67 protein-coding genes and 2 pseudogenes are annotated in these 82,882 nt (G+C 62.5%); 28 read left to right on the top strand and 41 right to left on the bottom strand.

The genetic code is table 11. The features are described 5' to 3' along the window. The first annotated feature begins 657 nt into the window (after positions 1–657). Complete coding sequence (locus AB4Y32_RS31000) at positions 658–981, top strand: DUF4148 domain-containing protein (RefSeq protein WP_368724975.1); 324 nt, start codon at positions 658–660, stop codon at positions 979–981. Between the two features lie 170 nt (positions 982–1,151). Here the strand turns inward: AB4Y32_RS31000 and AB4Y32_RS31005 are convergent, their stop codons facing one another. The 3 genes from AB4Y32_RS31005 to hppD all read right to left on the bottom strand — a co-directional run bounded on the left by AB4Y32_RS31005 (position 1,152) and on the right by hppD (position 5,125). Beyond that, a complete protein-coding gene (locus AB4Y32_RS31005) occupies positions 1,152–2,357 on the bottom strand; it encodes an amino acid aminotransferase (RefSeq protein ID WP_368724976.1) in 1,206 nt (401 codons plus the stop codon). Between the two features lie 136 nt (positions 2,358–2,493). After that, a complete protein-coding gene (locus AB4Y32_RS31010; protein WP_439899863.1) occupies positions 2,494–3,876 on the bottom strand; it encodes an amino acid permease in 1,383 nt (460 codons plus the stop codon). A 175-nt stretch (positions 3,877–4,051) separates the two neighbouring features. Beyond that, complete coding sequence (hppD, locus tag AB4Y32_RS31015; protein WP_368724977.1) at positions 4,052–5,125, bottom strand: 4-hydroxyphenylpyruvate dioxygenase; 1,074 nt, start codon at positions 5,123–5,125, stop codon at positions 4,052–4,054. Positions 5,126–5,385: 260 nt separating this feature from the next. Between hppD and AB4Y32_RS31020 the strand changes: the two genes are divergently transcribed. Beyond that, positions 5,386–5,859, top strand: coding sequence for an Lrp/AsnC family transcriptional regulator (locus tag AB4Y32_RS31020; protein WP_368724978.1), 474 nt, complete (start codon positions 5,386–5,388; stop codon positions 5,857–5,859). A 211-nt stretch (positions 5,860–6,070) separates the two neighbouring features. On the opposite strand, the gene AB4Y32_RS31025 is transcribed toward AB4Y32_RS31020, so the two are convergent. The 3 genes from AB4Y32_RS31025 to AB4Y32_RS31035 all read right to left on the bottom strand — a co-directional run bounded on the left by AB4Y32_RS31025 (position 6,071) and on the right by AB4Y32_RS31035 (position 8,931). Further along, complete coding sequence (locus AB4Y32_RS31025) at positions 6,071–6,373, bottom strand: hypothetical protein (protein ID WP_368724979.1); 303 nt, start codon at positions 6,371–6,373, stop codon at positions 6,071–6,073. Positions 6,374–6,679: 306 nt separating this feature from the next. Then, on the bottom strand, positions 6,680–7,489 hold the full coding sequence (locus AB4Y32_RS31030) for a creatininase (RefSeq protein ID WP_368724980.1): 810 nt from the start codon (positions 7,487–7,489) through the stop codon (positions 6,680–6,682). After that, positions 7,486–8,931 carry a cytosine permease gene (locus tag AB4Y32_RS31035; protein WP_368724981.1) on the bottom strand — a complete coding sequence of 482 codons (1,446 nt, stop codon included), beginning with the start codon at positions 8,929–8,931 and terminating at the stop codon, positions 7,486–7,488. The genes AB4Y32_RS31030 and AB4Y32_RS31035 overlap by 4 nt, the downstream gene beginning before the upstream one ends. 204 nt (positions 8,932–9,135) lie before the next feature. Between AB4Y32_RS31035 and AB4Y32_RS31040 the strand changes: the two genes are divergently transcribed. The 4 genes from AB4Y32_RS31040 to AB4Y32_RS31055 all read left to right on the top strand — a co-directional run bounded on the left by AB4Y32_RS31040 (position 9,136) and on the right by AB4Y32_RS31055 (position 12,861). After that, complete coding sequence (locus AB4Y32_RS31040) at positions 9,136–9,828, top strand: FMN-dependent NADH-azoreductase (protein ID WP_368724982.1); 693 nt, start codon at positions 9,136–9,138, stop codon at positions 9,826–9,828. A gap of 23 nt (positions 9,829–9,851) precedes the next feature. Further along, positions 9,852–11,210, top strand: coding sequence for an amidase family protein (locus tag AB4Y32_RS31045; protein ID WP_368724983.1), 1,359 nt, complete (start codon positions 9,852–9,854; stop codon positions 11,208–11,210). A 20-nt stretch (positions 11,211–11,230) separates the two neighbouring features. Then, positions 11,231–11,845: a DUF1989 domain-containing protein gene (locus tag AB4Y32_RS31050; RefSeq protein ID WP_368724984.1), complete on the top strand. Its 615-nt coding sequence runs from the start codon at positions 11,231–11,233 to the stop codon at positions 11,843–11,845. A gap of 98 nt (positions 11,846–11,943) precedes the next feature. Further along, entirely contained in the window at positions 11,944–12,861 is a 918-nt protein-coding gene (locus tag AB4Y32_RS31055) for a LysR family transcriptional regulator (protein ID WP_368724985.1), read from the top strand. A 57-nt stretch (positions 12,862–12,918) separates the two neighbouring features. Here AB4Y32_RS31055 and AB4Y32_RS31060 read toward each other — a convergent pair whose 3' ends face one another. Then, positions 12,919–14,088, bottom strand: a complete 1,170-nt coding sequence (locus AB4Y32_RS31060; RefSeq protein WP_368724986.1) for a serine hydrolase domain-containing protein — start codon at positions 14,086–14,088, stop codon at positions 12,919–12,921. Positions 14,089–14,686: 598 nt separating this feature from the next. Then, positions 14,687–15,940: a GDSL-type esterase/lipase family protein gene (locus tag AB4Y32_RS31065; RefSeq protein ID WP_368724987.1), complete on the bottom strand. Its 1,254-nt coding sequence runs from the start codon at positions 15,938–15,940 to the stop codon at positions 14,687–14,689. Positions 15,941–16,591: 651 nt separating this feature from the next. On the opposite strand from AB4Y32_RS31065, the gene AB4Y32_RS31070 reads away from it, so the two are divergent. The 4 genes from AB4Y32_RS31070 (at position 16,592) to AB4Y32_RS31085 (ending at position 20,691) form a co-directional block, all read left to right on the top strand. Further along, positions 16,592–16,960: a YciI family protein gene (locus AB4Y32_RS31070; RefSeq protein ID WP_368724988.1), complete on the top strand. Its 369-nt coding sequence runs from the start codon at positions 16,592–16,594 to the stop codon at positions 16,958–16,960. Then, a complete protein-coding gene (locus AB4Y32_RS31075) occupies positions 16,957–18,225 on the top strand; it encodes an RNA polymerase sigma factor (protein ID WP_368724989.1) in 1,269 nt (422 codons plus the stop codon). Before AB4Y32_RS31070 ends, AB4Y32_RS31075 begins: the two co-directional genes overlap by 4 nt. 456 nt (positions 18,226–18,681) lie before the next feature. Then, the gene (locus tag AB4Y32_RS31080) at positions 18,682–19,995 is read left to right on the top strand and encodes a DUF2254 domain-containing protein (RefSeq protein ID WP_368724990.1); all 1,314 of its coding nucleotides are present in this window, start codon (positions 18,682–18,684) and stop codon (positions 19,993–19,995) included. A gap of 18 nt (positions 19,996–20,013) precedes the next feature. Then, entirely contained in the window at positions 20,014–20,691 is a 678-nt protein-coding gene (locus AB4Y32_RS31085; protein WP_368724991.1) for a carbonic anhydrase, read from the top strand. Between the two features lie 56 nt (positions 20,692–20,747). Here AB4Y32_RS31085 and AB4Y32_RS31090 read toward each other — a convergent pair. Beyond that, a pseudogene (locus AB4Y32_RS31090) lies at positions 20,748–20,969 on the bottom strand (hypothetical protein); the annotation flags it as partial. Between the two features lie 335 nt (positions 20,970–21,304). Continuing rightward, on the bottom strand, positions 21,305–22,699 hold the full coding sequence (locus tag AB4Y32_RS31095; protein WP_368724992.1) for a 3-deoxy-D-arabino-heptulosonate 7-phosphate synthase: 1,395 nt from the start codon (positions 22,697–22,699) through the stop codon (positions 21,305–21,307). A 458-nt stretch (positions 22,700–23,157) separates the two neighbouring features. Here AB4Y32_RS31095 and AB4Y32_RS31100 point away from each other — a divergent pair. Beyond that, a pseudogene (locus AB4Y32_RS31100) lies at positions 23,158–23,420 on the top strand (IclR family transcriptional regulator domain-containing protein); the annotation flags it as partial. Between the two features lie 125 nt (positions 23,421–23,545). Here AB4Y32_RS31100 and AB4Y32_RS31105 read toward each other — a convergent pair. The 6 genes from AB4Y32_RS31105 to AB4Y32_RS31130 all read right to left on the bottom strand — a co-directional run bounded on the left by AB4Y32_RS31105 (position 23,546) and on the right by AB4Y32_RS31130 (position 29,316). Further along, positions 23,546–24,355 carry an IclR family transcriptional regulator gene (locus tag AB4Y32_RS31105; RefSeq protein ID WP_368724993.1) on the bottom strand — a complete coding sequence of 270 codons (810 nt, stop codon included), beginning with the start codon at positions 24,353–24,355 and terminating at the stop codon, positions 23,546–23,548. A gap of 81 nt (positions 24,356–24,436) precedes the next feature. Next, positions 24,437–25,168 (bottom strand): SDR family NAD(P)-dependent oxidoreductase, encoded by a 732-nt coding sequence (locus AB4Y32_RS31110; protein ID WP_368724994.1) that lies wholly within the window; start codon positions 25,166–25,168, stop codon positions 24,437–24,439. A gap of 14 nt (positions 25,169–25,182) precedes the next feature. Continuing rightward, positions 25,183–26,496: an MFS transporter gene (locus AB4Y32_RS31115; RefSeq protein WP_368724995.1), complete on the bottom strand. Its 1,314-nt coding sequence runs from the start codon at positions 26,494–26,496 to the stop codon at positions 25,183–25,185. 75 nt (positions 26,497–26,571) lie between these two features. Beyond that, positions 26,572–27,339, bottom strand: coding sequence for an SDR family NAD(P)-dependent oxidoreductase (locus AB4Y32_RS31120; RefSeq protein WP_368724996.1), 768 nt, complete (start codon positions 27,337–27,339; stop codon positions 26,572–26,574). A gap of 3 nt (positions 27,340–27,342) precedes the next feature. Continuing rightward, positions 27,343–27,870, bottom strand: coding sequence for a 2,4'-dihydroxyacetophenone dioxygenase family protein (locus AB4Y32_RS31125; protein ID WP_368724997.1), 528 nt, complete (start codon positions 27,868–27,870; stop codon positions 27,343–27,345). A 174-nt stretch (positions 27,871–28,044) separates the two neighbouring features. Then, complete coding sequence (locus AB4Y32_RS31130; protein WP_368724998.1) at positions 28,045–29,316, bottom strand: hypothetical protein; 1,272 nt, start codon at positions 29,314–29,316, stop codon at positions 28,045–28,047. A gap of 156 nt (positions 29,317–29,472) precedes the next feature. Between AB4Y32_RS31130 and AB4Y32_RS31135 the strand changes: the two genes are divergently transcribed. Continuing rightward, positions 29,473–29,664, top strand: coding sequence for a hypothetical protein (locus AB4Y32_RS31135; RefSeq protein ID WP_368724999.1), 192 nt, complete (start codon positions 29,473–29,475; stop codon positions 29,662–29,664). 413 nt (positions 29,665–30,077) lie between these two features. On the opposite strand, the gene AB4Y32_RS31140 is transcribed toward AB4Y32_RS31135, so the two are convergent. Further along, positions 30,078–30,380 carry a hypothetical protein gene (locus AB4Y32_RS31140; protein WP_368725000.1) on the bottom strand — a complete coding sequence of 101 codons (303 nt, stop codon included), beginning with the start codon at positions 30,378–30,380 and terminating at the stop codon, positions 30,078–30,080. A 359-nt stretch (positions 30,381–30,739) separates the two neighbouring features. On the opposite strand from AB4Y32_RS31140, the gene AB4Y32_RS31145 reads away from it, so the two are divergent. After that, entirely contained in the window at positions 30,740–30,955 is a 216-nt protein-coding gene (locus AB4Y32_RS31145) for a hypothetical protein (protein ID WP_368725001.1), read from the top strand. 76 nt (positions 30,956–31,031) lie between these two features. On the opposite strand, the gene AB4Y32_RS31150 is transcribed toward AB4Y32_RS31145, so the two are convergent. Both AB4Y32_RS31150 and AB4Y32_RS31155 read right to left on the bottom strand, forming a co-directional pair. Then, positions 31,032–31,997, bottom strand: a complete 966-nt coding sequence (locus tag AB4Y32_RS31150) for a GlxA family transcriptional regulator (protein ID WP_368725002.1) — start codon at positions 31,995–31,997, stop codon at positions 31,032–31,034. Positions 31,998–32,201: 204 nt separating this feature from the next. Continuing rightward, positions 32,202–33,116 (bottom strand): LysR family transcriptional regulator, encoded by a 915-nt coding sequence (locus AB4Y32_RS31155; protein ID WP_368725003.1) that lies wholly within the window; start codon positions 33,114–33,116, stop codon positions 32,202–32,204. A gap of 161 nt (positions 33,117–33,277) precedes the next feature. Here AB4Y32_RS31155 and AB4Y32_RS31160 point away from each other — a divergent pair, with 161 nt between their 5' ends. Further along, on the top strand, positions 33,278–33,583 hold the full coding sequence (locus AB4Y32_RS31160) for a hypothetical protein (protein ID WP_368725004.1): 306 nt from the start codon (positions 33,278–33,280) through the stop codon (positions 33,581–33,583). A gap of 804 nt (positions 33,584–34,387) precedes the next feature. Here AB4Y32_RS31160 and AB4Y32_RS31165 read toward each other — a convergent pair. From AB4Y32_RS31165 to AB4Y32_RS31195, 7 genes are all read right to left on the bottom strand, one after another. Then, the gene (locus AB4Y32_RS31165) at positions 34,388–34,780 is read right to left on the bottom strand and encodes a hypothetical protein (RefSeq protein ID WP_368725039.1); all 393 of its coding nucleotides are present in this window, start codon (positions 34,778–34,780) and stop codon (positions 34,388–34,390) included. 11 nt (positions 34,781–34,791) lie between these two features. Then, positions 34,792–35,460: an RraA family protein gene (locus AB4Y32_RS31170; RefSeq protein WP_368725005.1), complete on the bottom strand. Its 669-nt coding sequence runs from the start codon at positions 35,458–35,460 to the stop codon at positions 34,792–34,794. Continuing rightward, positions 35,457–36,497, bottom strand: a complete 1,041-nt coding sequence (locus AB4Y32_RS31175; protein ID WP_368725006.1) for an amidohydrolase family protein — start codon at positions 36,495–36,497, stop codon at positions 35,457–35,459. The genes AB4Y32_RS31170 and AB4Y32_RS31175 overlap by 4 nt, the downstream gene beginning before the upstream one ends. 42 nt (positions 36,498–36,539) lie before the next feature. Beyond that, positions 36,540–37,865 (bottom strand): MFS transporter, encoded by a 1,326-nt coding sequence (locus AB4Y32_RS31180; protein WP_368725007.1) that lies wholly within the window; start codon positions 37,863–37,865, stop codon positions 36,540–36,542. A 244-nt stretch (positions 37,866–38,109) separates the two neighbouring features. After that, on the bottom strand, positions 38,110–39,012 hold the full coding sequence (locus AB4Y32_RS31185) for a LysR family transcriptional regulator (RefSeq protein WP_368725008.1): 903 nt from the start codon (positions 39,010–39,012) through the stop codon (positions 38,110–38,112). A gap of 434 nt (positions 39,013–39,446) precedes the next feature. Continuing rightward, positions 39,447–42,368, bottom strand: coding sequence for a putative bifunctional diguanylate cyclase/phosphodiesterase (locus AB4Y32_RS31190; RefSeq protein ID WP_368725009.1), 2,922 nt, complete (start codon positions 42,366–42,368; stop codon positions 39,447–39,449). A gap of 168 nt (positions 42,369–42,536) precedes the next feature. Continuing rightward, positions 42,537–43,280, bottom strand: coding sequence for an N-acyl amino acid synthase FeeM domain-containing protein (locus tag AB4Y32_RS31195; protein WP_368725010.1), 744 nt, complete (start codon positions 43,278–43,280; stop codon positions 42,537–42,539). Positions 43,281–43,892: 612 nt separating this feature from the next. Between AB4Y32_RS31195 and AB4Y32_RS31200 the strand changes: the two genes are divergently transcribed. Next, positions 43,893–44,795, top strand: coding sequence for a DMT family transporter (locus AB4Y32_RS31200; protein WP_368725011.1), 903 nt, complete (start codon positions 43,893–43,895; stop codon positions 44,793–44,795). Positions 44,796–44,812: 17 nt separating this feature from the next. Here the strand turns inward: AB4Y32_RS31200 and AB4Y32_RS31205 are convergent, their stop codons facing one another. The 9 genes from AB4Y32_RS31205 to AB4Y32_RS31245 form a co-directional block, all read right to left on the bottom strand. After that, a complete protein-coding gene (locus AB4Y32_RS31205; protein WP_368725012.1) occupies positions 44,813–47,305 on the bottom strand; it encodes a glycogen/starch/alpha-glucan phosphorylase in 2,493 nt (830 codons plus the stop codon). 205 nt (positions 47,306–47,510) lie between these two features. Continuing rightward, positions 47,511–48,497, bottom strand: coding sequence for a helix-turn-helix domain-containing protein (locus AB4Y32_RS31210; RefSeq protein WP_368725013.1), 987 nt, complete (start codon positions 48,495–48,497; stop codon positions 47,511–47,513). Between the two features lie 112 nt (positions 48,498–48,609). After that, positions 48,610–50,001 (bottom strand): response regulator receiver protein, encoded by a 1,392-nt coding sequence (locus AB4Y32_RS31215; protein ID WP_368725014.1) that lies wholly within the window; start codon positions 49,999–50,001, stop codon positions 48,610–48,612. 189 nt (positions 50,002–50,190) lie between these two features. Beyond that, a complete protein-coding gene (locus AB4Y32_RS31220; RefSeq protein WP_439899864.1) occupies positions 50,191–51,564 on the bottom strand; it encodes a c-type cytochrome in 1,374 nt (457 codons plus the stop codon). A 5-nt stretch (positions 51,565–51,569) separates the two neighbouring features. Further along, complete coding sequence (locus tag AB4Y32_RS31225) at positions 51,570–52,028, bottom strand: hypothetical protein (RefSeq protein WP_368725015.1); 459 nt, start codon at positions 52,026–52,028, stop codon at positions 51,570–51,572. Continuing rightward, a complete protein-coding gene (locus tag AB4Y32_RS31230; RefSeq protein ID WP_368725016.1) occupies positions 52,025–52,681 on the bottom strand; it encodes a heme-copper oxidase subunit III in 657 nt (218 codons plus the stop codon). The genes AB4Y32_RS31225 and AB4Y32_RS31230 overlap by 4 nt, the downstream gene beginning before the upstream one ends. A gap of 1 nt (position 52,682) precedes the next feature. After that, on the bottom strand, positions 52,683–54,686 hold the full coding sequence (ctaD, locus tag AB4Y32_RS31235; protein ID WP_368725017.1) for a cytochrome c oxidase subunit I: 2,004 nt from the start codon (positions 54,684–54,686) through the stop codon (positions 52,683–52,685). A gap of 15 nt (positions 54,687–54,701) precedes the next feature. Continuing rightward, positions 54,702–55,775 carry a cytochrome c oxidase subunit II gene (gene coxB / locus AB4Y32_RS31240; protein ID WP_439899865.1) on the bottom strand — a complete coding sequence of 358 codons (1,074 nt, stop codon included), beginning with the start codon at positions 55,773–55,775 and terminating at the stop codon, positions 54,702–54,704. A 256-nt stretch (positions 55,776–56,031) separates the two neighbouring features. Continuing rightward, the gene (locus AB4Y32_RS31245) at positions 56,032–57,825 is read right to left on the bottom strand and encodes a thiamine pyrophosphate-requiring protein (protein ID WP_368725019.1); all 1,794 of its coding nucleotides are present in this window, start codon (positions 57,823–57,825) and stop codon (positions 56,032–56,034) included. A gap of 187 nt (positions 57,826–58,012) precedes the next feature. Here AB4Y32_RS31245 and AB4Y32_RS31250 point away from each other — a divergent pair, with 187 nt between their 5' ends. The 5 genes from AB4Y32_RS31250 to AB4Y32_RS31270 all read left to right on the top strand — a co-directional run bounded on the left by AB4Y32_RS31250 (position 58,013) and on the right by AB4Y32_RS31270 (position 63,471). Further along, on the top strand, positions 58,013–59,152 hold the full coding sequence (locus AB4Y32_RS31250; protein ID WP_368725020.1) for an enolase C-terminal domain-like protein: 1,140 nt from the start codon (positions 58,013–58,015) through the stop codon (positions 59,150–59,152). A gap of 185 nt (positions 59,153–59,337) precedes the next feature. After that, positions 59,338–60,165, top strand: a complete 828-nt coding sequence (locus tag AB4Y32_RS31255) for a hypothetical protein (RefSeq protein WP_439899866.1) — start codon at positions 59,338–59,340, stop codon at positions 60,163–60,165. Positions 60,166–60,169: 4 nt separating this feature from the next. Further along, entirely contained in the window at positions 60,170–60,793 is a 624-nt protein-coding gene (locus AB4Y32_RS31260; RefSeq protein WP_368725022.1) for a gluconate 2-dehydrogenase subunit 3 family protein, read from the top strand. Continuing rightward, positions 60,783–62,426 carry a GMC family oxidoreductase gene (locus AB4Y32_RS31265; protein WP_368725023.1) on the top strand — a complete coding sequence of 548 codons (1,644 nt, stop codon included), beginning with the start codon at positions 60,783–60,785 and terminating at the stop codon, positions 62,424–62,426. Before AB4Y32_RS31260 ends, AB4Y32_RS31265 begins: the two co-directional genes overlap by 11 nt. Positions 62,427–62,469: 43 nt before the next feature. Next, on the top strand, positions 62,470–63,471 hold the full coding sequence (locus AB4Y32_RS31270) for an SDR family oxidoreductase (protein ID WP_368725024.1): 1,002 nt from the start codon (positions 62,470–62,472) through the stop codon (positions 63,469–63,471). A 35-nt stretch (positions 63,472–63,506) separates the two neighbouring features. On the opposite strand, the gene AB4Y32_RS31275 is transcribed toward AB4Y32_RS31270, so the two are convergent. Both AB4Y32_RS31275 and AB4Y32_RS31280 read right to left on the bottom strand, forming a co-directional pair. Further along, positions 63,507–64,817, bottom strand: coding sequence for an NRAMP family divalent metal transporter (locus tag AB4Y32_RS31275; protein ID WP_368725025.1), 1,311 nt, complete (start codon positions 64,815–64,817; stop codon positions 63,507–63,509). A 17-nt stretch (positions 64,818–64,834) separates the two neighbouring features. After that, on the bottom strand, positions 64,835–66,604 hold the full coding sequence (locus AB4Y32_RS31280) for a SulP family inorganic anion transporter (protein ID WP_439899867.1): 1,770 nt from the start codon (positions 66,602–66,604) through the stop codon (positions 64,835–64,837). Between the two features lie 211 nt (positions 66,605–66,815). Here AB4Y32_RS31280 and AB4Y32_RS31285 point away from each other — a divergent pair, with 211 nt between their 5' ends. From AB4Y32_RS31285 to AB4Y32_RS31320, 8 genes are all read left to right on the top strand, one after another. Beyond that, the gene (locus AB4Y32_RS31285) at positions 66,816–67,409 is read left to right on the top strand and encodes a ParB-like protein (RefSeq protein ID WP_368725026.1); all 594 of its coding nucleotides are present in this window, start codon (positions 66,816–66,818) and stop codon (positions 67,407–67,409) included. 74 nt (positions 67,410–67,483) lie between these two features. Then, on the top strand, positions 67,484–67,981 hold the full coding sequence (locus AB4Y32_RS31290) for a DUF421 domain-containing protein (RefSeq protein ID WP_368725027.1): 498 nt from the start codon (positions 67,484–67,486) through the stop codon (positions 67,979–67,981). A gap of 94 nt (positions 67,982–68,075) precedes the next feature. Further along, positions 68,076–68,246, top strand: a complete 171-nt coding sequence (locus tag AB4Y32_RS31295) for a hypothetical protein (RefSeq protein ID WP_368725028.1) — start codon at positions 68,076–68,078, stop codon at positions 68,244–68,246. 1,495 nt (positions 68,247–69,741) lie between these two features. Continuing rightward, positions 69,742–70,599 carry a hypothetical protein gene (locus tag AB4Y32_RS31300; protein ID WP_368725029.1) on the top strand — a complete coding sequence of 286 codons (858 nt, stop codon included), beginning with the start codon at positions 69,742–69,744 and terminating at the stop codon, positions 70,597–70,599. A 464-nt stretch (positions 70,600–71,063) separates the two neighbouring features. Then, positions 71,064–72,596 (top strand): alpha-galactosidase, encoded by a 1,533-nt coding sequence (locus AB4Y32_RS31305; protein ID WP_368725030.1) that lies wholly within the window; start codon positions 71,064–71,066, stop codon positions 72,594–72,596. A 105-nt stretch (positions 72,597–72,701) separates the two neighbouring features. After that, a complete protein-coding gene (locus AB4Y32_RS31310) occupies positions 72,702–73,592 on the top strand; it encodes a LysR family transcriptional regulator (RefSeq protein WP_368725031.1) in 891 nt (296 codons plus the stop codon). 425 nt (positions 73,593–74,017) lie between these two features. Next, positions 74,018–75,220 carry a CaiB/BaiF CoA transferase family protein gene (locus AB4Y32_RS31315; protein WP_368725032.1) on the top strand — a complete coding sequence of 401 codons (1,203 nt, stop codon included), beginning with the start codon at positions 74,018–74,020 and terminating at the stop codon, positions 75,218–75,220. Then, positions 75,217–75,981: an enoyl-CoA hydratase gene (locus AB4Y32_RS31320; protein WP_368725033.1), complete on the top strand. Its 765-nt coding sequence runs from the start codon at positions 75,217–75,219 to the stop codon at positions 75,979–75,981. The genes AB4Y32_RS31315 and AB4Y32_RS31320 overlap by 4 nt, the downstream gene beginning before the upstream one ends. A gap of 191 nt (positions 75,982–76,172) precedes the next feature. On the opposite strand, the gene AB4Y32_RS31325 is transcribed toward AB4Y32_RS31320, so the two are convergent. The 4 genes from AB4Y32_RS31325 to AB4Y32_RS31340 all read right to left on the bottom strand — a co-directional run. After that, positions 76,173–76,433 (bottom strand): hypothetical protein, encoded by a 261-nt coding sequence (locus AB4Y32_RS31325; RefSeq protein ID WP_368725034.1) that lies wholly within the window; start codon positions 76,431–76,433, stop codon positions 76,173–76,175. Positions 76,434–76,516: 83 nt separating this feature from the next. Continuing rightward, a complete protein-coding gene (locus tag AB4Y32_RS31330) occupies positions 76,517–76,681 on the bottom strand; it encodes a zinc ribbon domain-containing protein (protein WP_368725035.1) in 165 nt (54 codons plus the stop codon). 290 nt (positions 76,682–76,971) lie between these two features. Beyond that, positions 76,972–79,116: a response regulator gene (locus tag AB4Y32_RS31335; protein ID WP_368725036.1), complete on the bottom strand. Its 2,145-nt coding sequence runs from the start codon at positions 79,114–79,116 to the stop codon at positions 76,972–76,974. A 9-nt stretch (positions 79,117–79,125) separates the two neighbouring features. Beyond that, positions 79,126–82,882, bottom strand: a 3,757-nt coding sequence (locus AB4Y32_RS31340; protein ID WP_368725037.1) for a hybrid sensor histidine kinase/response regulator, incomplete at its 5' end; no start/stop codon positions are given.

The raw sequence follows: 82,882 nt of genomic DNA on the forward strand, positions 1-82,882 counted from the left end.
CGCTCCGAATCCTCCGCATTGATCGACCGCCATCGCCAGTGTCAGTTGGTTCTTCATTTTTTTTACCGTTGCATGTCTACGCAATAACGCATGACAGCCATGAACGGTGGACTTGATCAGCATTGCCTTAGATCAGAAATGCAGTCGCCAACAATAAATAAGGACTAGAAATAAAAAATAATCTAATTGCACGCATTGGACGGAACACGTCACAAGAGCTGCCTGTATCGAGTCGGGCCATCGCTTGCCGACCGCAGAAAATGGGCTCTGTCGCGAAGCTCGTAACGCGTGACCCAAGCGGCAATCCGCAAGCGCGATGAAAGGCGGCACGCGCGCGGATGAAAGTGGGAATCTTCTATTGAATACATTCCCGAAATGGGCCGACAGTGAGCGACGCTTTTTCATTTACACACAGCCGCGTACTGGGAGCGCTTTGCGATTTTCAGCTTCCCTGATCGTCTTTTCTCTGCGGACAGCTCGTCTGGCACTGCCTGCCCTTCGCGATGGTGCTCTTGTGATACCCGAACATTGCGATTTTGCGCGGGCCATGCCCATTCGTATCGAAGTTGAAGGTTTGCCCGTCTAGACTTCGATGGCCAGTTACACGGTCTTGCATCCGTAACGAGGCACCCTGACATCCACGAGGAAGGGGGCATCATGAAATCATTCGCGATTGCAGTTGCCGCTGCGTCGGCGCTTTCGTTGCCGCTCGCGGCGTTCTCGCAAAACGATGCGGCACCGACGCGCGCCCAGGTTCGCGCCGAGTTGCAGCAGCTCGAACAGGCAGGCTATGACCCCGCCAAAGGCGAAGACCCGAATTATCCAGCGGACATCCAGGCGGCCGAGGCGCGCGTGTGGATGCAAAGCGGCGCAACCGCCTACGGTGGCGTGACGCCCGGTTCATCGGCAGCGGGTTCGCGCGCAACTGCGCAACCCGCCACTTTGGACGAGATGAAGCAACTCTACTTCGGCGGTCAATAGCCGCCCTGCGTATCCGCGCGTGGCCCGGCTTTCCTGGCGACGCGCAGATACCATTGCCGGGAATGCAGTCGCACCGGACCATATGATCCAATGCGCGCATGTGACTGACGCGCTTACATGACACTGCAAGGACGGGCGATACGATGAACCGCCCGTCGCCCAATCGAATCTCAGTTCGTCGCCTGCGAGAAGATCTCCGAAATCGCCTGCGCGGCCGTGCCAACGTTTTTCTCGTTGAGCGCCGCGACGCACATGCGGCCAGACCGGATCAGGTAGACGCCGTGCCGCTCGCGCAGCAGGTCGACCTGCTGCGCCGACAATCCCGTGTAAGTGAACATCCCGCGCTGCTCCAGGTATCGCGCGAGGAGCGCGTCCGGCACGTTGCCGCGCAAACGATCATGGATTGCGGCGCGCATGCGGACGATGCGCCTGCACATCGTCGAGAGTTCCTCGTCCCACGACTGCCGCAGCGCGGGTGTCGTGAGCACCCGGGCAACGATCTTCGCGCCGTGCGTCGGCGGGTTGCTGTAGTTCGCGCGCACGGCGCTCGTCAACTGCCCCAACACGCGCCCCGCGACGTCCCGCGACTCGCAGATGACCGACAGACCACCACAGCGCTCGCCGTACAGCGAGAAGTTCTTCGAGAACGAATTGGCGACGAACGCGGGCACGTTCTGGCGTGCAAGCTCGCGAATCGCAAATGCGTCGGCATCGATGCCCGCGCCGAAACCCTGATAGGCCATGTCGATGAAAGGCAGCAGTTCGCGCTTCTTGAGCACCTCGATCAACGTCAGCCATTGCAACTCGCTCAGGTCCACGCCGGTCGGATTGTGGCAGCACGCGTGCAACAGCACGACGCTGCGCGCGGGCAGCGCATCGATGGCCGAGAGCATCGCTTCGAATTGCAGTCCGCCGCTGTTTTCGTCGTAGTACGGATAGGTGCTGACGTTGAAACCGGCGCGCTCGAAAATGAAACGGTGGTTTTCCCACGTCGGATCGCTCACCCAGACCTGTGAGCCCGGGAAGTAGCGCTTGATGAAATCCGCGCCGACCTTGAGCGCTCCCGAGCCGCCCAACGTCTGCACAGTCGCGATGCGTGCGTCGGCACGCGCTGGCGAGTCGTCGCCGAATACCAGCGACTGCACGGCGTCGCGATACTGCGCAAAACCCGCCATCGGCAGGTACGGCTTTGGGCCGGGTTCCGCGAGCAATTGCGTTTCGGCCTCGTGCACGGCTCGCATGACGGGCAAACGGCCGTCGTCGTCGTAATAAATGCCGATGCTCAGATTGACCTTGTTGTCGCGCGGGTCCTTCGCGAAGTTCTCGTTCAGCGTGAGGATCGGGTCGCCGGGATAAGCATCGATGTGTTCGAACATGACAATTCCTGCGAATGGCAAAGAGATGGCAAAGAGATTATGAAAGCGCGGGAGATTCAACGAGCGCGATCGGCTCGCCGAAACGCAGTTCGACCGTGGAACAGCCGTTCTTGCCGTCCCACGGGCGATTGCGTGACTAGCGCAGCGGCACGCCTTCCGGTATCGAGTCGTCCGCGCGCCGGTTGCGCAGGCGGTAGCCCACACCTAGCACAGCGAGCCAGACGGGGATCAGATAAACCGAAACGCGCAGGTCCGGAATCAGGCACATCACAACGAGAATGCCGCCGAGAAATGCAAGGCACAGATAGTTGGTGAGCGGATAGCCGAGGCTGCGGAACACGGCCGTTTCGCTTGCGCGTGCTTTGGCACGGCGGAATTGCAGATGAATGATGCTGATCATCGCCCAGTTGATGATCAGCGCCGATACGACGAGGCCCATCAGCAACTCGAACGCCTTGCCCGGCATCACGTAGTTGATCACCACGCACGCGGCCGTCGCGAGTGCGGACACACCGAGCGCAACGAGCGGAATGCCGCGGGCGTTGACCTTGAGCAGCGCGCGCGGCGCGTTGCCCTGACCCGCGAGGCCGTAAAGCATGCGGCTGTTGCAGTACACGCCGCTGTTGTAGACCGACAGCGCGGCCGTGAGCACCACGGCGTTGAGTACGTTGGCCACGAAGTTGCTGTTCATCGCGTGGAAGATCAGCACGAACGGACTGCCCCCGGTGACCACTTTTTCCCACGGATACAGCGAGAGCAGCACGCCGAGTGCGCCGACGTAGAAGATCAAAATGCGGTAGATCACCTGGTTGGTCGCGCGCGGTATGGTGTGCGACGGATCATCCGCCTCGGCGGCGGTGATGCCGACAAGCTCGAGTCCGCCGAATGAGAACATGATGACGGCCATCGCCATCACGAGCCCCGAGATGCCGTTGGGGAAGAAGCCGCCATGACGCCAGAGGTTGGACACGCCCGCCTCAGGCCCGGCGTTGCCCGAAACGAGCAGATAGCCGCCGAATCCGATCATGCCGACGATCGCCGCGACCTTGACGATCGAGAACCAGAATTCGAGTTCGCCATACGACTTCACGCTCGTGAGGTTGATCGCGTTGATCACGCAGAAACACACGAGCGCCGAGATCCATGTCGGCAGACCCGGCCACCAGTATTGCATGTAGATGCCGACTGCCGACAACTCCGCCATCGACACAAGAATGTAGAGCACCCAATAGTTCCAGCCCGATACGAAGCCCGCGTATTGCCCGCAGTACTTGCCCGCGAAATAGCTGAAGGAGCCGGCGACAGGCTCGTCGACCACCATCTCCCCGAGTTGCCGCATGATAAAAAAAGCGACGATGCCTGCGATCGCGTAACCGAGCAGCACCGACGGTCCCGCCGATTTGATGGTCTGGGCGATGCCGAGAAACAGCCCCGTCCCTATCGCGCCTCCAAGCGCGATCAGTTGAATATGACGATTCTTCAGGCCGCGTTTGAGCGTGCCCTGCCCTTTGTCTGCCACGATGTCTTCTCCTGTGTCCTGCGGTTGATTCCGGACGTTACGCCTCGCGGTTCGCCTGCCCTTGTGGGGCGAGCGAGATCTGCGAAGACGTCACGGCCGGCGCTTGTAACGCCGGCGCCGTATCCTGCTGGGATCTGTATTGTTGAACCGGCCCATGAGCCGGGTTGCGGGCACATCAGACCTTGAGCGTGCCCCGCTCGATCTGATCGCGTTCGAGCGACTCGAACAGCGCCTTGAAATTGCCTTCGCCGAAGCCTTCGTCGCCCTTGCGCTGAATGAATTCGAAGAACACCGGGCCAAGGAGCGGTTTTGAAAAGATCTGCAGCAACAGCCGGGGCGTGCCGTCCGCAGTGGTGCCGTCAAGGAGGATGCCTCGCGACTGCAGTTCGCCAACGGGCTGGCCGTGACCCGGCAGGCGCGTATCAAGTGCCTCGTAGTAGTAGTTGTTCGGTCCCGTCATCAGCGGCACGCCTGCCATTTGCAGGTTGTCGATGACCCGGATCAGATCGTCCGTGAGAAACGCGATGTGCTGAATGCCTTCCCCGTTGAACGCCATCAGGAATTCCTCGATCTGGCCGCTGCCCTTGCCCGACTCTTCGTTCAGCGGAATGCGGATCTTGCCGTCGGGCGCCGTCATCGCCTTCGACGTGAGGCCCGTGTATTCGCCCTCGATGTCGAAGTAGCGCAATTCGCGGAAGTTGAAGAGCTTCTCATAGTAGTTCGCCCAGTATGTCATGCGGCCACGATAGACATTGTGCGTGAGATGATCGACGACGCGCAGGCCGTGACCGACAGGCCGGCGCTCGACGCCTTCGATGAACTCGAAATCGATGTCATAGATCGACTTGCCGTCTTCGAAGCGATCGATCAGATAAAGCGGCGCACCGCCAATGCCTTTGATCGCGGGCAGGCGCAGCTCCATCGGACCGGTGGCGATCTCGACCGGCTGGGCACCGAGCGCCAATGCGCGGGCGTACGCCTTATGCGAATCCTTCACGCGAAACGCCATCCCGCATGCGCTCGGACCGTGCTCGGCGGCGAAGTACGCGGCTTCGCTGTTCGGTTCGCGGTTGACGATGAAGTTGATTTCGCCCTGGCGGTACAGCAGCACGTCCTTCGATCGGTGACGCGCCACCAGCTTGAAGCCCATCTGCTCGAACAAAGGTTCGAGCACGTTAGGCGTAGGCGAAGCGAATTCCACGAATTCGAAGCCCATCAGTTGCATCGGATTGTCAAACAGGTCGGCCATGATCGTTTCGCGTTTGGCGGAGAGTGGAAGATTCGTTGAGGTGCAATGCACGGCATATCGGGTGCGGTGTCGTATGCCGGATGTCGCTGCGCCAATGCGCGCGCCGCGACTGCCGGACAGCGCGCCGTATGCGCGTGCATTGCAGCAATTTCGGGAATCAGTGTAATTTCCCTTCGCCGCAATAGGATTTCCTAACGGACACAGACAAACCCTGGTTTGCCCATTAAAATTTCTTCCCATTGGTTATGGGAGAAAGAAAAGTGCAGACCCTTGAGATTGACCGTATCGACATGCGCTTACTGGGAATCCTGCAGACCCGGGGACGCATCTCCAATCTCGAACTGGCGGAGGCAATCAGCTTGTCGCCGGCGCAGACGCTGAGGCGTCATCGTCGGCTAGAGGAACTGGGGGTGATCCGGTGCTACGAGACCCGCCTCGACGCGCAGGTGCTCGGCTTCGGCGTGGTGGCCTTCATCCAGGTGACGATGGAGCGTGGTCATGTCCGCGATCTGGCGAAGTTCAAGGGCATGATTGCGGAACTCACGGAGATCCAGGAGTGCTTCGCCGTCACGGGCGATATCGACTACATGCTGAAGGTGGTGGCACGCGATTTGAAAGCGCTGTCGGAATTCCTGCTCGATACGTTGATGCGCATCCCTGGCGTGAGCGGAGTCAAATCCAGCGTTTGTCTCGACGAGCTCAAGTGCTCCGGCGCGGTGCCACTGGCGACCTAGCGCTTTTTTTTATCGCGTCTCCAGCCTCCCATGGGACTCGCGACTCAAGCGTGCAAACACGAAGGCAGCGGGATCAAGGCACTCCCAAGCGGCACTACCATTTGAAAGCAATGAACCCGCTGCGGAGCAATGAAATGAACTCGCCGCCTGTCGTGCGCCTTTCATAAGACGTTCTGAAGCGATATCGGGCACTGCTTGCATCATACGATTGTCATCGTTTCGCGGAATCGTCATCTGTTGAGTTCTTGTAGACGACCTCCATGTCGACGGTCCGTTCGTCGTCGCTGAACGCGCGCGCCTGCCGGCGCAGCGCGCGCGTCTTCCACCAGAAATAGCCGACGCCGACCGTGCCCACCGCGAACAGCACGGCGAGCAGCACCACCGAGAGCATCGCGGCCGTTACGAGCACGATCGCGCTCAGGACGACGGCCAGCAACCGCCCGAACCATCCGGAGCCACCGATCTGAACCCCCTTCTCGTATGTCACGCGCCGCGGCCGTCTGTCGTTCTGCATCGCTCGTCTCCCGACCGCCGTCCAGCGAGCATGGGCAGCGGACGTCAGTCATCCATATCCCAATGTGAACCGCTAACGTCTCCAGCGCAAGCGTTGTGCGAGCAAGACATCCGTCCCGCTCACCCAGTGGGCGGTCGGCGCGTCGGGATGGCGCGATGCGCTGCTCTTCACTGCGACGATCACTCTTTGCGTATGCGTGCCTGTGCAGGCGCCCGCAATCGGCAATGGCCGCGATGCAGGTGGTTTAGCCCAGCCGATGGCCGGCGGTCCATGCGCTGTGCTCGCTTCAGCTGGATGCGATCATCTTCAATCGACGACCTGCGGATGTGGCGACATCGCCGGCGCACGACCCGTCACGCCGAATTCGTGACGCACGGCCGTCGCGATCCCGTCGACCACATCCGTCACCAGCAGACGCCCTTTTTCGCTGCTCGAATCTTTGGCGGATGACAGCACTCCGCTTGGCGGGACCCAGGCAGTGCGGGCCGGGTACATATCGTAGGGAGGGAATTCAGCGGGTCCATGGTCCGGGATGCTGTCGAGCGAAACCAGTTCCGGGTGATAGTGAAGCATCATCGACGTCTCGATCACGGCGGCATGTTCGAGCGCAATGCCAGGAAACCCTTTCGGGAAAATCGCATCGAGCGTTTCGCTGCGACAGAACTCCCAGTGCTCCACACGCATGACTTCCACGCCTCTGCTGTCACCTATGTCCCGCATCGCGAGTTCGATACCCTCGGTGACGAACCACTGGTTTTCAAAATGTCCGACGACGATCACAAGACGCCTGACGCCATGACGATGAAATTCCCGCACCGCGTCGCGGATCATCGCGCTCAACGTCGCGCCGTCGACACTCGTGGTGCCGCAAAAATGTTGACCGCCGCCGCTCCTGGGTTGTGACTTATAGCCATATGAAATCGCAGGCGCCACGATGCCGCCCACCTCACGGGCAACGTCTTCGCTTATCGCGCTCGCCAGCAAAGCATCCGTTCCAAGAGGAAGATGAGGCCCATGCTGCTCCGTCGCGCCGCACGGCAGAAAGACGACCGACCCGGCCTTTACTCGCTGCTCGTACTCGACCCAGCTGATGTTGTCCATGCGCACGCTGTTCATGTCGAACTCCTGTTATCGGCGAGAGACCCCTGCCCTGATCGGGCGTCGCGTCGCGCAAGATGAAAGACGTAGTAGCTCCCGCCACCCACCCCGAGCCCGGCGAGCCATGAGAGGTCGATACCGCCCAGCGCCATCGCGATAGGTCCTTGCAGCGACTCGATGCTGCTCACCTGAAAGAGCCATGCCGCGATGACACCCAACGCCAGCGCCGCGACGCCGGACCATTTGACGTCCCCGCATCCACTCGTCGAGTGATGACAGTAAAGCGCACCGACATCGATTCTGCTGCGCCGGACGAGAAAGTAATCGACGAGCACGATGCCGGCCCACGGCGCGATCCACACGACAAAGAAGACCATCAGATCCTCGAAGGTGCTGGCAAACGCGCCTGAGTGCAGGAACAGATGGAGAATCACGAGGCCGACAATGCCGGACACGACGGAGACGACCCAGCGCGGAACACGCAGATCGAGCGACAGTGTGGCGAGCGCCGCCGAGTAAATGACGACAATATTGGTCGCGATCGGTCCGTGGACGAGCACGAGCAGGACGGGCAACGCCATCGCACCGAACACCGCAATGATGAGCTGGGACGGATCGGCGCCGCTTCCCGACGACGCGATCGCCGCTCCCAGAAAAGCGAGCCAGACAGTCGGAACGAACATGCCGAGCGAGGTCGCGCGAAATACCTGCCGGGTGCTCAATTCGAGTTTCGTGAAGCGCGTGTAATCCGACGCATAGACGAGCCACGAAATCCCCCAGCCGATGCCGATCGCAGTCGTCAGCTTGCTCATCGCCGAGAGCTTACCGATACCGCGAGCGGTTGAAACGTGCCAGTGAATATCGACATGCGTAAAGGCCAGCACGGTCATCAAGAGCATGATGAGCAGGACGAATGGCATCGTGTAACGCTCGAAATAGCGTATCGCGTGAAAGCCCCACGTCGCGATGCCCACCTGGATCAGCATGACAGCGATCGCAATGAAATACTTGAGCTCGATACCACCGCTCATGCCCATGCGATCGAGCGCGGCAACAGCAAGATCCAGAACGATCCACGTGTTGATCGCCACCCAGCCCATCGGCATCAACACCTGCATGAGCGTGGGCAGCCGCGCGCCTCGCCGGCCGAAAGCCAGCCGCGACAGCACCATTTGCGGAACTCCCGAGCGATGTCCGATCACGCACATCGCGCCGAACAATGCACACCCCAGCACATTGCCGATCACGACAATCGCTAGCGTTTCGACAAGACTCAAACCCAGCTGGATACCGATTGCCCCCAGCACCCAGTTGATCGGTGCAACGTTCGCACCGGCCCAGATCCAGAACTGGTCTAACTGTCCGGACGTCCTGCTTTCGCCAGGCACGGGCTCAATGCCGTGCACGTCGAATACGCTGCCGGTGTTCGAATTCACTTGCGCTGTCTGATCGTTTGACACGACTGTCTCCTCCTGGGATCTCGCGACTCTGAGTCGCTGAGTCCGGATTTGAACGGAGACAAATAAACGGCGAAATCGATGAATTCTCAACCGTCGTTGAGAAAAAATCCGAGAGCCGGCCACGCGCCCCCGCAGTTGAGTTTTTCTCAACGCGAAAGAAAAATTCATCAATCGCGCTAACGCAAGCGTTATGTCTAAATCGGTGTGCCTGATCTTTCACTTTTTAGCAAGCAAAGGAATGCACACACCATGACTACCCTTCTTCACATCGATGCCAGTGCGCGCAATGGCCGGTCGCTCAGCCGCAAGCTTTCCGGCGCCTTCATCGATGCCTGGATTCAGATCGAGCCCGCCGCAGAAATCATTACCCGTGATGTCGGAGCCAATCCGCCCCCCATCATCACGGAAGACTGGATCGCTGCCGTCTTCACCCCTCAAGAGAACGTCACACGGGAGCAACGCGAAATAATGCGTCTGTCCGACGAACTGATCGATGAGATCGACCGCGCGGATCTGATCGTGATTGGCACGCCGATGTATAACTACGGGATGCCGGCGGCGCTCAAGTCGTGGTTCGACAAGGTCATTCGTATCGGCAAGACGTTCACTTTCGATCTCGCACGCGGCGACTTCCCACTGGAGCCCGTCATGCGCGGAAAGAAGCTCGTCATTCTGAGTTCGCATGGTGAGTTCGGATTCGGACCCGGCGGTGTCCGCGAAAAGATGAACCACCTGGAAACTCACATCCTGACTTGCGCGCACTATCTGGGCGTGGAAGAAAGCCACGCGATCAGCATCAGCTATCAGGAATTCGGCGACGCACGACATGTTGCATCGGTCGCCAACGCGTTCGCTGCGGTACCCGTTCTGGTCCGTGAACTGGCGGCCGTTCGCTAGAAGCCGTTATGGCTCGAACGTCCATGCCCACCCATTTGACGATGGCCGGGACCGCGTTGAAGCTGCAAGATGGAAGCATCGACGCGATAGACCTGGTCAGCACCGCCATCAGGAAATCCCGCGCGTCGCGTGCCGTCTTCATCTCGTTCGTCGAGTGGGCGCACGACGCCGCCGTGAAATCCGCACACCGGCGCAGATCGGGCGTGCCGCTTAGCCGGCTCGACGGCATTCCGTTTGCCGTAAAAGACATGATCGACGTGTCAGGTAGCAGAACGACTGCAGGATCGATTACTCGAATCGACTCATCGCCGGCATCCCGAAACGCGGCCGTGATTACCGCCATGCGGACAATGGGCATGATTCCCGTTGGCAAGACGAACCTGAGTGAATTCGCCTTCTCGGGTCTTGGACTCAATCCGCACTTCGGCACGCCAACTGCGGACTTCCATGCAGCAGCGCCGCGTGCGCCCGGCGGTTCGTCGTCCGGGTCCGCGATCGCGGTGCAACGCGGCCTCGTCACAGCGGCAATCGGCACCGATACGGCCGGGTCGATCCGCGTGCCGGCGGCGTTCAACGGACTGGTCGGCTTTCGCGCATCGACGGGCCGTTACGACATGGACGGCGTACACCCGCTGGCCGTCACCCTCGACAGTCTCGGGCCGCTCACCCGTACCGTCGAAGACTGCGCGCTGGTTGACGGCGCGATGCGCGGTCGCGCGAATCTGGAGGCATGTGCGACGCCGCTGGAGCAGGTTCGGTTCGTCGTCGATTCGTCGTTGCTCGATGACCCGACGCTCCAGCCGGATGTCGCGTGGAATGTGCGCAGCGTGGTGACGCGCTTGCGCGAACGCGGCGCGCTCGTCGAAGAACGCCCTGTCGACGCGCTCACGCGCTCGCGTGAGGCGATTGCGACACCGGGCTGGCTCGGGGCTATCGAGGCGTGGTCTCTGCTTCAGCCAGTCGTCGAAGGCGAGCGAGGCGATCAGATCGATCGTCGTGTTCGAAACAGACTGCTAGCCGCCAAAGGCATTGATCGGCACGTGGAGGCACGCATCCGTGCGCTGCGCGCCGAACTCATGCTGGACATGCAGCACGAACTAGTCGACGCCGTGCTGGTCACGCCGACGGTCAAGCATGTTGCACCGTCGCTTGCCGCGCTCGAGGCCAATGACAGCCTGTTTGCCGCCATCAATCTGGAGACGCTCTCCCTTACGATGCCTGGTAGTCTCCTCGATATGCCAGGTGTCGCCATGCCGTCGGGTGCCGATCGACAGGGTCTGCCTACGTCAGTGCTCTTTTCCGCCCAGCAAGGGCACGACGATCGACTATTGCGCGTGTGTCTCGCGGTCGAGTCGGCGCTGCTGACTCGACCGATCCAATGAATTTCCGTGGAGAACAGCTAATGAACCCAACATCCTCTCACCCTGAAACCACGCTCATCCGTATTCCCGCGCGTAGCGGTGTAGCGGTCAAGCTTGCGAGGGGCATGACGATCAAGGTCATCAATACACACGGTCATCAGGTAGTCGACACGTGGGCGTTCAATCAGCAAGACATCGGCGAATCGATGTCGATGGAGCACAGCCGCGCGTCGATGTTGAAGCTCGTGCCGAAGGTAGGCGACACACTGCTCACGAACCATCGCCGGGCCATACTGACACTCGTCGAAGACACGACACCGGGCGTGCACGACACGCTTATCGCCGCCTGCGACAAGCACCGTTATGAGCAACTGGGTGTCGTGGGCCATCATGACAACTGCACCGATAATCTCGCCGCTGCACTCGCGAGTCTTGGGCTGAAGTCGAACGAAACGCCCTGTCCGCTGAATCTGTTCATGAACGTACCCGTACACGCGAATGGTCGGCTCGAATTCGCGCCGCCCGTCAGTCAGGCAGGCCAGTACGTCGCACTGCGCGCGGAAATGGATCTCATCGTCGTGTTGTCGGCCTGCCCGCAGGATGTTACGGCCGTCAACGGGATGATGTCCACCGACGCACACTATTCGATAGGCTGAACGCACGTTGGCACTCTGCGGTGGCCGGCGCGTGCGCACTGCCTTATCCGGTAAAATTAATTCACCGCAACCAGCCATCCGGATGAAGGTATTTCGCCATGCGCAAGTTGCCACCGCTCAATTCAATCCGCGCATTCGAGGCTGCGGCCCGACATCAGAGCTTTACTACGGCCGCGGCTGAGCTGTCCGTGACAATCACGGCGGTGAGCCATCAGATTCGACAACTCGAGGCACGCATCGGGCACAAACTTTTCGAAAGAACGGGCCGCGCGGTGACGCTCACTCCAGTAGGGAAAACGATCTACCCGATCCTGAGAGATGGCTTCGACCAGATCGCTCAGGCGTTCGAGCTCGTCAATGCCCGTGCAACCGAAGACTCGATCCAGATCTCGGCCACCCGTGCCTTTGCCGAGCGCTGGCTGATGCCCAGGCTATCGCAGTTCCATGCAAGCCACCCGGACATCATGGTGCATATCCACGGCTCGGAGAAAGCTGTCGATCTGCGCGCCGAAGATATCGACGTTGCCATCCGGTATGGCACCGTCGAGACGGATCATAAGGAATCCGTGATTCTGGAGGACTGTTATATCGCAGTTGCCGATCGCGGCATTTGTCCTGAGGAGCGTATCCCGACGATCGAGGACTTTCGCAAGCGTCCGTTGCTCGCTTATAAGTGGGAAAACCGTACGCTGAATGCACCGGACTGGTCCACCTGGCTCGCGCTGGTCGAACACGATCAGACGGTCGACTTTCGCATTTCATGGTACAGCGAGGAAATGCTCGCGCTGTATGCCGCCGAATGTGGCCTGGGTCCGCTGATGTGCAGCAATGTACTGATAGACGAAGAACTACGCACGGGACGCTTGCGCCGGATCGATGGCCCTTGTCTGCCGGGTTTTTCGTATCGCCTCGTGGAGATGCCCTCGCCACGTCCTAAAAGAGGTCTTCGTCTGTTCACGACGTGGCTTCGTGAAGAGGCCCAGTCGTTTCGCGACAGGTGCGCCGTGTCGGACTAACCCTTCGACGTTCGATATCCCAGGTTTCCCTTGCGCCAGCGAGCCGCATCGCTACTGCTAAGGCCGCCCCTCGCTCGGCACTTCCGACGCCTTGCTGAGTTCTCCCATGAGGATTCGCGCGATGACGTTCGCGGGCGGTTGGCCATCGGGCGCGGCAGCCGTCGTCGCCCACGTGACGATCGTCGTCTTCGTTGTCGGATCGTAGCCCATGAACGTATTGAAGCCGGGTATTTCGCCCGTGTGTCCGTAAAACGTGCCGAATTTGGCCAGGCCGAGGCAGTAACTGGCGGCCATCGGGTCCGACGGCTGGATCGACTGGCAACTGGCGAGCCGTTGTGCCTGCAGATCGGCGTTCAGATAGCCGCCGCCCACCATCCGTTGCACGTACGCCGCCAGTTCCTTCACGGTCGAGATGCCTGAGCCGGCAGTCCAGGCCCATGATGTGTTCACGCCCGTCACATCGGTGGGCTGCAACGTCCCGTTCTTCGCGGCCGCCTGACGCTCAGGGGATAGCGCGTCACTATCCGCCGTCTCGGCATTGGTACCCCACTGGTAGGCATGCGGCGACGGCGCAGGCAACGACGTGTTGTCTTGCGGCGGAAGAAACGTATCGGTCAAGCCGAGCGGCGTAAAAAGACGCGCCTTCATCGCGTCCGCGGCACTCATCCCCGTTAGCTGCTCGATGACGAGTCCAAGCAGTACCGTGTTCGTGTTGGAATAGCGAAAATCCGCCCCTGGTGCGAAATACACCGGCTGGCCAAACCCGATGTTCAGCAGTTCCGTGGTGGTCCACACCTTGTTCGGCTGCGAATCGAGCGTCTGGTTGAACGCGAGACTGGTCGAATAGTTGTAGAGGCCGCTGCGCATCGTCAGCAACTGCTCGATCGTGATCTGGTCGCCGTTGGGCACGTTCGCGATGTATTTGCCGATGGGATCGCTCAGCTTTAGCGCCCCTTCCTGCACGAGTTGCAGAATCACCGTGCCAGTCCAGGTTTTCGTCACGCTGCCGACGCGAAAGTGAGCGGTCGTCGGTATCGGCGTGTTCGTGCCTCGCACTGCCGTTCCGAACGATTCGAGCCAGTCGCCGTTCGGCGACTGCACATACACGACGGCACCCGACGTCATCGTGTCCGCGAGCAACGCGTTGATCTGCGGGCGCGCCGCGGTGGCGAATGCCGGCTCGCTCGATGCTGGCGTGTCGTCACCACCGCAACCGGGAACCGCCACGCCGATTGCAGTTGCCAGTACAACCGCATACAAGCTACGCGAAAGCACACGCGCTGAGTACGTAACAAAGCGGGAAGTCGCCATTGTTTTTTCCCTTCATGATCCCGGCGCCATGTCGCGATGGCCGGGTACAGCATCGCTGGATGCAGGCTGCTTCACGAGCGCGCGCATACCGAAACGGACAAACCTCAGAAGAGCGCGCTGCACTTCGGCTTTCGGGGCTATCGCCTTTCGTTCTTTTTTCCGTGCGTGCTGAACAACTATAGGACGTGAATTGCGAATCCGGCGCAATTCACGGAAGCAGGAATCGGCTGCCGCGTCCGGCGTATTGCCCTTTGCAGCAGAAACTTAAGATGGCTTCGTTAGATGAGCGAGAACCAGGCAGCCGGCGCGCCGCCCTGCATTGCGGAATCGACGTCGCGCGAATTGCGCCGAATTCGAATACGGATGAGACATTCGGGCGATCGTATCGCAAGCCTATCTAATGCCTCAAGATGGCAGCGCCTGGAAGTTCGACGCTACTCGACAACCGCGCCCGGACGGCCGGCGTCCTTTGCTGAGAACGAGCACGCAGGATGAGAAGCCCAGAATGACATGATCACTTGAGACTATTGAGGTCCAATGCGTCGGCGATCGCCTGCATGCCAGCATCGTTCGGATGCAGGTTATCGCCACTGTTAAAAGCCGGCAGAAAGGAGGCTGCGTCAGCGGGATCGCTCACGGCGCGAGCCTGGTCCAGCACGGCATCGCAGCCGCTCGACGGACTCAGCACAAACGCGTTGATATCTTTGCGTGTTGCTTCGATCGCAGGCGTCCAGAACGGCGTGCCGCGAAACGGTGTGAGCGTAGAGCAGATAACCTTGACGCCGACCCGATGCGCGCGGCCGATCAACTGTTGAAACGCCGCGATCAGATCCTGTGCGCTGGCTGGTGACGGGGTGTTGAGGTTGTTGACGGCATCGTCGGAGACGATGATCCACTTCACTCCCGGCTGGCCCAACGCGTCGCGATCGAAGCGCTTGAGGCCGGCTTCACCATCGCCATCGGTGAAAAAGGTATTGCCGCTGATTCCCTCGTTCAGTACACCGACCGCCATGCCCGCGTTGAACAGGCGCACGGCAAGATCGTTTGGCCAGCGGTGATTAGTGTTGCTGCTGGATACGAGCCCCTCAGTGATCGACGCGCCGAATGCCACCACCGCGCCCGTTGCCTTTGCGTTCTGGACATCGACGTTCGTCAGAAAATAATATGCCTGACCGGCGGGGTTGGTGGTGGAGCCGGTGAAGGCCGGATCGGCGCCGACGTTGCCCGGCGCGACATAGACGTCCTGTAGCGAGCCGTCGTGACCCGTCGGGCGCGGTGGCGCCGCGCCGGGCAGATACAGGCTGACGGCAATATCCGCGAGTGGCGGCACGTCGAAGGAAACAGGGTCGCTTGCGATTGATGCGCCTGCGGGCAGCGTCACGCTTTGTTGACCTCCGAACGTCACGGTTCTGGTGCTGCTGGCGACCGTAATGGGACCGCTGTCGCGCAGGGCAACATAAACGTTGCCGATCACGACTGCCTGGCTCCCGTAAAGGTTCGACAACTGCACACGCACGGCAGACCCGCCAACGCTGGTGTGCACAATCTGACGCACGGTCTGGTTGTTAAAGCCCGGTGCATCGGTGACCCATGGTGCGACAGCCCAGGTACCGACCCACTGGATCGATGACGTGCCGATCGTTGCCGAGCTATCGGACACTCCGCCACCACCACCGCCACAGGAAAGACAGGCCACCGCGAAAAGCGCGATCAGTGCGTGTCGAGGCCACGCGCCAGTACTATCGGCCAAGCGTTGCAATTGGTCCATGGGGTGCCTCTCGAAGCGGTCAGGCGAACCGCAAGAACGTCAACCTGCGCGGGAACAAATGCTTCAATGAACTGAGCACCTTTCATACCCGCGCATCTCCTTGCGTCGGATAATCGCCGATTAAGCGCCGGCTACGGTCAGCTTGTGGACGTCCGTTACGTCCGTTCCCTGGGCGGAGCCGACGCTCTAATGCCGGTTTAAGAGGAAGATCGAACGGCAGAAGATCGTCACATCGCGCGACTGAATGAAGATCGAATATACAGGGGACCGGCCGCGCCAGCTGTGGATGGAAACGGAAAAGGAGGCGGCGAGTCGCGATAGCAGCCTCGCCAAAGAACGGGCGAGCTCTGCAGTGTTCACATGCGCAAAGAGGCGCCCATTCAGTTACCTTTATGGCTTGATGGTTCCGTTCACGAACCGGTCAACACATGCGATTTCCCGGCGCGGTGTGGCATCCGGCAGCCGCATGGGAACGGCGGACTCGCCCGAAGTGCCCGCGCGCGCAGTCTTCGACCGGGAGCGGACGAATCAGGCCGCGGCAGGCCGTTCGCGATTTTTTCGACGCCGCCTGTCCGTCGGCGTGCGGCCCGCGCGTCATTGTGATGGCGGCCCGATGTATTCGACCGCCTCAACCCCATGACGGAGGCTCATATGCAATACCTGTTGATGATCTATTCGGAAGAAAACGGTTGGAGCCAGATGACCGATAGCGAGCGGCAGCAAGGCGTCGCCGCGTACCAGGCGTACACCGAGTCGTTGAAGAAAGCGGAGGCGCTGGTGGGCGCCAACCGGCTGCAGCACACGAACACGGCGACCACGGTGCGGCTCGTCGACGGCAAGCCACAGGTGCTCGATGGACCGTATTCCGATTCGAAGGAGCAGCTCGCCGGCTACTACCTGATCGATGTGCCCAACCTGGACGCGGCGATCGCGTGGGCGTCGCGTTGTCCCGGCGCGGCGCACGGCATGATGGAAGTGCGCCCGGTCTGGACCGCTCCCTACGATGCGCCATCGGCATGAGTCTGTCCGGCTGCGGCCGCGACGCTGACGGCGCCGCGCGCTCGATTGCCGAGGCGGTCGCTCGCCGCAGTTACGGCAAGCTCGTTGCGCTGCTGGCGATGCGCACGCGCGACGTCGCCGCGGCCGAGGACGCGCTGGCCGACGCATTCGCGGCCGCGCTCGCAGACTGGCCGGAGCGCGGCTACCCCGCGAATCCCGAAGCGTGGCTGATGACGGTTGCGCGCCGCCGGGCGATCGACGGCGCGCGCCATCACCGTGTCGGCGGAGAAGTGGTGAACCAGCTCGCGATCCTCGCTGACGAGATCGACGAGCATGAAGCAGGCGCGTTGCCCGACCGGCGGCTTGCGCTGCTGTTCGCGTGCACGCACCCTGCCCTCGAGGCCGCGATCCGCACGCCGCTGATGCTGCAGGTGGTGCTGGGGCTCGAAGCGAAGACGATTGCGTCCGCGTTCCTGATGTCGCCGGCCGCGATGAGCAAGCGTCTCGTGCGGGCGAAGAACAAGATCCGCGAAGCGGGCATTCCGTTCAGTGTGCCCGAGCACGAAGAGTTGCCCGGCCGGCTCGATGCGGTGCTGGAAGCCGTCTATGCGGCGTACGCGGAAGGCTGGACCGACCCGCTCGGCGGCGATACCGGACGGCGCGATCTCACGGGCGAGGCGCTGTTTCTTGCACAACTGCTCGTCGAGCTGCTGCCCGAAGAGCCCGAAACGCTGGGTCTGCTCGCGCTGATGCTGTACGCGCAGGCGCGGTGCGACGCGCGACGCGATGCGGCTGGCGACTATGTGCCGCTATCGGCGCAGGACCCGGCGACGTGGAACGCACCGATGATCGACGCAGCCGACGCATTGCTGCGGCGCGCGAACGCTTTCAACGCAATCGGACGCTTTCAGCTCGAGGCCGCGCTGCAGTCGGCACACGTGCATCGTTGCCGCACGCATCGTCCGAACTGGATCGAGGTCGTGCAACTTTATGATGCGCTGCTCGCGATCGCAGCGTCGCCCGTGGTCGCGGTGAACCGTGCACTCGCGCTGGCGGAACGCGACGGCCCGCAGGCGGCGCTCGACGCGCTCGAGCCGTATGCGGACGATCCGCGGCTGGACGAGTACCAGCCATACTGGGCCGCGCGCGCCGATCTGCTCGCGCGTGCCGGCGCGACGGCCGAAGCGCTCGGCGCGTACGATCTCGCAATCGGCCTCGAACGCGATCCGGCCGTGCGCCGGTTCCTGCAGCGAAAGCGCACTGAGCTGTCATCGGCGAGCAGCTAAAACAGCGCGCTGCGTTTGCCGCGCAAGGTTGCCGCGCAAGGTTGCAAGCCGCGAGCCAACTCGGCTCAGTCGCCACGAAACACCCGTTCCCATCGAGGCACCCTTCCGGAAGGTCGACGTCCGTGACCTATTGGACCAAGGTCTCATTGACCGTCCCGACGTTCACGTGTCTGATTGGTGCAAAGGTTCACGTGTCCGTGACCTGGTCCGCGCCAGCGGAGCTCCCCATGACGGCGGATTCAGTTTATCGGGCGGGTTGAGGCGGGCAGCAAGTCCCACTCGACCCGTTCGATCAGACAGCACTGGATGGCGCCGACGATCTCAAGACGACACCAGAGGAAGTGACCGTGGGGTATGCGCAGCCGCACGCCCGCTCGGGAAGCCTCCTTTGCATGCCACCTGGCGACCCGCGAACACGTGATCTCCGCCGCTCTATGAATCGCATGGAGAGCAAACATGGACTGGAATCGCTGGTACAGCTTGAAGAGCTACCTGAGAACTTCGCTGTGGACTGTGCCGCTCATCGCAGTCGCGATCTATGCCGTGCTAAAGCCTCTCACTGAAATGGCGGGACGGTGGATGATCAGACAAGGATTCCTTGATCCGAAAACCGGCTTTCTCGGGCTGTCCATGACGGGGGCGCGGTCGTTGGTCGGCGACATCGTTTCCGCGGACCTCGCGTTTCTGGTATTTACGTTCGGTTCGTTGCTGGTCGCAATCCAGGTCGCGGGCGGGCAGTACACCCCGCGGATCATCGCGACGACGCTGCTGCGCGACAACATCATCCGCAGCATCTCGGGACTATTCGTTTTCTCACTGCTGTTCGCCAACAGGACGTTGGGCTGGATGGGTGAGAGTGAAGTACACCAGCTTCAAGTGTTCATCGCAGCGCTGTGCGGATTCGCTTCCGTCGTCGCTTTCCTTTTCCTGATCGATTACGCCGCGAAATCACTGCGTCCCGTAAGCCTTGTGGCTCGCGTTGGGGAACTCGGGACCGCGGTCATCGAGAGCGTGTATTCCGCCCCGACCAAGGGTGTAGTTACCCAGCCGGAACGTGACAAGGAGCGAGGCGTACCGGATCGCATTGTTCGTCAGCGCGGGACGTCCGGCATCGTTCTGGCCGTGAATCTGGAATTGCTGGTGGCCAAGGCGCGACGCGCTGGCGTAGTCATCGAATTCGTGCCGCAAGTCGGCGATTTCGTCGCGGTGGACGACCCCTTGTTTTATCTATACGGGAACGCCGACGCCATCAATGACGACAGGCTGCGCACGCTTGTCGCTTTCGGCACGGAACGCACGATGGAACAGGACCCGATGTTCGCGTTTCGCATTCTGGTCGACATCGCGCTAAAGGCGCTGTCGGCGGCGATCAACGATCCGACCACGGCCGTGCTTGCGATCGACCAGTTGCACCGGCTATTGCGCATGGTGGGCAAACGGTCGCTGCACGTCGAAGAGATCATGGATAAGTCGGGACAGGTGCGCGTGATCTTGCGAACGCCCAACTGGGAAGACTTCGTGCACATCAGTTTCCGCGAGATACGCCAGTGTGGCGTCGGCAGCATTCAAATCGCGCGGCGTCTGCGCGCGGCGATTGAGAACCTCGTCCAGAGCCTGCCGGAGCATCGTCATGACGCATTGCGCGTCGAGTTGACACTGCTCGATCGTGCAATCGCCTCGAAGCATCCATTTCCCGAGGATCTGGCGTTGGCCCGTATCCCGGACTCGCAAGGGCTTGGAGGTTCGGCGGCCTCGACAGCAAACAACTAGCCTTTTCGGAGGCGAGCCATGCGCAAACTCATCATGGGCATCGTCGATTTCCGCGAGAAAATGCTGCCGCAATACGCGAAGCGGTTCAGCCAACTGGCGCTCGCGCAGACGCCTGATGCGCTCTTCATCACATGCTCGGACAGCCGGGTTGTGCCGGACCTGCTGGCCTCGACCCATCCGGGCGATCTGTTCACGATGCGCAACGTCGGCAACCTGATACCACCGGCGACTGCAGAGGGGGCCTCGACGGGTGATCTATCCGAGGCAAGCGCGATCGAGTACGCGGTGCTGGTATTGAAAGTCGCGAATATTGTCGTGTGCGGGCATTCCGGGTGCGGTGCGATGAAAGCCGTGCATACACGCAGCGCCAAGCTGAAAGCGCCGAACCTCGATAAGTGGCTGTACCACGCGAACAACGCAGCGTTTCGCCTCGAACACGAAGGTCCGCTCGATGGCAGGCTGAAACCGTACGATCAATTGTCGCAACTGAACGTGCTCGTGCAGCTCGAGCATCTGATGACCTATCCGATCGTCCATCAGCAGGTCACGGCCGGGGCACTGGTATTGAGCGGCTGGTGGTTCGACATCGCGACGGGTGACATGTATGCCTATGAGCGCGCGACCCGCTCATTCGAAGTCATCGACCGCGCGATGGCTGATCGTATGATTGCGCGCCTGGCCGCACGGGCGCGGTGAAGAACATCACGGCAAGCGTCCCGTGGCGAGTCGAACAGGCATCATTTCCCGAGCGATTACAGAAGCCTCGCGAGATTCTGTGGCTGAACGTGAATGATGCCGCCTCGTGGACTGTCGATATCCGCGATGAGCGCAAGCGACAACGCAACCGTCATCGGCAAGATTGTGATGAGCAAGTCTCTTCGAAGATTACCCTTTGCGCCGTATCCCTGAACTACGCAGCCGAATAGCGCAACTACGAACATCAATATCCATGCGCCGATCGGAATGCGATTGATCGACGGCCGGATGATCGACGAATGCTGCCATGCGCCCCCCAGTGAAGGCCTCCAGCTAAGCGCTGTTGGAGTTCGTCCGGCGATATTTTTCTACGGTATCAGCTTAATAACCGCGTACTGGTTTTGATATTGGCCTTTGGTCCAATACCCTTGAGAGAGCAGCGGCCGCTTGAGGAAAGAAGAAATACGCCCTCGGGCTGTACCCAACGTGAAACCGAACCGCGAACTCGACGAATAGCGGAGCGAGCCGTTTGCTCCAGCGGCCCATCAGCTGTTCATAGCCGGCAGCCGCCTGGACATTGAAGGTTGATGTCATCATCGCCCTCAACAAGTGATCAACCGTTTTCAGCCGCGCCGTCGATCGCAGCAAGCAGATCTTCAGTATGAACCATCAGATCACGCGCCTGGCGCAGCATCGGATATTGGTGAAGCACAGCACGCCATCGAGGCGATTCCAGCAACTCATGCCAGACAGGCTCAAGGTCTTGCGCATCTGCATGTCGGCCGTCTGCGAAGGCGGTCGCGAATTCCAGGCTCGCCTGCGCGGACAAAAGCTGCATCCGGCTGGCGGCGCCTAGCAAACGCGGAGTCGTTTTCGCCGGCGCATCGCAGCAATAGAGAACCTTTTTGGCCAGACCGGCCTCGTCGGTTGTCAGCGCGCGTAGCGACGCGCCGCGCAGACGCACCGTCCCTTGCCGCGTCTCGAATGAATAAGCGACGTTTTCTTCGGCGTGTGCGAGCAGGCGCAATCCACGCAGCAGCCGTGAGAGGTCGGTCGTTGCAGCATCGACTGAGGCCTTGGCCTCGACGAACAGACAAACGTCGCAGAGCGTTGTTTCATCATCCGCGCTCGCACGTCTTAGCAGGACCGCGTCCCATTCGGTTTTGGCGCGCTCGGGGCTGGCCGGCAATGAAGGCGGCGCGCGCATCGAGGTCACGACGCGATATGACGCGCGATCACTCTGAGCCTCGTTGAGTCGTTGAGCCAACGCTTCGAGCGCCTGTGCGGCCAATGCTTCGACAGCAGCGCCACGCTGCTGCGACGCGACGCCATGCGCAACGGCGTTGGAGCTTCCCGAGCGGGGGCCATGCCCGTCCCATAGCAATCGGTACTGACGCACGAGATCATCCGACGCGAGCGCATCGAGACGCCGCAAGCGTTCCAACGCGGGACTGTCGAGTAGTCGAGCCAAGCCGCGCTCGAATGACGATTCGTTCGCCATCTCCGGCATGTCACGCAGACGTCGCGCGGCATCGTGCAGTTCTGACCAGGACGAGGACGACGCACACGCATGCAGTTGAGCCAGCGCCTCACGCTGCGGCCCCGGCAGGCGTCGTTGCTGTTTGGCCGGATGCGCGATCGCATTGACACTCGCATGGATCAGACGGCGGTCATGATCCGCGTGAGTGGACAGCGATGCGTACTCTTGCACCTGTGCCGTCCGGTGCCGAAGTACCATAGCCTGAAAAACAGGGTCTCCGGATTGCGTGCGCATCGCTTCATGGATCAAACGCGCGAGCGCTTCGACGAAAAGGCGCTTCGCTGACGCGGGCGGCACTTCGGCGCACGCCACTGCGCTGCGCGCCTGCTCGATTGCAATCGCGAGTACCGTCGATGGACTGGCGTTTTGTGTCTGATCAGGTGTGTCGGCGAACGCAGGCAAACGATAGCGGCGAGCGACGGTCCGCAACACCTGGTCGATCAACGGAGACAATGGCAGCAGGGACATGACGATAGAGACTGTATCTGCCGTTGTAGCGGCGTAGATCATTTGGCAACGCCGTAAGCAGATCTACGGTTGATCCGATGGTAACGGCGTTTCAGCCAATTCTCCACTTTGACACTACATCTAATGGTAACGGGACGTGCCGGGTTGACGACCCGCGAGTACGATATAAGCAGTTGAGCAACGAGTTTCAGGAGGCGCCATGAAAGCGGTGTGCCCGCTGCACGGGCCAACGACTATCATCCGCACCAACCAGTACGGATTTCCCGTCTATGCATGCTGCTGCAACGACGTGCCGTATGTCACGCCTCCGGACGCGTGCACGAGAGCGCCGACGCAACGCGGAGCCGAGCCGCAGCAGCAGCCCGAACCAGAGAAGACGAAAACGGAGTGACGCGGACGCGCGCCTCGCGCGTCATCCGGCTCAGGCAATCGAATTTCCCGGCTGATTCGAACCATGTGCTGGAGCCGATCCGGCTGATCCGATCGGCCGGCTGCAACAGGAAGTGCGCGAAACGGGCTGCGCGACGGTCAGAGACACTAACCTGACAGGCATGAGCAGGCATAAGCGCGGTTGCAGCGCCGCTCTTCGACGTCAACGGGCGCTTGTGCGCGGCACTCACCGCGTTGGGAGCGACAGGCGGGTTCGACTCGTCGGTCGACGGGCCGATTGCAACGGCGTTAAGAAAAGGAAGCAATGACGATCAGCGCTGAGCCTGGCTACGTGCCGAGGGCTCGTACGTCGTCGCCTCGCCTGCTCGCGCGCCTCGCGCAAAAAGCATCCAGGCAATGGAAAGATTTGTTCAGGGGCGTCCGCCCTGCTGACGGGCGTGAACCCGGACCGCAGCCTCAGCCCGCCGAACGCGGTGCCGGCCCGAGCCTCTCAGCAACGGCCGCACACGCGGCACGCAATGGCGCAACGTAGGTTTCGAGCGGCGTCTCGCTTCGCCTGAATAGCGGGATGCTGACGCTGATACAAGCAATCGGCAATCCGTCAGCGCTGCGAATCGCGCATCCGTAGCAGAAGATCTGCGCTTCGTTTTCTTCGCGGTCTTCCGCATAGCCGCGCTCGCGCGTCGCATTCAGTTCGGCGCGCAGCGCTGCGGGCTCGATGATCGTGTTGGGCGTGAAGCGCGTGAGCGTCAGGCCTTCGAGCAATGCATCGCGCGACGCGCGATCGAGTGCGGCGAGATACGCCTTGCCGACCGAACTCGAATACAGCGTCACGCGCGTGCCGATCCGCGATGCCATGCGCACCGCGTGCGGGCTCTCCAGCTTTTCGATGTAGACCATCTCGCTGCCGCTGCGCACGGCGAGGTGCACGGTTTCCTGCGTCGCGTCGCGCAACGCCTGCAACGCGTCCGCCGCGGCGACGCGCACATCGGAGCGCTCCCAGTTGCGGCTCGCGAGCATCATCAGTCGAGGCCCCAGCTCGAACGTCCCGCCGCGCAGACTCTCGATGACGAGCCCTTCCGCGATTAGCGCACCGACGATCCGATAAACGGTCGGACGCGGATAGCCACTCGAAGCAGCCAGTTGCGGCACACTCGGCGCATCCTTCGCATCGGCGATCAATTGCAGCACCGACATGAACTTCGAAAAGGCAGCCGTGCCCGTGGCGCGCGCGGCTTCGATGGCATCGGTGGCGGGATTGGACATGATCGTTTCGGGAACGGAAAAGGCGATGCGATTATAGCGAGCCGCCGTGCCGCCCCATTTCGGTATCGACGGGCGGCGGCATCACGCGACCAGGTATCCTCCATCGACGGGCAGGACTGTGCCCGTGATGAACGACGCGCCAGGCGAACAGAGAAACGCGACGGCGGGACCGATATCGTCGGGCGATCCCCAGCGTCCGAGGGGCGTGCGTTCGAGAATCGCCCGCGAGCGTTCGTCGTTGTCCTGCAACGCCTGCGTGAGCGGCGTCGTGATCCAGCCGGGCGCCACGGCATTCACGCGGATGCGATCGGCCGCGTACGCAATCGCAAGCGACTTGGTCAACTGCGCGACGCCGCCCTTGCTCGCGCTATAGCCTGGCACGAGCCCGCCGCCGAAAAAACTCAGCATCGAAGCCGTATTGACGATCGCCCCGCCGCGCTCGCGCAACAGCGGCCGCGCCGCCGCACACGCGCGCATCGTGCCCGTCAGGTTCACGTCGAGCACTTGCGCGAATACGTCGGGATCGAGTTCGTCGCCGCGACGTATCACGCCCGCGCAATTCACCAGCATGTCGAGCGACGTCAGCGACGCGAACAGCGCATCGACATCGTCCTTCGACGCCACGTCGAGCGACGCGGTCTCGATGCCGTCGGCGGCAAGCGCGCTGCGTTGCGCGTCGGTCGGCGCGAGCGCCGCCGCGATCACACGCGCGCCGAGCGCGGCCAGACAGCGCGCGATGCCCGCGCCGATGCCCTGCGTGCCGCCCGTGACGACGGCCGTTTTGCCTGCAAACAGATCGTGTTGAAACGTCATGTCGATGTGCAAGTTCAAGATTGGGTCACGCGTGCTTGCGCGGCTGCGCCTTGCTCGCCCTTGTCCTCGATCGGGACGCGCACGACGAACATGTACACGAGCGCCGCTGCGAACGCCACACCCGCGCTGATCAGAAACGCGTTGACGAACGAGTGCGTCCGGTCGACGACCACGCCCGTGATGAACGGTGCAAACGATCCGCCGAAATAGCCGCCGAAGTTCTGGATACTGCCAAGCGACGCCACCAGATGACGCGGCGTCGCGACGCTGACGAGCGCCCATGCTGCGCCGCTCGCGAGATTGACGAAGTACATCGCAAGCGACAGATAGACGATCGCGAGCGTCAACGTCGGCGTGTATGCGGCGGGCACGGTGAACACGGCCGCGCCGATCAGCCCGCAACAGATCGGCCACTTGCGGCTGCGCATCGGCTCCATGCCGCGCGCCATCAGGCCATCGGCGATAAAGCCGCTCGACAGCATGCCGAGCGTGCCGAAGATGTACGGAATCGACACGACCCAACCCGTCTTCGCAATGCTCAGATGGCGTTCGTGTTCGAGATACGCGGGCAGCCACGTCAGATACAGCCACACCATGTAGATCACGCCCATGAAGCCGAAGATCATGCCCCACGTCGTTGCGGACGCAAACAGGCCGCGCCATTCAGCGAACGTCATCTTGCGTTCGGCGCGCGCGTGCGGTTCTTCTTCCGTCAGGTGCCTGACCTCGTTCGGCTCAAGTGTCACGTCGCCGCGATTGCGATAGATCAGGTACCAGCCGATCGCCACCGCGATGCCAAGCACGCCCATCACGACGAACATCCAGCGCCAGCCGAACGCGAGCAGCAGCACCGTGAGAATCGGCGGCGCGAGAGCGGGTCCGATCGTCGACGAGGTCGTGAAGATGCCTGTCGGCCGGCCGCGTTCGCGCAGCGCGTACCATTCGCTGACGACTTTCGCGCCCGCCGGGAATTGCGGCGCCTCGCCGATGCCGAGTGCAATGCGCGCCGCCAGAAACTGCGGCAACGTATGAACGAGGCCGCCGCACAACTGCGCGCACGACCACACGAACATGCCCAGGCCGAGCATCACGCGCGCGCCGAAGCGGTCCAGCATCGCGCCCACGGGAAGCTGCGAAAACGCGTACGCAAACGAGAATGCCGACAACAGCAAGCCCATCTGCGAAGCCGAGAGGCCCAGTTCGGCGCTCACCGAATGATTGGCGATGGAGAGCGTACTGCGATCCAGATAATTGACGATGCCCGCCAGAGTGAGGAACGTCAGCGCGATCCATTGAATGCGCCGCAGGCGCGGTGTTTTCGGTTGCATGTGTTGTCTCCTCCGATGCTCTTTTGAGTCTTTGTGGAAGGTTCGTTGGATACTGCGAGTGTTGACGGCGATGAATCAGTAAGTGGCGCGGCCTCCGGACAGATCGAACACCGCACCCGTGTTGAACGAGCACGACGACGAACAGAGCCACAGCGCGAGCTCGACGACTTCATGGGGTTCGCCGAGACGCTTCATCGGGCTCTTGTCGATCATCGTCTGCACGTGCGAGGGCGACATCTGTTCGAGCAGCGACGTGCGTACCGCCGCGGGCGCAATCGCATTGACGAGCACGCCCGTTTGCGCGAGCTCCCTGCCGAGCGACTTCGTCAACGCGAGCACGCCAGCCTTCGCGGCGCTGTACGCCGACGCGTTCGGCGTGCCCTCCTTGCCCGCAAGCGATGCGATGTTGACGATGCGCGCCTGTCCCTCGCGACGCAGAACGGGCACCAGTTGACGGCAGACGTTGAAGGTGCCCGTCAAATTGACGTCGACGATGCGCGACCATTCGGCGGGATCGTATTGTTCGAGCGGCATTGTCGGCCCCGCATAGCCGGCGTTGTTGACGAGCAGCGCGATGCCGCCGAAGCGTTCGAGCGTCGCGTTTGCGGCGCGCTCGACGGAATCGATATCCGTGATGTCGACGGCGAAGCGCGCGATGCGCGAATCGTGGGAATTGCTGGCGTCGGCGGATTCCATGTCGCGATCCCATACGGCCACCGATGCGCCGCAATCCGCGAGCCGCTGAACGATCGCAGCGCCGATGCCGCGTGCGCCGCCCGTGACGACGGCCACGGCGCCTGAAAAGTCATACGATGCGCGGCGCAATTCGAAAGGCGCGCTCACCGCTCACCTCACGAACTGATCGACGTAACTCGCGCCGAGCCCGACGCGCTCGTAGTGCGCGCGGCACATGTCGAGCTTCGTGAACACGTCTTCATAGCCGGTGTGCTTGCCGTACGGATCGCAGTAGTACATCACGCCGTTGACCTGGAAGTACGTGATCATCTCCTCGACGTCTTCCGGCACATACAGCGTGTGCGTTTCGCCCGGCGGCTCGAACACATAGCTTCCTTCGTTGGCCACCCAGTCGTGTTCGAGATAGCGCCAGCGGCCCTTGAGCACCATCCCATGCACAGCCTGCGGATGACGATGCCGACTCAGGACGCCCGACTTGCGCACGCGCAGCAGGTTCATCCAGTAGCCACTCGATACGTTCAGGCACAGTGGCCGGAACCAGACGTTTTCGGCCTGCGGAACCCATAGGCGTTCGTCTTGCGGAATCGCGGACTCGACGACGATTTCGCGCAACGCTTCGGGCGGATTGGGAAGCTGGTAGGGCGTCATCGCATCGACGCCACTCGGTCGGGTTGCCATCTCGTCTCCTATGTGCCGTCCATATTATGGACATTAACTTCGTATTGTGGACACATAGTCGGACGATTTGCGGAACGTGTCAAGCGCCTGTGCGGCTCTGACTCAGTCGATTCCGTGCGTTTCCACTCGCGATGCGAGCGGAAACGGATGATGCAGATACGATGTGCCTTGAGGTCAGGTATCCGCGTTGGCCGCCACGAAACTCGTGAATGCGCTGTACGGCGGATTGAGCGTCACTCCATTGGTCATAATGCCAAAGGTGTTGTCTCCGCTGTCGAGGACGAAGTACATCACAGACTGAATGTTGTGCGTCTTGCGCCCCTGATAGAACTTGCCAAGCGTGCTCGTGATGTAACTCGCGCGATAGTCCTGAGATTTCTCCGGGCCGGTGTTCCATTCGGTGATGACGAACGGCACGCCATATCGGGCCTTGCAATACGTAGGCAAGTCGAACCCCGGGCCTGCACCATCAATGCCGATGTTGAAGATGTCGCCGTACACCTCGTAGTTGTGCCACGTCGTGATGTCCCATCGCACCTTCGGATAGCCGCCGGAGCCATCCGGTTGCATGCCGTCCCACAGCGCATCGGCTGCGCCAATATCCGCGACACAGAAGTTGATGCCGCATTTCGCGTTGGATTGAACCGCCTTTACGCCGTCGATCATCCCGCGCATCACACCGCGCATGACGGGCCAATTCAGATTGTTGAAGTCGATTGCTTTGGTGCCTGCGCTGGTGAAGTCGAGGACAGTCGGAACCTGCCGCGTCAGTTCGTTCCCGCATTCATAGACCGTGACACCGTATGGCTTGAGTGCATTGGCAACGGTCATCGCAGCCTGCAATCCGCGGTTATATGCGGCGGACTCACTGGTAAACAGAATGCCATTCGAATCGAAGATACCCTGGTTGATCAGCACGAGCAGCGAAATGCCACTCGGCTGGAATGCTTGCGCCAGTTTGACGACTGCATTCACCTGCTTCGGGTCGTCGGAGCATCCCACGCGATAATTCGTGCAGCCCATGCTCTTCAGGATCGAGATGAGTTGTGCGGGCGTGTACGTATAGTCGAAGTGTCCGTTGATGCCGTAAAACGATCCTGGAGGAGCGCCGACGTCGACGCGAGGATCGCTACACGGCAGCCATTTGTCGAGGTCGGTGTGCACGTAGAACTGTCCGCCCGTGCCGATGTGCCACATCTTTCCGCCGTACCAGAGCAGCAGCGACACGTTGTACGTGTTGCCCACGGTACTGCCGTTGCGATAAATGACACCGTTGCTCACCGTCCATTTCGAGCCCATCTTGTCGATGATCGACGTCGCAGAAGGGATCGCCGTCCCGTCGGGCGACGCTCCTGCCGCGACCCCGGAAGTCTGACCATACGCGTTCAGAAGATAAGCACCACCGAGAGCCGTGAGGCCGCCGAGAAATTGACGTCGTTTAATCATTGTTAATTCTTCCCTATCGAGAAAGTTTCTAGAACAAACACAACCAGGTGATCGCTTGAACTGGGAAAGACGGCGCGAGCGAATCCGCATTACGCAGTAGTCCTTACTGGTAACAGCGATTCTTCACCTGCTCGATGCGGGGAAATGGAGAACTGCGTGAACCGCCTCTACGACATGGAGGCGGTGATGCTAAAGCGCGGATGTCGCCATGCTCGCAGGCACACGCTTTCGAGCCCAGCAGAACTTTGCGCAGCGGGTTTCGACGATTCTCCTTTTTATCCTGCCACTACTGCCGCCTATCCTGATATTGCGCTGATGCACTACGCAAACATTGGCATTCGCATATAACCGGTTCTGCAAGTTATTCGCGCATGCCCGTTCGACCGGGGTAAATAATACGCGCATCGCGGCTCGATTTGCATAGGCAAGCAGTACATTCGTCTAATTAGCGCGATTCTTTCTATCTTCATTTTCGGAAAGGAAATTCCGCCTTTCTGATTGCCGAAAGCAAAGTTCTTTCGCGAGTCTCTGACGGCCCATTCTTCCGACGAGGTAATTATTGGACGTTGTTCGCTCAAAAGTGCGCGGTACCGTCGATTGGCGATCGGCACAATCAGCGACAAGATGCGCCGCGCCTTTAGACGGCAAGACATAATTACCGGTAATACGCCGGTCAAATACCGCCAAAAATTTAATCGTGTTGAGAATTTTTTTTCGGAATCGACCCTGGCGTCAATCGCACTGACGCGCCAAAGATCAGGCTATTTCGGCATGCGACCCTGCAAGTCGAGATAAAGCTGCGCTGCTCCACCGCTCACGCGCTCGAGCGGATGAGCGTTGCAGTAGTTGTCCATCCACGCCATCAGCGAGTCGTAGTCGGTATCGCGCAGAATATCGACGCGGCTTCCCGTCGCGAGCCCGCTCAGATACCCAAGGAGCCAGGACTCGCTCGTCGCCTTGTCGGGGAGCGAGTTTTTTCGGGCTATCCACTGGCCGCATGACGGAACGCCCATTGCGGTCGTCGCGTGCGCAGCGTCGGGGCAGATCATGGCAGATGCGATCACCAGAACGCCTAGCCATCGTCGGAACAGATGTGTCATTCGTTTCTCACCGGTTTTCAGTTGCTCGAAGGTTCCGGTGATAAGAATGCAATTTCGCGTTTCGGTTCCTGCATGCGCGAGCATAAGCGACGCGGCGCTGAATCACGACGAGTCCGAGCGGGTCTACGGCATCACGCGGCGGGTGGCCCGCTCGTCCCTCTCACGACAAGTTCGATAGGCAGGCATTCGGATTCGGGCGCTGTCTCGTCCTTCATCCAGTGCAACAGCGCGCGCAGCGTGCACGCCGGGTTCATACATCGGCAGCAGAACCGTGGTCAGAGAAGGCGTCATCTGCGAGGAGTTCTCCGCTCCTCGTTGCGTCGGTGGGCTTCTACAACATGATCGGCATTCTGATGCTCGCGCCCGCGCTCGGGCTGATCGCGGCGCTCCTGATCAAATGGGAATCCGTCGGAGCGACGATCGAAGAGAGCGACGGGCAGCATCGCGCGGACGAAGCCGTGCTCGAAGGCAACAATCTAGCGGATCGCGGCTTGGGGACGACGCGTTGCCTGCGATCGCGTGAGCGACCGATGCCGTGAATGAAGCGCGGCCGAAGCGCAATCCGACATGTCGACGCTACAGAACGAAGCGAGAAGCGTTCGGCGCCATTCACGGCTACCGCAGATCGGCGCGCAGTTCGCGCACGCCGCGCCCCAGGCGCTGACGCAGCAGCGTTCGCAGCGTCGCGCCGTCGACATAACCGACTTCCGTGGCGATCGCCTCGAGGTCGAGGCCGCTGCCGTGCAGAAGCGATTGCGCGCGCTCGACACGCAAGTCCTGAAAGTAGGCAAGAGGCGATTTCCCGAGCACCTCCTGGCAGCGGCGCTGCAACGTGCGCGCGCTGGTCGCGAGCGCGGCGGCGGCGTCCTGCAGCGAAAAGCCGTCCTTCAGATGATTGCGTGCCCATCGCTCGAAACGCTCGATCAAAGGGTCCGCCAGCGCCAGATGATTCGGAATGATGTACGGCGCCTGTAGCGAGCGGATATCGGCGAGCAGGTAACGCGAGACAAGTGTGGCCAACTCCGGGCTCGCCTTGCGGATCAGCCAGAGCGCGAGATCGAGGTGCCCCATCGCGGCGCCCGCGGTCACGCCGATGTCGGTTGCCACGAGCATGCGCGATTCGTCGAGGGAAACATTCGGATAGCGTTGCCTGAAGAGAGGCGCGAGCGACCAGGTCGTCGTCGCTTCCCGATGATCGAGCAGGCCCGCTTCGGCGACCAGAAACGTCCCGATACACGACGCGCCGATGAACGCGCCTTCGTCGCGCCACTTGAGCAGTTGCGCGGCGGCCTGCTTCACATCCGCGCGCTCCAGCGCGGGAATCAGCAAATCCGGAGTCGATGCGCCGATTGCGGGAACAACGACCCAATCCGGCTTCAGCGCCGGCGTGATCGCTTGCACGGGGATCGAGAAGCCGTGCCCCGAGCGCACTCTCTTGCGCACGCCCACGACTGTCACGTCGAAGCGCGGTGCCCCGCCTATCGCGCGTGAAGCGAGCTTGTTCGCGGCTCCGAGCGCGTCGAGCGTGACGGCGAGCCCTGTGTCGAACAATCCATCGAGAGCGAGTATGGCGATGCGCATGGCGTAAATGACCATAAAGGTGTCATATGCGACGATACAGCTTTTTGCGTCCGAGGGCTACATTGGACCCCGTCGCACATCGTCGCGCGCAATCATCAGCACATCCTCATGCGCCGCGAAATGCGCCGCATCCGGGTTCTCGTTGACGCAGAACTGCGAGGCTAGCGTGCACGCACGCTATCGACACGCTCCGGGCCTACCCAGTCAGCCGCGCCTGGTCGTGCCTTTTCGTCGCTTGCCGCCCCGCACAGTGGGCCGGGAACCGATATCGTCGCCATGCTGCGGCTCGTCGTAAGGGGTGGCGACTGCGCGCAGGCCGTGCCGGACCCGTTCGATGACGTGCCCCTCCTGTCGTCGCGCGTAGACGGCATACGCCGACCATGAAAACTCCGGCGCGCCCTTGACGAGGCGCAGGCGCCCGTCCGCAAGAAACGGTTGCGCGGTGCCGATACGAAAATAGCCCGATCCTCCCACCGACAACAGATAAGTAAGCGCCAATGGGCCGAGCGAAATGGAGACGGGCGGGTTGCTCAGTTCGGGAAAAGCCGCCTGGTGATTCGCCGCAAAGCTCGGCCCCCAATCGACGAGCACATACTGCGCGGGGTTCATCGCGCCGTCCGGTGCGCTCGTCACCATGACCAGCCTTTCCTCGACGAGCAGTTCGGAAACCAGATCCGGACGTTGCGGCGGGTTGTAGAGAACGGCGATGTCGAGTGAGCCTTCGTGCACGCGATCGAGCAATCGCATCGGGCTGTCGACCTCCGCCCGCAACGCGATGTCTGGACACTCGCGATGCATCCAGATGAGCCAGTCGGCGAGAAGCGGATGCCACAAGCTGAGCTCGCCGCCGAGACTCACGCCCTCTTCCCGTCCGGGCGGCAGCGCCACATGCTGGCGGGCCTGCTCCCACACCTGAACCAGGGTCGTCGCGTGCTGGACGAAGCGTTCGCCCGCAGTCGTCAGACGCGCGCCCGCCTTGTTGCGCACGAAAAGCCGACGCCCAAGCTGTTCCTCCAGCGTCCTGATCCGTGCGCTTACGGCCGTCTGCGTGAGGTGCAGACGCTCGGCGGCCGAAATGAAGCTGCCGCTCGCAGAGACTTCCAGAAAAGTGCGCGCCAACGTGATGTCCATCGTTTCATAGCAAAGTTATTGCACTCATTTGCAATGATAATGCATTTGCCTATTGACAAGGGCAACCGGACAATGGTCGTGAGGTCGGTCAAAGCTGAACTGTCCCGACGCGCATGACTCGGGACGGCAACTGGATAAGAGGTGAAATCATGATGGAACTGATCATTGCCGGAGGAACGGCATTGGCATTAGGGGCCTGGGCGACCGTATTGCTGGCCACGCATATTCCCGAACAACTGCTGATCGGTGGACAGGATCACGGGCGATATGCGTACCTCGGTGAAGACGATGACGTTGCCGGCGCAACGTCATCGAATAGCATCGACATCAAACCGCTTCGCCCCGCATTCGCCGATGCGCGTTCGCGGGCGCGCCATTACGCGAATCCAATTCGGGAAAATCGCAGGCGTCGCGCGATCGAGCAGCGGGCGATCCGCGAGACGATCACCGATTGACTGCGAGCCGCATTGGCTGGAAGCACTCGAACGAGATCATGGAGGCGATCTGGGTCGCGGCCGAGATGCGCGCCGGCGCTGCCTTTGCCCATTCGACTATCGCACTCGACATGATGAGGAAACAGCACAAGTAGCGTGTCCTTCGCTATGAGGCATCGTCATAGTGACGATCTCGTAGCGAAACACTCGCAGCGGTTGCGGGGAACCGTGAAGATGCGTCGGGCTACTCTTCCGCTCCTGTCATACCTCCGACAAGAACGCGCCTGAAAATAACGGGTTGCCCCTCGTTGCCCACGGCGCTTCCTGCACGATGTCGACTACGGTTGATTTTCCCGCGCCGTGCGCGACTGGATCTTGCGCAATCTCACGCGCGGCGTCGAAGCGCGGTCCGTGGTCAATGAACTGGTCAGCCATAAGACGGCTGTCGAAGTGGCGGCCGCGATGGCGCGGAATCGACGCCCCATGTCGACTATCTGGTGCCAGGCAACGACGCGAAGGAGTCGATCGCCATGCGCTAAACCGCATTAGTTGCACCATCGACGAAATGGAATGGGCGCAATTATTGGGGCGATATATTTACAGTAAGTTTTTTGAACACCACGCCACTGAGTTCGCGAATCTGGCCGTAGATAAACGCGCCATTCCGTTGTGGTTAGGCCCAAGCAAGCTTATATCGCTGCCGAACTGAAGGCGACATGTCGAAAGGCGTGTTTAGGAGTCGGCGGGAGTCGTGGTGTTGGCAGTGCCGCGCACAGCCAACCGTATCGGGACTGGTCACGACTGCGGTGCAGTGTGACCATGGGATCAGAGCGGCACGTCTTTAATCGAATGCGATTTCAGCGCACGGATTCGTCGGTCGACGAAGTACCCTCCGCCTTCTGTATAGCGCAGATAGAGCCGGTTGCATTGCGTGCACTGCCATACGCCACAACGATTGTATGGAAAGTAGCGCGGAGCGATGGGCGCATCCGCGGACCAATACTGAACGTTACCAGGGCGGTATTCGGCGAACGTCGGTTCGGGATCGTCTTCGCGTACGAGCGTTGCGATTTCGACGAGTTGCCCTTCGTCGATGGAAAGCGGTTGCGATTGCCAGCCATCCAGCGATGTTCTGGTACATGAGCATGATTCAGCCGCGTTTTCTTCGGCGCGTTGCGCGAGTTCGACGAGAGCCGCGGCGTCCACGTACGGTGTCATGGTATGGCGACTCACCCGCGCATCATCCGGTCGAGATGCGGCAACACCCATGATCTGTCGAAGCGTCCCTCGGTGATCGATTGCAGTGCAGCCGCTTCCTTCGCTCCTTGCTTGCGCGCGCCTTCGATCACACGTTCGACATCGGAAGGCGCGATGGCCAGCAGACCATCCTCATCGCCGACGATGATGTCGCCCGGGTTCACCACCATTCTTCCGACCGTCACCGGCACGTTGATTTCACCCGGCCCATTCTTGTAGGGACCGCGATGCGTGAAACCTCGCGCATAGACGGGGAAATCGCGCTGACGTATTGCGCCGACATCGCGGATCGCGCCGTCGATCACAAGCCCCTGCACGCCGAGACTCTCCGCATAGCTAGCCATGATGTCGCCCATCAACGCCTGGGTCAGCTCGCCGCCGCCGTCGATCACGAGCACATCGCCAGGCCTGCAAAAGTCGAACGCACGATGGATGGCCAGGTTGTCGCCCGCACGCGTGCGCACGGTCACGGCGGTGCCTGCCATCGCTTTGCGGCGGTGATACGGCTGAAGGCCCATTATTCCGCTTGCGCGGGCCATGTTGTCGCTGAGCAGCGACACGGCAAGCTCGCGCAACGCGTCGAGCGTCGCCGTGCTCACCTGCGGAGCCGATTCATATTCGCGCCAGCCGATCGGATTCATATCATCGCCCCTTCCGTAGTCAATTGTTTATCGAGTTGCGCGGTCATTCGTCCATATAACGCCCGCGCGTTGTCTTCGTAGATGCGCTGACGGTCCGCGTCGCTCAACCATTCGATCGCATCGATATAGCGCCGTGTGTCGTCGTAGTAGTGTCCGGTCTCGGGATCGACACCCTGAACAGCGCCAATGGTTTCCGACGCGAAGAGAATGTTCTCGACGGGAATCACTTTCGCGAGCAGTTCGGCGCCCGGCTGATGATAGACACAAGTGTCGAAGAACACGTTCTTCAGCAGATACTCACGCAGCAGCGGCCGCTTCATGTCCTGCGCGAGTCCGCGATAACGTCCCCAGTGATAAGGGACGGCACCGCCGCCATGAGGAATGATGAAGCGCAAGGTCGGGAAGTCAGCGAACAGATCGGCCGTGAGCAACTGCATGAACACCGACGTATCGCCGTTGATGTAATGCGCGCCCGTCGCGTGGAAGTTCGGATTGCACGACGACGATACGTGAATCATCGCCGGCACATCGAGTTCCACCATCGCTTCGTACAACGGATACCACGACCGGTCGGTCAGTGGCGGGCCTGACCAGTGACCGCCCGACGGGTCCGGATTCAGATTGCAGCCGATAAACCCGAGTTCCTGCACGCAGCGACGCAGTTCCGCGATGCAGTTCGCGGGCGATACGCCGGGTGACTGCGGCAACTGACATACGCCGATGAAATGACGCGGAAACAGCGTGCAAACACGATGCACGAGATCATTGCATTCGCCGGACCAGACGGCATTCGCTTCTGCGCCGGCGAGGTGATGGCCCATGCCTGCCGCGCGCGGCGAGAAGATCGTGAGGTCCGTGCCGCGCTCGCGCTGGATGCGCCGCTGGCCCGTTTCGATGCTTTCGCGGATTTCGTCGTCGGTGATGACGGGACGCGGCGGCACGGTCGTACCGTCTTGCAGCGCGCCGACCTGCTTCGCGCGCCAGGCTTCGTGTTGCGGCGGCGATGTCGTGTAGTGGCCGTGGCAATCGATGATCATGAAGCGAACCTTTTGAGTCTGTGCGATGAATCGAATCGGCATTTAACTGCCGGTGGCGGCGTCCCCACGCGCCAGCGCCGACGATGAGTCTTCGTCCGGCGGCGTGACGCGCATGACGAGCGCGATGATCGTCGCGATCACGAGGAACGCTGCGATCGTCAGCAAAGCGAGCGAGAAGTTGCCTGTCGCGCGGCGCACCAATCCGATACTCCATGGCCCGACCAGTCCGCCGAACTGCGCGATGGTGTTGATCAGCGCGATGGTTGCCGCGCCAGCCGCACCCGTACGAAATGAAGACGCGAGGCTCCAGAAGAGCGGATTCCCGGCGTAGATAAAGAGTCCTGTGATACAGAGCAGCGCATAAGCCAGCAGCGGATTCGGCGCATACGCACTGCCCGCGATAGCGATCGCGCTGGCTCCATAGACGAATGCGAGGTGCTTCTTGCGGTCGCCCGAGCGGTCGGAACTGCGGCTGATCAGGAACGTGCCGAGCACACCTAGCAGCGGTGGCGCCGCGGACAGAAAGCCGACTTCGATGTTGTTCAGATGACCGAGGCTCTTGACGATCTGCGGCAGCCACAGAAAGAGCCCATAGATGCCGACCAGCGCGCAACCAAACAGACCCGCAAGGCTCCACACGCGGATATCGCCCGCGACGCGCAGCAGAGAAACGTGCGTATGGCCGCCGAGCGCCTCACGTTCCGCCGCGAGCGTCGATTCGAGCCAGTGCTTCTCGTCGTCGGAGAGCCATGGGGCATCGGCGGGCCGCTCGGTCATGATGCGCAGCGTCAAGAGGCCCAGCAGCATCGCCGGCACGCCTTCGAGGATGAACATCCATTGCCATCCATGCAGTCCGAGCACGCCGTCCGCGTAGGTCATCAGCGTCGTCGAGATCGGCCCGCCGAGCACCGCCGAAAACGAACCTGCAATGATGTAGCCGCCCACGGCGCGTGCGCGGTAGCGTTCGGGGAACCACTTGGTCAGATAGACGGCAACGCCCGGCAGGAAGCCCGCTTCCATCACACCCAGCAGGAAGCGAAGCACGTAGAAGCTGGTGTCGTTGAAGACGAATGCCGTCGCTGCCGCGACAGCGCCCCATGTGAGCAGAATGCGCGCAATCCAGCGGCGCGCGCCGACGCGATGAAGCAACAGATTGCTCGGCACTTCGAGCAGCATGTAGCCGACGAAAAAAATACTGCCGGCGAATCCGAATACGGCCGGGCTGAAGCCCATGTCGCTGTTCATGTCGAGAGCCGCGAAACCGATATTGATGCGGTCGAGGTAGTTGAAGAACATCATCGCGAAGAGCAAGGGCATGAGCCGCCCATAAACTTTTCGCATCGTTGCAGCTTCATCGATGTGAGTCATGCTGTCTCCTGCCTGTGCGCGACGTGGCCGTCGCTGCGCTCTTTTCTAACCGGGCCTTTCGAGCCGGCCGCCAATTCAACGGCCACGCGTAGTGGCCGTCAGCAGTGTTCCGTTGCATGCCGCGTGCGTATCGTCCGCGACGGATACACAGATCGTTTGCGACGGAATCTGCTATGTGATCGATGTTATGAACGCGAAGGCAGAAAGTCCAAGACGAGATGCTTATGCTTCTATAAGCGCCGCCTTATAGTGCGCCATTACGGTCGGGCGGAGACGGAAGACAGCGCAGAAATGCGCGCAGATGTGGCGACGTATCGTCGGAGCGATAGGTGGCGGCGAGCGTCGAGCGTTGCGATGAACCGGGGCCCGTCAGGTGGCGGTACACGACGTCGGTGCGCCCGTGCCGCGCAACGGATTCGCCGACGACCGTAACACCCAGGCCAGCCGCGACGAGCGCGATCGCCGTCTGGATTTCGTAGGTCTGGTGAGCGACGAGCGGCGTCACGCCTGCATCGCGATACAGCGACAGCACCGAGCGCTTGTACTGCGCATTCTGATGCTTCGGATAGAGGATCAGCGGCGTGTCCGCCAAGTCCTCTATCCGTACCTTCTTGCGTTTTGCGAGCGGATGATCGAGCGCCATCACGACCACGACCTGCTCGCGCAATAGCACACGCGTCGTATATCCCTCCATCGCGAGCGGCTGCCGTCCGATGCCGACATGAATGCGCATGTCGCGCAGCGCGTCGCTTTGCTCATCGGTGAGCATTTCATAAAGCTTCAGCTCGACCTGCGGATATTCGCGGTGAAAGGCCTTGAGCGCGGGCGGCAAGATGCTGTACATCGCGGAGCGCGTGAAGCCGATGCTCAGCCAGCCGCGCCGGCCCATGCCGACTTCGAGTGTGCCTAGCGTCGCCTGTTCGATCGAGCCGATGATCTGACGCGCCTCCGTGCTCAGGTATTGCCCCGCTTCCGTGAGACGCAGCGGCCTGCGCGTGCGATCGATCAGTTGCGTGCCGAGCCGCTCTTCCAATGCGCGTATCTGCTGGCTCAGCGCGGGTTGCGCAATATGCAGACGTTCGGCGGCGCGGCTGAAATTGAGCTCCTCGGCAAGCGTCACGAAACATTGAAGCGCTCTAAGATTCATCAGGTTCTGTCGATGCTTCGAAATCGTTGGTCATCAGTAAGCGTTCGAACGCATGTGTATGCTACGAGAGAATCATAAGCTTTATCTTTGCTTTTTAATGTTCGCGGCATCGATAGTTCCATTGTCAAGACACGGCTTTATATCCTGACATGGAGCTCGTAGTAATCGACGTTTGTCACGCGCCCCCATGCGCGGGACTCTTTTATGTTCAAGTGTCGTCGCGTCGGTCGGCGACGCTTGCACGAAGTAACGTCAGCGTCGAATGAATTGAGCGAAGCGAGGGCTATATTCGTGGAAAGCGGACGTGAAGCGTCATCGGCGCCTAACCAGGCACCGATGCCTTCTGTGAGAAGCGTGGAATTGGATGAAGCGACGAAGCGCTTCGGCGCGCGAGTCCTCGATGCGGAGACCGCGCGCCAGTTCAGTACAAGAGCCTAATAAATCTCGAAGGGATCGTTCGAACGCGCCTGCGCGCTGATCGCGCTCGCCACGGCGGAATCCGTCACGAAGTGCGCGGACGACTTCGCTGCAAGAATCAGCTCGGGCTCCAGTGGCCGCGCGATCGCGTAGCCCTGCACGTAGTCGACGCCGAGTTCCCTGAGCATCGTGAGCGTATCGGCGTCCTCGACCCACTCCGCGACGCTGCGCATGCCGAGCGCGCCCGCGAGCGAGACCAGCGCCTCGACGATCGCCACGTCCTTTGGATGCTCGCGCATCGAACGCACGAATTCGCCGTCGATCTTCAATGCGTCGGCAGACAAGACCTTGAGATAACGGAACGACGTATAGCCCGCGCCGAAATCGTCGAGTGCAATCTTCGCACCGAGGTCATGAATGCGCGCGATAAAGCGCTGCGTGTTCTCCAGATCGTGCAGCGCGACGCTTTCGGTGATTTCGAGGCACAGGTACTGCAAAACGGGCCGGTGCTCCACCAGAAGATCGAAAATCTCGCGCGTGAAACGCTCGTCGTTGAGCGACGCCCCGTTCAGGTTCACGCAGATGAACTGCGTATTCGCAAGATGCGCCTGATGCCCGGAGATCCATTCGAGCGTGGTCTTGACGACCCACATATCGATGGCGGCGATCGCGCCCGATTCTTCGGCCGCGCTCAGAATGCGGTCCGGCGTGATGAGCTGCCCTTCCGGAGAGCGCATGCGCAGCAGCACTTCGAAGTTCAGCGAATCGTAAGGCGCGGACAGCGACATGATGGGCTGCATCAGCAGGAACAGCCCCGGCGGGAGACTGGTGCCGCGGAACGACTCGACGAGCCGCAATTCGGCCGCGCGGTGTTCGAACGCCGCGGCGCCGCGCCGGTACGCAACGATGCTGTTGCCCGATTTGTGCTTCGCCTCGCGGCACGCACGGTCCGTGTGCGCGAGCGCATCCTGCACACGCATGCCGTGCTCGCATTCGGTCAGGCCGATCGACGCCTTGACCATGAACGCCCGGTTGCCGACCTGATACGGCATATCGTTGATCGCGTTCACGACGTTGGTCCAATGTTCGAGCGCTTCGTCGATCGAGACGTCCTTCATGATGCAGACGAACTCGTCTCCGCCGATGCGCCCGATCGCGCAGCGCTCGTCGAGCATGCCGACGATGCGTTTCGCGACCAGCCTCAACACTTCGTCGCCCGCCTGATGGCCGAACAGATCGTTGATCAGCTTGAAGCGGTCCAGATCGATATAGACCAGCACCCAGCGCGAAAGCGTCTCGGATTGCGCTGCGATCGCGCTCTCCACGCCACGCCGGTTCAGCAGGCCCGTCAGCGAATCGTGCTCGGCGAGGAAACGCAAACGCTCGACGGCCTTCGAGCGCTCCGTCACGTCCTGCAGCGATCCCTCGATGAACTGGCCCGAGCGGATCGCCGAAATCTGAAAGCGCCGGTCGGACTGCCCGAGCAGCGTCATGCCGTTGATACCCGCTTCGCCGCTCGCGCCTGCCAAACCGCCCGTCAGGAACGACTCGAGCTTGCCCCACGCACCCGCTTCGAAGAAATCATTCCAGTGGTGCATCCGGTACGACGCCCTGTCGAGGCCGAGCATCTGCAGCAGCGCCGGGTTCGCGCGAACGAAGCGGCCCATCGCATCGAGCGTGAAAAGCCCGACGGGCGCCACGTCGTACGTGTTGCGCAAGTCGATTTCGGCCTGCTGGCGATGCTGCCGTTCGGCGCGCATCTGCTCGGCGATCGCGAACGCGGCCATCATGCTCGAAGTGAGCGCGGCCAGCACGGGGCTCACCCCTGCCGCGAGCGCGGGAAAGCCGAACACCGCGCCGATCAGCTCCGAGAACGTCGAGCCGAGCACGACCGCGAGCGAGCCGACGTACCACATCACCGTGCGCGAGCGCGCCTTCCTGACGAACTGCGCGAGATGAAGGATCAGCACGCAGATGCCGAAGCCGCCGAACGACCACAGCGCCAGAATAAAGCGCGAATACGGCAGCACCAGCGCGGCGACCAGCAGCAGCACGCCCGTCCATTGCGCCGTCCGATAGAGCCGGATGAACCCGGTATGGCGCAACTCCCGGCGGAACAGCCGGCTGAACAGCGTGCCCGTCACGATGTAGTACGCGGCAAAACTCAATTCCCGCAAGAAGGCGATCGACGTCGAAGGAATCGTCCGGTCGACCCACTGCGTGTCCCAGCCCATCGCGTTGGCGCACATGCGCAGATTGCCGACCAGCCACATCGAGAACAGCACGTACGTCCATTCGCGATTGATCAGCGCGGTGACGAACACGAAGCACGCGAGAGTCAGCAGGCCGCCGGCGATCAGCGCGGCGCCTTCCTGGAAGTCGAGTTCGGAGACGTGAAATTCGTCGATGCCCCACGACAGCACCGATACCTGGGCCGGCCCGGAATACGTCGCGCGGCACAGGATCACGTTTGCGCTATCGTTTGCGTCGAGCGGAATGGCAAAGCCGGCCTTGGCTGCGCGCATCGGCACCGTCTGGTGCTCGCGGTCGGCATGGCCGAGCGGCGTCAGATTCGAAGCGACCCAGCACTGCATCGACGTGGCGTGGCGCGACGGAAATTCGAGAATGCGGTCTGCCGAACGGGATGCGGGTGCGAGGAATTCCAGCCAGATCGGGGTTTCCGAAAGCTTCGTGCCGTAGCGGATCGTTTCGCGTGCGCCGGACAGCGCTGCGCGGGCCTCCACGGGCCCCATCGACGCGGTCTTGTCGTCGAATACCTTGAACTGCAGTGGCTGCGCGGCTTTCGGCTGGAAAGCATGCGGCAGGCACACCAGCACGACGACCGTGCCGATCGCAACCGCGGCCGGCACACCGTAAATGGAGAACGCGTCCAGCCACGCGTCGATCGACGAGCCAGCGCTACGTAGTATTCTTGACAACCATCGCGACCGCATCATGTCTGCGGCACCCCCAATCCGGCAAAGCCTGTTTTGTGACGGCTGTGCAACCCGATAACGCACAGCCGTGCTCTTTCCGTCATTTGATCCGCCACCCGCAACCGCATTATCCCTGCAAATAACGCGGCGCCGATGGCTGGCCGGCAATTATTACGCCGCCGCCTCGAGGCAGACCGCCCCCTGCGCGGGCTGCGTCAGGATCAGGTCCGGGTGAGGCGTTTCGAACACGAACCTGTACAGCGGATGCTTCGCCTCCGCCCAGCGCCGGCGCGCCGCGGATACCTCGCCCGCCATCACCCGATGCGGCAGCCCGCCGACATGGGTCATTGGAACATAACGGTGATCGGCAAAAATGTCGCGGAACAGCATCGTCTCGTACTCACGGTCGATGGGCGAGCGCGCCGTGATCAGCAGCCAGTCGATGCCCCGCTGCTCGCACAGCAGGAACAGCGCCTTGAACAGCATCATCTTGACCATCCGGCCGCTCGACGGCCCCACTACGGCCAGACGCGTCGCTTCCGCCAGCCGGCCCGACGCGCACCAGGACGGCAGCTCGATCGAATGCTCGACGGGCAGCCCGGCGAATTCGTTGGTCTGAACCCGCATTGTGCCAATTGGTGCGCGATCGAGCCGCGATTCCGCGAGCAGGATCGTCGTGCCCGGCGCGAGGTCGACGTCCTCGATGGTCATCGTTCGCGCGAACTCGGGCAAATGACGCCCATACGCGCTGCGCCTGACGGCCACGGCTTTCGCGATGTCCTCGCGGGTGACGGCTATACGTACTGTAAACGGCAGACGTTCCGGCTCCTGAAGGCCGATGTTCGCAACTTTCTGGTTCGCTTCGCTGTTGCGTGCAGTACGGATGACTTCGTGGTTGAGCTCGAGAATTTCCATTTTTCATCCCTTTTATTGGTCGTAGAACAGACATCCGCTGACGTTCCCTATGTCCGGGAACGGGTCCGGAACGACAGCGGCAGCCAAGAGGCGGTCCTTCAAATTCACTTCGCAGTACGACGGGGACTGGCATCCACCTGATAGTGGGTGTAGCGCGTGCTGTCAGAATCGAAGCCGACTCTGATGCGATGGTGGCACTTTTCATCGGACAACACCCGCTCGGGCACAAAAAAGCCGCCTTTTCAAGCAGGCGGCCCGGCCACTGCCGAACGTAGCCGGTCGGGTCGATGAGAAGCGGGAAGTTCTGCACGTTCCTGTGTCACGGGAAGTACACGGATGGAAGCCCGGTTGAAGATGAACGGCCTGGTGCCGTCGCGCTACGCACCCAAAAGGTGCCTGGGAAGGGATGCTTTGATTTGCCGGGCAGGCGTCGCGTGTGGAAGCGGCGTTGGATTTGCGGCCGGCCAAAGAATCCAGTCGCGCCTCACGGAATCTGGATTTGCCGCGCCACCGCCATCGGCCGTTCGCGCGTCTTGGGACTGACTCGCTTGTCAATGCGGGCAATGTGCGTTGCAATCACCCACCGTGACTTCACAACGAACAAGGAAGGAAATGGAACAGGTGTCGAGAGCAGTGCCAGCAGACGGACAACGCTGGCTGACGGTCGCGGGACCCGTGATCTTTCTGTTGCTGTGGTCCGCGGGTTTCCCGATTGCGAAGATCGGCCTGCGCTACGCGTCGCCCCTCACCTTTCTGGCAATCCGCTTTGCGTTGAGCGTCAGCGTGCTCGTCGTGCTGTGCGCGGTGCGCCGGCCCGCGTGGCCGCGCGGGCTGCATGCGTGGAAGCATCTGATCGTCGTCGGCTTTCTCGTGCAGGTGCTGTACTTCGGGCTGAGCTATCTGTCGATGACGGCGGGCATCGAGACCTCGGTGCTCGCGCTGATCGTCTCGCTGCAACCGATACTCGTCGGCGTGCTGGCGCCGAAGCTGGTCGGCGAACGCGTCGGCGCACGCCGCTGGACGGGGCTGATACTCGGTCTCGCAGGCGCGGCGGGCGTCATCGTTGCGCGCAGCCGCGTCCACGTGGATTCGCTGGGCCCCGTGCTGCTCGCAATCGGCGCGCTGCTCGGCATCACGGGTGCGATGCTTTATGAAAAGCGCACGGCCGCATCGAACGATCCATTGATGGCGAATCTCGTTCAGTACGCGGTCGGCCTCGCGTGTTGCGCGCCGATGGCCATGTTGTTCGAGCACGGCCACGTGCAATGGACGGGGACCTTCACGGCTGTCATGGCGTATCTCGTGCTCGGCAATTCACTGATCGCCATCAGCCTGCTGCTAGCGATGACACGCGCCGGCAAGGTGTCGAAGGTGGCTGCGCTGTTCTTCTTCGTGCCGCCCGCCGCGGCGCTCATGAGCTATGCGTTCCTCGGAGAAACGCTGCCGCCGTCCGCGTGGTGGGCAATGGGTGTTGCAGTGGTGGGCGTTGCGATTGCAACCTCGCAGTCGCGATGATCGGCGCTCGCCAGCAGTCATTCAAGCGAGATCTTTACAGGCGCGATCTTCCAGATCCGCTCACAGTACTCGGCGATCGCGCGATCGGATGAGAACTTCCCCGAGCGCGCCGCATTGAGTATCGACATGCGAGTCCAGCGTGCCGGGTCCAGCCACGCAGCGCTCACGCGCTCCTGGCACGCGACATAATCGGCGTAATCGGCGAGCACGAGGAACGGGTCGACGTGCAGCAGATTGTCGACCAGCGGCCGAAACACGTGATGGTCGCCGCGCGAGAAATGTCCGCCGGCGATAAGGTCGAGCACCTCGCGCAACTCCGGATTGCTTTCGACATGCGCAGAAGGACGATAGCCTTCGCGCCTGGCGCGCTCCACCTGCGCGACAGTGAGGCCAAAGAGGAAGAAGTTCTCGTCGCCGGCTTCTTCGCGGATTTCGACGTTCGCGCCGTCCAGCGTGCCTATCGTGATGGCGCCGTTCATCATGAACTTCATGTTGCCGGTGCCCGACGCTTCCTTGCCCGCAGTCGAAATCTGCTCGGACAGGTCGGCGGCGGGATAGATGAACTGGGCATTCTTCACGTTGAAATCCGGAAAGAACACAACCTTCAACCTGCCGTGCATCGCGGGATCGTTGTTCACGACTTCGGCGATGCCCGTAATCAGCCGGATCATCAGCTTCGCCATCGCATAACCCGGCGCGGCCTTTCCGCCGAACACGAAGCAGCGCGGCACGGCGCCCTGCTCGACGTTGCGGCGCAGACGCTGGTAAAGCGTGACGATGTAGAGCGCATTCAGATGCTGTCGCTTGTACTCGTGGATGCGCTTGACCTGAATGTCGAACAGCGCATCGGGGTCCACGTCGATATTCGTCACGTGGCGAATCTGTCCCGCGAGCGCGTGTTTGTTCGCATGCTTGACGGCACGCCATTTTTCCTGAAACGCGCGATCGTCGGCGTACGCTTCGAGCCTGCGAAGCCGTGTGAGATCAGTGACCCAGCCATCGCCCACTGTTGCGTCGAGCAGCCGCGCAAGACGCGGGTTGCTCAGCAGCAGGAAGCGACGCGGCGTGACGCCATTGGTGACGTTGTCGAAACGCTCGGGCCACAGCTCCGCGAAGTCGTGCAGCACGGTCTGCCTGAGCAGCGTCGAATGCAACGCCGCGACGCCGTTGACGGCATGGCTGCCGATCGTCGACAGGTACGCCATGCGAATCTTCTTCTCGCCGCTCTCATCGATCAGCGACATGCGCGCGACGCGCGCCTCGTCGCCCGGATACTTTCGCCCCAGGTCGTCGAGGAACCGGTGATTGATCTCGTAGATGATTTCGAGCGGACGCGGCAGCAATCTGCCGAAGAGCCGCAAGCCCCACGTTTCGAGCGCTTCGGGCAACAGCGTGTGGTTGGTATAGGCGAGCGTGCGGCACGTGATGTCCCATGCTTCGTCCCAGGGAACAAGCCGTTCGTCGACGAGCAGGCGCATCAGCTCGGCAACCGCGACGGACGGATGCGTGTCGTTCAGCTGAACCGCGAACATGTCGGCGAAACGCGAGACGGGCACGCCCTTCAGATCGAGAATGCGCAACATGTCCTGCAGCGAGCAGGAGACGAAGAAGTACTGCTGCGCAAGACGCAGCCGCTTGCCGGCTTCGGGTTCGTCGTTCGGATAGAGCACCTTCGACAGCGTCTCCGAAATCACCTTTTCCTGCACGGCCTGGTAGTAATCGCCTGCATTGAAGTCCTGCAGATCGAATGACTCGATCGCCTCGCTTTTCCACAAGCGCAGCGTGTTGCACGTGTTCACGCGAAAGCCCAGCACCGGCGTATCGCAGGCCACGCCCTTGACCATCCGTGCCGGCAACCAGCGCACGCGAAAGCGGCCTTGCTCGTCGGTCCACTGTTCCGTATGCCCGCCAAAGGCGGCGTAGTAACACACGCTCGGGCGCACGATCTCCCACGGGTTGCCTTTTTGCAGCCACTTGTCGGTGACTTCCACCTGGCAGCCGTCGCGTATCTCCTGATCGAAGATGCCGAACTCGTAGCGGATGCCGTAGCCGACTGACGGTATCTCGAGCGTCGCCAGCGAGTCCAGATAACAGGCGGCAAGCCTGCCGAGCCCGCCATTGCCGAGCCCCGGCTCTTCCTCCAGCGCGAGCAGCGCATCGAGGTCCTGGCCGAGCGACTGCATGACGGCACGCGCGTTGTCCTCGATGCCGAGGTTCACGAGATTGTTGCCGAGCTGCGGGCCGATCAGGAATTCAGCGGAGAGGTAGCACGCGACCCGCAGGTCGCGTGCTACATAGTTCTGGATCGTCGCGGCCCAGCGCGCGAGCATGCGGTCACGCACGCTGTACGACAGCGCCATGTACCAGTCGTACGGCGTAGCGATGCTGGGAGGACGCGCCTGCAGGCAGATCAGATTGTCGAGCACGCCGCGCCGCAGCGCATCGGCGTCGAGCCCGGTGCGCGCCGATCCGACGCTCGGGGTTACGTCTGATGTCGGGTTGGTGGTCACGATGCTTCCTCCCGATTCGCCGCGTCGAAGGCATGACGATGCCGCGCCGTTCGCCGATTCGGGGCACGATCCGCGCCCTGGCCGAGCGAACCTCAACGCCAGCATATGTTACGGCGCAAGGATTGCAAGCTCGATGACCCGCGAGGGCTTTCCGCTGACGATTATCGGGTGCGCAACTCCACGCATGCCGATCGGCGAAAGCGGTTCACGCAGCGGCCTCCATGTCCGCCGGAACCTCGCGCGGCCGCTCGTTCGCATGGACCGGCTGCAGACCATTCGTCCTGGCATGCTGCCACGCGCGATATTCGGTCGGCGACTTCCCTAGACATCGGCGAAACAGCTTGCCGAGCCTGCCGCCGTCGGTCAGACCGACACGCCGTGCGATTTTGTCTGCGGGCAGCGAGGTTTCGGCCAGCAGCACGCAAGCCAGATCGAGCCTCGCCCGTTGCAGGTATTCCGATGGCGAAGTCCCGAGGCACGCCTGAAAGTAGCGCAGCAATGTACGCTGGCTCATCGCGCAAGCGTGCGCGGCATCGGCGACGCTGACGGGACGGTGACAGTTGTTCCTGAGCCATTGCCCCGCCGCGCGCACCTTGTCGGCCGTGGTCATGCCCGCGTCGGTCGATGACAGAATCGTGTCGACGTGTACGCTGACCGTGCGATGCAAGGCCTCGCGCGCAATCGACTCGCCCATATCGTCGCGGATGACTTCGAAGGCCGCTTTGATCGCGCCGGATAATCTTGCTTTGGCCTGCGACTCCTCGACGACGCGATCACGCTCCGAAACGTGCACGGTATCGGCTGCGAGAAACCGCACGGGCGTGGCTGTTGCCCTGACGCGCTGCAGCCACGCTGCATGCGACAGCCCGTTGCACACCTCGTCTACGTTCGGCCCTGCCGCGACGAACACGCACGCGAATCGCGTCCCGATCGTATCGCCCAGTTTGCCCGTCGACACGACGAGCGAACGATGGCATTTCACGAGGCCGCCATTTGCGGACAGTAACTGCACCCCGTACTTGCACGCATGCTGAACGCCCGCCAGTTCGCTCGCGCATTCGAGCGCCTCGGCGACGACGGTTACGCCCAACAGGTCGCACGCATCCGTCAGCACGAACGCGATCCGTTGAAAGCTTGAAACACTGCCCCTGTATCCGTCGGCGCGTTGACGCGCGTTCTCTGCGACAAACATGATTCCTCCAGCTGATTCATCGAGACATGCGCGGCATGCATCGATTGACAAGACGAACTTCTTCAGACGTTTTCGCAATCCTTTGAACGCCCGGGCGTTGCGCGCGTCGGCGCTATCGTCTGCCCAGCGCCTCCATCACTGCTTCCACCACTTCGCCGGGATCGGCGGAGCGCGGAAACCACCCGTCCCACTGTGTCCAGTCGAGGCGCGCATCGTCGGACGAAAAGCCGATCAGCACGGGACGGCCCGCGCTGCGCTGGATCGCGTCCATCGCATTGCCGCCATCGACGGCAACAAACCGACTCGACGTCACGATGACGCGCGGACCGAGCCGCCGCGCGGCATCGCGTGCTTCTTCCATCGTGAGCGTCGGCATTACGACGACGCCGCGCGATGTCAGCCGGGAAGCCAGCGCCGACAACCGGCCCGCATCGGCATCGAGAATCAGCACGTCGACCCTGGCTGCGTGACTGACGGGCATCCGTTGCCGACGCGCGCGTGCGCGACGCCACTGCCTGAGCGGCCATAGCATCCGGTTGAACGCGTGCGCCAGCACGAGTCTTCGCCAGATACGCGCCACGCTGAACGTCGGGCGGCGCGCCTGACGTTCGAGCAGCCGCTTGCGGTCGGGCAGATGCAGCAACGCACATCCCTTGAACCAGCGCAGATCGCGATGCGTATTGCCGGACCAGTGTCGTCCCACCAGCCGGTGCGCGCCCAGATCGACGACCTGATGCCCTTCTTCAGCAAGCAAGTTCAGTGCCGCAGAGACAAATGCTTCATCGCCCTGGTGGTTCAACTGGTCGATCGACGACCTGTACCGTTCGAAGCATGCGCGTGCGCGAGGCACGAGCTTGTCGATGAACGCCGCCGATGCCAGCAGCGCCTCGCCGCCGAACCATCTCGGGTTGACAAGCCGCCTGCCTGCAACCGTCTCGAGATCGGCGATGACGCGGCTCTCGCCATAAGCAGAGAACTCCTGATCGGTGATGTCATACGCGCCCACGCCCGTCGCCCGGCAGCGCAGCAGCAGTTCCGCGCTCACGCCCCGAAGCGCGAGCATGTCGGTATCGAGCAGCATCAGAAGCTGGCCTTCGAGCAATGTAGCGGCCGCCTGCTCCAGCAAATCGAGTTTGAAGTGCGTGCCATAGAACCGCGTGGCCTTCGGCACCTGGAGTGTCGACGGCCTCAGCTGCAACACGTCGGGACGCCAGTCCCCGGCGACATCGGCGAGATAGTGCTCGACCTTGTCCGACACATTGGTCGCGACGGTCAATCGCGGCAAGCCGGCAGCGAGCAGACTCCGGTTGAGCGTGATGGACTGTTGGAGATAGGCGAACGGATCGACGCTCGTGCTGTTGGGACTGCCAACACTGTTCGTGTCGACGTACACGAGCGCATAGGGTACGACAGCGGAATGGGAGCGCGCCGCACGCGACGGACGCTGTGTGGTCCGCGCGGAGACCGACCGAAAACCGTTGCGAAACACAGCGGTGTCAAGCATGGTCGCCTCCAGCAGACTGCATCGACGGGCGGCATGGCGCCAGCCATCTCGCACGTCTCGTTCCAAAATACTAGTCGCTCTGGATTACCTTATTAAGGCCGTCGCTATCTCCGAAGATCGACTCCTTCGTACAACGTACGCAGTTTCAGCTCGAAGCTCGCGATGCAACTCGACCTTCGTACTTCAGCGCTACCTGCCTAACGTTTGGCGGATGCGCGCTACCTCACGTGTCGTCACGGGCGCGGCATCGTTGCCCCACGTATTGCGTACGAAGGTCAGCACACGCGCCATTTCGGTATCGGTCAGCTTGCCCGCGAATGACGGCATTTTCTTCGGGTCCGGTCCCGATTGCGTGTGCGGCGCCTCGCCGCCTTCCACCAGCAAGCGCACGAGCGAATCGGCGTGCTCGCTCAATACAGCGGGGTTGCCCGCGAGCCGCGGATACTTGAGCGGCTCGCCCATTCCATCCACTTTATGACAGCGCGCGCAAAAGCCCTGATAGATCCCCGCGCCCGGCAATTCGACATCGCCCGTTTTCAGCGCGCGCACGGTCCGCAGCGCAGCATTCGACTGATCGTCGAAATGGCCAGACGGCGCTTGCGCCGGCAGACTCTTCAGATAGCGCGCAATCGCATGCAGATCGTCGTCGGTCAGATACTGCGTGCTGTCCTCGACCACCTCAATCATGCTGCCGAACGTGATGAGACCGCCGCCATGCCCGCGTCTCAGGAACGCGGCGATGTCGTCTTCGGAAAAGCGTCCGAGGCCTGAGCCCATGTCGCCCGTCAGGTTCGGCGCGAACCAGTGATCGTTCGTGCCGCCCGTCAGATAAAGCCGCGAGTGCTCGCTGTAGCCGCGCTCTTCGGAAGCCGGTCCGCGCGGCGTGTGACATGCGCCGCAATGGCCGAGCGACTGCACGAGATAAGCGCCGCGATTCCATTGCGGGCTGCGCGACGATTGCGGCACGAACACGTCATCGGATGCAAACGCGAAGTTCCAGAACGTCAGCGCCCAGCGCAGATTGAACGGAAACGGCAAGCGCGTGCGTGGCGCGGGCTTCGACACGGGCGCGACGCCGTGCATGAAATACGCGTAAAGCGCGTGCATGTCATCATCGTTGATCTTTGCGAACGACGGATACGGCATCGCAGGATAGAGCCGCCGGTTGCCGGGCGCAACGCCCTCGCGCACGGCGCGCGCGAAATCGTCGTACCTGTAGCGCCCGATTCCCGCCACGGGGTCGGGCGTGATATTCGACGACCAGATCGTGCCGAACGGCGAGCCCATCCCCAGGCCGCCTGCAAAAGGCGCCGACGGATGCAACGGCTCCTTGCCCGAAGGCCCGCCCGGCGGCGCCGTATGGCAGCCCGCGCAATCGGCGGCTTTCGCGAGGTATTCGCCTTTCGCAATCAGTTTCGGGTCGCGGGTGTCGATGGGCACCGTCGACGTCTGCGCGTCGGCTCGCTTCGGCATCGCTCCTGATGCGATGAAAGCCGCGCCCGCAATCGCCGCGATCCCGATACCAATGCCGATACCGATGGCAAGAACGACTCGTCTGCTCATGATCGTCACCACTGCCCGCACGGCGACACGACCACCACGGCCAAAACGGTCGTGACCAGCCCGAACATGAACATCGCGCTCGACAGCGCGCTTACCCGCGCGAGAAACCATTCGAGTTCCGCGACTCTGCGCGCGCGTCCGTCGAGCGCATGTCCGCGTCTGCCGCGCGTGAACACGACGGCACGCCACGCGACGATCAGACCCGCGACGCCCACTATCACGCACACGACGCTCAGCGCGGCCAACGCCGTCGTCACCCACGTCGGCGGCGATGCGGGACGCAGCGGATCGGATAGCGCACACGCCTGCGACGTCAGCACTTCGCCGATGAACATCTGCGCGAACCATGCGAGCGGCGTCGCGAGCGCGGCCGTCAACAGGCGCCCGGAGTGAAAGCGCGGAATGTCGATGCGCGCCGCCGGCTCATCGCGCCGCTGCTGTGTTTGTGTGCGGATGTCGCTCATGCGCGCCCCCTCAACACATACGGCGACAGATAGATCGTCGAGAAGATGAAGAGCCACACGAGATCGACGAAGTGCCAGTAGAGTCCGCCGATCGTCAGCGCGAGGCAGCGCTTTTCGTCGAAGTAGCCGCGCGCCGTCCATAGCAGCAGCAACGCCAGCACCACCAGTCCGACGACGACGTGCGCCATATGAAAGCCCGTGATCGTGAAGTACAGCGATCCATACAGATGCGCCGTCATGCCGTAAGGATGGTTCTGCCATTCCTTGATCTGAATGCCGACGAACGTCACGCCCAGCACCAGCGCCGTGCTCATCGACGCGACGGCCCAATGGATGCGCCGCCGCTTCACGCAGCGCTCGCACAGCCACACGAAGACGCTGCTCGTCAGCAGGATGGCCGTGTTCGCGCCGCCGAGGCCGAGCTTCGGCAAGCCTTCGGGCGGCCACATGCGGCCGCTCTGCGACGCAAGGTACAGGTACGAAAAGATCAGATAGCCGAACAACGAGCCTTCCGTGACGATCAGCGCGAGACACCCGAACCAGCCGCCCGAGCGTTCGCCCGCGCTGCCGACGGGCAGGCTGACCTCGCGTCCATAAGCGTCGCCGCGAGAGGCATCGTCGTGCACCGTGCCGTTGCGCAACGCGTCGCTCATTTCATTCCCCTGCATCGCGCACGCGCTGCGGCTCGCGCTGGATCAGGCTGCGCTCGGGCCACAGCCACACGACGATCGACGCGGCACAGCCCAGCAGCATCGCCGCCACCAGCCACCACGCGAGCAGCGCAAGCCCCGCGAAAAGCAGCGCCGCGAACACGCTCAACACGAAAGGCGTGTACGAGTCTTCCGGCATCTTCAGGATCACATCCGGCCGCGCTTCGAGCGCCGTCGTGCCGAGCGCTTCGCGGCCGCGATCGAGAATGAAGCCCTCTTCGAGCGACGAGCGCGAGCCGTTCTGCCCCTCCTCTTCGATGCGCCCTTCCCACAACGGGTGCCGGCTCGCGACCGTCGGCGCGACGGCGAAGTTGTACGGAGGCGGCGGCGAAGTCGTCGACCATTCGAGCGTGCCGGCGTCCCACGGGTTGTCGCCTGCGACGGCGCCGTGCCGCAAGCTGTAAAGCAGATCGCACAGGAAGATCAGGATGCCGAGCGCGAGCACGAACGAGCCCACCGACGTGATCAGGTTCACCGTGCTCCAGCCCATGTCCGGCGCGTACGTATAGATGCGGCGCGGCATGCCGAGTAGTCCCGCAAGATGCATCGGAAAGAAAGCCACGTTGAAGCCGATGAACATCACCCAGAAGGCAAATTTTCCGATGCGCTCGCTCATCATGCGTCCCGTGAACTTCGGGAACCAGAAGTACACGCCGCCGATCACGGGGAACACATTGATGCCGAGCAGCACGTAATGCAGATGCGCGACGACGAAGTAAGTGTCCGTCAGTTGCCAGTCGAACGGCACGGCCGCCGTCATCACGCCCGACACGCCGCCGATCACGAACAGCAGCACGAAGCCCGCGAAGTAATGAAACGGCACGCGAAACACGGGCCGCCCTGTCCAGATCGTCGCGATCCATGCGAAAGTCGCGATCGCGCTCGGCACGGCAATCGCCATGCTCGCCGCGCCGAACAGCGACAGCGCGAGCGCGGGCAAGCCCGTCGCGAACATATGGTGAATCCAGACGACGAAGCCGATCAGCATCGTCGCAACCGTCGACAACGCGACAGGCCCATAGCCCACCAGCGGCCGGCGGCAGAACACGGGCAACGCGTCGGAGACGATGCCCATCGCGGGCAGCACGACCACATACACCCACGGATGAGCGAAAATCCAGAACAGGTGTTGCCACAGCAGCGCGCGTCCGCCGTTCGCCACGTCGAAGAAATGCGTGCCGATGCGCCGGTCCATCCACAGCAGCAAAAACGCGAGGCTCACCGACGGAACCGCCACGAGATTGCCGCACGACGCGGTCATCGTGCCCCACACGAGCACGGGGATGCGATCGAGCGACATGCCCGATGCGCGCATGCGCAGCAGCGTCACGACGAAGTTCACCGCGCCGACGGTCGTCGAAATGCCGAGCAGCACCATGCCGAGCGCGTACACGTCGATGTTCGGCCCGGTGTCGTATTCGAGGCCTGAAAGCGGCACATAGTTGAACCAGCCGGCGTCGGGCGCTTCGCCGAGCGGAAAGCTCGCATACAGAAAGATCGCCGCGAACAGGAAGATCCAGTACGAAAACGCGTTGAGGCGCGGAAACGCCATATCGCGCGCGCCGAGTATCAGCGGCCACAGATAGTTCGAGAAACCGGACAGCACGGGCAGCGCGTACAGGAAGATCATCGTCACGCCGTGCATCGTGAAGAGCTGGTTGTACTGCTGTGGCGTGAGCACCGTGCCGTTCGGCTGCGCGAGCTGCACGCGCATGATGAGCGCCTCGACGCCGCCCGCGATCAGGAACACGAACGCCGTGACAAGGTAGCGAATGCCGATGCGCTTGTGATCGACAGTCGACAGCCAGCCGCGCCAGCCCGGCGGTGTCTCCCACAGTTCGCGAAGGGCCTTCTCGGCTGCACTGCCGCGTGCGACGATGCCGCGTCGCAGCGTGCGCTCGAGCGGCTCGCGCGAGGAAGTCGAAGAAGGAGTCGTGGTATCGGCCATCCGTGTCTGTTCCCGTCAATGCAAGGTCGCGAGATACGCGGACAGCGCCGCTGTCTCGCTCGTCGTCAGCGCGATGCTGGGCATCAGCGAATCGGGCTTGATCCGTTGCGCGTGGCGAATCCAGTCGAGCTGATGCTCGCGCGTGTTCGTCAGTACGCCCGCCGCGATCAGCCTGCGCGCATTCAGATGCGTGAGATCGGGTGCCTGTGCGCCGTTCGCGTCTGTGCCGCGCACCGCGTGACAACCCGCGCAGCGCGCGTCGAAGAGTTGCTTGCCATGCGATGCCAGTGCATCGGCCGAAGCGGCGACGGGCGCCGCGGGCTTTGCTTCTTCGCGGCGCCACGCATCGAAAGCGACGCGCTCCTGCGCGACGACCTCGAACGCCATATGCGCATGCTGCGCGCCGCAAAACTGCGAGCATTGCCCGCGATACACGCCCGGCGCATCGGCCTGAATCCATTGCTCGTTGATCTGCCCCGGAATGGTCTGCGTCTTGCCCGCGAGTTGCGGCACCCAGAACGCGTGAACTACATCGGCGCTCTTCAGCACGATCTTCACGGGCTCTCCGGCAGGGATGTGAATCTCGTTCGCCGTGACGAATGCGGGGCCGCCGTCGGCATCGCTGTATTCGACTTTCCACCACCAGTCGTACGCCGTTACCGTCAGCGTCAGCGAAGGCGCGTGTGGCGGCGACGCTACCGAATCGAGCGTGACCAGCGTATAGGCGAGCGTCACGATCAGCAGCACGGACGAAATGCCCGTACCGATGTAGACCCAGCGAAGCGCGCCCTTCTCCCCTTGTTCAAGCGAGTTCGCGACGCGCGCATGGCGGCGGCGCGCAATCGCAATGGCGAGCAGCAGCGCGACGATCGCGATCACGCCCATCGAGAGCGCGGCGAGCGCCCAGCCGAGGCGCATCGTCGGCCCGGCGGCGGGACCGCCCGCGTGCAGGAAGTAATCGAGGGGCGCGCCCTGTGCATCGGTGTGTGCAGCCATCAAGCCAGCCATCGACGCAACCGCGGCGGCAGCGGGCGCACGAGTCCATACGCCTGTGCCGCTGCGACGCGCGTCTTCCGGCCTCCGTTGCATCCGCCTACTCCCCCTTTCGATGCCTGCATACCAAGACGTGACGCGCCCGTACTAGCTCAGCAAGAAACGGGCACGGTCTCGCCACGCAGCTTCTTCAATCAGGACGGGAAGCCGCCACAAACGCCACATCATGTATGCAAAAACATGCCCGCAAACCCGAGCCGGCGTTGCGCGTACGATTTACATCACACTGTGACCTTTACATGGACGTCAGGCGGCGTTCTTCGCATGTAAGCGCATCACGCACGTTCGCCCGCTAGTCCTTCGCGCCCGGAATGACCGAGCCCAGCACCTGACGCGCGGTGTTCGCGATCACGCTGCCTTCTTTCGGATCGCCCTCCATCAACGTCCGTGCAAACGCGCGCGCCTGCGCGATCGTCACATGAGGCGGCAAAGGCGGCACTTCCGGGTCCGACTTCACTTCCAGCACGACGGGGCGCTTCGCGGCCAGCGCGGTTTCCCACGCATCGGACAACTGCTCGGCATCGTCGACGTATAGGCCCGTCAAGCCGAGCAGTTCCGCAAAGCGGTGATAAGGCACGTTGGGTATTTCCTGCGACGCGTTGAACTTCGGATCGCCTTCCATCACGCGTTGCTCCCACGTCACCTGATTCAGGTCTTCGTTGTTCAGCACCATGCAGATCCAGCGCGGATCGGCCCACCGCTTCCAGTACTTCGCGACGGTAATCAGCTCGGCCATGTTGTTCATCTGCATCGCGCCGTCGCCGACCATCGCGATCACGGGGCGGCCCGGATACGCAAACTTCGCGGCGATCGCATACGGAACGGCGGCGCCCATCGACGCGAGCCCGCCCGACAACGATGCCATCATCCCCCGGCGAATCTTCAGATCGCGTGCGTACCAGTTTGCGCACGAGCCGGAGTCGCTGGTCAGAATGACGTTGTCGGGCAGGCGCGGCGACAGCTCGGTGAACGCGCGCTGCGGATTCACGCCCTTGCTGGTTGGCTGATGCGCGCGCTCGTCGAGCGTCTCCCACCAGCGCGAAGTCCAGCGCTCGATACGCGAGCGCCATACATGACTGTCCTTCTCTCTCAGCAGCGGCAACAGCGCGCGCAAAGTCTCGGCGCTGTCGCCGACGAGGTTCACTTCCATCGGATAACGCAGGCTCAGCATGTCGGCCTTGATGTCGATCTGCACGCCGCGCGCATCGCCTTCCTTCGGCAGAAATTCCGAGTACGGAAAGCCCGAGCCGATCATCAGCAGCGTGTCGCATGACGTCATCAACTCGTAGCTGGGTTTTGTGCCGAGCAGGCCAATCGATCCCGTTACCCACGGCAGATCGTCCGGCAGCGCGGCCTTGCCGAGCAGCGCCTTGGCGACGCCCGCACCGAGCCGGTCCGCCACCGCGATGACTTCATCCGTTGCATTCAACGCGCCGGCGCCGACCAGAATGGCGACCTTGTGCCCCGCATTCAGCACATCGGCGGCGCGTTGCAGATCGTCCTGCGCGGGCACGATTCTCGGCCGCGAATAGCCGACGCCCGAATGCGCGGTGCCGTGCCTGCGTGCGGGCGGCTCGAATTCGAGGTCCTGCAAGTCGTTCGGCAGAACGAGCGCCGTTACGCGCCGCTCCGATAACGCAATGCGTACCGCGCGATCGATCATGTGCCGCACCTGCGCGGGCACGCTCGCCTGCTGCACGTATGAACCGGCGACGTCCTTGAACATCGCTGCAATGTCGACTTCCTGCTGATAGTGCGAACCCAATGCCGCGCGCGCCTGCTGGCCGGCGATCGCAAGCACGGGCATGTGGTCCATTCGCGCGTCGTAGAGGCCCGTGATCAGGTGCGCTGCACCCGGTCCTGACGTCGCGATGCAGACGCCCAGCTCGCCGGTGAATTTTGCGTGCGCGCTCGCCATGAACGCAGCCATTTCTTCGTGGCGTGCCTGCACGAATTCGATCTTTCCGTCTGCCCGGCTCAGCGCGCCGAACACACCGTTGATGCCATCGCCCGGATAGCCGTACATGCGTCTCACGCCCCATTGATACAGCCTGTCGACGATGAAGTCGCCCACTGTCTTTGCCATGAAAACCTCCGCATAAGAGAAGTCGTGCGTGCCGAAGTTGCGTGCCGTTTGCGCGGACACTGCGCCGTCTGTCGAGACAGCAAGACGTGCGCCCCATCGCGCGAAACCCTGCTGTAAGGCACACCCATTGCTGTCCGTCGAGTAGCGCAACACGACCTGTCACAGTCGCCAGTCACGGATGCACACCATGAACGAAGCTGCTTCTTTTTCAACGACGGATCGTTACGCCGCGGCGCCGATCACGCGAATCACGGCAGACGCCTATACGATTCCGACCGATGCGCCCGAGGCAGACGGAACGTTCGAATGGAACTCGACGACACTCGTGGTCGCCGAAGTCGAAGCGGCTGGCGTCACGGGACTGGGCTACACGTATACCGACGCGTGCACGGTGACGCTGATACGACATGCGCTTGCCGATGTACTGCTCGGCGAAGATGCGTCGCAAGTGCGGCGCTTGTGGCTTCGAATGCAGCGTCGCGTGCGCAACCTCGGTCGCGAGGGCCTTGCGGCAACCGCGATCTCCGCGCTCGACTGCGCGCTATGGGACCTGCACGCAAAGCGCCTCGACGTTCCCCTCGCGAAGCTGCTTGGCCAGGCGCGCGATCGCGTGCCTGTCTATGGAAGCGGAGGTTTCACGACATACACGGATGCGCAAATGCGCGAGCAGTTGACGCACTGGGTGCATGACGACGAATGTCGATGGGTGAAGGTGAAGATCGGCAGCGAGCCGGAGCGCGATCCCGCGCGCGTGCGGTGCGCGCGCGATGCGATCGGCGATGACGCCGGATTGTTCGTCGATGCAAACGGTGCGTACGACAGAAAGAGCGCGCTGCGGTTTGCCGCGCATTTCGCGGAACAGCGCGTGCAATGGTTCGAAGAGCCCGTCAGTTCGGATGATCTCGCGGGACTCAATGCAATCCGATGCGCGGCCCCGCCCGGAATGGACATTGCGGCAGGCGAGTACGGCTATGCGCTGGACTACTTCAGGCGAATGCTCGAAGCGAATGCCGTCGATGTGCTCCAGGCAGATGCGAGCCGTTGCGGCGGCATCACGGGCTTCATCGAAGCCGCTCACGTGGCTGAGGCTTTCCATGTGCCGCTGTCCGCTCACTGCGCGCCGTCCTTGCATCTGCACGTCGCGGCCGCCGTGCCCGGGCTCGAGCATCAGGAATGGTTTCACGATCACGCGCGCATCGAGTCGATGCTGTTCGACGGCGCGCCGCATGTGATGGATGGAAGCATTGCGCCCGATCTCTCCCGGCCCGGCTGCGGCCTCGATTTGAAGCGCCAGGATGCTCGACGCTTTGCGACGAGCGCGCCATGATCGGAACGAACCCACGCTGACGCATCGAGCGGCCCTATGCAAACGATCTGATCACGATGACAAGAACAGCGTTATATGCGCTCGGCGCACTCTGCGCCGCCTCAGGTGCCGCCGCGCTCGCAACGAAAACGAACGGCGCGCCCGCACGGCAACGAGCCCGTCTTGCAATCGAACCGGCCAGTGCAATGAGCACGACATCGCGCGTTCACATCGAGGCCGCGCGCGGTTTCAATCACGGTTCCGCGCTGCTCGCTTTTTCCGCGCTCGCCGACAGCGCGGTCGAGCACTATCGCGGATCGTTCGACAACCGGGCGATGTATACGCCCCTCGTGTCCGCGACCTGCGCGCTGATCGCCGGATTGCATGGCGGCGCGGACCGCACCGAGGCCGCGCATTCGATCCGCCACGCCGTCTATGTCACGGCAGCGGCGGCAGGTGTCGCCGGCACGGCGTTTCATCTCTACAACGTCACGAAGCGCCCCGGCGGCTTCAGCTGGCACAACCTGTTCTATGGCGCTCCGCTTGGCGCGCCGATGTCGCTGTTGCTTTCGGGCGCGCTCGGCGCGGTCGGCGAGCGCTTGCGCAACGAACCGGCTGTCGATCCGCGTCTGTTCGGCATGCCTGCCGGCAAGGCGCTCGCGCTTGCGGCCAGTGTCGGACTGGTCGGCACGGTTGCCGAAGTCGGCCTGCTGCATTTTCGCGGCGCGTTCCAGCACCGCGCGATGTATGCGCCCGTCACCATTGCGCCCGTTGCCGCCGCGATGCTCGCGAATGCCGCGCTATCCGCGCCCCGGCAACACTGGCTCACGCGAATCTGGTTGCGCGCGACGGCCGCGCTCGGTGTGGTCGGCACGCTCTTCCATGCACGCGGTATCGCACGCAGCCAGGGCGGCTGGCGCAACTGGTCGCAGAACATTCTGGGCGGGCCGCCGTTGCCCGCGCCGCCCAGCTTCACCGCGCTCGCGCTGGCAGGACTCGCGGCCTTGCGCATGAGAGAGACAGAAAATGAATGACGCCATGCCTCTACCCGATTACACGGGCTACGACGTGCTCGACAAACGCGACACGCCATCATGGGACGATGCGTCGCGCGCGATCATCGCCGATCGCATCGCAACGGCCGATGAGCCCGCATGGTGCAATCGCGACCAATGGCGCACGCTGCGCGCGCTGTGCGCGATCATCGTCCCGCAGCCCGAGAACCGGCCGCCCGTGCCGCTTGCCGCGCTCGTCGACCGCAAGATCGCGATGGGCAAGAGCGACGGTTATCGCCGCGCTGGCTTGCCTGCGTTGCAGGAAGCATGGCGAATCGGTCTCGCGGCACTCGACGAAGCAAGCCTTCATCGACATCGCGCCGCCTTCGTCGATCTCGACAAACGCGCGTGCATCGAACTCGTTCAGGCGATGGAGCACGGCACGCTGACAGGCGACACATGGCACAACATGTCGTCGAAACTGTTTTTCACGCAGCGCGTGCTGCACGATATCTGCACGACCTACTATGCGCATCCGTCCGCGTGGAGCGCGATCGGATTCGGCGGGCCTGCGAATCCGCGTGGCTATGTGCGCATGAACTTCAATCGAAGCGATCCTTGGGAGGGCAAAGAAGTGCCGCCCGGGGAGGGACAGCGTGCTCGATGATGCGCTTCGCTGGCCGCGCGGCAAGCAAGGCCGCGCGCCGGATGTCTTCACGCCCGGAGCATGGGTGCCGATGCGCGAGTATCCGCTGCATGAAGAAGTCGATTTCGCGATCGTCGGCACGGGTGCGGGTGGCGGGACGCTGGCCTGCAGGCTCGCCGAGAAAGGCTTCAAGGTGGTCGCGCTCGACGCGGGCGCGTGGTGGAGGCCGCTCGAAGAATTCGCCTCCGACGAAACGCATCAGTCGAAGCTGTACTGGACCGACGAGCGCATCGTCGACGGCGATGATCCGCTCGTGCTCGGCGCGAACAATAGCGGCAAGGCCGTCGGCGGAAGCACCGTGCACTTCGCGATGGTGTCGCTGCGATTCAGACCCGAATGGTTCCGCTCGCGCTCGCTGCTCGGGTACGGTGCCGACTGGCCGCTCGACTGGCGCGAGATGTGGCGTTACTACACGTACGTCGAAGAAGCGCTCAAGATCTCCGGTCCCGTGCGCTATCCGTGGGGACCGAAGCGGCCTCGCTATCCGTATCGCGCGCACGAAATGAATGCGGCCGCACTGGTGCTCGCGCGCGGCGCGGACGCACTCGGCATCGACTGGAGCCCGACGCCTCTCGCGACGATTTCCGCGCCGCGCGGCAAGGCGCATCCGTGCGTCTATCGCGGCTTCTGCGTATCGGGCTGCGCGACGAATGCGAAACAGAGCGCGCTCGTCACGTGGATTCCGCGCGCCGTCCACGCGGGCGCCGAGATCCGCGACCTCGCGATGGTCGGCCGCATCGACGTCAATACGGCGGGACGCGCAACGGGAGTCGAATATCTGCGCGAAGGCCGATGGCAGTTTCAGCGTGCGCGTCATGTGGTCGTCGCCGGGTATGCGATCGAAACGCCGCGTCTGCTGCTGATGTCGGGCAACGACCGTTATCCCGATGGTCTCGCGAATAGCTCCGGGCTCGTCGGCAAGAATCTGATGGTGCAGTCGAATCAGGCCGTATGGGGCGTGCTGGACGACGAGATACGCTGGTACAAGGGGCCGCCGTCGCTCGCGATCACTGAGCACTGGAACTACACGGACAAGGGCAAGGACTTCTTCGGCGGCTATGCGTACATGAGCCAGGGGCCGTTGCCCGTCGTGTGGGCGCAGACGCAGATCGGCCGCGGCCTGTGGGGACAGCCGCTGCTCGACGAGATGCAGATGTACAACCATCAGGCGGGACTCAAGATCGTCGGCGAGACGATGCCTCAGGAACGCAACCGCGTCACGCTCGCCGACGAGAAAGACCAGTACGGCCTGCCCATCGCGCGCGTCACGTGGAGCTACTGCGATAACGACCGGCGGCTGATCTCGCATTCGCTCCGGTTCATGACGCAGGCGCTCGAAGCGGCAGGCGCAAAACGCGTCTGGGCGCAGCACGACGATACCTGCCATCTGAACGGCACAGCGCGCATGGGCGACGACCCCACAACGAGCGTCGTCAATGCGGATTGCCGCAGCTGGGACATTCCGAATCTTTGGATTTGCGACGGCTCGGTGTTCCCGACCGTCGGCGGCGTCAACCCGTCGCTGACGATTCAGGCTATCGCCTGCCGCACGGCCGACAGAATCGAGAGGCTCGCTTCGCGCGGCGAGCTATAGGCATTCGCATCGGGCCACATCGAAGAGCAAGGAGGAATTCATCGTGGGCGGCATACGCAGACCTCGAACGGTCGTGATCACGGGCGCCACGGCAGGTGTGGGCCGCGCGGCTGCACTCGAATTTGCGCGGCACGGCGCCGACGTCGCGCTGCTCGCGCGCGATGCCGACGCGCTGCACGACACCGCTCAGGAAGTTCGCGCAGCCGGCGTGCGCGTCGTGTCGATCAAGGCGGACGTGAGCGACGCCGACGCCGTCGATGCAGCGGCGGCCTCGATCGAAGCGCGTCTCGGACCCATCGACGTGTGGGTCAACAACGCGATGGTCACGGCCTTCGCGCCCGTCGATGCGCTGCCGCACGAGGAATTCGCGCGCATCACCGATGTGACGTATCACGGCTTCGTGTGGGGAACGATGGCCGCGCTGAAGCGGATGATCCAGCGCGACGATGGCGTGATCGTGCAGGTCGGCTCCGCCCTCGCCTATCGTTCGATCCCGCTGCAATCCGCGTATTGCGGCGCAAAGCATGCAATACGCGGGTTCACCGACGCGCTGCGCTGCGAGCTTCATCATCGCAAGAGCCGCGTTCATGTGACGATGGTGCAGATGCCGGCGCTCAACACGCCGCAGTTCGACTGGGCGAAGAACAGGATGCCGCGTGCGCCGCGGCCCGTCGCGCCCATCTTTCAACCGGAAGTCGCGGCGCGCGCGATCTATTGGGCTGCCACGCATCGACGCCGCGAAGTGTGGGTCGGCGCTTCGTCGATCAAGGCGATTGTCGCGAACCGATGGGTGCCGGGCTGGCTCGACCGCTATCTCGGACGCAGGGGCGTCGATGCGCAGCAGGATGCGCACATCGCTGCCGAAGCGCAGCCGTCGAATCTATGGACGCCCGTCACCGGCCTGCATCGCGTGCGCGGGCGCTTCGATGCTCAAGCGTCGTCGTCGAGTGCCGCGTTGTGGCTCGATACGCATCGCGGCATCGCGGCACTCGGCGCCGCTGCGATTGCCGCGCTCTGCGTCGGCGTGGTCCGGCGTCGGTCGTGATCGATCGTGTCTGCAAGCGACGCGAACGCCCGATGTCAGTCCAGCCATTCGAGCACGAATAGCGAAACCAGCGCGGCTCCCGTACAAACGGTCGCCAGCCAGCACAGGCAACGCAGAACCCAGTGCGCGCTCAGATCGCCGACAGCCGACCGCTTCGTGCTCAGCAGAACGAGCATGAACATCACAGGCATCGCCGTCGATCCGTTCACCAGCGCGCCCCAGTACAGGATGCGCAGCGGCTCGACATGCGCGCATACCATCGACACGCCGAGCGCACCGCCAAGCAGCATCACGGCGATCAATGCGAGCGCGACCCGACGGTTGGAGCGTCCGACGTCCTCGTTCTCCTTCTCGAATACGCCAGCCGCCGCATGCGCCGCCGAACCCGCAAGCGGCGGCAGCGCAATCAGCGCCGTGCCGGTGAGCGCCAGCGCGAGCACCTGCGACGCGTAGCCATGAGCGATGGGCTCAAGCACGCGCGCGGCGTCTTGCATGTGCTGCATGTCGTATCCATACGCGTAGAGCGTCGCGGCCGTCGCCGCCATGATCGCGAACCCCACCGCGTTCGAAAACGCTGTTCTGATCAGCGTGTCCTTCCGTACCTTGCGAAACTGCGCGTCGAGCGTCCGCCTGTACTCGCCCGATTGCTTGTGTTCGGAATCGGGCTGCATTTCTTCGACCTGTTGCGTCGCCTGTGAAAAAAGCAGGTAGGGGCTGATGGTGGTGCCGAGTATCGCCATCAGCATCGAGAAGTAGTGTTCCGTCCAGTGCAGACGCGGCACCAGCGACCCGGACAGCACGCTCTGCCACGGTACCTGCACGACGATCATCACGCCCGCGTACGCGAACAGCGTGAGCGTCAGCCACTTGACGAACTTCGCGTAGCGCGGGTACGGCACGGTGAATTGCAGCACGATGGAGAGCCCCGTCGATAAAGCCGCGAACACAGGTACGGAGCCGTTCCACAAGAAGTTCGCCGCGACGCCCATTGCGACCGCGTCTGCGGCGATGTTGAAGACGTTCGCGATCAGGAACCGTGCAACGGCGAAATAGAAGAAGATGCGCGGATAGTGCTCGCGCATGTTGCTCGTCAGGCCCTTGCCCGTGAGCGACGCGATCCGTGACGCGACGAGTTGAAACGCGACCATCGACGGATAAGACAGCACGCACAGCCATAGCATCTCGTAGCCGAACTGCGCGCCAGCAAGCGAGTACGTCGCGATGCCGCTGGGATCGTTGTCGCTCGCCATCGACGCGAGCCCCGGTCCCAGGTCCGCCGCCCACGAGCGAGCGGGCGTCTCGTTGGGGCCGTTGGCGTTCTGCTTGCGTCGCGTGGTGGTCGACATGGTCCACTCGGCGCGTGCTACGCGTCTTCCCAGTCACGCCACTTCACATCGTGCGTATGCAGATAGCCGCTGACGGCCTCACCAATGGTCGGGAACACATGGTCCTCGCCGATCATGTCGAACATCTCGTAGCGCTTGAGGCTGTCCTTCACGGGCCCCTTCATCTCCGCGAAACACAGCGTGATGTTCCGTTCCGCGAGTTCCGCGTGCAAGGTCGCAAGCACTTCGGCGGCTGTCAGGTCAATATCGGTGACGGGCTCGGCGGCGATGACGATCCAGCGCGCTTCGGTCGGCGATTCGTCGATGGCGCGCAGCACGTGCTCGCGAAAAATCTCTCCATTGGCGAAGAACAGCGGCGCGTCCCAGCGCAACAGCACGAGCCCCGGAATGCGCCGCGCTTCCGGATGGCGCGACACATCGTGATAGCCCTTTCTGCCATCGACGCGCCCGAGCACCGCATCATACGGACGCCACGCGCGCCATAGAAACGACAGGACGCTCAGCAGCAGCGCGAGCGCAATGCCGTTGACGACGCCAAGCACCGCGACGCCCACGAAGCACACGATGGCCTGCACGAACTCGCTCTTGCGCAAACGGTAAAGACGGATCATGCCGCGAAACTCGATCATGCCGAGGCACGCGGCGATCACGACAGCGGCCAGCGCGGACTGCGGCGTGTCTTTCAGCGCGCGCGGCGCGAACACGAGCAGCGCAGCCACGACACCCGCCGCGACGACGCCTGTCAATTGCGTCTTTGCTCCCGCAGCCTCGGCCACCGGCGTACGCGAACCGCTGGCGCTCACCGCGAACCCCTGAAAAATGCCGGCGACAATATTCGACAGGCCTAGCGCAATGCACTCCTGGTTGCGGTCAACCTTCGTTTCGTTGCGCACTTCATAGGTGCGCGACAGAACACTGACGTCGGTGAACGACACGAGCGCAATCGCAGCAGCACTGCTCGCGAGGCGCCACCATTCGTCGAGTGGCAACATCGGCAGACGCGGCATCGGCAAGCCGTGAGCAATCGTGCCGACCATGGCCATGCCTGCGCGCTGCGCCGAATCCATCAGCATCACGGCGAGCGTTGCGCCCGCTACCGCGATCAGCACAGCAGGCGCCTTCGGCCAGAACCGCTTGAGCACGAGGATCAGCACGAGTGCACTGGCTCCGAGCGCAAGCGACATCGCGTTCACTTTCGACGCGGCAATGCCGCCTGTCAGATCGCGTATCTGCTCGAAGAACGATTCGCGGTTTCCCTCGAAACCCAGCAGCTTCGGCAGTTGTCCGACGATGATCGTGAGGATCACGCCGTCGAGAAAGCCATAGCGGATCGGCAGCGATAACAGCTCGGTGACGAAGCCGAGCTTGAGCATGCCGACCACGATGCAAAGCGCGCCCGCGAGAATCGCGAGGGCAGCTGCGGCAGCGAGCGCATGATTTCCGTCGCCGTGAGCAAGCGGCATCACGCTAGCCGCGATGAGCGCGACGAGCGCCGAGTCGGGACCGAGCACGAGAATGCGGCTCGGGCCGAACACCGCGTAGGCGAGCAACGCTGCAAACGATGCATACAGTCCATTCACAGCCGGCAATCCCGCGGCTTCGGCGTAGGCCATCCCTGCGGGGACGAGCACTGCGCTCAGCGTGACGCCCGCCACGATGTCGTGCGGCAGCCAGCGCGCTTCATAGCTGCGCGCGACGGCGAGTCCGTTGATCCAACGCATCGGACCGTGTGACCCTGCACGCGCCGTTTTTTTCGCGTGACGGTGATCGTCGATTCTGCTGTTCATTGCGGTGCGTGTTTCCGCACGCCCTGATGATTGAAGTGGCCTCGTGCCATTCACACCGTGCGAGAGACGGCCACGCTGTTCCTCCAGCATCTGTTGTTCCCATCTGGCCCGTTGGCGCGCCGCAAGAACATCGACGGATTTCCCTTCGAACAGGATGAGCAAACGCACGGGCACAAATCCTGCGCCCCAAAGATGGGAGGGATAGACAGCCATGGGGAAACTCGACATCGAGCGCTTGCGTCCGACGCAGATGACGCACGGCGAGCGCGAGATCAAACAGAAAACCGCCATGTACGCATCATTGAGCGCTCACGATCTGGACATGGCGATCGCCGAAAAGCCCGTACCCGTCGTGTATGGCCCAGGCGGCGCGCCGTACGCAACCGATCATCATCATGTCGCCGCCGCATTGTGGCGCGCAGGTATCCGCATGGTTCCGTTCGTCCTCGTCAGCGATCTGTCGTCGCTGACGCAAGCGGAGTTCTGGCTGACGCTGGAAAACAACGCGTGGACTTATCCCTATGACCCGAACGGTCGGCGCGTTTCATTTACGGAAATGCCGGTGCATGTATGGGAAGCCGCGAACGATGAATTCCGCAGCCTCGCTGCTGCCGTGCGCGATGCGGGTGGCTATGAAAAAACATCCGTACCGCTCGAAGAATTCAGATGGGCCAACCTGTTTCGAGGCGCGCTTCCCTATCCCGATAGCGATGAGGCATTCGACGCGCTGATCGAAAGGGCCGTCAAGCTGGCGAAAACCATAACCGCTTTAGGACTGCCGGGTTATCTCGGATCGCAAGCGTAGGATGGCCGCCGGCATCGTGGCCGCGCGTTGCCGATGGCTCATCGTGCGGCCGCAGTGCAGGAAAGGAAACGAAAATGGATGTGCTGATTGCAGTATTCGGCGAGGGCAAAGACCTGAACGCGCTTCAGACCGCGATGCGAGCGATAGTCGTATTCTTCGCTGCGCTACTCTTTATCCGCATTTCCGGCCGACGTTCGTTCGGCCAGCGCTCTCCGTTCGACTATGTCGTGGCCATCCTGCTTGGCGCGACGTTGAGCCGCGTAATCGTCGGCGCGTCGCCCGTCGTTCCGACGCTGACCGCGTCGCTCGTGATCGTTCTGATCCATCGCGCGCTTGCATGGGTTTGCGTGCGGTCGCGATGGCTCGAATCGCTCGCGGTCGGACGCGAACGCGAGATCTATCGCGAGGGCCGCTTCGACGCGCGCCAGATGTCGGCGGCTCTCATCACGAAGACGGATCTCTTCGAGGCCGCGCGGCAGTCGTTTCACTCGCCCGATCTGGACGACGTGCAGGCGGCCATTCTCGAACGCAACGGCGAGGTCAGCCTCATTCGCAAACGAAACCGTTCGTGACGCAAAGCGAATCTGGATGCACGTCAATTCCAATGACGCGACACAGGCATAGCGCTTGCGCCCTGTCCTGTCGTCAGGGAAAACGGAGGCCGACATGCAATCAGGCGATACACCTTTGAACCCCGGAGACGAAGGACCGCCCGACGCGCCCGGCGTCGGCGAAGACGTGTGCCGCGCGTGCCAGGGAACGGGCACCGTCGAAGGGCAGCGCTGTAGCGTTTGCAACGGCACAGGAAAGGTGCTCCAGGGAATCGGCGGCGGCTAGACGCGACGAGACTCTCGAACGGGAGAATCGGATGGACTTGAAGGGTCGCGCTCGTGACGGGCGGTTGCCGGCATCTGGCAGGGTGCGCAGCATGAGTCACTCGCGAGCCATCCCCGGATTTGCCTTGTTTCCGCGTCAAGCTTGAGCAGGTTCGCAAACAGATCATTCTCTTCCATGTTTTCCCAGTTCGATCCGCACCTCGCTTGGCGCAGACCCTGTCGGATCGTGTATGCCCACGCTATGTCCACGATCTCACAGTTCAATCGGGTTCGGCCTGACAGGCACAGCGAATGCTTCTCCTGCATGGTGTCGTCGCCGACTGCGGAGTCATCGCAGATAGCACGCCGGACGGCGACTCCGGCCATCTGTCCGGATCGGCCACGAAGATGGCGAGCATTCTCATAGCTCAAAGGCTTACGATAGAAAAACCTGGTACATCGCTCGCATTGCCGGGCGGCACCAGCGGTTCGAACACGCAGAACGGTCCCGCGGCTCATTTCGATGAGCACTCCGCAAGGAGGACGGCACATGAACGTAATGAATGGAAGGATCAGACGACTCGATCCAAGGCGTGTTGCAATGTTCAGACATGCCGGGCTTGCGCATTCGGGTGCAGGTAGCCTGGATGCAGACATCAAGGCCGCACCGCCTTCGCGGCGCAGACGCCTTGCGCTTTGGGTTGCGTCGGCAAGCGCATTGGCTGTCGGGGTCATGGGTATCGTCGCATATAGCGATTGGTTCGACTACGATCAGGCGCTCGGAATCATCGGCTCCACGTCGCCAGCGCAACACGCGTCGTGGTCCGGTCATGTCGCGCTACCACCGTCGGCTCCCGCTCGCGAAACCGCAGTTGCCAGTGCCGAGCTCGCTCCGCCTGTGTCTTCCGCGCCGCCTGTGTCTTCCGCTCCGCTTGTGTCTTCCGCGCCGCTTGTGTCTTCCGCGCCGCTTGTGTCTTCCGCGCCGCTTGTGTCTTCTGGGCCGCTTGTGTCTTCTGGGCCGCTTGTGTCTTCTGGGCCGCCTGTGTCTTCCGCTCCGTCCGATTACAGCGCTGGACCTACTCCGGATTCTGCTGTGCCGCAGTCGGTTACACGAGAGCCTGATCGACCAAGCTATGCAGCCGCACAGAATCACCACCATTCTGCACCGCACGTGAGAGCAACCGCGCGGCATGCGCCGGGCCCCCCCCGCCCCACATCGCCAACGCGACAAGCGTCTTCGTCCGGTCAAGTCGCGAGACCATCGTCCCCCCCTGACCGGGGAACTGCAATTGGCAGTGCTGAGCTCGCCCCGCCCGTGTCTTCCGGTTCGTTCGATCACCGCAGCGCACCATCTTCGAATTCTGCTTCACCGCAGCTGGCTGAAGGACAACCTGCCGTCGGTCACGGCGGAGGGGGTTCGGTCGCGGGTGGTTCGGGTGTAGGCGGTTCGGGTGTAGGTGGTTCGGGTGTAGGTGGTTCGGGTGTAGGTGGTTCGGGTGTAGGTGGTTCGGGTGTAGGTGCAGGCGGTCACGGCGCAGGCAGTTCGGGCGCTGGTGGTGCAGGTGCTGGTGCAGGCGCAGGTGCGGGTGCAGGTGCGGGTGCAGGTAGTTCGGGTGCCGGTAGTTCGGGTGCCGGTGGTTCGGGTGCCGGTGGTTCGGGTGCAGGCGCAGGTAGTTCGGGCGCAGGCGCAGGCGGTCACGGTGCGGGCAGTTCGGGTGCAGGTGGTTCGGGTGCCGGTGCAGGTGGTTCGGGTGCCGGTGCAGGTGGTTCGGGTGCCGGCGCAGGTAGTTCGGGTGCCGGCGCAGGTAGTTCGGGTGCAGGTGCAGGTGCAGGTAGTTCGGGCGCAGGTGCAGGCGGTCATGGTGCAGGCAGTTCGGGTGCAGGTGGTTCGGGTGCAGGTGGTTCGGGTGCAGGTGGTTCGGGTGCCGGTGCAGGTGGTTCGGGTGCCGGTGCAGGTGGTTCGGGTGCCGGCGCAGGTGGTTCGGGTGCCGGCGCAGGTAGTTCGGGCGCAGGCGCAGGTAGTTCGGGCGCAGGTGCAGGCGGTCACGGTGCAGGCAGTTCGGGTGCAGGCAGTTCGGGTGCAGGCGGTCCGGGTGCAGGTGCAGGCAGTTCGGGTGCAGGTGCAGGCAGTTCGGGTGCAGGTGCAGGCAGTTCGGGTGCAGGTGCAGGCAGTTCGGGCGCAGGCGCTGGCGGTCACGGCGCAGGCGGTCATGGCGGAGGCGGGAACGGCGGGAACGGTGGAGGCGGAGGCGGAAACGGCGCGGGCGGGTCCAGGTAATCGGCCGCCTTGTTTTCAGCCGCCCTTTCGCGCAAGAGACGAAGGCCATGACGGCTACCGGACGGGTAATCCCGATTGTATGGAACATGAAGCGTGAGATCCCTTGCGTATGTCCATCTCTCTAGCGGAAGCTCCGATGGCTGTATGCAGCCGGGCGCCCCGTTCGGCACAACACTGAGAGGCGAATGTCAGCGGCCGAAGCGCATCGGCCATATGAATGAACGTCCATTTGCTCAGTTAGAGGAATGACGGGAACTGGACGATCGCAGCCCAACGACCGCGTGCTCCCGTAAATCCGCGAAGCGCTTTTCTTTTGCACCCGCTATTCAGACCGGCTTCATGCGGATAAGGCCAGAGACGGCCATGCGATTGCATCGTCGGTGCGTGTTCGTTGTTCTATCGCTCATTTCGAGCCTGTGCGCATGCGGCCGTGGCACCGACTCTGCAAATGACGAAGCCGCCTGGTCCACGCACGTGCCCGACGTCACGCAACGTGCGACGCAGACACCCGTACCTCCACCGCCGATGGGATGGTCGTCCTGGAACAGCCTGGGCGAAGGCGTGAACCATGACGTCATCAAGGCAGAGACCGCCGGATTGGCGGCGCTGAACGCGCGCATTGCCTCGGGCCATCGATACGAGTATGTGAACATCGATGAAGGCTGGTGGCTCTCGGGACAACGAGACGCAAGCGGCAACTTCATCGTCGACGCGGCGCAATGGCCCGGCGGAATGCAGGCCATCGCGCGATATATCCACGGCAAGGGGCTGAAGGCAGGCATCTATATCGATGCAGGTCCGCGAGGCTGCGGCAAGCGGGCCGATGGCACGCATTTCGTCGGAAGCGATCCTGCTCACTATGATCACGACTTTCTGCAATTTGCCCAATGGGGATTCGACTTCGTCAAGGTCGATTTTTGCGGGGGCGCGGCAAGAGGCTACGATCCCGAGAAAACCTATCGTTCCATTGCGCAGGCCATCAGCCGGGCTTATTCGCAGACGGGCCATCGCCTGACGTTCAGCGTGTGCGACTGGGGCACGATACCCACCGACAAATCGTTTCCCGACTACAACGAAGGACCATGGACGTGGGGCGCCGGCGTCGGCACGATGTGGCGAACCACGCGCGACATCACGCCGGATTTCGGCAGCGTCATCTACAACCTGGCCGGCAACTATCATCCGGAGGGACAGCATACCGGCTACTACAACGATCCCGACATGATGGTCGCCGGAATGCGGATGTCCGCCGTTCACGATCAGGCGCACATCAGCCTGTGGGCGATTTCCGGCGCGCCGTTGATTCTCGGCAACGATCTGGCGAAGCCGCTGCCGGCCGACACAGCACGCCTGCTCACGAATGAGGAAGTGCTCGCGATCGATCAGGATGCGCTGGGCCTGCAAGGTCTGCTGGTCGCGCAGTCGGGCCGGTTGCAGGTGTGGGCGAAGCTGCTGGCGGGAACGGGACAGCGAGCGATCGTCCTCTTCAACAACTCGGCGAAGGCTGCGCCGATGACGGTCACATGGGACTCGCTCGGCCTCGTCTCGTCATCGCAGGCGATGGTGCGGGACGTGTGGGCCAGGAAAGACCTCGGTCGATTTGCAACGTCCTATACGGCACACGACGTGCCCGCCGGAGGCGTGACCATGCTCACGATTAGCGGCACCGATTCCGCGCCCGCGACGTGGCAACCGGGTTCGCTGGACGGCGGCGCCGTCTTTGCGCGCTGCCCGGCCTGCACGAGCGGCAAGAAGGTGACGGGTCTCGGCACCGTGAACTTCAGCGGAATGGCGTCGGGCGCGCGCGGGGGCTTCATCGAAGTCGGCTACGTCAACGACAGCACACGGACCGTCTTTGCACGGCTGATCATGAACGGCCAACGGCCTACGATGCTCGCCTTCCCGCCGACTCGCAGCAACGCAAGCATGGGCGCCATCGCGGTCTACGTGCCGTTTCGAGCGGGGCCCAATGCGCTTGCGTTGTCGAATGTGGACGCGTCGACGCCCGCGCCAGACATCGGCTACGTGGCGACGATCAGCGGACCCGTGCCGCTTTCGCAGACTATTTCGATAGCGCGTCACGGCGAAAACTGATTGCCATTCGATGATCGGTCGGCCCCAACTCCGCTAGTCACCCGCGTCCCACTGACGGACAATCTCGCTCACCCGCCGTCATTCAACCCGGAGATTTCAATCATCGTGAGAGTCGACACGACAACCGTTCGGCTGGTCCTCGCCATCGTGGACGAAGGCAGCATATCCCGGGCAGCGGACAAGCTGGGGCTCGCAGTGGCGGCCGCATCGCGCCGCGTATCCGATCTGGAGCAGCAGCTCGGCGCAAAACTGTTCCGCCGTGTGCCGCACGGCGTCGAAGTCACCGAATCCGGCGACAAGCTGCTGCGCTACATCCGCCAGATCGACACGCTCGTCGACCGCCTCGCGGGCGACGCACAGACGCTTGCTCACGGGCTGGAGGGGCGCATCATCATCGGCGCGCCGAAGGCGGTCGTCATCGAATTTCTTGCGCGCGATATCGCGAACATCCAGCGCACGTACCCGGGCATCTCGCTGAAGATCGTCGAGGAGAACAGCAAGATCGTCCAGCAGTTGCTGCGCGACAAGATGATCGACATCGGCATCTACGAGAAAAAGAGCGGCTTTCTGGACCTGCCGCAACTGCCGTATCGCGAAGACCGACTCGTGCTCGTCTACAGCCGGCCGCATTTCCGGTTTCCCGATACGCCCATCGCCATCGACGACCTGTTCGACATCCCCCTCGTCAGCCTCGGCAAGGGCTCGGCGATTCTTTCTGCGGTGCAGCGCGCGTATCGCAGCCGCGGCCGCCATTTCACCAACGACTATTTGGTCAACGGCTTCGACACGATGCTCGCGTTCGTGCGGCATGGGCTCGGCGTCGGCCTGATGCCGCCCGACGTGCTGGATAGCTTCCATCCCGAGGAAACGCTCGCCTGTGCCGAACTGCAAGGAGACTGGCATCAGCGCAGCTATGTGCTTTCGTGCGTCGCAGGACACGCGCAAGCGCAGACGCTGGACAACGTCGTCAACGCGCTGATCGAACGGCCGCGATAGGGCGCGTGCGAAGCAATACGCTGACCATGCGTGGCCATACGTGGCCATACTTGGCCATGCGTGGCCATACGCGGCCATACCTTGGTCCTATCCGCCCACGCGGGGCCGCAACTGGCTGAAAACGCCGATCGCCCATCGCCTTCGCGATTTGCGAAGCCAGCCATGATTCTTACGTGCTTGCCGCCGTCTCCCGACTGAGTGACAGTTGTAAAAACAACGGATACCCGCAGACAACACGACGGGCGGCGCACTTCGGCTCGTAGCACCCGAAGCACCAGAGCGAGCACTCGAGCGGCCGTCACACAGCGAGCCGCGCACACGCCCCCCGACCTTTCCGCAGCCCTCTTTGCCGCTGCCGATGCCATTCCATCGATTGCCGCCCTTGTCGCACGGCGATCGTTCGTACAACCTTCAGGAGACTTTACATGGCGCAAACCGACCAAGCCGCGCGTTCGGCGCAATCCGCACAAGCGCGCGCGTTGCCGCTGCAGGGCATCCGCGTGCTCGACGTCAGCCAGGTGATGGCGGGACCGTTTGCCTGCATGCTGCTCGCCGATCTCGGCGCCGACGTGATCAAGGTCGAGCCGCTCGAAGGCGATCAGACGCGCGGCGCAATGGGATTCAAGATGAAAGGGCCCGACAGCATGGGCTTTCTGAACATGAACCGCAACAAGCGCTCGCTCGCGCTGGACCTGAAGAGCGACGAAGGCCGCGAGTTCTTCTACAAGCTGGCGAAAACGGCCGACGTCATCGTCGAAAACTACCGGCCCGGCGTCGTGCAGCGTCTGCGGATCGACTACGAGTCGATTCGCGCGATCAATCCGAAGATCGTGTACGCAAGCATCTCCGGCTTCGGTCAGAGCGGGCCGTGGGCGTCGCGTCCCGGCTTCGACCTGATGGCGCAGGCGATGTCGGGCATGATGAGCGTGACGGGCTACGAGGGCGGCAAACCCGTGAAGGCGGGCGTGCCCGTCGCCGATATCGGCTGCGCGCTCTTTGCCGTCTATGGCGTGCTGTCGGCCTATATCGGCGCGCAGGCGACGGGCGAGGGACAGCACATCGACGCATCGCTGTTCGACTCCGCGATGGCGTTCTCGATATGGGACATGTCGGACTATTGGGGCACGGGCGTGCCGCCGACGCCGCTCGGCACGAGCAACAAGATGAGCGCGCCCTATCAGGCGGTGAAAGCGCGCGACGGCTACTTCGTGATGGGCGCGACCAACCAGAAGCTGTGGACGAAGCTGTGCGAACTGATCGAGCGCCCCGACCTCCTCCGGCATCCCAACTACGAAACCGTCTCGCTGCGCCTCAAGAACCGCGAAGCGCTGATCGAATCGCTCGAGCAGTCGTTCGCGCGACGCGACTGCGAGGACTGGATCGAGACGATGCTCGCGGCGGGCATTCCGGCAGGGCCGATCCTCTCCTATCCCGAGGCGTTCGGCAGCGAGCATGCGCGGCATCGCGGCATGTGCATGGAGATCGATCACCCGATCGAAGGCAAGGTGAAGAACATCGGCTTCCCCGTCAAGCTGCTGGGCACGCCGCAACAGGTGCGGCGCCACCCGCCGCTGCTCGGCGAGCACAACGAGGAACTCTTCGCCGAAATCAACGGGGTGCAGCCATGAGCGACCAGGTCAAGTTGAGCATGCCGGACGCGGGCACGGCCGAGATTCTGATCGATCGTCCCGAGCGGCACAACGCGATGACGATCCCGATGTACGAAACGCTGCTCGCGCTGATCGACCAATGCGAGCGCGATGCAACCGTGCGCTGCATCCTGATCCGCGGCGCGGGCGGCAAGTCGTTCGTATCGGGCACGGACATCGGCTATTTCAGCGACTTTCGCGACGGTCGGCAGGGCGTCGCCTATGAAGCCCTCGTCGAACGCGTGATCGACGCCGTCGAACGCATACGCGTGCCGACGGTCGCTGTCATCGACGGCTGGGCCGTGGGCGGCGGGCTCGCGCTCGCAACCGCGTGCGATTTTCGCGTGTGCAGCGATGCTTCGAAGTTCGGCGCGCCGATTGCGAAGACGCTGTCGAACACGTTGTCGTCGCGCAATATCGCGCGGCTTCATGCGGCGTTCGGCGTGCCGCGCGTCAAGAAGATGCTGATGCTCGCCGACTATCTGAGCGCCGACGAAGCGCTCGCGTGCGGCTACGTCTACGAAGTCTGCGCGAAGGACGCGCTGGACGCAGTTGCGCGCGCGCTCGCGCAGCGCCTGAGCGCGCTGTCGCCGGTGACGCAGCATGCCGTCAAAGAAAGCCTGCGGCGCATCGTCGTCGAACAGCGCCTCGACGACGAAGATCTGATCGATACCGTCTACGGCAGCAGCGCGTTCCGCGATGCCGTGGCCGCGTTCACGTCCGGTTCGTCGAAGCGCTAACGGAGAACCCATAAGAGGAGGAGACGCCGCCCTTGCCGATCGCACGCAAAGCACAGCACGCAACGCACGCAAGCCGGCAGGCCGCGCCGCATGGCAGAGCCGTCGACTTTCTGAGCGTCGACGAAAAATAACGCACCGTTCGCTTCGCAACTGCTGCGAACGCGTCCGGTGACGCGCAAAGTGCGGCGGCGTCAGCGATGAACGTCGCCGTGGGGAGCAGGCAACGCAAAGCCCTTCGCCTGCTCCCGATCCTGCAAGTTCACTGCGGCGATGACGGTGTTTCGCGGAATCAGGATTTTCAGTCCGTCATATTCCGCTTCGCAGATGTCTTCGCTCGTGTCGAAGGTTTCGCAAATCAACTGGCTCCAGTCGTCCCTTTTCCCGTGCTCCTTGAACACCTCGGGTGAGACGTCGCGCCAGTACGCGCCATGCAGAATGACGAGCCATGCCATCGCGACCTCGTGACGTTAAGACGTGTTTGATGCATCCATTTACCGCACAACGTCACGCGTCGTGACGGCGGGTTATCGGGCGCTCAACTCTTTCTGGAAGTTTTCGCGACAAACGGCGTCGGCGCATGCTGCACCTTGTCGCTGCCGCATTTGGGACATTTCAGTTGCGCCGTTGCATGTTCTGCGACGTGCTCCGCATGTTCGAACTTTTCACCACAACTCTGGCAACGATACTGGTAGGTCGGCATGCTGATCCTCCCGTGCGGATGATTGGGCTGCGGGCGCTGCGGATGCACGATCACACGCAATCGCGCGCCGCTAGCTCATCCCATTCTAGTGCGTGCGCGGGGCGTGCACATCCCATCGTTTGCGCGATGCGCGCGACCCGCCGGAAACCCGAAGCTCATGCCGTCGCCGGCGAAGAACACGGCATGCCTCAGCTCGCCTTGCGGCTTGCCACCTGCGCGGGACAGCTGAGTGTCGCACAGCTCACGCTCGCGCGAAGCGACGCAACAGCGGACGAAACCGCGAACGAAATTCAGGGCGCGGCCATGCCGTCATAGTCGCGGCCCTCTTCGCGTGTGGCCAGCAGTTCGAGCAGCGCCGCAGGATCGGCGGGCTTGACGAGATAGTGGTCGACGCCTGCTTCCATCGCCTGCCGTACGTTCTCTTCCTGGCCATAGCCGCTTAGCGCGATCATCAATGCGCGCGGGCAACCGCTTCCCTGCCGCAGATATCGCGCAAGCTCGTAACCCGTCATGTCCGGCAGCCCGATGTCGAGCACGACCACGTCGGGCTTCATGTCGGCGGCGACGCTCAATGCGGACTCGCCGTCCGTCGCGCATCGGACGACGTAGCCGTGTATCGCGAGCAGCGCTTCGAGGCTTTCGGCGGAAGCCACGAGATCGTCCACGACGAGAACGCGCGTCGCCGGCCTGCGGTTCAGATGGACGACGGTTGCACGCACGGGCGTGATGCGCTCGGTCATCGTGCCGGGCAGGCGGATCGTAAACTCCGAGCCCTTGCCGAGCCCTTCGCTCCTGCACTGAACGGACCCGCCGTGCAGTTCCGTCAGATGCCGCACGAGCGTCAGTCCGATGCCGAGTCCGCCGAGCGACCGATGCAGCGACGCATCGGCTTGCGCGAAAAGATCGAACACGTGTGGCAGGAATGTGGCGTCGATACCCTGTCCGTCATCGGCGACGGTAATCGACGCGATGCCGTCGGCAAAGCGCGTCGACAGCGAGATATGGCCGCCTTGCGGCGTGAACTTGGACGCGTTGTTCAGCAGGTTCGCGACGATCTGCGCGAGCCGGACCACATCGCCATCCACGACGGCATCGACGGCCTCTTCATCGCAAGTCAACGTTTGCGAGTGACGTATGAGATGAGGACGGCTCGTCTCCACCGCCCGGCCGATCACGACGGAAAGCGGCACAGGCTCCTTGCGCAGCGTCACCGTGCCTCTCGCAATCCGCGACACGTCCAGCAGATCTTCGACGATGCGCACCATATGCTCGACCTGCGTGCCGACGATCTCGCTCGCCCAGCGCAATACTTCCGCATCGCCCTTCTTGGCGCTGCGCATCACGGCGGCCGCATTCGCGATAGGCGCGAGAGGATTGCGCAGTTCATGCGCGAGCATCGCGAGGAATTCGTTCTTGCGCCTGTCGCCGTCGCGGATCGTCGAAAACAGCAGCGCGTTTTCGAGCGCAATGGCAGCACGACTGACGAACTCCTGAACGAGCGTAGTCCGCTCGGCGGGCATCGGCCCCGCAGCCGAGCACAGCACGAGCACGCCCTTCTGGCTGCCCGTCAACAGCGGAAACGCGCTCACGCACCGGATGCCTTCGAAAGAGCACGCGTCGCCGATGCTTTCGGTAACGAACTCGTCGATGGCAGGCTCGTTGTCGGGGCTGCTCTCATGCAGCAATCTGTCCACGAAGCGGTTCACGCCGGGAAAGGCCCGTGCGAGCGTAGCAACCCGGAACGCGGCGAAATCCGGCGGATGCGGATCGTTGCGCCGCGCCGACCTTGCCGTATAGTCGGCGGCGAACTCGCCGATGCCCCTCACTGCGACGAACGCCGTCTCGGCGAGTTCGCCCGATGCAAGCTCCGCGATACGCTGCAACGTCGTGTCGATTTCGAGCGAGCGGGTCAGCACGTGGCTCGCTGCGGCCAGAAAATCCGCGCGTTGCCGAGCGCGCTCGGCAGCCGCTCTGCCCGCTTCCGCGCGCACGAATGCCTCGCGTTCGTCCGCGCGCAACAGCAGCTCCTTGTGCATGCGGTGCATTTCCACGAAGACCTTCACCTTCGAGCGCAGGATCTCCGGAACGACGGGCGCGGAAATATAGTCGACGGCGCCGAGCGAATAGGCGCGCTTCATCTCGGACTCGTCGATATACGCGGTCACGAAGATGATCGGCGTGCTGGCCGTGCGCCGATAGGTGCGCAACAGCGAGGCCGTTTCGAGACCGTCCATGCCCGGCATGTTCACGTCGAGCAGGATGACCGCGAAGTTGCGCTCCAGCACGGCCTTCAGCGCTTCACGTCCCGATCCCACCGTAATCACGTTCTCGCCAAGCTCTTCGAGAATCGTGCGCATCACGAGGTGCTGTTGCGGCAAGTCATCGACGACGAGAATGTTGACGGGTTGCCGCGAGGAGGCGACGGCATTGTCCATTGCGCTCTCCTAGCGATGCAGCCACGCGTGAAGCACCGCGAGCAGATCTTCGCGGTTGACAGGCTTCGACAGATAGTCCCAGGCGCCCGCTTCGATGCAGCGTTCGCGGTCGCCTTTCATCGCCTTCGCCGTCACCGCGATGATCGGCAGCGTGCGGCCGACCTCGCGCTTGCGGATCTCTTTCGTCGTCGCAAGGCCGTCCATCTCCGGCATCATGATGTCCATCAGAATGATGTCGATCTCATCATCCGCTTCGACGAGCCGGATCGCGTCCCTGCCGTTGTCGGCCCAGACATGCTGCATGCCGTGATCCTCGAGCACGGTTGCGAGCGCAAAGATATTGCGCATGTCGTCGTCGACGATCAGCGCCTTGCGGCCCGCGAGGTCTGCATTCGCGCCATGCAGACCGTCGATCACGTCGCGCGCTTCATCGTGTAGCCACTTGCAGTCGAAGTGCAGCGAGGCAATCGTCGCATCGAGCAGGCGGCTCATGTCCGAAACGGCGAGCGGCCTGAAGGTTTCGATGTCGCGCGCCCATGCGCCCGGCTCTTTACCCGGCGTCAGCACGACGAACGGCAGCGGCGCAAAAAGCCCTCTGTTCGAGAGCGCCGCCTTGATGTCATGAAGGCTCGACTCGAACAGTTCCGCGCCGATCGCGACCGCACCCAGATTCCTGTCGTCGAGGGCCGCTATCAGTTGCTCGCGCGTTGCCGCAAACACGGGCGCAATCTTGTCGCTCGACAACGATGAGGCGAAGTGTTCGCGCTCGGGCGAATCGGGCAGCGCGACGAGCAGCTTGCGCGGCGTCGTATCGGCGTAGCGGGCCAGCACGCTCAGCGCGTCGTCCAGTATTTCGCGCGCCTGGATCGGCTTCGCGAGAAAGGCGAATGCACCCGCCCGCAATGCGCGCTCGCGCGACTCGTCCGTCGAGATCACGCAGACGGGCATATGCCGCGTCGCCATATCGTGCTTGAGGCGGCTCAACACACGCCAGCCGTCCATATCCGGCAGGAACAGATCGAGCGTGACGATGTCGGGCTTGAACTGATTGGCGAGCGTCAACGCGGGTGCGCCGAGCGGCGAGACGAGCCCCTTGAAGCCGCGCTCGCGCGCCGCATCCAGCAGGAAATGCGCGAACGCCAGATCGTTTTCGACGATCAGCAGCACGCGGTCTCCGGGCATGATGTTGAAGCGGTCGTCCTCGGGCGTGCCCGCGAGATCGCGCGTTTCGCCGACGACGGTATCGATGAACTCATGCGCCGCAAGCGCATCGGCCTCGCTCGCGGCATCGCCGCCGAGGGCCGCCGCGGCATCGTCGCCGGAAACGGAGACCGTCTTTCTCGCGACGCGGCCTATCTCGCCCGACAACGGCAGATAGAGCGTGAAAGTACTCCCCTTGTTCGGCGAACTGACGAGCCGGATTTCTCCGCCCAGCAGTTTCGACAATTCGCGGCTGATCGCAAGCCCAAGACCCGTGCCGCCGTATTTGCGGCTCGTGCTGCCATCGGCCTGCTGGAATGCCTCGAAGATGATCTGCTGCTTGTCCGCCGAAATGCCGATGCCCGTGTCGGACACCGAGAACGCAATGACCTCTTTCGCGCGATTAAGCTCTTTGTTGTCCGCGTTCCATCCGCCGAATACTTCTTCGATCGACAGCGTCACGTGCCCGCGATGCGTGAACTTGAATGCGTTCGACAGCAGGTTCTTGAGAATCTGCTGCAAGCGCTTGATGTCGGTGCGGATCGACGCGGGCAGACGCGTGCCGAGATGGATCACGAAGTCCACGTTGCGCGCTTCGGCGACGTGGCGGAATGTACGCTCGACATACGACATGAGATCGGCGAGGCGATGTTCGGCGAAGTCCATCACCACCGTGCCCGACTCGATCTTCGACAGGTCCAGAATGTCGTTGATCAGCATGAGCAGATCGTTGCCCGACGAGTGTATCGTTCGCGAGAACTCGATCTGCTTCGTCGACAGATTGCCCTCGGGGTTCTTGCACAACTGATCGGAAAGAATGAGCAGGCTGTTGAGCGGCGTGCGCAACTCGTGCGACATGTTGGCCAGAAATTCCGATTTGTACTTCGACGTCAGCGCGAGCTGCTTGGCCTTTTCTTCGAGTGCCTGGCGCGCCTGCTCGACTTCGGCGTTCTTGCGCTCCACTTCCTGATTCTGATGCGCGAGAAGCCGTGCCTTTTCCTGCAATTCTTCGTTAGTCTGCTGAAGCTCTTCCTGACGGTTCTGCAATTCGTGCGCGAGCGACTGCGATTGCTTGAGCAGATTTTCCGTTCTCGTGTTGGCCTCGATCGTATTGATGACGATGCCGATGCTCTCCGTCAGCTGATCGAGGAACGCGAGGTGAGTGGGATTGAAGCACTCGGACGAAGCGAGTTCGATCACGCCCTTCACCTGCCCTTCGAAAACGATAGGCAGCACGAGAACATTGTGCGGCACGATGCTGATCAGCCCGGACGTGATGCGGATGTTATCGGCGCCGGACGGCTCCAGCAGAATCTTGCGGCGCTCGACCGCGCATTGGCCGATGAGTCCTTCACCCAGTTGCACGCGCTTGCCATGCGACAGATGACCGCTCGACGCATAGCTCGCCATCAGCCGCAATAACGCGGCATCGTCGGACGAATCGAGCACGAAGAACTCGGCCTGCTGAACGCCGACCACAGGCGCGAGTTCGGACAATATCAACTGGCCGACGGCGACGAGATCCTTCTGCCCTTGCAGCATGCGGCTGAACTTGGCCAGGTTCGTCTTGAGCCAGTCCTGTTCGGTGTTGACCTGCGTCGTGTCCTTCAGGTTGCGGATCATCTCGTTGATCGTGTCCTTCAGGGCCGCGACCTCGCCAAGCGCCTCGACGGTGATCGAGCGCGTGAGGTCGCCCTGCGTGACGGCCGTCGCGACTTCGGCGATGGCCCGGACCTGCGTAGTCAGGTTCGCCGCAAGCTGGTTGACGTTTTCCGTCAGCCCCTTCCACGTCCCCGATGCGCCCGGCACCTTGGCCTGGCCACCAAGCTTGCCCTCGACGCCGACCTCGCGCGCCACGGTCGTCACCTGATCGGCGAATGTCGCGAGCGTATCCGTCATGCTGTTGATCGTGTCCGCAAGCGCCGCGATCTCGCCTTTCGCTTCCACCGTCAGCTTGCGCGCGAGGTCGCCGTTCGCGACGGCCGTCACCACCTTCGCGATGCCGCGCACCTGGCTCGTCAGGTTGCCCGCCATGAAGTTCACGTTGTCGGTCAGGTCCTTCCACGTGCCCGCGACGCCCTGCACATAGGCCTGCCCGCCGAGCTTGCCCTCCGTGCCGACTTCGCGCGCCACGCGCGTCACTTCGGATGCGAATGAGCGTAACTGATCGACCATCGTGTTGATCGTGTTCTTCAGTTCGAGTATTTCGCCCTTCACGTCGACGGTGATCTTCTTCGACAGGTCGCCCGCTGCAACGGCTTTAGTTACGTCCGCGATATTGCGCACCTGTGCGGTCAGGTTGCCCGCCATGAAGTTCACGTTGTCGGTCAGATCCTTCCACGTGCCCGCCACGCCCTGCACATCCGCCTGGCCGCCGAGCTTGCCTTCCGTGCCCACTTCGCGCGCAACGCGCGTCACTTCGGAAGCGAACGAGCCGAGCTGATCGACCATCGTGTTGATCGTGTTCTTCAGTTCGAGTATTTCGCCCTTCACGTCGACGGTGATCTTCTTCGACAGGTCGCCCGCTGCAACGGCTTTAGTTACGTCCGCGATATTGCGCACCTGT

The organism is Paraburkholderia phymatum (assembly GCF_040965635.1).
GTDB classification, from domain to species: domain Bacteria; phylum Pseudomonadota; class Gammaproteobacteria; order Burkholderiales; family Burkholderiaceae; genus Paraburkholderia; species Paraburkholderia phymatum_B.

Excerpts from the sequence above, each read along its gene's own strand:
- AB4Y32_RS31000 (WP_368724975.1), top strand. The coding sequence starts at position 658 with ATGAAATCATTCGCGATTGCAGTTGCCGCTGCGTCGGCGCTTTCGTTG.
- AB4Y32_RS31005 (WP_368724976.1), bottom strand. The coding sequence starts at position 2,357 with ATGTTCGAACACATCGATGCTTATCCCGGCGACCCGATCCTCACGCTG.
- hppD (WP_368724977.1), bottom strand. The coding sequence starts at position 5,125 with ATGGCCGACCTGTTTGACAATCCGATGCAACTGATGGGCTTCGAATTC.
- AB4Y32_RS31025 (WP_368724979.1), bottom strand. The coding sequence starts at position 6,373 with ATGCAGAACGACAGACGGCCGCGGCGCGTGACATACGAGAAGGGGGTT.
- AB4Y32_RS31030 (WP_368724980.1), bottom strand. The coding sequence starts at position 7,489 with ATGAACAGCGTGCGCATGGACAACATCAGCTGGGTCGAGTACGAGCAG.
- AB4Y32_RS31045 (WP_368724983.1), top strand. The coding sequence starts at position 9,852 with ATGCCCACCCATTTGACGATGGCCGGGACCGCGTTGAAGCTGCAAGAT.
- AB4Y32_RS31050 (WP_368724984.1), top strand. The coding sequence starts at position 11,231 with ATGAACCCAACATCCTCTCACCCTGAAACCACGCTCATCCGTATTCCC.
- AB4Y32_RS31055 (WP_368724985.1), top strand. The coding sequence starts at position 11,944 with ATGCGCAAGTTGCCACCGCTCAATTCAATCCGCGCATTCGAGGCTGCG.
- AB4Y32_RS31065 (WP_368724987.1), bottom strand. The coding sequence starts at position 15,940 with ATGGACCAATTGCAACGCTTGGCCGATAGTACTGGCGCGTGGCCTCGA.
- AB4Y32_RS31070 (WP_368724988.1), top strand. The coding sequence starts at position 16,592 with ATGCAATACCTGTTGATGATCTATTCGGAAGAAAACGGTTGGAGCCAG.
- AB4Y32_RS31075 (WP_368724989.1), top strand. The coding sequence starts at position 16,957 with ATGAGTCTGTCCGGCTGCGGCCGCGACGCTGACGGCGCCGCGCGCTCG.
- AB4Y32_RS31080 (WP_368724990.1), top strand. The coding sequence starts at position 18,682 with ATGGACTGGAATCGCTGGTACAGCTTGAAGAGCTACCTGAGAACTTCG.
- AB4Y32_RS31085 (WP_368724991.1), top strand. The coding sequence starts at position 20,014 with ATGCGCAAACTCATCATGGGCATCGTCGATTTCCGCGAGAAAATGCTG.
- AB4Y32_RS31095 (WP_368724992.1), bottom strand. The coding sequence starts at position 22,699 with ATGTCCCTGCTGCCATTGTCTCCGTTGATCGACCAGGTGTTGCGGACC.
- AB4Y32_RS31105 (WP_368724993.1), bottom strand. The coding sequence starts at position 24,355 with ATGTCCAATCCCGCCACCGATGCCATCGAAGCCGCGCGCGCCACGGGC.
- AB4Y32_RS31110 (WP_368724994.1), bottom strand. The coding sequence starts at position 25,168 with ATGACGTTTCAACACGATCTGTTTGCAGGCAAAACGGCCGTCGTCACG.
- AB4Y32_RS31115 (WP_368724995.1), bottom strand. The coding sequence starts at position 26,496 with ATGCAACCGAAAACACCGCGCCTGCGGCGCATTCAATGGATCGCGCTG.
- AB4Y32_RS31125 (WP_368724997.1), bottom strand. The coding sequence starts at position 27,870 with ATGGCAACCCGACCGAGTGGCGTCGATGCGATGACGCCCTACCAGCTT.
- AB4Y32_RS31130 (WP_368724998.1), bottom strand. The coding sequence starts at position 29,316 with ATGATTAAACGACGTCAATTTCTCGGCGGCCTCACGGCTCTCGGTGGT.
- AB4Y32_RS31150 (WP_368725002.1), bottom strand. The coding sequence starts at position 31,997 with ATGCGCATCGCCATACTCGCTCTCGATGGATTGTTCGACACAGGGCTC.
- AB4Y32_RS31160 (WP_368725004.1), top strand. The coding sequence starts at position 33,278 with ATGATGGAACTGATCATTGCCGGAGGAACGGCATTGGCATTAGGGGCC.
- AB4Y32_RS31165 (WP_368725039.1), bottom strand. The coding sequence starts at position 34,780 with ATGACACCGTACGTGGACGCCGCGGCTCTCGTCGAACTCGCGCAACGC.
- AB4Y32_RS31170 (WP_368725005.1), bottom strand. The coding sequence starts at position 35,460 with ATGAATCCGATCGGCTGGCGCGAATATGAATCGGCTCCGCAGGTGAGC.
- AB4Y32_RS31175 (WP_368725006.1), bottom strand. The coding sequence starts at position 36,497 with ATGATCATCGATTGCCACGGCCACTACACGACATCGCCGCCGCAACAC.
- AB4Y32_RS31180 (WP_368725007.1), bottom strand. The coding sequence starts at position 37,865 with ATGACTCACATCGATGAAGCTGCAACGATGCGAAAAGTTTATGGGCGG.
- AB4Y32_RS31185 (WP_368725008.1), bottom strand. The coding sequence starts at position 39,012 with ATGAATCTTAGAGCGCTTCAATGTTTCGTGACGCTTGCCGAGGAGCTC.
- AB4Y32_RS31195 (WP_368725010.1), bottom strand. The coding sequence starts at position 43,280 with ATGGAAATTCTCGAGCTCAACCACGAAGTCATCCGTACTGCACGCAAC.
- AB4Y32_RS31200 (WP_368725011.1), top strand. The coding sequence starts at position 43,893 with ATGGAACAGGTGTCGAGAGCAGTGCCAGCAGACGGACAACGCTGGCTG.
- AB4Y32_RS31210 (WP_368725013.1), bottom strand. The coding sequence starts at position 48,497 with ATGTTTGTCGCAGAGAACGCGCGTCAACGCGCCGACGGATACAGGGGC.
- AB4Y32_RS31215 (WP_368725014.1), bottom strand. The coding sequence starts at position 50,001 with ATGCTTGACACCGCTGTGTTTCGCAACGGTTTTCGGTCGGTCTCCGCG.
- AB4Y32_RS31220 (WP_439899864.1), bottom strand. The coding sequence starts at position 51,564 with ATGAGCAGACGAGTCGTTCTTGCCATCGGTATCGGCATTGGTATCGGG.
- AB4Y32_RS31225 (WP_368725015.1), bottom strand. The coding sequence starts at position 52,028 with ATGAGCGACATCCGCACACAAACACAGCAGCGGCGCGATGAGCCGGCG.
- AB4Y32_RS31230 (WP_368725016.1), bottom strand. The coding sequence starts at position 52,681 with ATGAGCGACGCGTTGCGCAACGGCACGGTGCACGACGATGCCTCTCGC.
- ctaD (WP_368725017.1), bottom strand. The coding sequence starts at position 54,686 with ATGGCCGATACCACGACTCCTTCTTCGACTTCCTCGCGCGAGCCGCTC.
- coxB (WP_439899865.1), bottom strand. The coding sequence starts at position 55,775 with ATGCAACGGAGGCCGGAAGACGCGCGTCGCAGCGGCACAGGCGTATGG.
- AB4Y32_RS31245 (WP_368725019.1), bottom strand. The coding sequence starts at position 57,825 with ATGGCAAAGACAGTGGGCGACTTCATCGTCGACAGGCTGTATCAATGG.
- AB4Y32_RS31250 (WP_368725020.1), top strand. The coding sequence starts at position 58,013 with ATGAACGAAGCTGCTTCTTTTTCAACGACGGATCGTTACGCCGCGGCG.
- AB4Y32_RS31255 (WP_439899866.1), top strand. The coding sequence starts at position 59,338 with ATGAGCACGACATCGCGCGTTCACATCGAGGCCGCGCGCGGTTTCAAT.
- AB4Y32_RS31260 (WP_368725022.1), top strand. The coding sequence starts at position 60,170 with ATGCCTCTACCCGATTACACGGGCTACGACGTGCTCGACAAACGCGAC.
- AB4Y32_RS31275 (WP_368725025.1), bottom strand. The coding sequence starts at position 64,817 with ATGTCGACCACCACGCGACGCAAGCAGAACGCCAACGGCCCCAACGAG.
- AB4Y32_RS31280 (WP_439899867.1), bottom strand. The coding sequence starts at position 66,604 with ATGAACAGCAGAATCGACGATCACCGTCACGCGAAAAAAACGGCGCGT.
- AB4Y32_RS31285 (WP_368725026.1), top strand. The coding sequence starts at position 66,816 with ATGGGGAAACTCGACATCGAGCGCTTGCGTCCGACGCAGATGACGCAC.
- AB4Y32_RS31290 (WP_368725027.1), top strand. The coding sequence starts at position 67,484 with ATGGATGTGCTGATTGCAGTATTCGGCGAGGGCAAAGACCTGAACGCG.
- AB4Y32_RS31295 (WP_368725028.1), top strand. The coding sequence starts at position 68,076 with ATGCAATCAGGCGATACACCTTTGAACCCCGGAGACGAAGGACCGCCC.
- AB4Y32_RS31315 (WP_368725032.1), top strand. The coding sequence starts at position 74,018 with ATGGCGCAAACCGACCAAGCCGCGCGTTCGGCGCAATCCGCACAAGCG.
- AB4Y32_RS31320 (WP_368725033.1), top strand. The coding sequence starts at position 75,217 with ATGAGCGACCAGGTCAAGTTGAGCATGCCGGACGCGGGCACGGCCGAG.
- AB4Y32_RS31325 (WP_368725034.1), bottom strand. The coding sequence starts at position 76,433 with ATGGCATGGCTCGTCATTCTGCATGGCGCGTACTGGCGCGACGTCTCA.
- AB4Y32_RS31330 (WP_368725035.1), bottom strand. The coding sequence starts at position 76,681 with ATGCCGACCTACCAGTATCGTTGCCAGAGTTGTGGTGAAAAGTTCGAA.
- AB4Y32_RS31335 (WP_368725036.1), bottom strand. The coding sequence starts at position 79,116 with ATGGACAATGCCGTCGCCTCCTCGCGGCAACCCGTCAACATTCTCGTC.